Genomic DNA, 83,307 nt, shown 5'->3' with positions numbered 1-83,307 from the left:
CCTGTCCCCTTTGCGGTGGTTCAAAGGGGACAGGCACCTTTGCGGTGGTTTGGGCTGCGAATCTTAATACTGCCACATATGGTTGGCGGGGCCGGAGCCTTTGCCCATGTCAAAGCCGGCGGCCAGAGCGCCCGTTAGGTATGCCTTGCCGGCGTTGACAGCGTCGGCAAGATCCATGCCCTGAGCCAGCGCGCAGGCGATGGCGGACGAGAGCGTGCATCCGGTGCCGTGCGTGTTGTCGGTCTCGATGCGCTTGTGGCGGAACCACGTGGTGAGTGGATCTCCCAGATGGTTGCCCTCGTCATCGAGTGGCGCGGGTTCGGCCAGTACATCGTTGGCCTCGTTGACAAGATGCCCGCCCTTAACGAGGGATGCGCAACCAAAGCGGCGGGTGAGGAGCATGGCAGCATTTTGCTGCGTGCGCTCGGAGTCGACCTCGTAGTCGAGCAGGGCCATGGCCTCGGGAATATTGGGCGTGATAACCGTCGCTAGCGGGAACAGGCGGCGGGTGAGCGCCTCGGCGGCATCTTCGGCAATCAGCCGCGCGCCCGAGGTGGCGACCATGACGGGGTCGACGACCACGTTCGTTGCGTTCCAGGCGCTCAAGCGGTCGGCGATGACTTCGATAATCTCGACAGAAGAAACCATGCCGATCTTGACGGCGCTTGGGCGGATATCGTCAAAAACGGCGTCAATTTGCGCGGCTACGATATCTGGCGAGATATCCTGCACGGCGGTAACGCCCAGTGTGTTTTGCGCTGTGATGGCGGTGATGGCCGTCTCGGCATACAGGCGGTGCGCCGTGATGGTCTTGATGTCGGCCTGAATGCCGGCGCCACCGCTGGAATCGGATCCCGCGATGGACAGGACGGCAGGTACCTTACTACGATCCATGTTCGCTCCCTTGTTCGGTCGGAATCAAATGGGTCTTTAAGCCAGCATTATAAAGATGCCCGGGCCGACTCTATGCCGAACCCGGGCGGGCGATGCAATCTCTACGCAAATGTAAGTAAATGTTCACAAGTCAACAATTGACAGGCACCAGCTCGCCGCCAGAAGCGGCCGCGTCGACAGGGTTAGTCCTCCATGCCGAGGTCGATCGTGGTGCCCTCGAAGATCTTGTTGACGGTGCGGACGGCGCACATCTTGCCACACATGGTGCAAGTGCCCTCGGTGGCGGCGGGGGACTCCTCGTAGCGCTTCTTGCCCGTAACCGGGTCGAGCGCGCACTCCCACATGGCGTCCCAGTCGAGCTTGCGGCGTGCCTGGCCCATCTTGTCGTCCATGTCGCGGGTGTGCGGCACCTTCTTGGCGATGTCGGCGGCGTGTGCGGCAATCTTGGTGGCCATGAGGCCGTCGAGCACGTCCTGGGCGTTGGGCAGGCACAAGTGCTCGGCCGGCGTCACGTAGCACAGGAAGTCGGCGCCGGAGCTGGCGGAGATAGCGCCGCCGATGGCAGCGGTGATGTGGTCGTAGCCCACGCCGATATCGGTCACCAGCGGCCCGAGCACATAGAACGGGGCGTTGTGGCACAGGCGCTTCTGCAGTTTCATGTTGGCGGCGATCTCGTCGAGCGCCATGTGGCCCGGACCCTCGACCATAACCTGGACGCCGGCGGCCCATGCGCGCTTGCACAGCTTGCCCAGCTCGATCATCTCGGCGGTCTCGGTGGCGTCGTTGGAGTCGTAGAGGCAGCCCGGGCGACAGGAGTCGCCGAGCGAAATCGTCACGTCGTACTCGTGGCAAATCTCGAGCAGCTCGTCGTAGAACTCATAGAACGGGTTCTCGTTACCGGTGACCTCCATCCAGCCAAACAGCAGCGAGCCGCCGCGGCTCACGATGTTCATGAGGCGGCCGGTCTCCTTAAAGGTCTTAATGACCGACTTGTTGATGCCGCAGTGGATGGTCATAAAGTCCACGCCGTCTTCGGCGTGCGCGCGAACGACCTCGAGCAGGTCGTCCTTGGTGAGCTTGACCAGCGGCTTTTCCATGTAGCCGATGGCGTCGTACATGGGGACGGTACCTACCATGAGCGGCGTCTCGTCGATGAGCTGCTGGCGGAACCGGCGCGTCTTGCCCGAGTTGGAGAGGTCCATGATGGCGTCGGCGCCAAAGTCCTCGGCGATCTTGACCTTCTTCCATTCCTCGGCGGCATCGGCCTTGTCGCCCGAGATGCCCAGGTTGACGTTGACCTTGGTGGACAGGCCCTCGCCGACACCAAAGGCGCGCATGCCCTTTTTGATATGCACGATGTTGGCGGGAATGGCGATGCGGCCGTCGGCCACGCGCTCGCGGATGTACTCGGGGTCGAGATGCTCGCGCTCGGCGACCTCCTTCATCTGCGGTGTGATCTGCCCGGCGCGGGCGAAGTCGATTTGCGTGACGAGCTTGGGCTCGGTCTGTGTGCTCATTGGCACGGCTCCCTTCGTTGGCATTACCCATATCAGGTTTGCGGGTCAGGGCGGGCGCGCCCAATCTCAGCCTGCCGTCTTGTCCTGCAAGCCCCCCGTTTATGTAATGGGCTCAAGTATAGCTCGAATGGGTACGATTGGCCTAACGAGCGTGCCTGTGAGGAGGCGAACATGGAAGACAAGCATCTATATCGAGAGACGCAATGGGATGTATCGGCCGAGGAAAGCCGTGCGCACCATGGCCTTGTCGCGATCGGTTTTGCGGTGCTTGCCGTGCTGGTGATTGCCTTTTGTATCTGGACGTTTGGTGGTCGCGGCGGCGCTGCATGGGAGTTCGAGGCTGATGATAGCCTACCGATTATGACGGTGAGGAGTACTGGCGGTAATGCCAATACGCTCGCCGTTCCGGGCGATTATTGGTACCCGTGCGATGAGTTTGTGCAGTTGCAGCTGAGTGGTGGGTCTATTCCTGGTGAGGAAATCGAACGCGTGACGTATGATGCGACGTTCAAAACGTTGACGGTGAAGCTCAAAGATCAAGGGGATGTGCCCACGACGATGGATATCGCGCTGACGGAATGGCGCCTGGAGCCCCCGTCGGGTGTTGCGGTGTCCGAGGTCGAGCACGTCAAGATTGTCTATCAGGACGGTTCGACAAACGGGATTGCAAAGGCCGACGGTCTAGCAGAATAGGTGTCGAGCCTAGCAGCCAATTCATAAAAGTTGCGGTGGAATAGTTCCTGATTGTGCGAAAAAGGCTCAAATAGGAATTATTCCACCGCAAGTTATATAGAGAAGGCTGAGCGGGTCAGTGTTGGGTGCCGGCTCTAGAGCATCTGTTCGTTGATGAACATGAGGGTGCCTAGGTATGAGAGCTCGGGGACGTGGCGATAGCCGATGTTGAATGCGGTAAGTTCGCTTGCATCCTCGAGCTTGTTTTCTGCCATCCACCGCACCATGGAGCCGCGCGCCTTTCTGCTGGCGGTCGACCGTTGGATGGGCTTCCCGTTGCGGATACCCTCGCCAAAGAGGCACGTGACGGCTGTGGCGTCGCCCGCGAGGTGGGGCAGAACGGCTTTGGCATACTCTACGCTGGCGAGGTTGACGATCGTGGTGTTTGAACCTGCCGGGGCGATAGCCCGCGCGAGCTTATCGCTCCAAAATGCGTAGAGGTCTCGGGCACCGTCGACGACAAGCTTCGCGCCCATCTCCAGCCGATACGGTTCGACGGCATGAAAGGGACGAACGCACCCGTAGAGGCCGGAGAGGATCCACAGATGGTCTTGCAGCCATGCGAGCTGCGCGGAATCCATCACCTCGGGTGCCATGCTCTGGTATTGAATGCCGTGATAGGACATGGCGGCAGGGGAGAGGTGACGGGCGAGTGCGGGATTGTCGAGATCGCCGCTTTTCAGGATGGGCCCGAACTCATGCAGGGTGTTGAGGCAAGGTCCCAGCAGTTTGTCACTCACGTTCCACAGCGCCTGCAGGCCGCCGCTGCCTTCATTCCGCTCGATATCTAGCAGTGCGCGGTGGAGGCGAGCCGTCTCGCGCACAAAGGGTGGGATGCCCAGGACTTCAAAAGCATCTTGGGCCGCGCGCATCTGCTTGGCGGGCGAAATGATGACCTGCAGCATGGGCTCTCCTCTGCCAAAAAAGTTGCGGTGGAATACGGTCTGTTTTGGCTGTTTATGGGCCAGTTTAGTCCGTATTCCACCGCAAGTTATAAAGGGCTGGTTTGATGCGCCTTACGAGGGTTTGCTAGGCGCGCTCGAGGAAGGCTTTGTAGCCGCGGTAGGCCTCGTAGATATCGGCCTTGTTGGCGACCTCCCACAGGGCGTGCATGGACAGGACGGCAACGCCGGAGTCGATGACGTTCATGCCATACTTGGCCATGATGTAGGCAATGGTGCCGCCACCGCCCGCGTTGACGCGACCGAGCTCACAGGTCTGGAAGTCCACGCCGGCCTCGTCCATGATGTCGCGGACGAGGGCCACGTACTCGGCATCGGCGTCGTTGGAACCGCCCTTGCCGCGGCTGCCCGTGTACTTGTTAAAGCACAGGCCACGACCCATAAAGGCGGCGTTCTTCGTCTCGAACTTGCCGGCATAGCCCGGGTCGAAACCGGCGGACACGTCGGAGGAGAGCATGCGGCTGCGGGCGAGCGCGCGGCGCAGGGCCAGCGGGCTATCCTCGCCGGCGAGCGTCATGATCTCGGCGACGGTGTTCTCGAAGAAGCGGCTCGTCATGCCGGTGGCACCCACGGAGCCGATCTCCTCCTTGTCGACGATGAGCGTGATGCTCGTGCGCTCCACGTTGGCGACGTCGATTTGGGCAAGCATGGAGGGGTAGGCACAGACGCGGTCGTCATGGCCATAGCCCAGAATCATGGAGCGGTCGAGGCCCATGTCGCGGGCGGGGCCGGCGGGCACGACCTCGATCTCGGCGGAGAGGAAGTCCTCCTCCTCGACGTCGTACTGCTCCTTGAGGATGTCCAGGAACATCTGCTTGACGGGCTCCTTGGGAGCGTCCTTGTCGTCCTCGTCAAACTTGACGGGACGGCCGCCCACGATCACGTCGAGGATCTCGGCGTCGACGGCGTCCTTGGCAGGCTTGGACATCTGCTCGCTCGAGAGGTGGATCAGCAGGTCGGAGATGGTAAAGACCGGATCGTCTGCCTTGTCGCCGATGTTGATGTCGACGGTGGTGCCGTCCTTTTTGCAGATGACGCCCACGAGTGCGAGCGGGGAGGCCACCCAGTGGTAGCTCTTGACGCCGCCGTAGTAGTGCGTGTCGAGGTAGGCCATGTCGCCGGCCTCGAAGGCGGGATTCTGCTTAAGGTCCAGGCGCGGCGAGTCCACGTGAGCACCCAGGATGTTAAAGCCCTGCTCGAGCGGGGCGGTGCCCAGGTTGACGAGCATGAGGTCTTTGCCGTGATTGGCGGCGTACACCTTGTCGCCGGCCTTGAGCGTGCGGCCCTCGGCAATCACGGTCTCCAAGTCGACGTAGCCCGCCTCCTCGGCCATCTTGATGCCGGTCTTGACGCACAGGCGCTCGGTCTTATTCTCGCTCAAAAACTGCTTATAGCCGCGGCAAAGCTCCTCGAGTTCCTCGACTTGCTGTGGCGTGTACTTTTTCCATGCGCAGGGACGCTCCATGACGCAGGCTCCTTTCGGATCGATCGTGCTGGTTGATGTACCGTGAGCCATCGTATCACGCGCGGGCCCGCGGCGGCAGGGAAGCCTGATGTGCGGTGGTCGCGGGGCGGGGAGCGTGTAAACTGGTGTGAGCAAACCGTGCCCAGCCCAAAGCGAGGTATTCAATATGTCTGACAAGCGCCGCACCTTTGCCGTTATCGACGGCAACTCGCTCATGCACCGCGCCTTCCACGCCGTGCCGCCCACCATGAATGCGCCGGACGGCCGCCCCACCAACGCGATCTTCGGCTTTCTGAACATGTTTCTCAAGATGATCGATGCCTTTAACCCCGACGGTGTGGTCGTGGCGTTTGACAAGGGCAAACCGCGCGTGCGCATGGAGATGCTGCCGCAGTATAAGGCGCAACGCCCGCCCATGGACCCCGATCTGCATGCGCAGTTTCCGATGATCAAGGAGCTGCTCACCGCGCTCAACGTGCCGATTCTGCAGTCCGAGGGCTGGGAAGGCGACGATATCCTGGGAACCATGGCGCGCCTGGGCGAGCAGGCCGGCTGCGACATGCTACTGGTGACCGGCGACCGCGACATGTATCAACTCGTGACCGAGCACGTCAACGTGGTCTCGACCCGCAAGGGCCTGTCTGACGTGGCGATCATGACGCCCGAGAGCGTGGACGACCTGTATCACGGCATTACGCCGGCGCTCGTGCCCGATTTTTACGGTCTAAAGGGCGATACGTCCGACAACATCCCCGGTGTACCGGGCATCGGTCCCAAAAAGGCGAGTGCGCTCATTGCGAAGTACGGTAGCCTGGACGAAGTCATCGCGCATGCCGACGAGGTCAAGGGCAAGATGGGCGAGAACCTGCGCGCGCACATCGACGACGCGCTGCTGAGCCGCAAGGTCGCGACCATCCGCACCGATGCGCCCGTTGAGCTCGATTTTGAGGCGACGTCCTTCCCGGCGTATTCTGCCGATGAGGTTTCCGCTGCGCTGGGCACGCTTGGTATCACCGCCATGCAGAACCGTTTCTTGGCGCTGATCGGCGGCGAGGGCGGGGCTGCTGCTGTCTCCAGTATGTTTGAGATGCCTGCGATGGTTCGTGCAGCTGCCGGCGAAGCTGACGCGCTTGGTGCCGTTGCGGCTGAGGTCTCCCGCGCGATTGATGCCGACGAGTGGGTTGCCGCCGTGGTGGACGACGACAAGGAAGAGGGCGCGCTCTTTGGCCTGACGCGCACGCTGTGGTTGGCGACGTCCAAGGGCCTGTTTGCGCTCGAGGAGAGCGACGGCGGTGCGGCGGCTGAGGTTGAGGGCTTCAACTTCGTCCACGGCGTGATTGCCGGCGTGCTCGTGCGTCTCTTTATGGAGGGTCGCGTGGCGAGCCCGGATATGAAGGCGCTGTTGCACGAGCTTTCGCCCATCGATTCTTCTGAGCCCGAGCTTATGGACCCGCTGGCAGTCGATTCCACGCGCATCTTCGATACCGTGGTTGCCGCCTACCTGCTGGATTCCGACCGCTCCGAGTTCGATGAGGCGTATCTGGCCGATACCTATCTGCAGATGGCGCTGCCTGCGGCGCGCGGTGCAGAGGGTGCCGGCGAGGACGCCCCCGCGCCCGCCGCTCGCACGGCGGCCTTGACGCTGGCGCTGGTCGCACCGCTGCGCGACCGCATGGCCCGTGAGAATGCCTCCAACGTGTTCGATGGCATCGAGATGCCACTCGTGCCGGTGCTTGCCAAGATGGAGCGCGCGGGCATGCTCGTAGACCCCGACCGTCTGCATAGTCTGTCCGAGGGCCTGGCGACTCAGATTGCCGAGGTCGAGCGCAGCATTCGTGACCTGGCGGGTGACGAGACCTTTAATATTGGCAGTCCCATGCAGCTGTCGCATGTGCTCTTTGATGTGATGGGGCTTCCGACCAAGGGCCTCAAGAAGACTAAGCGCGGCTATTATTCGACCAACGCCAAGGTGCTGAGTGACCTTGCCCGCGACCACGAGATCGTGCGCCTGATTTTGGACTGGCGTGAGAAGTCCAAAATCAAGTCCACCTATCTGGACACGCTGGGCCCGCTACGCCGCGGTGACGGTCGTGTGCACACTACGTACAACCAGACCATCACAGCAACGGGGCGTCTGTCCTCGAGCGACCCGAACCTGCAGAACATCCCGACGCGCTCGGAGCTGGGTCGTACCGTCAAGACGGCGTTTTCGGCAGGCGAGGGAAGCGTCTTTTTGGCGGTGGACTACTCGCAGATCGAGCTGCGTCTGCTGGCGCATCTCTCGGGTGACGAGCACTTGGTGCGCGCCTTTAACGAGGGCGAGGACTTCCATGCCGAGACGGCGGCGCGCGTGTTTGGTGTGCCGGTGTCCGAGGTAACGCCCGACTTGCGCAGTCGCGCCAAGGCCGTGAACTTTGGCATCGTGTATGGCCAGCAGGCCTACGGCCTGTCGCAGTCGCTGCATATCTCGATGGCCGAGGCACGCGACATGATCGACCGCTACTACGAGGCCTACCCGGGCGTGCGTACGTTCCTCGACAACGTGGTGGCGCGCGCCAAGCAGATGGGCTACGCCGAGACCATGTACGGCCGCCGTCGTCATATTCCGGAGCTCAAGGCCAAAAACCCGCAACTCCGCGGCTTTGGCGAGCGCACGGCCATGAACCACCCCATGCAGGGAACCGCCGCCGACATCATCAAGATCGCGATGGCCCGCGTAAGCCGCCGCCTGGAAGAGGAAGGCTTTGCCGCCCACATGATCCTGCAAGTGCACGACGAACTGGACTTTGAGTGCCCCATCGACGAAGTCGAGCGCCTGACCGCCATGGTCCAAGACGTCATGGAACACGTCGTAGACCTACGCGTACCCCTCATCGCCGAAGCCAGCACCGGCATAACCTGGGCCGATGCCAAATAAAGAAGCACCAACAACCCCAAAGTAACCAAAACCAGAAGGACGCCCCTCATCAACAAGGAGCGTCCTTCGTTCAATAAAAATCAGCCAAAGTATCTAGGCGCCAAGACGCCATCCAGACGGCAAGCAAGTCACCGCAGGACCTGGCCGGGCGAGCGGGTAAGTTTTTCGTAGATTCCGCACGAGCCGGAAAGCACTTAATGTGCTTTCCGAGCGAGCCCAGGACCTGACCGAACGAAAAACTTACCCGCTCGCCCGGCCAGGTCCGACGAGCAACGTTAACGAGCCGCCAAGATGGCGTCGATGAGCGTCAGTACGCCCCCGTCGTTGTTGCTCGGAATGCGCCACTTGGCATGTGCGTTCATGTGCTCCTCGGCATTGTCCACGATAAAGCTGTGCCCGACGCGCTCCAGCATGGGGATATCGTTGTAGGTGTCGCCCACAGCGGCGGCGTCGGCGATATCGATGCCCAGGCGCTCGCAGAGATGCGCCACACCCGAACCCTTGTCGACGCCCAGGTTCATAAAGTCGATCCACTCGCGGCCAGCATTGGTGACGTAGAGTCGGTCCGAGAATGCCGGGCTGTAGTCCTCGCGAAACGCCGGCTCGGCGTCGTAGTCGGGGAAGAAGATCGAAATCTTGTTGGATTCGACGTCAAGGCCCTCAAAGGTATCGACGTAGTTGATCGTGTTGTAGTACACGCTGATTTCGTTGTGATACTGATGGTCACGGGCAAGCACATAGAACTCGTCGTAGCAGCACAGCACGGGGACGGCGCGCGAATCCTCCGAGGCGCGGCTCAAGACCCGCTGATACAGTTCAGCGTCGATATTGCTCTTATAGATATACTCTCCGCGATAGATCACGCACGCTCCGTTGTCGGGACAAAAGGCGAGGCGGTTCTTGACGCCCTCGAACATCTCCTCGAGCTTGGGGGCGGGACGTCCGCTGGCGGGGCAGAATACGATGTCGGCGTCGGCGAGCTTGTCCAGGCGCTCATCAAGACCCTGGGGCAGCACGCGCTCGTCGGTCAGCAGCGTCTTGTCCATGTCGACGGCGAGAATCTTAATGTTTCCGATATTGGCGTCCGATTCGTAAGTTTGCATAAAAGCGAGCCTTTCGTTTCGAGATTGTTTCAGACGTTATAACCATCAATTCGTAGTCGGGCGTATTTTCGCAGGAACGGAGCGTATTTGCACCACGCTTCACAAAGTAATGAAAAAACTTTTCAGAAATTTGAATTTGTCGCTTGTGCTGCGGGCACTTTAGCGTAATATAGCGACCATCGAAAACGGAGACGGAAAAACAACCGCTTACCGAGGAAAAGGTACCGTTTACGATATTAGAATTGCGCCCGGCGATAGGTGAAAGGAGAGGCAGATGCAGTTCGTAACGATCATCACCACTGCAGACAATGCCATCCGACGCCAGCGCGCAATTTCCCGACGACGATAACAATCGTCTCTGTCCGCATGGGGCGAATTGCCTCAACAGAGTCATTTTGAGGTCGTTGGGTTTTAGCACGACATTGCTGCATGTTTCTAGGGCATGTATGTGCTGATTTTTGCTATTTAACCTGATATTGCACGGTATATGACCTTGAAATGACTTGCAACTGACCGATGTTCTAACTAGCTACCAAGGGCGAAAGGAAACAGCCATGAGCAAGGAAAAAGTCGTTCTCGCATATTCCGGTGGTCTTGATACATCCGTATGTGTCAAGTGGCTCCAGGACGAGAAGAATCTCGATGTCGTTTGTGTCTGCGGCAACGTGGGCCAGGAAGAGACCGGACTGGATGCCAAGAAGCAGAAGGCGCTCGACCTGGGCGTTCTCGATTGCCAGGTGCTCGACCTGCGCGACGAGTTCTCCGATGAGTTCCTGACCAAAGCCATCGCCGCAAACTCCATGTACGAGAATAAGTATCCGCTGCTCTCCGCCCTGTCTCGCCCGCTGCTTGCCAAGAAGCTTGTCGAGGTCGCCCACGAGTTTGGCGCGACCTACGTCGCCCACGGCTGCACTGGCAAGGGTAACGATCAGGTCCGTTTTGAGGCCGCCGTCAAGGCCCTCGACCCCGAGCTCAAGGTTATCGCCCCGGTTCGCGAGTGGGACCTGAAGTGCCGTCCCGACGAGGTCGCCTATGCCCACGCCCACAACGTGCCGGTTCCCGAGGGTGCCAACGACAACCCCTACTCCATCGACGACAACCTGTGGGGTCGTGCCATTGAGTGCGGTCACCTGGAGGATCCCTGGAACGAGCCGCTCGACGACGCTTGGGTTATGACCAAGAACCCCGAGGACACGCCGGACACCCCGACCTACACCGAGGTTGAGTTTGAGGCCGGCAAGCCCGTCGCCGTAGACGGCAAGAAGATGAAGCTCTCCGAGATCGTCATCGCCCTCAACAAGATCTCCGGCGACAATGGCTTTGGTCGTCTCGATCTGGTCGAGGATCGCCTGGTGGGCCTTAAGAGCCGCGAGTGCTATGAGGTCCCCGGAGCCCTGACGCTCATCACCGCCCACAAGGCGCTCGAGGACATCTGCGTCGAGGGCGACCTGCTCAAGACCAAGATCAAGCTCGAGCAGGATTGGGCCACCGCCGTGTACAACGGCCAGTGGTACAGCCCGCTCAAAAACGCGCTCGATGCCTTTATGGCCGATACCCAGAAGTTCGTGACCGGCACTGTCCGTCTGAAGTTCTTTAAGGGCAACTGCCATGTCGTCGGCCGCAAGAGCCCCTTCAGCCTCTACGACTACGGTCTGGCTACCTACGACCGCGACACCACGTTTGACGAGAAGGCCAGCGCCGGCTTTATCGAGATCGATACGCTGTCGCTCAAGACGTGGGCAAAGGTCCAGGGCCCCAGCTCTGCTGCCGCCCAGGCCTAGCGCCTCCTTCCCTTGGTATCCGCGCGGCCCATCCGCGTGATACATAACGGGCGCACGGGGTCCCTACCTTTCGTTATGCTTGCTGACACTTCTTAACATCGGTGGCCCCTACGTTCCGCCCGCATATATGATGTCGCGTCTGCGGCTGAGTCCGAGCCCCGCCGGGGTTGTCCGGCGGGGCTCCTTCTATCAATTTGGCGGCTCTGCGCCTATATATATGAGGAGTATCCATTATGTTCAATGCTATTGCGCATGCTTTACTTGCCCTCGCGCCCGAGTTCGATGCTGCAAGGGTCGAGGACGTCCCTATGAGCCTGAAGGCCTGGATCGATGGTTCGCAGGGCAACATCCGGAGGGAGACGTTGGGCGCCAAGTGCATGGCGCGTCACTTCTTTGCAAATTAGCTACATGGCCCCGCGCACGGTGGGGAATATGCAAAACTAGCGGTTGAATAATTGCTTTAGCGACATGGCGCAATACTTTGGGCGCTTGTTTTGGTATTTGGAGAAAGGGGACGGTTCCATGGCTCTTTGGGGCGGTCGTTTTGAGGCGGGCGTGGCCGAGGTCACGCAGGAGTTTGGCGCGTCGCTGCCGGTCGACAAACATCTCTATAAGCAGGATATCGCCGGCTCTAAGGCGCATGCCAAGATGCTGGCGGCCCAGGGCATCATCAGTGCCGAGGACGAGCAGGCGATTGCCAAGGGCCTGACCGGAATCGAACAGGATATCGATGCCGGCAACTTCACCTTCGACATCAACGACGAAGACATTCATATGTCCATCGAGAGCGAGCTGACGCGTCGCATCGGCGAGGCCGGTAAGCGCTTGCATACCGGACGTTCGCGCAACGACCAGGTGGCGACCGACACACGCCTGGGCGTCAAGGCGCTGGCCAAGGAGCTCATGGAGGCCAATCTTGAGCTGCGCCATGTGCTGGTGGATGCGGCCAGGAAGTACGACAAGGTAATTCTGCCGGGCTACACGCACATGCAGCACGCTCAGCCCGTGCTGCTGTCGCATCATCTGCTGGCGTATTCCTGGATGTTCGCGCGCGACTTTACGCGCCTGAAGGCAGCCTTTGATGCCGCCGACAACTGCCCGCTGGGTGCTGCCGCGCTTGCCGGTACGAGCTATCCGCTCGACCGTCAGATGACGGCTGCCGAACTTGGCTTTGCGGGTGTGATTCCCAACTCGCTCGATGCGGTTTCCGACCGCGATTTCCTGCTCGATCTGCATTACGCCGGCTCCGTCATGGCCATGCATCTGTCGCGTCTTTCCGAGGAGATCGTGCTGTGGTCGAGCTCCGAATTTGGCTTTATCACGCTTTCCGACTCGTACTCCACCGGCTCGTCCATCATGCCGCAGAAGAAGAATCCCGACTTTGCCGAGCTTATCCGCGGCAAGAGCGGCCGTGTGTATGGCAACCTGGTGCAGCTGCTGGTAACCATGAAGGGCTTGCCGCTTGCTTATAACAAGGACTTGCAGGAGGACAAGGAGGGCGCGCTCGATACCGCCCATACGCTCATGCAGTGCCTGTCCGTTATGGCCGGAATGATTTCGACTTGGACCGTCAACGAGGATGCCATGGCGCGCGAGTGCGGCGTGGGGCACCTTGCCGCCACCGATGTTGCCGATTACCTGGCCAAGCGTGGCCTGCCGTTCCGCGAGGCACATGCCGTGGTGGGCCATCTGGTCCTGATGTGCGAGAAGCGCGGCTGCAATCTTGAGGACCTGCCGTTTGAGGTGTTCCAGGAGGCAAGCTCGCTCTTTGAGCGCGACATTACCGAGGCGCTCGACATCCCGTCGATTGTCGCCGCGCGCACGACCGAGGGCGGCACCGCCCCTGCCGCTGTTGCCGTGCAGCTTGATCGCGCCGAGGCACAGCTCGTGGCTGACGAGGGTGTGTTTGGGTCACTGACTAAGGTCGTCGAGATGGGCCACGGGGTAAAGTAGGGATTTGGCTGAAGCCGTTTTGGCCGTTTATTGATAAATCGTTTTCACTTTACGGGCGCCTGCTGATGTGGGCACCCGTATTTTGTTGCTATGGGGTAGGGGCTTGTCGAGAACTTCTGCAGGACCTTTGGGCAGGTTGTGAAGGGGTTACGTTCGCGGGCGGCAACCGACCGCCTGCTCTGTTCGATGCGGTTGATGGGCGGTCGGATGGTACTCTAATCGGGCTTCGAAACAGAAGTGACACATATGGAGCGCTTTAATAAATTGCAACGTTTTAATAAACAGCTTTTTGTTTAACTGCAGCTAAAACTCTGTTACGATGCAGTCCAGGCGGGTGCCGGAATGGGACTTGGGCACGCGCGAACCTACTTGAAAGGCTACTTTTATGGCTATCGAGAAGACCTTCATCATGATTAAGCCCGACGCCGTGCGCGACCGCAAGATCGGCGAGATCGTTGCTCGCATTGAGCGCAGCGGCCTTGTCATCGAGCGCATGGAGATGACCACGCTCGAGCGCGCTACCGTCGAGGAGCACTACGCCCATCTGGCCGACAAGCCCTTCTTTGGCGGTCTCTGCGACTTTATGACGAGCGGTCCGGTCGTCAAGATGGTCGTTTCCGGTCTCTCAGCTGTTGCTAAGATGCGCACCCTCATGGGCGCTACCAACCCGCTTGAGGCTGCTCCTGGTACCATCCGCGGCGACTTTGCCGTCGATGTCAACGCCAACGTGATCCACGGCTCCGACTGCCTGGAGAACGCCGAGATTGAGATCAAGCGCTTCTTTGGCTAAACCAGCTTTGACTCCTTAAAGCTGTTAGCGTGTGGCTTGGGCGCCGCGGAACTCCATCCGCGGCGCCTTTTATGCAGGGGCCCGCTCGGACATGTGTTCCGAGCGGGCCCCTGCTGTTAGCTTGTGGCACTGAATAGTTTAGGCTTCGTCGACAATCTTAAGGGCGCGCGTGTGATCGATCTCGTTGAGGAGGTTAACGCGACGCTCGTGACGACCACCCTCAAACTCGGCGTCGAGCCACTCGTCGACGATCATCTTGGCGAGCTCGGAGCCCACGACGCGGGCGCCAAAAGCGAGCACGTTGGTATTGTTGTGCATGCGGGAGAGCTTGGCGCTGAAGGGCTCGGAGCACACAACGGCGCGTACGCCCTCGACCTTGTTGGCAGCCAGACTAATCCCGACGCCGGTGCCACAGATGAGGATGCCCAGGTCGACGTCGCCGTTGGCAACGGCCTTACCCACCTTGTAGCCGGCGATGGGGTAGTCAAAGCTCTCGGAGGTGTCGGTGCCAAAGTTCACGACCTCGCAGCCGCGCTCCTTCAGGTGCTCGGAAATGATGTTCTTGAGCTCGACGGCGGCGTGGTCGTTACCGATACCGATCTTCATGGATGGTTCCTCTCTGGTCTGTGCGGCGCAAATGCTAAAGGTGTTTACCGCGTTCGACTGCATGATAGCGCGACTTTTGCGTAAACGCTCGAGCGTTTTTTGGTCAAACGCTTTAGCAGGCAACAAGACTGGCTTCTCGTGAATGAATGTCGTCAGTTAGCGCTTGAGCGCCGTCTGCCGGAACCATGGTTGCGGTTTTTGATGCATTGTTATCAAATAAAGGAGCTAACTTTTTTGAGAGCCCAGCCCGTTATGCAAGCAGGAGATACCTATGCCTACCGATTCCCTTCGTGATGCCGCGTTTTGCGATGTTTTGAACCGCGAGCTTGTCTGTGCACTCGGCTGCACCGAGCCCATTGCCGTTGCCTATGCAGCGGCGCTGGCGAGTCAGACGCTCGGTTGCGAACCCGATCATATGGACGTTGCCTGCTCGGGCAACATCATCAAGAACGTTAAGAGTGTGACCGTGCCCAACTCGGGCGGTATGCACGGTATTGAGGCCGCGGCCGTGCTGGGTGCCGTGGGCGGCGACGCCAAGAGCGCGCTCGAGGTGCTTGAGAGCGTTAACGATGAAGACCGTGCACGCGTGGCCGAGCTCCTCGCCGACGCCGGCTACTGCGATGTGTCGCTTGTCGAGGGTGTGCCCAACCTCTACATCAAGGTGACTGCGACGGCCGGGGGCCATACCGCGGTCGTCGAGATTACCGATCACCACACCAATGTCACGTGCCATACGCTCGACGGTATTCCGGTATGCGGCAAGTCAGCGGGGGAGTGTGCCGCCTGCGCCGAGCGCGTGGTGGCCGAGCGTGCGGCGGATAAGGCCGACACGCCCATGTCGATTGAGTCCATCATCGACTTTATTGAGGACGGCGACATTGAGGACGCCCGCGCTGCCGTTGAGCGTCAGATTGAGCTGAATGGCGCGATCAGTGCCGAGGGCCTTGCGCACGCTTGGGGCGCCGAGGTGGGCCGCACGCTGCTGGGTGCTCGTGCCGATGACGTCGCCTGCCGTGCCCGTGCCCGTGCGGCCGCCGGGTCCGACGCCCGCATGAACGGCTGCGCGCTGCCGGTCGCCATTGTGTGCGGCTCGGGCAATCAGGGCATTACCTGCGCATTGCCCGTCATGGAGTATGCCGAGTACCTGCGTTGCGACCACGAGCGCCTGGTGCGCGCCGTGATGCTGTCCGATCTTATCGCCGTGCATATCAAGAGCTATATTGGTGCGCTCTCGGCGTTTTGCGGTGCTATTTGCGCCGCGTGCGGCGCCGGCGCTGCGATTACCTGGCTGTGCGGTGGCACGCGCGAGCAGATTGGCGCGACGGTCTCGAATACGCTCGGTAACGTGGGCGGCATCGTGTGCGACGGCGCCAAGGCGAGCTGTGCCGCCAAGATCTCGGCTGCCGTCGATGCGGCGATTCTGGGCCATGATATGGCCATGCAGGGTCGCGGCTTCCGCGCCGGCGAGGGCCTGATCCAAGATACCGTTGAGCAGACAATCGCCAGCATGGGCTACGTGGGCCGTGTGGGTATGAAAGATACCGACGTCGAGATCCTCAACATCATGATCGGCAAAACCCAGGTTTGTTAGTTACGCGGTTTTACCAAACCGCGTAACCGGTCGACGCTGCAAACGCCCCTAAGCGGCAATCTACCTTTCAATCGTCGGGCATGGCCAGAAGGCCTATGCCCTCCTCTTTCAAGGCACATTGCTCGCTTAGGGGCGTTTTCGCTGGCTTATGCTCAACCTGCGGCGTTGTTTTGTTTGGAGCGAGTGAGGGGTTCTATGACAGTTCGTTGGCTATTTGGTGTTCGTAGAAGGCTTCGATTACGGCGTTGAAGTCGCGGGCGAAGTCTTCCATGGTTCCGCGCCAGGTGGCTCGGCTGGGCTTGCCCTGGCCCACAAAGGCGGTTTGGATGCCGCAATCGGGGGACGGGAAGTCGCGTTTGGGATCGTTGCCCACCATAAGGACCTCGTGTGGCTCGAGCCCCATCACCTGAAGCTGCTCTAGATAGTAGGTGGCATCAGGCTTGCAGCGGGTAGCGTTTCCCATGTGCGTGACGAGCTCAAAGGGGGCGTCAGCCAGGTCGCCCCAACCCATGCGGCATTCGATGGCCCCCTGGGGAAAGCTGGGGTTGGTAAAGAGCGCGTAGCGCAGCCCTGCGTCCTGTACGGCCTGGAGCGCGGCGTGTGCGCCCGGCATGGCGTGGGCGTTAATGATATCGTCGTTCTTGTACGGAAGAACTTCGCGCTCGTAGTAGGTAAACGCCTCGTAGATGAGGGGATCGGAGAGGCAGATCCCGCATCGGCGCTCGACCTCTTCTTGGTAAAACTCAAGATTGGTGCGGTTGTCCGTGCCGCTGCGGCGATTGGCGTTGAGGTCGACCAGGATGGTGCCGAGGCGTGCCATCGTGCCACCGCGGCTGCGGCGGCCGATATCCGCGAGCATCGAAGAGACATCCTTAAAATAGCGAAGGATGAACGCGTTGAGGTTGATGCTGAGAAGCGTCTCGTCCATATCGAAAACGACTGCTTTGAGCACGCGGGCACCTTTCTCGTAAATTTGATCTAGAGTCGTTGGCTCCGGATACTTTACCCCAAAGCCGAATGCCTGGCTGGTTATCGTCAAGTTGCGGAGACGTGTGTTCATAAGATTACGAAAAAGTCTCCACACGAGTAAAAAATCGCAGTTCACGCTTGAAATCGAACTCATTTCCCCGTAACCTATACGAACGTGATTGCATAAGCGTCACATTAGTATCTGTCGGCTCCCGAGTGTTCCTAAACGTTGTGTGCTTGTCGCACCCTTCTGTAGGTCCTAGCAATCGGGGCCCCGTAGTTCGAAAGGGGTCCACCTTTGAGTGAGATTCAGAACTCGTCCATTTTCTCTCTTGACGATGTCAATGAGGAGGAGATGAACAACCTCATCGACGGTACGATTACCGACTTTGATGAGGGCGATCTCGTTAACGGCACTGTCGTTAAGATCGAGCATGACGAGGTGCTCGTTGACATCGGATTCAAGTCCGAGGGCGTTATCCCGGTCCGCGAGCTGTCCATCCGCAAGGACGCTAACCCTGCAGACATCGTTGCACTCGGTGATCCCATCGAGGCTCTGGTTCTCCAGAAGGAGGACAAGGACGGTCGTCTGGTCCTGTCCAAGAAGCGTGCCGAGTACGAGCGTGCTTGGAACCGCATCGAGGAGAAGTTCAACTCCGGCGAGAACGTCGAGGGCGAGGTTATCGAGGTTGTCAAGGGCGGCCTGATCCTCGACATCGGCCTGCGTGGCTTCCTGCCCGCTTCCCTCGTCGACCTCCGTCGTGTCAAGGACCTCACCTCCTACATGGGCACCCGCATCGAGGCTCGCGTCATCGAGATGGATCGCAACCGCAACAACGTTGTCCTCTCCCGTCGCGTCGTGCTCGAGGAGTCCCGTAAGGCCGAGCGCTCCGAGATCCTGTCCAAGCTCAAGTCTGGCATGCGTCTCCAGGGCACCGTTTCCTCCATCGTCGACTTCGGCGCCTTCGTCGACCTCGGCGGTATCGACGGCCTCATCCACATCTCCGAGCTCTCCTGGAACCACGTCAACCATCCTTCCGAGGTTGTCAAGGTCGGCCAGGAGGTCGAGGTCGAGGTTCTCGACGTCGATCTCAACCGCGAGCGCATCTCCCTGGGTCTCAAGCAGACCACCGAGGATCCGTGGCGTGCACTGGTCAAGAAGTACCCCGTCGGCGCTATCGTCGAGGGCACTGTGACCAAGCTTGTCCCGTTCGGCGCTTTCGTCGACCTGGGCGAGGGCATCGAGGGCCTGGTTCACATCTCCGAGATGGCCAACAAGCACGTCGATCAGCCTTCTCAGGTCACCCACGTGGGCGACAAGGTTCAGGTCAAGGTCATGGAGATCGACCTCGACCGTCGTCGTATCTCCCTGTCCATGAAGTCCGCTGCTGAGACTCTGGGCGTCGAGATCGAGGTTACCCCGCTTCCTTCCGAGAAGAAGGACGAGGAGACCGACGCCGAGTAAATCGGTTTGACGATCACTTGTTTTAAGGGACCCGTCCGTAATGGACGGGTCCCTTTTTGCATTTGGTGCTGAGGCGCGCGATGCTGGCTTATAGGACAAAACGTGTGTCCACGTTGGGGGCATCGGCGCAGGTCGATGCCCCTTTTTCAGCCGTTTAAATTCCGTGCCCGCTTTTAACCGCTCGGACAGAATGTGTGTCCGGTTGCCTATCGTTCCCGCAGGTAGATAACCTTTTCCGGAACCGTTAAATACCCTTTCGGAAGAGGTGCCCATGAAGGCCGTTTATTGCCCCTACTGCGGCGGTCGGACCAAGCGCAACGGCAGGACCTCATCGGGGTCCCAGCGGTGGAGGTGCACGGCCTGCGGCGCGTCGACGACGGTGAGGTACGACGACGCGGCGGCAAGGCTGGACGAGTTCCTCGGGTGGCTCCTCTCCAAGGACTCCCAGGCGGCGATGCCGGGCGGCGGACGGTCCTTCAGGCGCAGGACGGCCGAGTTCTGGGAGGTCTGGCCCATGCCCGTCCCCGACGGCGAGCTGCACCGCGTGCTCTACGTCGACGGGATCTGGGTCGCGCGCGACCTCGTGGTGCTCATATGCTGCAGCGGCGAGAGGGTGGTCTCCTGGTACATGGCCAGGTCGGAGAACTCGAGGGCGTGGTCGGCCCTCATGGCGCCGATCCCGGCGCCCGAGGTGGTCGTCACCGACGGCGGGAGCGGATTCGCCAAGGCCGTGCGCGAGACCTGGCCGCGCACCAGGGTCCAGAGGTGCGCCTTCCACGCCTTCTCGCAGGTCAAGCGCTACACGACGACGCGGCCGAAGCTCCAGGCGGGGCGCGAGCTCTACCTCATCGCGCGCGACCTCATGGGCATCGAGACGCTGCACCAGGCCGAGCTCTGGGTCGAGCGCTACCTCGACTGGTGCGGGTTCTGGGCCGACTTCCTGGAGGACAGGACCGTGGTGGACGGCAGGAGGGTCTACACCCACGAGAGGCTGAGGCGGGCGCGCTCGTCGCTGTCGTCGCTGGTGTCGGCGGGGACGCTGTTCACCTACCTCGACCCCGCCCTGGCCAAGGCCGGCCCGCTGCCGTCGACCAACAACATGATCGAGGGAGGGGTGAACTCGCAGCTGAGGGCCGTCCTGCGCAACCACCGGGGGCTGACGTCGGTCAAGCGCGTGAAGGCGGTGTTCTGGTGGTGCCACGCGCACTCGGGGGACGCGAGGACGGCGCGCGAGAAGCTCGCCGCGATGCCGACCGACGCGGACATCGACTTCCTGTTCAGCGTCTACTCCGCCTCGCCGTCGCGCGAGGACGGAGGGCCGGAGTGGGGCGACAGGGCCGTGTGGGAGGACCTCCACCACAGGGGCCCGTACCCGTTCTGGCTGGATTAATGGATGGAAACGGGTGTTCTATCGGGACACACATTTTGTCCTATAAGCCGCGATGCTACCCGTGCGCAATGCTGCCCGGGTTGTCTGTTTGCTATTGGGTTGTCGGTGCGTGAAAAATGTCGACATCCCGCCTCGGGGAGGAGGCGGGAACGCACCGAGTAGACGGAGGGGTGCGGAGCGCGGTCGCGTCTCGACTGACGACGTTGCCCATCGACAACCCTATTGTACTGCATGGCGTGGTTCTTGGTTTATCGTGTCGAACGCTTGTGTTGTGCCATTGCCTGTGGTGACGGTGTGCTACACTCTTGCACTGCTGAGTGGGCCAGACGGTCGCGCGATGTGCTGTTTGCAGTACGCGTGAGGAAAGTCCGGGCTCCAGAGGGCGGGATGCCGGCTAACGGCCGGGCGGAGTGATCCGACGGAAAGCGCCGCAGAAAAGAAGACTCCCACCTGCGCCGCAAGGCGTAAAGGGAAAAGCTGAAACGGTGGTGTAAGAGACCACCAGCGTCGTGGCAACACGGCGGCTTGGCAAGCCCCATCCGGAGCAAGCGCGAATAGGAACGCTATGGGCCGGCCCGGTCCGCGTTCGGGTAGCGTGCGTGGAGCTGCACGGTAACGTGCAGACAAGATAAATGACCGTTCACGACAGAACCCGGCTTATAGGCCCGCTCAGCATTCTTGTCGACGCTGCGACGGCGTCAGCTGGCCGATTTGGCGCTCATTCGTCGGTCGCCGCCATAAGGCGTGCTCCCTCCTCTTTCGGGCCAAATCGACTCAGCTGACGCCGTCTCGCTGTTTTTGCCTGGTCATCGGCAGCCTCATTTCTGTTGCAATCTTGTCTTTCAAGGCACCTTGCTCGCGCTGATGGGTTCTCGCTTTCGTTGACGGAATCATCGGCGGTTCCGTTCTTGGCATCTCGCTGTCTTTGCCTGGTCATCGGCGTCGCCGTTCTATTTACCGGGGTTATCGGTACGGTCTTTGCCGTATTATTGAGGCTGTTTGTTGCTTTGCTTGTTGTTGAGGGGCTTTGTTGGACAGCTATTTTACTCTGCAATCGAATAATGAGGCTTCGGGCGAGTTTGTGGACCGCAAGAGCCGGTTTATTGCCCAGCTGGTCCATATTGAGTCCGAGGATGAGGCGAATGCCTTTATCGAGATGGTTCGCAAGCGTCATTACGACGCTCGACACAATGTTCCCGCGTGGATTTTGGTCGATGGGCGCGAGCGCCAGAGCGATGATGGTGAGCCGAGCCGCACGAGCGGCATGCCGACGCTCGAGGTGCTGCGCGGTGCGAGGCTCAAAAAAGTTTGCTGCGTGGTGACGCGCTATTTTGGTGGCACGCTGTTGGGGCCTGGTGGCTTGGTACGCGCCTATACCGCGGCGACGCAGGCGGCGGTGGCCGCGGCTCAGGAGGCAGGGCAGATCGTTGAGATGACAAGCGTCGTGCCTGTTGACGTGCATGTGGCCTATCCGCAGTACGAGCAGGTGCTTCGTTTGGCGCAGGATTCGGGTGCCAAGGTTTCGGATACCGATTACGCGGATGCCGTGACACTTCACCTGGTATTCAAAGCGGGGGAGCAGGAGCAATTTTGCGCCAAGATGCGCGAGCTTATGGCGGGGCGCGAAGAGATCGAGGTCGGCGCTCCCAAATTTGCCGAGTTCTAACGGCGACGGCCGGCGTTTTTTTGGATGGATCCCAAACGCGCCGGCCGTCGTTTTATGTTGCTGCCGTTTACTCGGCGAGCTGCTTTAGCACATCGCAGGCGATCTCGATGGCATCGTCGATGCAGCCGGGGCAGCTGCGGAGCGGACCCTTATCCGATCCGATGCCCTTGAGCGTGCCGCAGACGGTCGTCGTGTTCTTCTCGCCAAAACGCTTGGCGATTTCGCGCGACAGCTTGTAGGTCTGGCCCTTGGTCTTGGGGTTTTCCATGCCGTCGCTCATCACAAAGCCCATGATGGCCACGGCGCCCGAGATGGCGCCGCAGGTCTCGGTCATGCCACCCATGCCGGCGCCAAAGCCCTCGGTGAGGGTAAAGGCAGTCTGGGGGTCGAGCCCGACGGCAGGTGCGAGCGTGCAGGCAACGGCCTGGGCGCAGTTAAAGCCACGGGCGTGGTATTCGGCAGCTTGAGCCTGACAGGCGGTGATGTCGAGCTGGGCCGTATCGATTTGCTTCATCGTTGTCTCCTTGGTCACGGTTTACCCGCTTATGGTACCCGTGACGGTGCGTGTAATCATCGAGAGCTTCATGGATGCCTCATTTTTCTCTGTCGAGCAAATGCCCAAGGCTTGAGATAAATACCCCTGATCGATTTGTCCCATAACCTACCTTGGGGATGGGTTGAGAGGGCTGCGGGGTAGCGGTATCGTGAACCGAATAAATCAAAACCCAAGCAAGGGAGCTAGATATGAGCGAGCAGACCATCGGTACTACCTGTGTTCAGGGCGGCTACCGCCCGGGTGACGCGGAGCCGCGCCAGGTGCCTATCTACCAGTCCACCACGTGGAAGTATGATACGTCCGAGCATATGGGCAAGCTGTTTGACCTGGAGGAGTCCGGTTACTTCTACAGCCGCCTGCAGAACCCCACGTGCGATCTGGTTGCTGCCAAGATCTGCGAGATGGAGGGCGGCACCGCTGCGATGCTCACGAGCTCGGGCATGGCTGCGAACTTCCTCGCGATCTTTAACGTGGCCGGTGCCGGCGATCATGTGGTCGCGAGCTCTGCCATCTATGGCGGCACCTACAACCTGCTGGCTCACACTATGGGCCGCATGGGCCTGACCTGCACGTTCGTCGCACCCGACTGCACCGATGAGGAGCTGGAGGCCGCTTTCCAGCCCAACACCAAGCTCGTCTTTGGCGAGACCATCGCCAACCCCGCGCTTGCCGTGCTCGATATTGAGCGCTTTGCCAAGGCCGCGCACGACCACGGCGTGCCGCTGATGGTCGACAACACCTTCCCGACGCCCGTGATGTGCCGTCCCTTTGAGTGGGGCGCCGACATCGTTACGCACTCCACCACCAAGTACATGGATGGACATGCTGCCTACCTGGGCGGCGTGATCGTCGACCACGGCCAGTTTGACTGGATGGCCCATGCGGACAAGTTCCCGGGTCTCACCACGCCTGACGAGAGCTACCATGGCGTGACCTATGCCGAGAAGTTCGGTCGCGAGGGCGCCTTCATTACCAAGGCCACCGCGCAGCTCATGCGCGATCTTGGCCCCATGCAGAACCCGCAGGCGGCGTTCTTCTTGAACAGCTCGCTCGAGAGCCTGCATGTGCGCATGCCGCGTCATTGCGAGAACGGCCTGGCCGTTGCCAAGTTCCTGCAGAGCCATCCCAAGGTGCGCTTCGTGAGCTATCCGGGCCTGGAGGGCGACAAGTACTATGACCTCGCTCAGAAGTACATGCCAAACGGTACCTGCGGCGTTGTGAGCTTTGGCTTTAATGGTGGTCGCGCGGCGGCCGAGACCTTTATGAAGAGCCTCAAGCTCGCCCAGATCGCCACGCATGTGGCCGACGCCCGCACCTGCTGCCTGCATCCCGCTAACGCTACGCACCGCCAGATGAACGATGAGGAGCTCATCGCCTGCGGTATCTCCGCCGACATGGTGCGCCTGTCGTGCGGCCTCGAGGATACGGCCGATCTGATTGCCGACCTTGAGCAGGCGCTCGAGCAGTGCTAGGCTAGCGTTCGTGCGAGGCGCCGATGCTGGCAGAAAGCTTCGGCGACCTTTCGTTCCGATTCCGTAGGCGGGACCCCAATTGCGGCTGTTTGCATGCGATTGGGCCCCGTTTTTTTGCGTTGGGCCACTCGAAAGGATGGATATGGAGAAAACTGCAGAGCAGCTGCGCCGCGAGCACATTGCCCTAGAGGGCGACACCCATGGCAAGAACAAGTGGGCGATTCTGTTTACCGTGCTCATCATGACGTTTATGGTGTGTCTGGATTCGACCGTCGTGACCGTGGCGCTGCCCGTGATGCAAAAGGAGCTGGGCGTGGGCCTCGATCGCATTCAGCTGGTAAGCTCGGTGTATCTGCTTGCGACATGCGTGGCTATGTTGCCGTTTGGCCGTCTGGGCGACGTGCGCGGCAAGGTGAATGTGTTCCAGCTGGGCGTCATCGTCTTTTCGGTCGGTTCGCTGCTGTGCGGCCTTTCGTCCTCGCTCGAGGTTCTTATCCTGGCACGCATTGTTCAGGGTGTCGGTTGCGCGGCGGCCATGGCCAACAACATGGGTATCATCACCGAGTCGTTTCCGGCGCGCGAACGAGGCCGTGCCATGGGTATTCTCGCGACCTTCGTGGCCCTCGGCATGATGTGTGGCCCCGTGCTCGGTGGCATGCTGGTGGCAAGCTTTCCCTGGGAGAGCATCTTCCTCATCAACCTGCCCATTGGCGTCATCTCGTTTATCGTGGGGCTCTACACGTTGCCGCATGTTAAGCCGGAGGCCGGCGACCGTCCCATGTCCCTTGCCGAGGCCACTCGTCGCTGCTTTGCAAATTCGGCCTTTACCATCAACCTTGCCTGCATGCTCATCGTGTTCGTTGGTATTGGCGCATCCGAGTTTATCCTGCCGTTCTATTTTCAGGACGCCCACGGCTTTGGTTCCGACATTTCCGGATTGCTGTTTTTGGCGCTGCCGATGGTGAATGCCTTTATCGGCCCGCTTTCGGGTGCGGTTTCGGACCGTGTTGGCTGCGAGGGTCCCACGGCGGTCGGCCTGGGCGTGTACGTGTGCGGGCTCTTTGCGGTAAGTACGCTCGACGAGCACTCTTCCATCCCTGTGATTGTGTGCTGTGCCGCGTTTATGTCGTGCGGTACGTCGATTTTCCAGAGCCCCAACAACTCGCTGTATATGGGCTCGGCTCCGCGCGAAGCGCTCGGCTTTGCGGGCAGCCTGGGTAGTTTGGCACGCTACGCCGGCATGGCGCTCGGCATTACGGCGGCGTCGCATATCCTGTATGGGCAGATGAGCGTGGCAATGGGCGAGGCCGTGACCAGTTTTGTTACAGGTCGTCCGGACGTATTCCTATTCGGCTTTCGCTCGGTGTTCTACGTACTCATGGCTGTGGCCGCCGTGGGCTTTGCGCTTGCCATGGTGCGTTTGGTGAAGATGCGCGCCCGCCATTAGCATGTTGGGAGGCTGTCTGCCACGATTCGCGCCGTCCCAAAAAGACTGGTTTGTGGTGCGATGTGGCTTGTGGGGCGGGCGGGGGTCGGTCCGTGGTAGACTATCGAACAACGTTTATTAATCGCGCGGTATCGTTGCCGCGAGAAGGGGTTGCGCCATGCAGGAGCTTGAGGATCGTATTCGCCATGACGGCATCGTAAAGGCCGGTAACGTCCTTAAGGTTGATGCCTTCCTCAACCACCAATGCGACGTTGGGCTGTTCGACCACATGGGCGCCGAGTGGGCCCGACTGTTCGAGGGTGTCGAGATCAACAAGATCCTGACGATTGAGGCTTCGGGCATTGGCATGGCTTGCATCGCGGCTCAGCATTTTGGCGGCGTGCCGGTGGTCTTTGCCAAGAAGGCGCAGTCCATCAACCTCGACGGCGAGCAGTATGCCACGACCATCTACTCCTTTACCAAGCAGAAGGAGTACCCGGTCATTGTGGGTAAGCGCTTCCTGTCCGAGGGCGACAAGGTCCTGATTATCGACGACTTCCTGGCCAACGGCTGCGCGCTTGAGGGCCTTATTAAGATCTGCGAGGCTGCGGGCGCCGAAGTTGCCGGCATTGGCATCGCCGTTGAGAAGGGCTTCCAGGGCGGCGGCGATAAGCTCCGTAAGCGCGGCTTCCGCGTTGAGAGCCTGGCACGTATCGCCGATATGGACTGCGAGAACGGCGAGATCACCTTCGCCTAAGCGCGCAACACAAGCGATTGGTATGCGATGTGACAAAGGGACTGTCCCTTTGTCACATTTTTTGTATGAGGGGAGGTGTTGATATGGATGAGAATAAGATGGGATGGCGCGAGTATGCGCGCTATGCCGAGATGTCGGCCGAGGAGTTGGCGCGCGATTGCGAGGTGCAGGTGCTTCGCGCGACGGGTCCGGGCGGACAGGGCGTGAACACGACGGACTCGGCGGTACGCATGAAACATATCCCTTCGGGGATTGTCGTGATGGCGCGCGAGAGCCGCAGTCAGTTCCAAAACCGTAGCAGCTGCCTACGTAAGCTGCGCGCTGAGCTTGAGCGTCGCGGGCGTCCGCCGCGCCGCCGCGTCAAGACCAAAGTGCCACAGCGATCGCGCCAGCGCAGGCTCAACGACAAACACTTCAATGCGATTAAAAAGGCCAACCGTCGCAAGCTGGGCGGGGAGGAATGATCTTATCAATAAGTTGCGGTGAAATAGGGACTGTTTTGCGGCTTTAGCTACATAAACAGTCCCTATTTCACCGCAACTTAGGTGGGGCTAGCGGGTGGGGTGCCAGACGTGGAGGGCGCCGGCAAGGATGTCGACCTCGATGCGCGAGGCGACGATGGGCTCGCCGTCGGCCTGGATGGGATAGTTGGGCTCCTCAAAGGTGAGCTCGACATGGTGGCAGCGGCGCATGCGAACCGGCGGCAACTTGGTATGGTGGCCGTCCTTGGCCGAAAGAAACATAGGCAGGGCAACCGCGCGAGGGACGGGGCCGCAGGCGTAGCAGACGTCGAGTATGCCGTCGCAGGGGTCGGCATCGGGGCAGATGCGATAGCCCGAGCCATAGGTGGGTCCCAGCTGGATGGCCATGATAATCGCCCGCACGCGCTCGGCGGGTGCGCCATCAAAGCTGATGGTCATGGGGTAATTGCGATAGCGTAGGCCAAACTGCTCAAGTCCCGAAAGAGTGTAGAGCGGCGCGCCGGTGAGGCTCGTCTTTTTGCGTAGCTCGGTGGTGCCAAGGCCGATGGCGGCATCGATGCCGACCGAAAGCGTCTGGTCGTAGTACTCAACGGTAGCCTCGCCGCTGCCGCTTGTGGGGTTCCATAAGCGAATGCGCCCGATGTCCTGACGCTGCAGCTCGCAGGTGAGCAGCGCGCCAAAATCCTTACCGGAGAAATCGTCGATGCCGAGCGTTTGGGCAAAATCGTTGCCGGAGCCCACGGGTAGGATGGCAAGAGCGGGGCGGGTGTCCTCCTCTTGCGTCATAAGCCCGTTGACGACCTCGTGAATCACGCCGTCGCCGCCAAGGGCGATAACGGTGCGATAGCCCTGAGCCTGTGCGGCCAGCTCCTTGGCGTGTTCCATGCGCTCGGTCAGCACCAGGTCAAACTGGGATGCGCGCGCGGTCATATCCAAAAAGCGTTGCAGGCGCTCGGCAACTTCGCGCGCCGCACCCGACTGGGCGGCTGGGTTGGCGATGATGAGCGTGAGGCCAAAATCAGTTGCGTGCATGGGGCGACTCCCGGCGTATGACGTGACGGTGCGGTCGCGCTCAGGTCGAATTGCCCCCGATTGTGGCTGCACGTCGAATACTTACGTCTACTCTATCAGGTCGTTGTGGCGCTCGATAGCATCCGCTACCGTACCGCCCTCATCCACAATAAGCGAACGGCGCTTGGGCGAGATGATGCGCTGGGCGGGGTACACGCCGCGGTGTCCGGCGGTTAGGTAGCTGATAAAGGCCACGATGACAAAGAACCCGGCTGCCGTGCCGTGGAACAGGTCGATGGCCATCATACAGGTGGTGATAGGCACGTTAAGGCCGGCGCAGAACACGCCGAGCATGCCCAGCGCTGCTAGAAAGCTGGGATCGATTCCGACGAGGCAACCGATCCAGCCGCCGAGCGCCGCACCGATACCAAACAGGGGCGTGACCTCGCCGCCTTGGAAGCCGGCGCCCAGGGTGAGCGCTGTGACGACCAACTTGATGACTGCGTCCGCCAGGGTGGTGTTGCCGGCAAATCCGGCGCCGGAAAGCCACGTGGAAAGGCCGGCGTAGTCCCAGGCGTCGAGGAGGGCATAGGCGGCCAAAACCACGAGTGCACCTATGAGTGCGCGAATAAGATAATTGGTGATAAAGCGACCGTACAGGCTCTTGACGGTTCGAACTGACCAGGCAAAGAGGCGTGCCGTCAGACCGAAGATAATGGCGCTGATAACAACGATGACAACCGTCCGTGGTGTCATGTTGGGAACGCTGGCGATAACATTCGCCTCGTACTCGGTACCTAGGGCGAGTGATGTAAAGTAGCCGGTAAATGAGGCGACCAGGCAGTAGATGCCCGCCGTGTAGTCGATCTTGCCGATAAAGCACATCTCCATGCCAAAGAAAGCTCCGGCAAGGGGCGAGCCGAATACGGCGCCAAAGGCCGACGAGATGCCGGCGAGCATGAGGTCGTGGTGGTCATGCTTTTTGAGGTGGGCGAGGCTCGAGATGTTGCTGGCGATGGTGCCGCCAATCTGCACCGCGGCTCCCTCGCGACCGGCCGATCCGCCCGTTAGGTGCGTGAGCGTGGAGCAGACGAAGGTGAGGACGGCCATGCGCATATGGATGAGGCGTGTGCCCAGAGCGGAGTCGATGACCAGGTTGTTGCCACGCTTGGCGGCAAGACCGTGGTTTTTGTACACCCATGCGGTGGCAACGCCCACAACGGGAAGCAAGGCGTAGACCCACACATGGTGCTCGCGATAGTCGGTCGCGATATTCAGCGAGGCCAAAAACGCCCAAGCGGCAACGCCCATGGCGAGCGAGACGATGACGACGAGTACGAGCAACTTAGCGCTCGCAAGTAGGTTGCGGGCGTTGCGGCGCGTGTCGGCAGCCAAGAGATGCTCGGAGCGGGTAAGTTGATGCCTGCCTGCCGTGATGACGTCATTAAGGGAGAAAAAGCCGCCGTCGTCGAGCGGCTGGGAATGATCCTGCGCTTTGTTTGCGCTTTCGGGTTTGTCGTTATGAGCCATACGTTCCTCTTTTAGGTTGCAACGCAAGCATTATAAAACGCGGTAAACGCGACGAGCCGGTGGGTTGGTTTCCATTCTGTTTCGCGGCCTGCAACCGACAGGTGTATTTGCGGGTACAGGCCGAGTCGCGGTCGTGCGTTGGGGGATTATACTGAGACAAGCATAAAGAATTGGCGCCCCTGTTGTGCGCCGTGGCATTAAGAGGTGCATATGGCAGAGAAACTCATTCCACTGGAGGACGCACAGTCGATTGTCCTGTCGCACGTTGCTCCGACCGATCTCGTCGAGATTCCCGTGTGGCAGGCGGCTGGTTTTCCCTTGGCCGAGGACGCGGTGGCCGATATCGATATCTCGCCGTTTGCCAACAGCGCTATGGACGGATATGCCGTGCGCTCGGCGGACTTGGTGCAGACATCTGGCGAGGCGCCGGTGACGCTCGACGTTATCGGACACGAGGCCGCGGGCCATGTGTTTGAGGGCGCAATCGGTGCGGGCGAGGCGGTCCGCATCATGACAGGCGCGCCGGTGCCCGAGGGTGCCGATGCCGTGGTGAAGTACGAGATCGTCGATGTGCTCGACGGTGACGGCAACGAGGGCTCGCACGTTCGCTTTTCGGCGCCGGCCAAGGTAGGGGAGAACGTTCGCTCTGCTGCCGAGGAGACCCATGCCGGCGATGTTGTGATGCACGCCGGCGAGGTCGTGGCTCCGGCGGGCGCGGGTCTGCTGGCGAGCGCCGGATACGCGAGCGTGAAGGTGCACGCTGCCCCGCGTGTGGGCATCATCTCGCTGGGCACGGAACTGGTCGCACCGAGTAAGGTACCGGCGCGTGGTCAGATTCGCGATTCCAACTCCTCGGCGCTGATGGCCGAGGCACTCGATGCCGGCGCCGAGCCCGTGTTCTACGGCATCGCGCCCGATGATGAGCAAGCGATTGCCGAGCTGGTACATCGCGCCACGCGAGAGTGCGATTTTGTCATTACGAGCGGTGGCGCCTCGGCGGGCGATTACGACTATGTGACGGCGCTCGTCCGGCGCGAGGGCGAGGTGCTGTTTGACCGCATCTCGATGCGTCCGGGCAAGGCCATCACGTTTGGCTTGCTCGGGGGTAAGCCCTACCTGGGGCTTTCAGGCAATCCGGCCGCGGCGTATGTGGGCTTTGAGATGCTCGCCCGCCCGGCGATTCGCAAGATGCGCGGCTTTGCCGAGGGTACGCGTCCCGTGCAGCAGGCGACGCTCGCGCACGGCGTGAAAAAGCGACAGCATCGCCGCTTCTTCGATCGCGCCACGGTTTTGCGCGACCCCGAGACCGGTGAGTTGTTGGTGACCGAGGCTAAGACACAGAATTCGGCGCTGCTTGGAACTATGCAGCGTGCGAACTGCCTGTTGCGTATTGACGAAGGACCGTGCGAGCTCAAGGCGGGAGATGCCGTGGACGTTGTTCGCGTCGACCTGCCCGAGGGAACGGCGCTATAGGAGGAACGCTATGGAGTTGAAGATTTCGATCGTGACGTGCTCGGACACACGCGATCTTTTGCAGGATGAGGCCGGAGCTGCACTCGAGGAACTTATCGAGGCACAGGGCTGGACGGTCGCCTCGCATGTGGTCGTGCGCGACGACGTCAGCGAGATCGGTGATGCCATTGTGGAAGCTGCCGATGAGTGCCACGCCAATGTCGTGCTCACCTGCGGCGGCACGGGGCTTTCGATGCGAGATGTGACGCCCGAGGCGACGCGTGCCGTCTGCGACCGCGATGTGCCGGGTATTGCAGAGGCAATCCGCGCGTATTCGATGACCAAGACGCGCCGCGCCATGCTCTCGCGCGCTATTTGCATGCAACGAGGTCATACACTTGTCGTAAACTTTCCCGGTTCTACGAAGGCCGCCCGCGAAAGCTGGGAGGCCATAGCAGACCAGCTGGAGCATGCGGCTCAGATGACAGCTGGCGGCGGACATACCAACTAAGCGGTTTAACTGCGGCGGGGCGACCTGAACGGCTGCTCCGCCTTTGTTTTCCGCCGAAGCGACGCCGAGATGCACAGTAATTCGGAACTATATTCTCTGACGAGAATAATTTCTCACTATCATTATTCGCGCAGAAGTATAATCTGATTGCAGATTAAAGCCCGCGGTGGGGTACCCGGGCATAGCGTTCGAAAGGGTTGAACATGTTCGATATGGTTTCTCGCCGCGGATTCGTTTCGCTTTCTGCTGTCGCCGCTGCCGGCCTTGGTCTTGCCGGCTGTTCGGGCAGCAAGACGTCCGAGCCGGCCGGATCCGATGCCGGTTCTGCTAAGGCATCTTCCAAGAAAGCTGTCGAGCTGCAGGTCTTTGCCGCCAACTCGCTCGAGAAGGCCCTGCCCGAGGTTCAGGAGCTCTACACCGAGCAGACCGGCACCACCTTTGCCGACACGCAGTTTAAGGCGTCTGGCGACCTTGTCGAGCAGATGCGCGCCGGTGCCGCCGTCGACGTGCTCATCACGGCTTCTAAGGGCACCATGGACGACGCCGAGGCCGCCGAGCTCGTCGACGCCGACACGCGTGAGGACATGTTCGTCAACGACCTTGTGATCATTCGCGCCGAGGGCTCCGATACCAAGGTCGAGGCCATCGCCGGCGTCGCGAATCTGGACGGCAAGATCGCCATCGGCGACGCCAAGACCGTTCCCGCCGGAAAGTACGCCAACCAGGCTCTGGCCTCCGTGGGCCTCTACACCGGCACCGAGGGCGACGACGGTGAGTATGCTCCCGAGATTGCCGACAAGGTCGCACTGGCCGATAAAGTTGGTACCGCCGCCGCCTATGTGTCCACAGGCGACTGCGTGGCTGGATTTGTCTACAGCTCCGATATCTTCCGCTACGACGGCATCGAGGAGGCCTTCGTGTGTCCCGAGGACTCGCACAAGCCCATCGTGTATCCGGGCGCTGTCGCCGAGAGCTCCGAGCATGCCGACGAAGCCAAGGCGTTCATCGACTTCTGTCTGACCAACAAGAAGGCTCAGAAGATTTGGGCTAAGTACGGCTTTGAGCTTTCCGCGTAGTGCGGCCTGGCGCGATAATTCCATCGTTTTGTGTTTCACTCCGTCCTTGTATTCACTTGGAGCTTTTCGTGCTTAATAGATTCCGCATGCTTGTCGCCTGTGCTTTGACCTTCGCGCTTTGCTGGGTGCCGGGATTTGCGTTTGCTGGGGGCGCTGAGGATGGGGCCCAGGTTGCTGCGACCGCTCATGGGCTTTCCTACGGGATCGAGGGTTTTGAGCGGCTGGCCAAGGGGACCGCTCGTGCCATGGAGGGCCAGCCTGAGGGCTACAGGTTTCCCGTTGACGAGGACGTGGACCTTGTAGTGGCGCCTGCTGCCGATCGCGTTGTGGTGTGGATATCGCCCAAGGCGGTCGAGAAGTATGGATTGGATCTGCGGGACAACGAGTGCGTATCGGGTCTCAAGGCCCTCGTCTGCAAGCTCGACAGCGCAAACTGCATGGGAGGTGCGCAGCTGGGGGACGTGGATCTTCCTTGGTATGTCACGGCGGAAACAACGTTTGATGCTGGCGGGTATACCTATAGCTTTGACGAGCGCGGTGTGGATGGGGACCGCTATGTGGTGATTGCATCAGCCTCGGGTGATGCCAAGGGCGGCGCGCGTTGGCTTGATAGCGCTCAAATGGTAGAAGCATCGTCCGTCGTGTTGCGGGATGAGCAGGGGCCCTTGACCTCTTTGGCCTCCTTTTTGGGCGACATCGACTATCGCCCATTTTGGGTGTCCATTAAAACGAGCGGCCTTGCCCTGCTGATCTCCTTTGCGCTGGGCCTGTTTGCCGCGTGGAAGACTATGGGTACCTCGAGCCGCATCAAGGGCCTGCTCGACTCGGTCTTTACCATCCCTATGGTGCTGCCGCCCACGGTCTGCGGCTTTTTGTTGCTTATGCTGTTTGGTCGCTCGACCAGTGTTGGACAGTGGCTTATCGCGCACGGCGTCTCGATCGTCTTTACGTGGCCGGCGGCGGTGATCTCTGCCGTGGTGGTGTCGTTTCCCCTGGTCTACCGTACGGCGCTCGGTGCCTTCGAGAGTCTCGACACGCAGATGCTCGATGCGGCGCGCACGCTGGGCTGGTCCGAGCGTCGCATCTTTACCAAGCTCATGATGCCGCTCGGCTGGCCTTCGATTGCCGCCGGCACGGTGCTCGCCTTTGCCCGCGCGATGGGCGAGTTTGGCTGCACCCTGTTCTTTGCGGGCAACTACGCCGGTATTACGCAGACCATTCCCATCGCCATCTACTTTGAATGGATGGGCGGCAACACGTCGGTGGCCTTCTTTTGGGTCGCCGTCGTGATCGTGTTTAGCTTTCTGGTCATCCTGTTCATCAACATGTACACCGCGCATTCGCAAAAGTATCGCGAGCGGGGCCTTTCCCGTGCTGAGCGCAAACGGGCCAAAGATCTCGCTGGACAGGGCGATTCGCTCGACCCGGCGGGCGGCGATGCCTTGCGTATCGATCGCGAGGCGCTGGCCGAGCTCATGCGCGATGATACGGTGCCGCAGGGAGGTCGATAGGCCATGTCGCTCGTTCTGGATATCAAAAAGAAATACCCCGGGTTTATGCTCGACATGCAGCTTGGGGCCGGCGAGGAGCGTGTGGCGCTGCTCGGTGCCTCAGGTTGCGGCAAGAGCTGCACCTTGCGCTGCATTGCCGGTGTGGAGACGCCCGACGAGGGAAAGATTGTTGTCAACGGCGTGACCTTTTTTGACTCGGCGGCGGGCATCAACCTGTCGCCCCAGGAGCGAAAATGCGCCCTGCTGTTCCAAAACTATCAGTTGTTTCCCAACATGACGGTGGCCGATAACGTATGCGCCGGTGTAAAGGACGCGGGTGACGCCGCCGCGCGTAAAAAACTCGCCGAGCGTTATCTGAGCATTTTCGGTCTAGCCGATTTTGCCGACCGCTATCCCGCGCGACTCTCGGGCGGTCAGCAGCAACGTGTGGCGCTTGCACGCATGGTGGCGGCGAATCCGGGCATCTTTATGTTCGACGAGCCCATGAGCGCACTCGATTCCTATCTTAAGAGCGCCCTCGAGCAGAACATGCTCGACTTGTTCGATGTGTGCAACCGTACCGTACTCTACGTGAGCCACGACATCGACGAAGCGTGCCGCCTGTGCCAGCGCATCTGCGTGATGCACGACGGGCATGTTGAGGAGATTGGCTCCATCGAGGACGTGGTCCGCCGTCCGCAGACGCTGGCGGCACTGCGCCTGACGGGCTGCAAGAACACAAGCCGGGCGCGCAAGATCGGCGACGAAGAAGTTGAGGCCCTCGACTGGGGCATGACCTTTAACGTGGGCCATGAGGTTCCCGATAACGTGACGTACCTCGGTATTCGTGCGAGCTACTTCCATGTTGACAATCGCGCGGAGCGCGGTCGCAACAGCTACGATTTGCACGTGGCCCGTGTGAGCGATTCGCGCTTTGAGCGGCTGGTGCTGCTGGACGTGCCGCGTGCTGATGCGCCCACGCGTCTGCAGTGGAAGGTGAATAAGGTGAGTGTACCCGTGGAAGAGCTGCCGCAGGCGGGTGAGACTCTGCGCATGCATTTTGATGCAAGCAGGATTCATCTCGTTTGCCGATAATGCGGGGGCGATGCGGTCGAGGAGGTAGTCCTCGACCGCTTTGTTTTCACTTCGCCGTTCGCCGATTTCTACATGACTAAACCTTATCAGTCTGATAATTAATTATCAGACAGTGAGATGCTCACATCCCGACGCTGTCGTACGCATGTCGGCGGTGTTCGTCTGGACGACAACCGTTGATATAGTTACCTTCGACGAGAAAAGGAGGACGCGCTGATGCCGCAGAAGACAAATTCACGTCGCGTTGCGGCGCGCGCCCTGTATATGGCTCGGAGCCGCATATGAGCAGGTATGTTCACGGCTCCGGGAGAGACGACGCACAACTAAATAATCAGCTGCAAAGCAGGTTCCCCAAAATTCCGGGTTTAGGCACGGCTGGGTTTTCGCCGCCCACCGTGCAGCAATACCGTAGTTATCCGTATTTGGTTCGAGAGGGGAACCGTCATGGCTGAAGAATTCGATTTCCATCCGATGTGGGAGAGCCTCGGCATGAATCTTGCCGATCACGACATGCTGCTGGGCGCTGTGGGCCAGATGTACGGCGATATGTTCCTGACGCAGAACAATCGTCCCAAGTCCACGTCCTACCTGGATTTTGTCGCCACCAACATCCACAGCGGCCGTATTAAGGAGATGCTCGACAAGAAGGAGGCCGGCGAGGCCACCAAGATCGTCGGTTCGTTCTGTGTGTACGTGCCCGAGGAGATCGTGCTTGCCTGCGATGGCATCCCCGTTGGCCTGTGCTCGGGTGCCGACTGGGCGACCGACAAGGTCGAGGAGCATCTGCCGCGCAACACCTGCCCGCTCATCAAGAGCTTTGCCGGCTTTAAGCTGGGCGAGGTTTGCCCCTACATCGAGTCGAGCGACCTGGTGGTAGGCGAGAACACCTGCGATGGCAAGAAGAAAGCCTACGAGTTCTTTGCCACGCAAAAGAACATGTACGTCATGGATATTCCCAACGTACACGACGAGTCGACGCTCGTGACCTGGAAGGCCGAGGTCAAGAAGCTCGCCGCCAAGATCGAGGAAGAGTGTGGCGTCAAGATTACGCCCGAGCGTCTGAAGGCCGCCATCCACGCCGTCAATGAGAAGCGTCGCGCCCTGCAGCGCCTCGCTGCCACGCGCGCTGCCGACCCAGCGCCCATCAGCGGTCTCGATAGCCTGCTGACCGTGCAGGCCGCCTTTATGGATGACACGCCGCGTCTGACCGGAGCCATTAACGATATGGCGGCTGAGTGCGAGCAGCGTGTCGAGGCCGGCGAGGGCGTGGCGCCCAAGGGGACCAAGCGCATCCTGTACACCGGTACGCCCATGGCCGTGCCCAACTGGAAGCTGTTCAACCTCATCGAGAAGGCCGGCGGCGTTGTGGTAGGCGAGGAGTCCTGCACGGGCTCGCGCTACTACAAGGACCTGGTCGATGAGTCCGGTAAGACGGTCGACGAGATGCTCGACGCCATCGCCGAGCGCTACTTTAAGATCAACTGCGCCGTCTTTACGCCCAACGACCAGCGTATGAAGGACATTGTCCAGATGGCCAAGGACCTGCATGCCGACGGCATCGTCGACGTGGCCTTGCAGTTCTGCACGCTCTACGAGATGGAGTCGTTTGCCGTGGAGAAGGCCGCCGAAGAGGCCGGCATCCCGTTTATGCACATCACGACCGACTACGCCGGCGAGGATGCAGGCCAACTGCAAACCAGGATTGAGGCTTTCTTGGAAACCATTTAGGGCTATCCGGTCCAGCGGCTTCCCCAAGCACCCGATCTTGCCGTTCAAACCATCGCTTGCATACCAAAGTACGCGGCGCTCCTCTTTCACGGCAACCTCGGGCACCTGGGAAAGCCGTTTCCTTGGTTGGTTAAAAGGTTTGTTAAGGAGTTATATGTCGGAAAATATTGAGCAGCCGTTGCCGTCCACGTTTGAGGAGTTCAACGAGCAACGCAAGGCGGCGTTTATTCGCGTCAAGGATTATAAGCAGGCGGGTAATCGCCTGGTCGGTTTTCTGTGCAGCTACACGCCGCTCGAGATTATCGATGCCGCGGGGGCTGCGAGCGTGGCGCTGTGCGGCACGTCCGACGAGGTGATTCCCGAGGCCGAGAAGGTGCTGCCGGCAAACCTGTGCCCGCTCATCAAGTCTACGTATGGTTTTGCCTATTCGCAAAAGTGCCCGTTTACGTACTTTAGCGACATGATCATCGGCGAGACCACCTGCGACGGCAAGAAGAAGATGTACGAGCTACTCAACGAGCTCAAGCGCACGCACATTCTGCACCTGCCGCAGAGCCGCGATCGCGCCCACGAGCGCGAGGGCTGGTACGAGGAGTGCCGCCTGCTCAAGGAGGAGCTCGAGAACTTCTACGGCATCGCGATTACCGACGATGATCTGCGCGCTGCCGTCCGTCGTCGCAACCGCTTGCGTGCGGCCCAGCTCGAGATGTTTGCGCTGCAGGCCAACCAGCCGGCGGCCATGAGCGGCGTCGACCTGATGAGCACCATGTTTGCCGGTACGTTTAGCTTTGATATCGAGGCCTATACGCAGCAGCTGGAGCAAAAGGTTGTCAAGCTGCGCGAGGCCTACGACGCGAGCGAGCGCCCGGTTGCGGCGGATGCCAAGCGCATTCTGATCACCGGCTGCCCGGTGGGCGGCGTGATCAACAAGATCGGTCGCACCATCGAGTCCAACGGTGGTGTGGTCGTGTGCATGGACGACTGCTCGGGCGAGCGCACGGCGGCCATGATGATCGACCCGGAGGCTCCCGACATCTTGCGCGCCATCGCCGACCGCTACCTGGACATTAACTGCTCGGTCATGACGCCCAACGACGGTCGTCTGGAAAACACGCTGGCCATGTGCGAGAAGTACCATGTCGATGGCGTGGTAGAGAGCGTGCTGCAGGCCTGCCACACCTTTAACGTTGAGAGCGCACGCATGCAGGAGGCCGTCGAGGGTGCGGGTATTCCGTATATGAAGATCGAGACCGACTACAGCAACGGCGACATGGGCCAGATCGAGACCCGCATCGCCGCCTTTATCGAAACCCTGTAGGACAAATGCGGCAAAGGGATAGCTGCTTTGCCGCATAGAAGGAGGATGTCGTGGTTGGCATTGGTATCGACATAGGCTCGACGGCCGCGAAGGCTGCAGTGGTGGAGACGGACGGCGCCATTGCGTGGACCTGCGTCACGCCGACGGGGTATTCGTCGGTCGATGCGGCCGAGCGCTTGCGCGGCGAGCTCGCTTCAGCCGGCTATGACGTGGCGGCCGACGATGTGCGTGTGGTCGCGACCGGCTACGGTCGTGTTGCCGTGCCCTATGCGCACAAGGTCGTGACCGAGATCACCTGCCACGGCACCGGTGCCGTGCGTCTGTTTGGCGATCACGGTACCGTGATCGACGTGGGCGGACAGGACACCAAGGTGATCCAGCTCAAGGGCGGGCGCGTGGCCAAGTTTGCCATGAACGACAAGTGCGCCGCCGGCACGGGGCGCTTTTTGGAGATCATGGCCGACCGCCTAGGCATTTCCCAGCAGCAGATGGCCGACCTGGCGCGTTCCGGCGAGCCCACCAAGATCAGCAGCATGTGCACGGTGTTTGCCGAAAGTGAGGTTATCAGCCTGATCGGTCGCGGTGAGCCACGCGAGAACATTGCGCGTGGCGTGATCGAGAGCGTCGTGTCGCGTGTGGCGACCATGGCCGGGCAGGCCGCGGGCGCCCCGTACTATCTGACCGGCGGTCTGTGCGAGAACGCCTTCGTGGTGGAGCGGTTGGGCGAGCTACTGGGGTCGCCGGTGACCACCTCACCCCAGGCTCGCTTTGCCGGAGCGATCGGCGCGGCGATTCGCGCACAGGCGCTCAATTAATGCATCGGCCGTGAGCCTGCATTCATGCGTATACTGGGAGAAAATGATTGACCGATGAGAGGAGGTATCGATGGCTGACGATCAGATTAAGCTCACGTCTATGACTGCCGCGAGCGGTTGAGCCGCTAAGTTGGCTCCTGGAGCCCTCGCCCAGGTCCTGGGCGACTTGCCAAATGTGCCCAACGACAATCTGCTCGTGGGGTTCGATACCTCCGACGATGCGAGTGTCTTCCGTGTTGGCGATAACTTAGGCCTCGTTCAGTCCATCGACTTCTTCCCGCCGATGGTCGACGACCCGTATCTGTTTGGCCAGATCGCTGCGGCCAACTCGCTGTCGGACATCTACGCCATGGGCGGGCGGCCGAGCCATGCCATGAACCTGCTGTGCATTCCGAGCTGCCTGGGCGTTGAGGTCGCCGGCCAGATTCTGGCGGGTGGCGCCGACAAGTGCGTCGAGGCCGGTTGCTCTATCGCGGGCGGCCATACCATCAACGACGACGAGCCCAAATACGGTCTGTCCGTGAGCGGTTTTGTCGCGCTCGACCACATGCTCGCCAATAGCGGCGCACGCGTGGGCGATGTTCTGCTGCTGACCAAGGCGATCGGCTCGGGCATCATCACCACGGCCATTAAGGGCGAGCTCATCGAGCAGGACGAGGCCGCAGCCATGTTTGACTCGATGCGCACCCTCAACGAGGCTCCGATTCGTCTGGCCGAGGGACTTGAGCTTCACGGCTGCACCGACATCACGGGCTTTGGCCTGATCGGGCACGCGTGCGAGATGGCCGAGGGCTCGGGCGTGCAGATTGAGCTTGCGTCGGGGGCGGTGTCGCTCTTTGACCAGGTGCTCGACATGGCGCGTCTGGGCATTATCCCCGCTGGCTCCTACCGCAACCAGGACTTCTTTGGCCCGCGCGTGGCTGCCGACGAGGACCTTGAGCCGGGCATGCTCGACGCGCTGTACGATCCGCAGACGTCTGGTGGCCTGCTTATCGCGGCATCTGCTGCCGATGTGGATGAGCTTGCGCGTCGCCTGGATGCCGAGGGGCGCGTTGCCGCCACAATCGGCCGCGTGTGCGAGCCGGTGCCGGGCGGTCCTGCCGTTCGCGTTGTTCGCTAGCCCGCACGTTTATGTAACTGTTTACCGTTCTCTAGAACGGTTCTTTCGAAAGGACTTTGCTATGTCTACCAAAATTGAAGTCAATGCCATGGGCGATGCCTGCCCGCTGCCCGTCGTCAAGACGCTCAAAGCCCTGAAGCAGCTTGAAGGCGAGGGTGCCGTCGTGACCTCGGTCGACAACGAGACCGCCGTCAAGAACATCTCCAAGATGGCGCAGGAGAAGGGCTGTACGGCCTCGGTCGAGAAGGTTTCTGACGCCGAGTGGCACGTGACCGTGGCGGCCTCTGGCGCCGTTGCCGTGGCCGATCCCGAGCAGGACGGTGCCGCTTTCTGCGACGCCAGCGCCGGCAAGGGTAAACTCGTCATTTCCGTCTACACCGACTGCATGGGCCGCGGCGACGACGAGCTGGGCCACAAGCTCATGAAGGCGTTTATCTTCGCCGTGACGCAGCAGGAGGAGCTGCCCGCGACCATGCTGTTCTACAACGGCGGCGCCAAGCTCACTGTCGAGGGCTCACCGGTACTCGACGACTTGAAGGGTCTGGCCGAGCAGGGTGTCGAGATCCTTACCTGTGGTACCTGCCTCGACCACTATGGCATTAAAGACCAGCTTGCGGTGGGCGAGGTCACCAACATGTACGTAATTGTAGAGAAGATGGAGCAGGCCGTGCGCGTCGTGCGCCCGTAGCGTATTGGTTGGAGTTGCCATGAGGGAGAAGCGCCCGGCGCTTGTCATCACGTTTCCCACCACGGCGGCCGCCATGGGGTGCGAGACCCTATGCATCGAGCGCGGACTTCCCGGGCGCACGATTCCCGTGCCCGGGGAGGTCGCTGCCGGCTGCGGTCTGGCGTGGAAGGCGTTGCCTGCCGATGAGGAACTGCTGCGCAGCGAGCTTACCGCGGCGGGCGTTCCTACCGAGGGCTATACCGTGATTGATATGTGGGAGGTCGTGCGATGATCTATCTGGATAACGCGGCGACGACCATGCACAAGCCGCAGACGGTCATTGATGCCGTGACGCAGGCGATGTGCTCGCTCGGCAATGCCGGGCGCGGCGCCACGTCGGGTGCCCTCGATGCCGCTCGTACGATTCACGCTTGCCGTGCCAAGCTCGCGCGCCTTTTGGGTTGCCCGAGGGCGAACCATGTGTGCTTTACGCCCAACTCAACCGCGGCGCTCAACACCGTCATCAATGGCGTGGTTCGCCCCGGCGACCGTGTGGTCACAACAGTGCTCGAGCACAACTCCGTGCTGCGTCCGCTCAACCGCTTGGCGGTAGAGCGGGGTGTGACCGTTGAGCATGCGGGCTGCGACGCGAACGGCGCGCTCGACTACGACGAGCTCGAACGGCTGGTCACACCCGGTACGCGTGCCGTGGTGGTGACGCACGCCTCCAATGTGACCGGCAACGCGGTCGACATTGCACGCGTAGCCGCCATGGCCCATGCGGCCGGTGCACTCGTGATCGTCGATGCCTCGCAGTCTGCCGGCACGGCGCATATCGATATGCAAGCCATGGGGCTCGACGTCGTGTGCTTTACCGGCCACAAGGGGCTCATGGGACCCCAAGGCACCGGCGGTCTGGCCGTGGCAGAGGGCATTGACGTGTCTCCGTGGGCCATGGGCGGCACGGGCGTGCACAGCTTCGACCCACTGCAGCCGCTTGAGTGGCCTACGCGCCTGGAGGCGGGCACGCTCAACGGTCACGGCATCGCGGGCCTTTCTGCCGGCCTCGACTTTATCGAGGCCCAGGGTGGGGTCGAGGCGATTGCTGCCCACGAGCGTGCGCTCGCTGATCGCTTCCTTGCCGGGGTGCGCAAGATTCCGGGGATTAAGCTCTACGGTGCGTTTGACCAGCCGATGCGCTCGGCGATCGTCTCACTCAACGTGGGCGATATCGATTCGGCCGAGATCTCGGACGCGCTCATGCAAGGGTGGGGGATTGCCACGCGCCCCGGTGCCCATTGCGCTCCGCTCATGCACCGCGCGCTCGGGACCGAACGCCAGGGTGTCGTTCGCTTCTCGTTTGGGTATTTCAACACGGACGAGGAAGTCGACACCGCGATTGACGCTTTGCGCGATTTAGCCTGCTAGAGCGTATATACTTGCGGGACGGGTGTTTTTGCCCGTCCCGTTTTTGTTTCGACCCGAAAGGTGTGCCTATGGCCTCATCCGCCCCGCGCGGCCTGCGCTCCGACCATGTCGTTACCGTCGGCATTGCGCTGTTCTCGATGCTCTTTGGCGCCGGTAACCTCATCATTCCGCCGTTGCTGGCACTTCAGGCCGGTACCGCCACGCCACTTGCCATGATTGGCTTTTTGATTGCTGCCATCGGCCTGCCCGTCATGGGCTTTATCGCCGTAGCGCTCGCCGGAACGGCGCGTGAGCTTGCCGGCCGCGTGCACCCCAAGTTCGGTGAGTTCTTTGTCGCGGCGGTGTATCTGGCCATCGGCCCGTGCCTGGCTATTCCGCGCACGAGCTCCACGGCCTTCGAGATGCTGGTGCCGCTGCTGCCCGAGGGCGTCTCGCTCGGTACGGCTCGCCTGGTGTTTGCCGTTAGCTTCTTTGTCGTCGCGTTTGCGCTCACGCTGCGCCCGGGTGTCATCACACGCGTGCTCGGCCGCATTACGGGCCCCGCGCTCATTGCGCTCATTGTGCTGGTCGTGGGTGCTGCCGTGATTTCGCCGCTGGGACCGGCTGCCGCGCCTCAGGCTCCTTACGATGCAGGCGCCGCCGTGCAGGGCTTTCTGACTGGCTATCAGACCATGGACCTGCTCGCGTCGCTCGCCTTCGGCATCATCATCGCCGAGACCATCCACGAGTTGGGTGTTACCGATGACAATCGCGTGGCCTTTGAGATTTCGCGCTCCGGTGTGATCGCCGGCGCACTCATGGCCGTCATCTACTGCGGTCTGGCGCTTGCCGGCATGCAGCTCGGCACGGTTATGCCCGATGTCACCAACGGCGCCGCCATCCTCGCCCGTTCGGCCTCTATGCACTTTGGTCTTGTCGGCACGGTCGTGGTCTTTGCGATTTTCTTCCTCGCCTGCATGAACGTGTGCATCGGCCTCATCAGCTGCTGCTCGCACTACTTCTGCGAGACGTATGTGGTCGAAGGGGGAGCGGAGGCCTCCGAGGAGGCCATGCGCCGTCCCTTTGCGGTTCTCGCCTTTGTGTTCGCGGCGTTTTCGTGCGTGCTTTCCAACGTGGGCCTCGACGTGATCCTCATGTTCTCGGTGCCCATGCTCAACGCCTTGTATCCCGTTGCCATCGTGCTGGTACTGATGGGCCTGGTGCACGGCTTTTGCGACGCTCATCCGCAGGTATGGGTCTGGGTCGGCGGCGTTGTCGCGGTGCAGAGCGTGATCACCTCGGTTCGCGACGCGTTCTTTGCGGGCGCGTGGCTACCGTTTGATGCGCTGCCACTGGCAGATATCGGTGCCGCGTGGGCGCCGGTTGCCGTGGTTGCCTTTGTGATCGGTCTGCTCCATAGTCGTTTTGTCGCACATTCGAGGAGCTAGGGTTTCTGCGCTTGCACAGGCGGGGAGTCTCCCCTATAATTTCCTTCGCTTTGGGACACGCAAGGTTTAGACCTTAGCTGCTCAACACCTTCGGGACGTGGCGCAGTTTGGTAGCGCGCCTGCTTTGGGAGCAGGATGTCGCAGGTTCAAATCCTGTCGTCCCGACCATATCTTGCGGGCGTAGTTCAATGGTAGAACCCCAGCCTTCCAAGCTGATGACGCGGGTTCGATTCCCGTCGCCCGCTCCATAGGATAGATGAATGGCTCTGGTTCCTTTTGGGAATCAGAGCCATTTTCGTAAGTGTACGGGTGACGGGAATCGATGCCGCCCCACGCCCCACCTAAGTTGCGGTGAAATACGGACTGTTTTTCGGCTTTTATGGCCCATGTAGTCCGTATTTCACCGCAACTATTTGTAAGGTTGGATTTTGATGCCGTTGGGAGGGTCGTAGCGACCGTCTACCGAGCGTGGAAATATTTTTTGAAGCCTTGACCTGCGACGTCAAGCTTTTGGTCAGCTTTTGGCAAGGCCTGCGGACGGAAGCATGCGATAGCGTAATGGTATTCTCTCCGCCGTGATGGTTATGGGGGTTGGCCATGCTCGATAAAGGCAAACATTTTCCGCAGTCATATGCCAAGATGCTGTTTTCCACTCTCGGGATTCATCATGACGAGCAGCTATTGATAACGATTGATCCTTGGGATGAGCGGCGCGCGCGTGAGCTTATGCAAGAAGAACTTTTAATTCGACTCTATAACCATGTGTACGCCGATCCTGTTTATTGGAACCACCTTGACGTGGAAGCCCGCATTTTCCAGCTTGCATCTGCTATTGCGGCCGTCGAGCCGGATGCCATTTTCTGCGGTTCAACGGCGGCACTGCTGTACGGTATCGGCTCCGCTTACTCGCTGCTTAATGCCGTTCAGATGTTGTTGCCGAGATCTTCCAGGCGCGATACATATGAGTTCGTTGAGTATCGTCGATGGCGCCCGGGTGAGGTATGGCGGCTCGGCCCGTTTACGCTGACAGACCCCTATCGGACGGTGGTCGATATTGCCCGCACGAGTGCATTTCGGTATGCGCTTGGCTACGTCGATGGATTGGCTCGCGAGTATGATGTCGACCGCGAGGAGCTGCGTGCGTATGCGCAGACCAATTGCCGCGGTTTGCATGGCATCTCCCGTGCGTTTGGCGTGTTCGAGTATATGGACGGAAGGTCGGATAACGGGGGAGAGTCCGAGACGCGAGCGGCAATGATCCTTGCTGGCGTCGCTGCGCCTGAGCTTCAGGTTGAGATTGCTCGGCCAGGAAGCGCCGGCTATTATCTGGCAGATTATGGTTGGCAGATGCCAGATGGGTCATGGATGTTGGCAGAGCTTCATGGTTTGGGTAAGTTTGAGGACGAAACTCAAAAAGATTTGGAACATGCTGCGGCAAAAACCTATCGAGCCGCCTTATTGCGCGATGCGAACTTGCGCGCCATGGGTCATAACGTCATTCATTTCAAACTCTCGGACACATATGATGTCGAAGAGTTTGGCGCTATGATGCGCGGCTACGGTATCCCAACTACAAAGCCTTTTGCGGATTCCTGATAGCAGAGACTACCGACTCCGCCGCCCAACAATAAGTTGCGGTGAAATACGGACTGTTGAGGCCTTTAAAGGCATGAAACAGTCCGTATTTCACCGCAACTTAGGAGGGGATGGGGTTAGCTGCGGGGGCGGTGGCGGAGCTTGTCGATGGTGGAGTCGGTGCTTCGGCTGCGGGCTTCGGCGGCGCGGTCGCGAGCATCGGCGGCGGTTTGGCGCTTGCGACGGTAATCGATCATGCCTTGGATGATGGGCTTGCCAAAGCTCACGACATCATCGTTGTAGATGGCGGTTCGGGCTGCGAGGAGGCAGTCGGTAAAGTCCATATGGGTCTTGCCAAAGAGCTTGACGGCAAGGGCGACAACGGTGGGCTCGTCGACCATGACGTCATCGAGCAGCCTTTTCATGGCCGCAGCAATCTCAACGCGGGGAACCTTATAGACGTCGCGCAGCGTGACCACGACGCGCGTGATGATTTCGGGATAGACACGAGCGGTGCGCGTGGCGATGACCTTGGCGGCGCGCGGTGACAGGACCTCGTCGTCGAGCAGATAGCGAAGGATGACGGTCTCGTCGATGATGGTGCTACTCATGGATATCTACTTCCTCGGGACCCAAAATCGAATCGTCGCTATCTGTAGCGAGGTACTCAATCCAGGCATTGCGCTCCTCGGAGCGGCGATTGGGGTCACCGTATGCTTTGAGCGATCCATAGGCGGCGGTGCCGTCCTTTGAGCGCACGGCGACCGGCTGAAAGGGGAGCTTGCGCATCAAAATGCTCTGCGCGACAAATAGACGGACGGCCTCGGCGAGCGATGTGCCCATGGCGTCGTAGAGATGTTCGGCATGCTGCTTGTCTTCCTCGCGAATGCGCACCTGCAGGATGGCTCGTTTTTGAGTCGATGACATCACTGGCCCCCTTAATGAGCGTGCAATATAGTCGGTCAAATGCGGCATGTGCCGATACTTGAGCATCTTATAACGATTACTTTATTTCGCTCAAGTAAATAACCATTAACTTGAATACAAGCGTAGTACATCTAAAATGAGAGCGCGTAAAAATCTCTGAGGCGTACGCATGTAATACACTCACCTTTATAGCTTCTAGAGAATAATTCCAACCTGCCAAAACCCCTGCAATACACCCGTATTGCAGGGCCTATGCTCAAGTTTGCCCCCTGCAACTGCGTATATTTAACCTGTATATCGTTGGAGGAATTCTATCGAAGTGCCTGTTTCGCCGCATGCACTCGATACGCCGATGCCAGACCACGGGCGGCTTGGGGCAACGTCGACAGGGTCTCTCCGGCATGGGATTCAGGAGGGAGTGAACAACATGGGCAATAAACGAGTCGTGGCTGATTCTTCACGCTGCATTGGGTGCCAAACCTGTATGGCGGCGTGCATCGAGGCACACGATATTCCCGGCAACATCGCCGCACCTCGCTTGCGCGTAACGCGCACCTACGAGATTTCCGCGCCGGTGGCATGTCACCACTGCGAGGACGCTCCGTGCGCCAAGGCCTGCCCCACGGGCGCCTTGTTCTTTGATCCAAAGAACCATCGCATCGGCGTCAACGAGGACAACTGCATCGGCTGCAAGAGCTGCGTCATGGCATGCCCCTTTGGCGCCGTGAGCGTGGCGACCACGCAGGTCCCCGTCTTGATGGGCGACGTGCGCGTGGGTTCGCAGACTAAGAGCTTCGTGCTCAAGTGCGACCTGTGCGTGGACCGTCCCGGCGGTCCGGCGTGTGCCGAGGCGTGCCCGACCAAGGGCCTCACCCTGGTAGACGAGGAGCGCCTGGCAGAACTGACTGCCGAGCGTGCCCGCGCCACCATCGAAAACGAGGCGTAGACGGGCGGCCATACAAGCCCAACGATTGTCATATACGTACCGATTACTCGGTAGCAGAGAAAGGAAGGAGGGTGTCATGGAGAAGCATAAAGTGATCTGCCCGTACTGCGGCGCCGGTTGCCAGTTTAACCTCCTGGTCCAAAACGGCCAGGTCGTGGGTACCGAACCGCTCAACGGCATCACCAATCAGGGCGAGCTGTGCCTTAAGGGCATGAGCGGCTACGACTTCATCAACGACACCAAGATCTTGACTCCTCGCGTACTGCACCCGATGATCCGCCGCACTAAGGGCGCGGATCTTGAGCGCGTAAGCTGGGACGAGGCGCTGGATTTCACCGCATCTAAGATGCAGGCCATAATTGACGAATATGGTCCTAACGCTGTCATGACCACCGGCTCTTCGCGAGGCGGCGGCAATGAGGCGAACTACGTCATGCAGAAGTTTACGCGTGCGTGCATCGGCACCCACAGCGTAGACAACTGCGCCCGTACTTGACACGGCCCTACTGTCCTCGGTCTGATGGACACGGTTGGTTCAGGTTGCATGTCATGCTCCATCCCCGGTATGGAGGATGCGGGCTGCATTTTCCTCTTCGGCTATAACCCTGCCGATTCGCACCCCATCGTCGCAAGGCGTATCGTGCGAGCCAAAGAAAAGGGTTGCAAGATCATCGTCGCCGACCCGCGCCATATCGAAACCGCGCGTATCGCCGATCTCTACCTTCCGATCAAGAACGGTTGCAACGTCGCGTTCCTCAACGCCTTTGCCAACTGCTTGGTCAACGATGGCCTCTACGACAAGGAATTCGTCGCCGAGCACACGAACGGCTTTGACGAGTGGTGGGAGACCATCAAGAACTACACTCCCGAATCCGTACAGGACATCACGGGTGTCGAGCCCGCGTTGATCCACCAAGCTGCCGAGATGTACGCCACGGCGAAGCCCTCTGCCATCATTGGCTGGGGCATGGGCGTATGCCAGCAGAAGCAGAACCTGAAGACGGTGCACACCATCGCCTCCATCGCCTGCGTTGCCGGCCAGATCGGCAAACCCAATTCCGGCCTCGCGCCCGTGCGCGGTCAGAATAACGTCCAGGGCTCCTGCGATATGGGCATGCTGCCCAACCTGTACCCTGGCTATCAAAAGGTCACCGACCCGGCCGCGCGCGCCAAGTTCGCCAAGGCCTGGGGCGTGCCCGAGGAGAAGCTCCCGCTCGAGGAGGGCTACAAGCTCACCGATCTGGGCCACCTGGTCGACGAGGGCAAGGTGCACTGCTTCTACAACTACGGCGAGGACCCGGTGCAGACCGAGCCCGATTCGGCCGGTATGCGCAAGACGCTCTCCGAGCTGGATCTGTTCATTTGCCAGGACATCTTTATGACGCAGACGACCATGCTCGCCGACGTCATCCTGCCCGCTACCTCTTGGGGCGAGCACGAGGGTGTCTTTACCGCATCCGACCGTAGCTTCCAGCACTTTGACGCGGCCGTTCCGCCCAAGGGCGAGTGCCGTCACGACTGGGAGATCTTCGCGGACCTGTCTACGCGCATGGGCTATCCCATGCACTACGACAACACCGAGCAGATCTGGAACGAGTGCATTAGCCTGTGCCCCAACTTTGTGGGCGCGACCTACGAGAAGATGGCTCCCGAGGGCGGTTACGCCCAGTGGCCCGTCAAGAGCACCGATGTGAACGACCACGGTACGCCCGACATGTTCGCTGGTGGCAAGTTCACCACCAAGGACGGCCGCGCCAACCTGATGGCACACGACTGGGAGGCGCCCTCCGAGCTTCCCGACGATGAGTACCCGCTCATCCTGTGCACCGTCCGCGAGGTCGGCCACTACAGCTGCCGCTCGATGACCGGCAACTGCAAGACGCTGGCACTGCTTGCCGACGAGCCCGGCTTTGTCCGCATGAATCCCGCGGACGCCCAGGCACGCGGCATCAAGAATGGCGACATCGTCTCGATCCACAGCCGCCGCGGCCAGGTATACAGCCGCGCCGACGTGAGCGACCGCATCAACAAGGGCACGGTCTATATGACCTACCAGTGGTGGATCGGCAAGTGCAACGAGCTGACCATGCACAAGGTCGACCCGGTCTCGCATACGCCCGAGGACAAGTTCTCCGCCTGCCAGGTCGACGCCATTGCCGACCAGGTCTGGGCAGAGGGCGAGGTCGAACGTCAGTACACCGAGCTCAAGCAGGCTCTGGTGGACGCCGCCGCTCCCCAGGATGTTGAGCCCGGCGTCGCCAAGTTCGACGACGAGACGCACGTGAATCAAATCGTGTAGTCCCGTTCTCGTTGGCTTTTTGGGCCGGGCGTCCCGTACGTTCGGGAGCCCGGCCCGTTATTTTGAAAGGAAGTGGGGATGAACCGCTTCATCGACATCAACCCGGAGAGGTGCATCGGCTGCGGAACATGCCAGTCCGCCTGTGCCGACGCCCACCGGATGCAGGGTCTTCAGGATACGCCGCGCCTGGCGCTCGTGAAGACCGGCGGTATTTCGGCCGCCCTTGCCTGCCACCATTGCGAGGGTGCCCCCTGCGCCGAGGTTTGCCCGGTGAATGCCATCGAGCACGATGGCGACCGCATCCACGTCAAGGAGCAGGAGTGCATCGGGTGCAGGCTGTGCGCCATCGCGTGCCCCTTCGGAGCCATCCATCCCGATGGCACGTCTATCGCCGGTGTCGCAGGCATGTGCGACCCGACGCCTTCGTATCCTAAGTCCCTGAGCAGCCTGCTTACGTGGGCTCCCGGCCAGTACACCTGCGCCATCAAGTGCGACCTGTGCGCCTTCGATCCGGACGGCCCGCATTGTGTGGCGGCGTGCCCCACCAAGGCACTGACCGTCATGGGCGGCGCGGCCGATCGCGAGCTCGATGAGGCCAAGCGCCTGCGCTCGATCGAAAACGGTCCGGTCGTCGACGTTACCGCTGTGGCCCAGGGCCTGTCCGAGAAAGCAGAAGGGAGCGTAAACAATGGATAGCATGACGCTGTTTATCGCATCGCTTGCCGTCTCGTGCATCGGTGCGCTCGCCTCGGTTCTGCTGATCAAGGCCGATAACGCCGCCAAGACCGCCGGCTGCCTTATCGGCGCCGTCGCCGCGGTGCTTTCGTTCGTGGCCGGTATCCAGGCCGTGCTGGGCGATGTCACGTCGGTCGACACCATCGTGTTCTTCCCGTTTGCCCATTTCCAGCTGCTGCTCAATCAGCTGTCCGGCCTGTTCGTGGCGCTCATCTCGGTGCTCGCGTTTGCCGGTTCGATCTACGGTCTCAACTACTTTGATGAGTACCCGGGCAAAAAGGGCCGCGCCGGCTTCTTCTTTAACACCTTCGTGGCGTCCATGATGCTCGTCATCACCGCCGACAACGTGTTTTGGTTCCTGGTCGCCTTTGAGCTCATGTCGCTGACCTCGTACTTCCTGGTCGTGATCGAGGAGAACGAGAACTCCATCCATGGCGGTTGGCTCTACTTTGTGATCGCGCACGTGGGCTTTGTGCTCATCATGGCGAGCTTCCTCACCATGACCAACTTCGCCGGCGGCTCGTTTGCCTTTGCGGATTTCCGCGCCACGCAGTTTAGCCCCGTCGTCGCATCCGTGTGCTTCGTGCTCGCCTTCTTTGGCTTTGGCGCCAAGGCCGGTATCATCCCGCTGCACGGCTGGCTGCCCAAGGCGCATCCCGAGGCGCCGTCCAACGTGTCGGCCCTCATGTCCGGCGGCATGATCAAGATCGGTATCTTCGGTATCCTCAAGGTGGGTCTCGACCTGCTCTCCGCCTCGGGCGTTCAGGTCTGGTGGGGCCTTATGGTCATGGTCTTCGGTGCGATCTCGTCGGTCCTCGGCGTGGCCTTCGCCCTGCAGGAGCATGACATCAAGCGCCTGCTGGCCTATCACTCCGTCGAGAACATCGGCATCATTCTGCTAGGCGTCGGCGCCTCCATGGCTGCCATGGCGCTCAACTCTGTCGGCATCGCCGTCCTGGCTCTGATGGCCGCCCTCTACCACACGTTTAACCACGCGATGTTTAAGGGCGAGCTGTTCTTGGGCGCCGGTGCGCTGCTGTACTCCACGGGTACGCGCAATATGGAGAAGATGGGCGGCCTGTTCCGTCGTATGCCGGCAACGGCCATCTGCTTCCTCGTTGGCGCGCTTGCCATCTCGGCCATCCCGCCCTTCAACGGCTTTGTGTCTGAGTGGTTTACCTACCAGTCGCTGTTTAATGCCGCCATGCAGGGTGACAAGGCCGTCATGATCGTGGCCGTGTTCGCTGCCGTCGCGCTTGCCATTACCGGCGCGCTGGCTGTCACGTGCTTCGTCAAGGCCTATGGCGTCTCCTTTGCCTCCGCGCCCCGCTCCGAGGCCGCGGCCAATGCCAAGGAGGTTCCCGCCCCTATGGTGTTTGCGCAGGGCCTGCTCGCGGCCATCTGCGTCGTGCTGGGCATTGGCGCTCCCGTGATCGCGCCCATGTTGGTCGATGTCGCCGCGTCCGTGCTGCATCCGTACGGTGGCGTGTTTGCCGCCGAGGGCATGGAGCTCATGAACCAATACTCCGGCGCTGCCACCTCCACGCCTGCGATCGCCATTGCGCTCGTGGTGCTTGTCGGCCTTGCCTGCGGTTATCGCAAGCTCAAGACCGTCGGCAAGGTGCAGAAGTCCCAGCCGTGGGCATGCGGCTATGCTCCCAACGAGCATATGCCCGTCGTGGCCACGACCTTTGCCTCCGAGGTGTCCTGGTTTATGCAGCCGCTCTACACGCTGCGCGACCGCTGCACGGCCGTCTGCTGGTCCATCGCGCACTTCTTCCAGAAGCTCATCGGTGTGGCTGAGGCTGTGGAGCCCGTACCCGACAAGGTTCTCGTCGATGCCCCGCATAAGGGTGTCGAGAAGCTCGCCGACCTCGCGACTAAGCTCGAGGGCGGCAACTACAGCATCTATATCTGCTACATCGTCGCGGCACTCGTGGTGTTCCTCATGCTCGCCGTGCAAATGGGTTAAGGAGGGGAGAGCATGAACAACATCGTACTTGCCGTTCTGCAGGGCGTGGTCGTCATGGCCGTTGCGCCGTTCTTCTCCGGTCTCGGCCGCGTGATCCGCGCCAAGATGCACAACCGTCGCGGCCCCAGCATCATGCAGGACTACCGCGACCTGACCAAGCTCTTTGCGCGCCCCGAGTCCCAGAGCGAGGACGCGAGCTTTGCGCTGCGCATTATGCCGCCGCTGTTCTTCGCCGTCGCCTTTATGCTCGCGATGGGCCTGCCGCTCTTTACGGCACAAAGCCCCATCCCGGTCTTTGGTGACGCCATCACCATCATGTACAGCCTGGCGCTCGCCCGCTTCTTCTTCGCCCTCTGCGGTGTGGATTCGTCCAACGCCTATGCCGGTATCGGCGGTGTCCGCGAGCTGCTCATGAGCGTGCTCATCGAGCCGTCCATGCTGCTGGCGCTGTTTGCCGCCGCCCTGGTGTGCGGTTCCACCGACATCGCCACCATGGGTCAGCACATCATGACGGGCGCCATCGACGCGCCGGTCGCCGTGATCCTCGCTGGCATCGCCTTTGCGATCGCCTGCTACATGGAACTCGGCAAGCTGCCGTTTGATCAGGCCGAGGCCGAGCAAGAGCTTCAGGAAGGTCCGCTCGCCGAGCTTTCCGGCCCGTCGCTTGCGATGGCAAAGCTCGCCATGTCCATGAAGCAGGTCCTGGTCGTCGCCTGGTTCTGCGCGATCTTCGTCCCCTGGGGCGAGCCCGCGACCGTGGGCGCCGCCGCCGTTCTGGGTGCGGTCATCTTCCTGGTGAAGTGCCTGATCGACTTTGTCGTGTGCGGCGTGATCGAGAACTCCTGCTCGCGTTCGCGTTTTAAGGTGCTCGGTAATCAGACCTGGGCCGTCGTGGGCATCGCCGTTCTGGCGTTTGTCTTCGTGGTCGTCGGCGTGTAGGAGAAGGGAGAAACAATGTCATTTGCAGTCAGTCTGTCCCTTCTCGGCTTGGTCGCTATCGCGGCCCCGATGGTGGCCTCGGTGCTCGTCGCCCTGTTCCCCCGTCCGTACGCCAAGTGGTTCAGCGTTTTGGGTGCCGCCGTCTCGACGGTCTGCACCATCGCCCTCGCCGCGAATTTCGCTGGCGCCGGCATGCCCGACACGCAGGTCCCCCTGATCTCGTTTGGGCAGACCCTCGTTATGGGATTCACCTTCGATCGCATGAGCACGCTGCTCGCGCCCGCCTTTGTGGGTATCGGCCTGCTTGTCGTGATCTATTCGATTCCCTATATGAGCGAGAATAACCGTGAGCATCCCGACGCGCCGCGTCGTCGCTTCTACGCGTACCTCGCGACCTTCATCGGCGCCATGGCCGGCCTCGTGTACAGCTCGACCCTTTTGGGCCAGCTCGTGTTCTTTGAGATCACGGGTGCGTGCTCTTGGGGCCTCATTAGCTACTACATGTCGCCTACGGCCAAGAAGGCCGGCATGAAGGCCCTGATCATTACGCATATCGGTGCGCTCGGCCTGTATCTGGGCGCCGCCATTGTGTTTGCCCACACCGGCACCTTCGCCATTACCGCGATTGCCGGCCTCGACGCCAAGCTCAAGGCCATCGTCCTTTTGCTCGTGCTGTTTGCGGCCTGGGCCAAGTCCGCACAGGTTCCCATGTACATGTGGCTGCCTTCGGCCATGGAGGCGCCGACGCCTGTTTCGGCCTACCTGCATGGTGCCTCGATGGTCAAAGTCGGCGTGTGCGTGTTCGCGCGTGCACTCGTCTCTGCCGGCGAGATTCCTGAGATCGTGGGCTGGGTTGCCATTATCGACGCCATGGTCACCATGCTCTTTGGTTTCCTGATGTACCTGCCGCAAAAGGACATGAAGCGTCTGCTGGCCTTCTCCACGATTGCCCAGCTCTCCTATGTGTTCTTTGGTCTGGGCCTTTCGGTCTTTGGCAGCCAGCTGGCCTTTGACGGCGCCGTGTGCCACATCTTTAACCACGCTTTCGCCAAGACGCTGTTCTTCCTGATCGCCGGTTCGTTCTCCTTTACGCTCGGCACGCGTATGCTGCCCAAGCTTCGCGGCATCGTAAAGAAGTACCCGATCTCGGGCGTGGGCTTTGGTGTCGCGGCGCTCGCCATTGCCGGCGTGCCGCCCATGAACACGTTCTTCTCGAAGTTCCAGATCATCGCCGGCGGCTTTTCTGTGGGTGCCGGCAACGTCGCGATCCTGGTGCTCGCGTGCATTATGGTCGCCGAGACCGTCGCCACCTTTGCATGGTTCCTTAAGTGGATGGGCTATTGCCTGCCCGGCGAGCCGAGCGAAGAGGTCGCTGCGGGTGCCCCGCTTCCCCGCGCGATGGCGTTCGTGTTCATCGTGCTCATCATCATGGTCATCGTCAGCGGCCCGCTTTCGGCCAGCTGGATCGGTTAGGAGGTAGAACGACATGGGTTATTCGATCGTCAACATCCTTGGCGGCCTTCTGATCGTCACGTCCACCATGGTGGTCGTCTCCAAGAACATCAAACATGCCATCAACTGGTATGCGGTGCAGTCGCTGGTGCTCGTGGGGCTGCTCGCTACGCTCGGTGCCACTACCGGTGCGCAGGAGCTGCTTATGTGGGCCGGATCTGCCTTTATCACCAAGGTCGTCCTGGTCCCTTATATCCTCAACCGTGCGTACAAGAAGATGGGTGAGCCGAGCGACGCATCGCTCAAGGCTGGCCTTAAGCCCGCGTGGGCCATCTGCATCATCGCCGTCGAGGTCGCGATTTGCTTTGCCGTCGTGACGCAGATCAGCCTGCCCACGGCCGAGGTCGCAACGCCTGCGCTCGCTATTAGCTTCGCTCACTTCTTTGTGGGCCTCACCTGCATCATCTCGCAGCGCAACATCATGAAGCAGATCTTTGGATACTGCCTTATGGAAAACGGCAGCCATGTGACGCTTGCGCTTTTGGCCCCCACCGCTCCCGAGATCATCGAGATCGGTATCGCCACCGACGCCATCTTTGCCGTCATCATCATGTCCATCGTCGTGCGTCGCATTTGGGACGACTCCCACTCGCTCGATGCGCGCGACCTGTCCGAGCTGAGGGGGTAGTCCATGGAAACGTTGATTCTCGCCCTGCTCGCGACTCCTTTGGTGTTCTCGCTCGTCATGGCGTTTTTGCCCAAGAACACGTCCTATAACGTGTTTGCCGGTCTCAACCTGGTCTCCGTCGCAGCCGTCCTGGTGCTGTCGATTATGACGGCCGGTGACGTCCTTATGAGCGGCGACACCGCGAGCGCTTTTGGCCTGTGGTTCCACCTCGATTCGCTGGGCGCCATCTTTGTGCTGCTCATCGGCTTTATCGGTTTTCTTACGGGGCTGTTCTCGCTGCCCTATGTAAAGGCCGATATCGAGGAGGGCTCCATGCCCGCCGAGCGCGCCAAGCAGTATTTTGCGCTGTTTAGCCTGTTTGTGTTCACCATGCTGCTCGCGTGCCTGTCCAACAACATGATTCTCACGTGGGCCGCCGTGGAGGCAACCACGCTTTCCACCGTGTTCCTCGTGGGTATCTACAAGAACAAGACGGCCCTCGAGGCTTCTTGGAAGTATGCGATGGTCTGCACCGCCGGCGTGGCCTTTGGCCTGTTCGGTACGCTGCTGATCTACGCCAACGCCGCCGACGTGATTCCCAACGCCCACGAGGCCGCATTCCTGTCGTGCGTGCTGCCGTATGCCGACCAGTTCGACCCGACGCTCATGCGCCTCGCCTTTGCGTTTATCGTGATCGGCTTTGGCACCAAGGCCGGCCTGTTCCCCATGCACACTTGGCTGCCCGATGCCCACTCCCAGGCCCCGAGCCCTGTCTCGGCCCTGCTTTCGGGCGTGCTGCTTAAGTGCGCCATGCTTGTGATCATGCGCTTCTACGGCTTTACCATCCAGGCCGTGGGCGCCGAGTATCCGCAACTTTTGCTGTTGATCGTCGGCACGCTGTCCATTTTGGTGGCGGCACTTTCGATGTTTCGCCAGGACGACCTCAAGCGCCGCTTTGCGTACTCGTCTGTGGAGAACGTGGGCGTTATCGCCCTGTGCCTGGGTATCGGTGGCCCGCTGGGTATCGCCGCGGCCCTGCTGCACTGCGTGTTCCACGGCTTTACCAAGACGCTTGCTTTCTGCGTGTCCGGCAACATCCAGCACGCTTTTGGCACGCGTAGCCTGGCTAAGATCCAGGGTGTCGTCGAGGTTGCTCCCGCAACCGCCGCGCTCGCCGTCCTGGCGCTGCTCGGCCTTGGTGCCTTCCCGCCCTTTGGCATGTTTATCTCCGAGTTCCTGACCTTTGTCGCCGGTGTTACCGCCGGTCCCATGTGGCTGGTCGTCGTGGTTGCCCTCGGTCTTACCGTGGCCATCTCCGCGCTCACCCGCATCGCACTCAAGTCGGTATTCGGCCATGCGCCCCAGGGCATGGATAAGCATGAGGCCCCGGCGCTCATGCTTATCCCCGAAATCATCCTGGCTGTCATGATCTTGTGGTTTGGCATCGCCACCCCGTTGCCTCTCGTGCACGGTGTGGAGACCGCGACCGGCATCGTGCTCGAGCAAAGCACTGAGGAACTTCACGCGACGCCGATGTACCGCGCTGTGTTCGGTACCGAGACCGCTCAGAGCGAGGTGGAGTAACGAATGATTGAAACTGAGAACAAGGTGTATGCCCGTCGCTGCGAGAGCCATGTCGAGGCCCTGCGCCGCGCCGTTCCGGGCTGCATCGAGAAGGTCGAGTGGCAGTGCGAGGACCAGCTGACGATTACCGTCAAGCAGGACAAGCTGCCCGAGGCCGTCCACTACCTGTATTACGAGCGCTACGGCTGGATTCCCGTGATCGTCGGCAACGACGAGCGCAGTCTGTGCGGTCGCTACGCCGTGTACTACGTCATCTCCATGGAGGGGGAGGACCCCGGCTGGGTGACCGTGCGCACCGAGGTCGATCCCGCCAAGATGACGTTCCCGTCCGTGACGCCGTTCGTCCCCGCCTGCGTGTGGGGCGAGCGCGAGCTGCGCGATATGTTCGGCCTGATCCCCGAGGGTCTGCCCGATCGTCGTCGCCTGGTGCTGCCCGACGATTGGCCCAGCGGCCTGTACCCGCTGCGCAAGGACTCCATGGACTACCGCTTCCGTCCCGCTCCCGCGAGCGACATGGAAAACTACGAGTTCTTGGCCGATACCAAGGGCAAGGAGACGACGCTCGTTCCCATGGGCCCGTTGCACATTACCTCCGACGAGCCTGGCCACTTCCGCCTGTTCGTTGAGGGCGAGACGATCGTCGACGCCGACTACCGTCTGTTCTACGTGCACCGCGGCATGGAGAAGGTTGCCGAGACGCGCCTGAACTATGACGCCGTGACGTTCCTCGCCGACCGCATCTGCGGCATCTGCGGCTGCGCCCACTCGGTGGCCTACGCCGAGGCCGTCGAGCGCGCTCAGGGCATCCATGTCCCGCCGCGCGCCCAGTACATCCGCGCCATCATGCTCGAGGTTGAGCGCCTGCACTCGCATCTGCTCAACATTGGCCTGGCGTCGCACTACACGGGCTTCGACTCCGGCTTCCAGCAGTTCTTCCGCGTCCGCGAGAAGTCCATGGACCTGGCCGAGAAGCTCTCCGGTCACCGCAAGACCTACGGCCTCAACGTGATTGGCGGCGTGCGTCGCGACATTTTGGCTGAGCAGAAGCTCTCCACGCTCACGACCATCCACCAGCTGCGCTCCGAGGTTCAGGAGCTCGTCGACGTGCTGCTCTCCACGCCCAACTTTATTGAGCGTACGAGCGGTATCGGCATCTTGGACCGCAAGATTGCACGCGACTTCTCGCCGGTCGGCCCGCTCATGCGTGGCTCGGGCTATGCCCGCGACGTGCGCTTTGACCATCCCTTCGACGGCTACGCCGATCCGGACATCCAAAAGATGCACGCCGCCACGGCCGACACCTGCGACGCCTTCGGCCGTACCGCCGTCCGCATCCAGGAGGTCTACGATTCGATCGACATGATCGAGACCATGCTCGAGAACTGCCCGTCGGGCCCCATCCTCACCACGGATTGGGAGTACACCCCGCACAAGTACGCCATCGGCGCCACCGAGGCGCCGCGCGGCGAGGACGTGCACTGGGCCATGCTCGGCAATAACCAGAAGTGCTACCGCTGGCGCGCCAAGGCCGCCACGTACAGCAACTGGCCGGTCCTGCGCTACATGTTCCGCGGCAACACCGTGGGCGACGCGGCGCTGATCGTCGGCTCGCTCGACCCGTGCTACTCCTGCACCGATCGCGTGACGGTGACCGATGTCGCCGCCAAGCGCGACCACGTGCTCGACAAGGAGCAGTTCGAGAACGTCTGGCGCGACAAGTCGCCGCTTGCGGGCGAGGGCACCATGGCCGCTCCGCTCGATGAGGAGGCGCTCTAATATGCTGAAGCTTTGGAAGGTTAACGCCAAGGCCGGCGACGCGACGGTCAAGTACCCGTTTGCGCCGTTCCCCACCAACAAGGACATGCGCGGCAAGCCCGAGCACAATGCCGAGCTCTGCATCGCCTGCGGTGCCTGCGGCGTGGCGTGCCCGGCCGATGCCATTCGCATGGATACCGACCTTGCGGCCGATACCATCACCTGGTCGATCGACTACGGTCGCTGCATCTTCTGCGGCCGCTGCGAGGAAGCCTGCCCCATGGAGGCCATCAAGCTCACCGAGGAGTTTGAGCTGGCCGTCATGAGCAAGGACGACCTCACCAGCAAGAGCGTCTACACGCTCGAGCACTGTTCGCGCTGCGGCAAGCCGTTTGCCCCGCACAAGGAGATCGACTACGCCAAGCGCCTGCTGCAAAAGGCCGGCGGCATGGAGGCCGAGCAGGCTGCCCGTACCGTCGGTATGTGCCAGGAGTGCAAGCGCGAGCTCGACGCCCTGCGCGCCGCCTCGGCCGTAAAGACCGGCAACGCTGCCGGCATGGCTGCCAACGAGACGCTTGCGTCCGGTGAGCCCCAGGGCCCCGGCATGGAGTATCTGGGCGGCCACGGCGTGAACCCGGAGTATATCGACCGCGAGCTCAACCCCGATGCGCCCGAGATCCCCGCCGGTCCTGCACCGGTCGAGGGCATCATCATGGATTTTGATACGAAGGAGGAGTAACCATGGCCGAACCCACGCTTTTGCCCGAGCGGCTTCAGTACCGCCCGACCAAGATCGAGCTCGACGAGAGCATCGAGAAGGCCAAGGCGACCCTTCTTAAGAAGATCAAGCGCTCGGTGTACGTCTACCGTGTTGACTGCGGTGGCTGCAACGGCTGCGAGATCGAGATCTTCGGTTCCATCACGCCCGTCTTCGACGTCGAGCGCTTTGGCATCAAGGTCGTGCCCTCGCCCCGTCACGCCGACGTGCTGCTGTACACCGGTGCCGTGACGCGTGCCATGCGCATGCCGGCCCTGCGCGCCTTTGAGGCCGCACCCGATCCCAAGATCGTGGTGTCCTATGGCGCGTGCGGCTGCACCGGCGGCATCTTCTACGACAACTACTGCGTCTGGGGCGGCACGGATAAGATTCTGCCGGTCGATGTCTACATCCCCGGCTGCCCGCCCAGCCCCGCGCAGACCGTCTACGGCTTTGCCATGGCGCTCGGTCTGCTGGACCAAAAGCTCCATGCCGAGACCACGGTGGAGGCCGCCGGCGAGCAGGCCGATATCCTGCACCCCGGCGTGCCGTACAAGCTGCGCGTTGCCATCGAGCGCGAGGCTCGCGCCATGAGCGGCTACCGTTACGGCCGCGACCTGGCCAACGAGTTTATGGATACGCTCGAGGGCGCGCCCAAGGGCGATATCCGCGGTGCCATGGCGCTGCTCATCGACAAGCAGGACGATCCACGCCGCGTTGAGGTCTACTCGGCGCTGCAGGATCTTGTGCTGGCCGGAGGTCGCTAGATGGAGCTCACGGACCGCTCTGGTTACTTTGCGGGCCCCGGTATGCTCGGCGGCTCCTTTGGCGATGCCTCGCGCGCAAGCGACGAGGCTGCCGAGGGCGTCGCCGACCCCTGCCTGGACCATGCGCCCGACCAGGTGGTCTTTTACGAGCTCACGCGTAAGTTTGTGGAGACCGAGGAAGACGTTCCCCAGGAGGCCTGCGACGTGCTGTACTACACGCTCGCCGTGGGCCACCATACCGGCGTGCTCGACTGCTTTGAGCCGCGCCTGTCGGTGCCGGTGAACGTGTTCTATACGCTTATCGACGCGCTGCCGGAGGGGGAGGCCAAGACCAAGTTCGAGGCCATCCGCTCCTTTGGCGAGTGCCAGCTCGACAAGGCGGCGGTGCCGTCGCTGCTCGAGGCCTGCGATACGCTGCTCGACGAGCGCGGTTTTCGCGGCTCGGCCAAGGCCGGCATCTCGGTGTTCGATAACGACTTTGGCCTGCATGCCCAGCAGGTCGCGTTCTTAATGAAGTTTCGCGATCTGGTCGAGCGCGTGCGCGATGTGTCGGGCGTGTATCTGACGGGGAGGTTGCAGTAATGGGTCGCGTTGTGGATGGTTGTGTGAACGGCGCCCCGTTTGCGGGTATCGTGCTCACGGCGGGAAGCGTGCTGCGTGCCGACGATGCCGCCGGCCCCGTGCTCTCCAAAAAGATGGAGGACGCGCCCATCGCCGGTTGGTATACCATCGACGGCGGGCAAACGCCCGAGGATGACATCATCGAGGTCAAGCGCGAGCGTCCGCCGCGTCTGGTCTTGGTCGATGCCGCCGACATGGCGCTGCCCGTCGGGTCCATCCGCTTGCTCGACAAGCGCGATGTGGCCCGCAAGTCGATGTTCACCACGCATTCGCTCCCTTTGTCGATTCTGATCGAACAGATTGAGCAATCGTGCGAAGATATCGTCTTCATAGGGATTCAGCCGGGCGACACGGAGTTCTACAACCCCATGTCCCCGGAGGTCTTTGAGGCCGTCGACGCCGTGTACGACGCCGTGGCCGCCAACGACTTTTCCCACTTTGTCCGCTTGGGGCAGGAGCTATAGCAGCGCTTGTCCCTGCTGATTAGGAAAGAAGTGATTGACATGGCAGATTCCAAGGCAGAATATCCCGCTCCCGATTGCCTGGCGCCCGCCGCGATTGAGGCCAAGACCGAGGCCGCCGGCGTGACCAAGGCCAACCTGCCGGTCGCAAAGGCCTTTCTGTTGGCAATGTTCGCCGGTGCGTTCATTGCCTTCGGCGGCCTGTTCTTTACCGTGTTCTTGAGCGATAGCACGCTGGGCTGGGGCGCCCAGCGCGTCGTGGGCGGCCTGTGCTTTTGCCTGGGCCTGGTGCTCGTGCTGGTGTGCGGCGCCGAGCTGTTTACCGGCAATTCTCTTATGGTCTGCGCGCTCAAGAGTAAAAAGATCACCTTGGCTCAGATGCTCAAGGCTTGGGTCGTCGTATGGGTCGGTAACTTTGCCGGTGCCCTGTTCATCGTCTTTTTGGTGTACATGGCCGGCATTTACAAGCTCAACGGCGAGGCGGTCGCCAATTCCATGGTGAGCGTCGCCGCCGGCAAGGTGACGATCGACTGGGTGACGATCTTCTTCCGCGGCATCCTGTGCAACATCTTTGTGTGCCTGGCTGTTTGGATCGGTACCGCCGGCAAGACCGTGGTCGATAAGGTCGTGGGCATTCTTCTGCCCATCGCCGCCTTTGTGGCCTGCGGTTTTGAGCACTGCGTCGCCAACATGTACTTTTTGCCCATGGGTGCCGTGATGCACGCGTGCGGCTATGGTGCCAAGGTCGCCGGCGCCGATGCGCTCAACGCCGCGGGCATTGCGTTTAACCTGTCCGCCGCCACGCTGGGCAACATCGTGGGCGGTGCGGTTCTGATCGCGCTCGGCTACTGGTTTATCTACGCCAAGAAGTCCGAGGCGTAAGGTATCGTCTGTTTGACGTTGGGCCTCCCGCGGGGCGTTGCCGTGCGGGAGGCTTTTTGGGTCTGGGACTCGTTGCCGGGCTTTTGGCCTGTTGTGTTTGGCTGATGAAAGGGGTAATCGAGATGGCATCTGCTGTGAAGCGTGACGGTCGCGCCGTGGTGACCACATGCGGGGGATGCTATGCCGATTGCGCCTTTGCGGCACGCGTTGAGGACGGTCGCGTGGTGGCTGAGTTGCCGGTGCCGGGGCATCCGTGCGCGGCGCGCGCCCTGTGCGCCCGCGGACGGCATCGCCTGGCAATGCCGTTTGACGAGCTCGACCGCATCGTGCACCCCATGCGACGCCGCCGGGATGGCTCGGGGTTTGATGCGATTACCTGGGACGAGGCGTTTGCTCAGATTGCCGAGCGTCTTTTGGGGATTGTTGACGAGTGCGGGCCTCGTGCGCTGGGCATGACGCTCGGCGTTCCCTCGTTCGACCGCTACTGGGCCTATCGCCTTATGCATGCGCTGGGTTCGCCCAACGTGTACGGTGCCGATGGCGCCTGCGAGGTAAGCCGTCTCACCGGTTGGGAGCACAGCCTGGGCTACAGCCCCGCCTCCGACCTGGCGCGTACCGATTGCATCATGTACCTGGGGCGTTCCATCGTCGATTCGTCGACGATGGGGACCGTTGATGCGCTCAACGATGCCCGTCGCCGTGGGGCGAAGATTATCGTGGTCGACCCGCGGCGCAGTGGCTCTGCGGCGCTTGCCGACCGCTGGTTGCGCGTGCGCCCGGGCTGCGACTTGGCGCTGCTGTTGGGTATTGCCCATGTCTTGATTGCCGAGGATCTGTATGACCACGAGTTCGTGACCCGCTATACCACGGGTTTTGACGAGCTGGCGCAGGCGGCCGCTGTTTGGTCGCCTGAGTGGGCCGAGTCGATGTGCGACGTGCCGGCCGCAGAGATTATCGCGACGGCGCGCGATCTGGCTGCCGCCGCGCCTGCCGCTGTGGTGGATGCGGGCTTTCATGGCGGCATCGGTATCGCGTATGCCAATAGCACCCAGACCGCGCGCGCGATTTGTATGATCGATGTGCTGCTGGGCTGCATCGGACACGCGGGCGGTGCCCTCAACCCGCCCACGCCGCTTGCGTTGGGCGATTTGGACCCTGCGCGTTTTGCGACGCCGTCGATGCCACGTGAGCCCAAGTTGGGGTCCGAGCGCTATCCACTGGTCGATCCGGTGCGCGGACTGTGCACGACCATCGGTCAGTCGATTCTTGCCGGCGATTTGCGTGGGCTCATCGTCTATGCCAGTAACCCCGGTGCGGGCTATGGCAATGCGCAGGCTTGGTTGGGTATTTTGCAACAGCTCGACTTGCTCGTGACCGTTGATATTCGCTGGTCCGAGACAGCGCGCGCTTCTGACTTCGTGCTGCCCGACGTGACGTATCTGGAGGCCGACCGTGGCGTGGGAACGGTGATAGGCACCAACGATGCGCGCGTGTTCTACCGCAACGCCGTGCTGCCTGTGCAGCATGACGACACACGTCCCGGTCGGGAGATTTTTGCCGGTCTGGCGCAGGCGTGTGGCGTGGGCGAGTATTTCCAGTTTACGTCTGACGATCTGGCGGCTGCCCAGGTGGCGCCTTTTGGGATCGATCTGGACGAGCTCAAGGAGCGCGGCTGGGCCGATACGGGCGTGGCGCTGCCGTCGCGCACGGGTGAGCCGGTGATTCCGCTTGCCGGCGGCAAAATTGCGCTGGCAAGCGACGTATGGGAACGAGTCGGCATGGGTCGTGTGCCCAACTGGATTGCGCCCATGGTGGAGCCCGGCCCGGGGATGTTTCGCCTCATTAGTGGCAACCGTCCCTTTGAGTCGCACACCTCGCGCAGGCTTGCGGCTCAAGGTGCCGCCGAGGCTGGATCGGACCTGGATGCCGTGCAGATGAATGCCGATGCTGCTGCGCACATGGGCATCGCCGACGGCGAGATCGTCAAGCTCGTGAGCGATATGGGCCGCGACCGCGTGCGCGTGGAGACGACGCCGTATCTGCATCCGGCGTGCATCTTCACCTCGGCCGCCCCCGGTGGGCGTTCGTTTGGCGCCGATGCCGGCGGCGCTCAAGCCTTGGGCGTCGGCCCGCTCGACCATACACCGTTGCGTTGGGACCCGTTGACGGGCGCCGCGCTCACTCAGGAAAACGCCGTTCGCGTGGAAAAGATCGCGGCGCGCGAGGATAATAGCGATTGATTGACTCAGCCGATCGAATTGGTTGATAGTTTGACGTTCGAACGATTGATTCACCTTTGGTTTTGAAAGGCCGCACATGAGCGATAGCCAGAACATGTCCGATGAGGTACGCGCCCGCCTTCGCGCTATTCCTTCCGTCAACGAGCTGCTTGCCGAGTGGCCGGTGGTGAAGGCGGCGGGGGAGACCTGCGACGCGGTGGTCCATGCTGCCGTGACGGCCGAGCTCGACGAGGAGCGCGCCGCCATTCGCGCCGGTGCCGCCCCGCGCTCTAAGCGCGACCTGGCCTCGGCCATCGAGTGGCGTGCGCATCGCTCTGCGCTGCCGAGCCTGCGTCCCGCCGTCAACGCCACGGGTGTGGTTATCCATACCAACTTGGGTCGCGCCCCGCTCGCGGAATCAGCTGCCAAAGCCGTGGCCGAGGTCGCGCGCGGGTATAGCACACTCGAGTACAGTGTCGACACCTGTTCGCGCGGGTCGCGCAAGGAGCACGCCGCGCAGCTGATCCGCTCGCTCACCGGTGCCGAGGACGCGCTCGTGGTCAACAACAATGCCGCCGCGGTGCTGCTGGTGCTTGCCACCCATGCCGCGGGTAAAGAGGTTATCGTCAGCCGCGGCGAGCTTGTCGAGATTGGCGGCAGCTTCCGCATCCCCGATGTCATGGCGGCTTCGGGCGCCAAACTCGTCGAGGTCGGCGCCACCAACCGCACGCATTTGGGCGACTACGAGCGCGCCATCACGCCCGATACGGCGATGATCCTTAAGGTCCATCCTTCCAACTATCGCATCGAGGGTTTTCACGAGGAGGTGGGCTCTCGGGAGCTTGCCGCCCTGGCCCACAAGCATGGCCTGCTGTTCTACGAGGACCAGGGCTCGGGCGCGCTGTTGCCCGACGACATCTTGGTGCGCGGCGGCGAAGAAACCACGCCGGCTTCGGTTTCGGCAGGGCTCGATCTGGTGTCGTGCTCGGGTGATAAGCTGCTGGGTGCCGCGCAGGCGGGCATTATCATGGGCCGTCGCGATCTGGTCCAGGCCTGCGGGTCGCATCCGCTTATGCGTGCCCTGCGCCCGGGCAAACTGGCTCTGTCGGCGCTCGAGGCCACGCTGCGTATCTACATGGACGGCGCCGATGTTGCCCATCGCGAGGTGCCGGTGCTCAGCATGCTTACGCTTCCGCAGGCCCATTTGGAGCGACGTGCCCGCAAGCTGCGCGATCGTATGGTCGCCGGGCTCGACAAGGCCGGTTACCCGTGCGCCGTTCAGGTGGAGATCGTCGAGGAATCGTCAACCCCCGGCGGTGGCTCGCTTCCTACCGTCGAGCTACCCACGATGTGCGTTGCCGTGCGTCTTGTTGACGCGCACCTGACGGTCGATGCGCTCAAGCGCTCGCTTGTCCAGGACTTCGACACGCCGGTTGTCACGCGAACCTCGCACGATCGCATTTTGTTTGACGTGCGCACGCTCGTGGGTGACCGCGATATCGAGACGGCGGCATCGACGCTCGTAGCGTGCGTTAAGAAGGCGATTGCTCGATGAGTGAGGTTCAAGCGCTGGTGGAGTGTCCCGTTATCGTTGGCACAGCGGGCCACGTCGACCACGGTAAGTCGGCACTGATCGAGGCGCTGACTGGCAAGAATCCCGATCGTCTGGAGGTTGAGCGCCGTCGCGGTATGACCGTGGAGCTGGGCTTTGGCGAGCTGGCGCTGCCGAGTGGCAAGATCGTTGGCCTGGTCGACGTGCCGGGCCACGCGCATTACTTGCGCGCCATGGTGCAGGGCGCCACGGGCATCGACGTGGCCGTGCTGGTGGTTTCGGCCGTCGAGGGCGTGATGCCGCAGACCCGCGAGCACGTGCACGTGCTGGAGCTGCTGGGTGTCACGCATATGGTGGTGGCGCTGACGATGTGTGACCTGGCCGATGCCGAGATGACCGATCTTGCCGAGCTCGATGTCGATGACTTTTTGTCAGGTACCGTGTTTGCAGGCGCGCCGATCGTGCCCGTGTCGTCCAAGACCGGCGAGGGGATCGATGGCCTGCTGGCTACGCTCGACGAGCAGGTTGCCGCTTGCTGGGATGCCTGCCGTGCCCGTGCCGAGCTCACCGATGCCGCGCCGCGTCTGCCGATTGACCGCTGCTTTACGATCAAGGGCGTCGGTACTGTCGTGACGGGAACGTTGCACGATGCGCCGGTTGCGGTGGGCGACGATCTCGTCGCCCTGCCGTCGCGTACGGTCTGTCGTGTGCGCGGGATTCAGGTGCATGGCGATACGCCGCGAGCACTGCCCGGACAGCGCGTGGCGCTCAACCTGGTTGGTGACGGTGTCGCGGCGCTTGACCGTGGCGAGATGCTGGGCGTGGCGGACCGCTTTGGTCAGTCGTTGCGCTTTATGATGACGTTCACCTACCTGGGCCGCGAGGGCGCCAAGCCGCGCGTGCTCGAGTCGGGCGCGCGCGTGCATGTGATGGCCGGCACGGCCGAAGTCGTGGGTCGCATCATGCTTTTGGAGGGCGAGGCCCCCATGGCGGTGGGCGAGATCCGTACCGTGCAGGTGCGCTTGGAGGAGCCGCTGCCGCTGCGAGCCGGAGACCATGCCGTGGTGCTGTCGTATTCGCCCGTTATGCTCATCGGAGGCGGGCGCGTGCTGCTTTCGCGCTGCCGTCGCTCGCGTGAGCTTTCGGCGGGGGAGCGCACACTGCTTGCGGCACTTGAGGCCGGCGATGCCGTCGCTGGTGTTGAGGCGTGGTTGGCGCTGCAGACGTTGCCGGTCGTGGTCGCCGACGTTGCCGCGGCGCTAGATCTTGTTTCCGGTGGGGCCGATGCCGCGCTGAACGAGTTGGTGGCGCGAGGTGCTGTGTGCGAGCTTGCCGGCTCGGGCGGTGCGCTGTATGTGAATGCCGCCGTGCTCGACGCCGCGATGGATGCCCTGGCGGCGACCCTGTCAGCCATGCATGCGGCGTCTCCCAAGGAGACGGGCTTTACGCCTGGCGCCGTTGCCCATGCTGCGTGGCCTGCCGCTGACGATACGGTTGCCGCAGCCCTGATTTCCGAGGGCTGCGCGCGTGGCGTATGCGCTGCCGAGGGGGCCGAGGTGTTCGACCCGCGCTCGGCCGCCGCGGCGGCACGCGTGGTGCGCGAGGCCTGCGAACGTATCGTTGCCTTGCTGGATGAAGCCGGCCTCGATGCGCCGACGCTGCCTGAGGTTGGCGAGCAGTTGCAGCTCGATCGCGACACCATGACGCGTGCCCTGCGCGAGCTTTCGCTCAACCGTTCCATCGTGAAGGTCGAGCGTGACGCTGCCTTGTCCGCCACCGTGGAGTCGCATGCGCGCGAGCTTGTCGCTGCCGCTATCGAGGCAGCCGGCGGCGCTGCCACCACGAGCGTGCTGCGCGAGGCCCTGGGTGTGTCGCGCAAACGTGCCATCAGCATCTTGGAGCACCTGGATGCCGTGCGCTTTACGGTGCTCGACAAGGACGCCGGCGGCCTGAGGTCCCTGCGCTAAGCCGGTCACTCGCTCCCGCCTCCTCAGTTGCGGTGAAATAGTTCCTATTTGGAGGCTTTGACAGCAAATACAGGAACTATTCCACCGCAACTTCTTGTTCGTCTTTTTGGGATGGAGCCGTTTCGGTTTGGTAAAATACCGCCGCACTTGGGAACGGATGGGCTCCGGTGGGCTCCGCGGTCCTCAAAACCGTTGCGAGGCGTGCAAAACGTCTTGGATGTGTTCGATTCACATACGTTCCCGCCACACGCTACCAGCGCTTTTGTGCTCGCGGTTTTGCTGCGTGCCGCAAAGGCGCTGTTTTGTTTCTGCACGGGCTTGCCGTGTCGTCTGCCTTGTCGCCTACGGTAATTAGTCCCGTGCGTTGGGCTTTGAACGTGCCGATGGGGGTGTTTTGCCGTATGACTACCGTAAGACGGGCCGATCTTTCTTGCGTCGTCCAGGCGGGCGGGCTGTCGTCGCGCATGGGTTGCGACAAGGCGCGGATGTTGTTTTGCGGCGAGCCGCTCATCGAGCGCGTGCTGGGTCGGTTGGCGCCAGTTGCCGGCGAGTTGGTCGTGACGACTTCGCGTCCCAGCGAGCTTGCCTACCTTGAGGAGCGCGCGTTTGGCGGTCTGGTGCCGCGTGTGGTGGCGGACCTTGAGGGGTCGGCGGGCGCCATGCGCGGCATCGCGAGCTCGTTGGCCGCGGCCCGATTGCCGCTCGTGGCGATCGTCGCCTGCGATATGCCGTTTGTCTCGCCGGAACTCATCGGCGCGCTTGCCGATCGTGCTGAGGTCGAGGCGCTCGACGTGTGCGTGCCGCGCGAGGAGCGGGGGATTGAGCCGCTTTGCGCCGTCTGGCGCCGTGACGCTTGTGCGCCGGTTGCCCAAGAGCTGCTTGCCTGCGACCGCCAGCGCATTCGCTGCCTGATCAATCGCGTTCAGGCTGGCTATATGGATGAGCCGCAGATCGTTAAGGCCGCGGGCTCGACGCTCTGCTTCGAGAACGTCAATACGCCCGAGGAGTTTGCGGCGGCCGAGTTACTCGCCTAGACGATTGGAGTTGCCATGTCTCATGATATTTGCCCCGACACGGGAGAGCCTTGCACTTGCGATGGTTCCGAGCCCTGTACCTGCGGCTGCGGTGGCTGTGGACATACCGCGGAAGAGGAAGCGGCCGCCGCGGCGTATCGTGAGGCACACCGCGAAGGCCCGTCCGGCGATGCCCTCGACCACGAGCGCAAGATCATCGTGTCGTTCGACAGCACTTTCGATGTGATGGAAAGCGAGCAGCTGTGCCTTGCCGCCGGCGTGCCCGGGCGCATCATGCCGCTGCCCGGCTCCATTACCGCCGGCTGCGGGCTGTGCTGGGCCATGCCGTTCTCCGGCGATGCCCTCGCCGCCTTCCGTGCCGCCACCGAAGGCCGCATAACCCCTGCCGACTACCATCAGCTCGTCCTCTAACCACCAACACCACCACAAAGGTGCCTGTCCCCAATGTGGTGGTTTGGAACACGTGGACGAAACAGGTTTGAAACACGGGTTTTGCATGTCAGGCACTCAAAAACGCTTCTACCTGCATCGTAATCAAAACGAAACATCTGCTCGTCGGCTTATGCGAAACTTTGCTGCAACAGTGCGATATTATCCATACTCGATAAAGTTCGCGGCGCATAGGGTGCCGCGACCGACATTTTTCGTTTCCCATCATTGGAGGAAGCATGAGCTATACGCAGAAAGTTCTCGAAGAGCTCAAGGCCCGCTATCCCGAGCAGCCTGAGTTCATCCAGGCCGCGACCGAGATCCTCGGCACGATCCAGCCGGCGCTCGACGCCCACCCCGAGTACGAGGAGGCCGCCCTGCTGGAGCGCCTCGTCGAGCCCGAGCGCATCGTCATGTTCCGTGTTCCCTGGATCGACGACCAGGGCAAGGTTCAGGTCAACCGCGGTTATCGCGTCGAGTTCAACTCTGCCATTGGACCCTACAAGGGCGGTCTGCGCTTTAACCCGACGGTCACCTTGGGTATGCTCAAGTTCCTGGGTCTGGAGCAGATTCTCAAGAACAGCCTGACCACCCTTCCCATGGGCGGCGGCAAGGGCGGCTCCGACTTTGACCCCAAGGGCAAGTCCAACAACGAGATCATGCACTTCTGCCAGTCCTTCATGACCGAGCTCTATCGCCACATTGGCCCCAACACCGACGTTCCCGCCGGCGACCTGGGCGTTGGCGGCCGCGAGGTTGCCTACATGTTCGGTCAGTACAAGCGCCTGACCAACGAGTGGACCGGCGTCCTCACCGGCAAGGGCCTCTCCTTTGGCGGCTCGCTCGCCCGTACCGAGGCCACCGGTTACGGTCTGGTCTACTTTGTGGACGAGTACCTCAAGAGCCGCGGCGACTCCTTCGAGGGCAAGAACGTCGTCGTTCACGGCTCCGGTAACGTCGCCATCTACGCGGTCCAGAAGGTCGCCCAGCTCGGCGGCAAGGTGCTGGCCTGTTCCGATACCCACGGCTGGGTCGAGGATCCCGACGGCATCGACTACACCGTGCTCGAGCACGTCTACAACAAGAAGCGCTCCGGCCACGACAAGGGCGTCACGCTCGCTATGTACGTTGACGAGAAGCCCAACGCCGTGTGGCACGAGGGCGACGGCCGCGGCGTGTGGCAGCTGCCCTGCGACATCGCGCTGCCCTGCGCTCGCGAGAACACGCTGCTGCTCGAGGACGCCCAGGCGCTCGTCGCCAACGGCTGCAAGGTGGTCGGCGAGGGCGCGAACATGCCCACGACCATCGAGGCCACGACCTACTTCCAGGAGAACGGCGTCGCCTTTATGCCCGGCAAGGCTGCCAACGCCGGCGGCGTGCTCGTGTCTGGCCTGGAGATGAGCCAGAATGCCGAGCACCTGTCCTGGACCTTCGAGGAGGTCGACGGCAAGCTCGAGCAGCTCATGCGTGGCATGTTCCACAACGTGGACGACACCGCCAAGGAGTACGGCGAGGAGGGCAATTTCGTCATGGGCGCAAACATCGCCGGCTTCCTGAAGGTCGCCGATGCCATGCTCGCCCAGGGCGTCTGCTAAATCTTGCCTGACATAGCATGTGATGAGGCTCCCAGCTATCTGGTTGGGAGCCTTTTTCTATCCCGGAGGATTCCTCATAACTTGCGGTGATATTCGGACTGTTTAGCGTCCCAGAACGGCTAATCAGTCCGTATATCACCGCAAGTTATGTATGGGTGGGTGGATTTTGTCCTAAAACGGTGTGCGGCCCCTCGTTTGGTACACTTAAACGTACTGGACAAGTGAAGAGATGGGGGAGAACGTGCTCAAGTTCGGTACCTACGTCCGTGTTGGAAACGCGGCCGAAGCCTATGAGCTCTTACAGAAGAACCGCAACAACAAGATTGTGGGCGGCGGCATCTGGATGCGCCTGGGTTCGCGTCGCGTGGCGACGGCGATTGACCTTTCGGCCTGCGGACTCGATCAGATCGAGGAGACCGAGACCGAGTTTCGCATCGGCGCCATGTGCACCCTACGCCAGCTCGAGCGTCATGTCGGGCTCAACGCGCTTGTCAACAACGTCTTTGAGTTCGCCGTCCACGATATCGTGGGCGTGCAGCTGCGCAATACCGCCACGGTGGGCGGCAGCATCTACGGCCGCTTTGGCTTCTCGGACGTTCTCTCCGCCTTCCTCGCGCTCGATTCCTATGTTGAGCTGACGGGCGCCGGCCGCGTGCCGCTCGCGGAGTTCGTTGACATGGGCTACGTGCGCGACGTTATTGAGCATGTCGTGGTCGTTAAGCACGATTACCGCGCAAGCTATGAGGCCGTGCGCAAGGCCGCGACCGACTTCCCCTCCTTAAACGTCACCGCCGCCTGGTGGAACAACAGCTGGCATGTCACTGTGGGTGCCCGCCCGCTGCGTGCGACCCTGCTGCAGGGCGAGGCATGCGGCCTTACTGCCGAGCAGCCTTCCGAGGACGAGCTTCGCGCCCTGGCCGCGTCTGTGCGCGCGCTGAGCTACGGCACCAACCTGTGGGGCTCGGCCGACTACCGCCGCCGCATCTCGGCCCCGCTTGCCGTCCAGGCCGTGCGCCGCGCCGTCGGCATCGAGCTTTCGGCCGCGCTTGCGCACGAGATCGAGGGCGTGCAGATTCCTAAGTTTGCCACGGACGAGTATTCCTGCCGCCGCGTGCCCGGCGTCGATTCTAGCGAGGTGCGCTAATGGCTGCCAAACCCATCGATCTTTCCTTTACGCTCAACGGCCGTAAGGTCAAGGTTCAGATTGCCCCCGATACCATGCTCTTTGCGCTGTTGCGCGAGCAGGGCTGCGCGTCGGTGCGCTGCGCCTGCGAGACCGCCAACTGCGGCCTGTGCACGGTGTGGCTCGACGGCGACCCGGTGCTGAGCTGCTCGGTTCCCGCCGCTCGCGTCGAGGGCCACACCATCACCACGCTCGAGGGACTCAAGGTCGAGTCCGAGGCGCTCGCCCGTGCGATGGCTGCCGAAGGCGCCGAGCAGTGCGGTTTTTGCGCCCCCGGCCTTATCATGAACGTACTGGCGCTTGCCCGCGCCGCCAAGGAGGACCCGAGCCTCGTTGCCACGCGCGAGGAGCTCTCGCGCCAGCTCGCCGGCAATCTCTGCCGCTGCAGCGGCTACGAGAGCCAGCTGCGCGCTATCGTGCGCTTCCTCAACGAGTCCGGCGTGCAGGTTGGCTTTGAGATGCCCGAGCTGCCGGTCAACGACACCAGCTGTGACGGTGTCTCCTACAAGCAGATCACCCACAAGCAGCCCAAGAAGGATTCGAAGGCCTTGCTCGAGGGCCGTCCTGTCTACACGGGCGACATGGTGCCCGCCGGCGCGCTCATCGTTAAGCTCAAGCGCAGCCCGTATGCCCGCGCCAAGATCCGCTCCATCGATACGTCGCGCGCCCTGAAGGTGCCCGGCGTCGTGGGCGTCTACACCTATGAGGACGTGCCCAAGCGCCGCTTTACCATCGCCGGCCAGAGCTATCCGCAGCCGAGTCCCTACGACCGCCTGATTCTCGAGAACCTCGTGCGCTATCAAAACGAGGAGGTGGCGATCGTCGCCGCCGAGACCGAGGAGGCCGCCGACAAGGCACTCAAGCTCATTAAGGTCGACTACGATGTGCTCGAGCCGCTGCTCGACTTTACCAAGGCACTCGATAACGACATCGTGGTTCACCCCGAGGGCGACGTGACCTTTATGTTCCCGCAGGGCGGCGACGTTCCGCGCAACCTGGTGTGCAGCGGCACGAGCGACTTTGGCGACCTTGACGAGGCCTTCGCCCAGAGCGACATCGTCTTTGAGCGCACCTACACCAGCCAGGCCACGCAGACCGCACCCATGGAAACCTTCCGCGCCTTCGCGACGACCGACGCGTTCGGGCGTATCTCGGTGACCACCTCTACGCAGGTGCCCTTCCACGTGCGCCGCATGGTCGCGCAGTCGCTCGATATCCCGCAGTCGCAGGTGCAGGTCATTAAGCCGCGCATCGGTGGCGGCTTTGGCTCTAAGCAGACGGGCTGCTGCGAAATCTTCGTTGCGTTCGTCACCCAGCAGACCGGCCGTCCGAGCTACTGCTGCTATACCCGCGAGGAGACCATCACCGCGGGCAACTCGCGCCATCAGATGCAGATGACTGTTAAGCTGGGCGCCATGAACGACGGCACCATCACGGCCATCGACCTGCATACGCTGTCCAACGCTGGTGCGTATGGCGAGCATGCCACCACGACGATCGGCCTTTCGGGCCACAAGAGCCTGCCCATCTACAACCACGTGAAGGCGAGCCGCTTTAGCTGGGACGCCGTCTACACCAATACCAACCGCGGCGGTGCGTATCGCGGCTACGGTGCCACCCAGGGCCAGTTTGCCGTGGAGAGTGCCGTCAACGAGCTCGCCGACATGCTGCACATGGATCCCGCCGACCTGCGTCTTAAGAACATGGTTCACGAGGGCGAGATTATGCCGCAGTACTACAACGAGAAGCTCAACGCCTGCGCGCTCGACCGCTGCCTGCTGCGCGCGATGGACATGATCGACTGGCGCGACAAGCCGCTGGCCGTGGACCTGGGCGACCGCGTGCGTGCTCTGGGCTGTGCGCTCACCATGCAGGGCTCGGGCATCTCCAACGTGGACATCGCCGGCATCGACATGCGCCTGGAAGAGGACGGCTTCATTACCATCGGCACCGGCGCCACCGATAACGGCATGGGTGTCGACACGATCCTGGCGCAGATTGCCGCCGAGGAGCTGGGCGTGGAGAGCTCGCTGATCGTGGTGCGCGGCGTGGACACCGACGTGTCGCCGTTCGACGCCGGCTCGTACGCGAGCTCGGGCACGTATGTGACGGGCCTTGCCGCCAAGAACGCCGCGACTGAGCTGCGCGAGAAGATCTGCGCCAAGGCCGCCCGGATGTGGGACGTTGACGCCGTCGATGTGGTCTTTGATGGCCAGTACGTGCGCCTGTCCGACGAGCGTGCCGCGCGCGAGCAGAACCGTTACCTCACGCTGCGCGACTTTGCCAACCTGTGTGTCAAGAACATCGCCGGCGGCGACGCGCTGACCTCGCACGCCTCTGCCTGCCTGCCCGTTTCGCCTCCGCCGTTTATGGCCGGTATTGCCGAGGTCGAGGTCGACAAGGCCACCGGCAAGGTGACTGTGGTGGACTACGCGGCGGCCGTCGACTGCGGCACTGTGATCAACGAGGCGCTCGCGCGCGTCCAGGCCGAGGGCGGCATTGCCCAGGGCATCGGTCACGCGCTCTACGAGATTGTCGAGCACGACGACCGCGGCCGCCTGCGCACCGGCAACTTTATGAGCTACAAGCTGCCCACGCGCCTGGATATCGGCAGCATCCGCGTGGCCTTTGAGCCGAGCTACGAGCCGACGGGCCCGTTTGGCGCCAAGTCGATCGGCGAGGTCGTCATCAACACGCCGCTCGCCGCCGTTGCCTCGGCCGTGGCGCACGCCACCGGCCATCAGGTTCGCTCGCTTCCGATCACGCCCGAGAAGGCCCTGCTGGGGGAGTAGACGAGGCGCCGCCGCCCTTTGGCAAGCCCGGGGAAACCGCATCCCGCTTTTCGTCCGAATTGCGGGATGCGGTTTCCGTTTGAGGCCCCTGGCGGAAAGTGCATCCCGGAATAGGGGCTCAAAACGGGTTGCAGTTTACGGTTGATGGCTATAGCGGAAGCCGCATCCCATTCCGAGGCCCCAAGCCGGGACGCGCTTTCCGGCGCATGGCCAGCACCGCCTGACTGCCGAGTCCCACCGAAGTTGCGGTGGAATAGGGACTGTTTTGGAGGACTGGAGCCCCAAACAGTCCCTATTCCACCGCAACTTCGATGGGGCGGCGGGGGATTCGATGCGTACTCGTGGTGAGGTCGTGAGCCTGTAAAAGGTGTGCGTGCGCTTGCCGTTCGTATCTGCTATCATTCCTAGTCTGTGCGCTCATGCGGGCGTGGCGGAATTGGTAGACGCGCCAGATTTAGGTTCTGGTGGGATTCCCGTGAAGGTTCGAGTCCTTTCGCCCGCACCATCGCACCTGCGTCGGCCTTGGCCGTCGCGACACTTTGTTGCATAAAGGTACCAGCACCTCAGATAAGCTGGGCAGTATGAGGAGGAACGTGTTGAACATCACCGCTTCTGACGTCAAGGACGCCAAGCTCACCGCTACGGTCACCATCCCGGCCGCCGACGTCGACGCCGCGATCAAGAAGGCCTACAAGGACACCGCCAAGAAGTACCGCTTCCCGGGCTTCCGTGCCGGTAAGGCTCCCCGTCCGGTCATCGACTCCGCACTTGGCGCCGAGGCTACCCTCGCTCAGGCCACCAACGACCTGATCGCCGCCAACGAGCCCGCCGTCCTCAACGAGCTGGACATCGTCCCCACCAAGAACGGTGACTACAAGGAGCTCGACCTCGCCAAGGATCACGAGGACTACACCTACACCGTCGAGTTCTCCCTGCGTCCCGCTGCCGAGCTCTCCTCCTTCGACGCTGTCGAGATCGAGATGCCCCCTGCGGAGGTCACCGAGTCCGAGATCAACAACCAGGTTGAGATGCTCCTCAACTACCGTGCCACCTTCGAGGACGTCGAGGGTCGTGCCGTCGAGGCTGACGACTATGTGACCGTCGACCTCAAGGCCGTCGAGAACGCCGACAACTTTGCCGCCGAGGGCCGCATGCTCATCGCCGGTAGCGACAGCAACCCCAAGGAGTTCAACGAGGCCCTGATCGGTGCCAACGTTGAAGACGTCAAGACCGTCACCTGGACCGACGAGGTCGAGGAGGGCGAGGAGGCCGAGACCCACACCGTCGAGGTCACCGTCAAGGGTATCAAGGTCCGCAACACCCCCGAGCTCACCGACGAGCTCGTCAAGTCCGACTTTGGCTTTGACAGCATCGACGCTATGCGCGACGCCATCAAGATCGAGATCGAGCAGGACAAGGCTTCCCGCCTGCCGGCCGAGAAGGAGAACCGTTGCGTCTCCGCTCTCGCCGAGCGTCTGCAGCTCGACGAGATGGACGCCGACTACGAGCAGTCCGTCTTTGAGGAGCTCGGCCAGAACTTCCTGTCCAACCTCGCTGCTCGTGGCATGACGCTGGACACCTGGCTGCCCGCTTCCGGTCTGACCATGGAGCAGTTCATCGGCGACCTGCACAAGCAGGCCAACGACGTTGCCCGTGAGTCCCTGGCTCTGGACGCCCTCGCCCGCGAGCTCAAGATCGAGGTCACCGAGGATGACATCAACGCCGAGTTCGAGAAGGCCGGCGTCAAGGACGTCGAGGCTTCCAAGGCCGAGTTCATCGCCGATGGCCGCATGCCTGCCGTCCGCGAGTCCATCCGTCGCTCCAAGGCCGTCGACCACCTGGTCGAGAACGCCAAGGTGACCGAGGTCGACGAGACCGCCAAGGACGCCGAGTAATTCTCGCCACCTTGCCCGCGAGCGCATGCGTGCGCCCGTGATGGGGTAAAGTTATACACCGGTTATCCGGTTGCTTCGTACGGTGCCAGCCAATGCATAGCATGCGGGCACCGTACGTTTATCTAGAACCAATTTGGTCCGCAAGAGAGAAATGGAGATGCGTATGATCGCCAAGTTCGATTCCGCCCTCGTGCCATACGTTATCGAGCAGACGCCGCGCGGCGAGCGCAGCTACGATATCTATTCGCGCCTGCTCAACGACCGCATCATCTTTTTGGGCGAGGAGATCAACTCCGTCAGCGCCAACCTGGTCGTTGCCCAGCTGCTGCATCTTGAGAGCCAGGATGCCGAGAAGGATATCTCGCTCTACATCAATTCGCCCGGCGGCGAGGTCTACTCCGGCCTGGCAATTCTTGACACTATGAACTTTATCAAGCCGCAGGTCTCGACCATTTGCGTCGGCATGGCCGCGTCTATGGCCGCCGTGCTGCTTTCGGCCGGCGCCAAGGGCAAGCGCTTCTGCCTGCCGCATTCCAAGGTCATGATTCACCAGCCCAGCGGCGGTGCGCAGGGCCAGCAGACCGAGATTGAGATCGTGGCCGAGGAGATCAAGAAGACCCGTCGCGAGCTCAACCAGATCCTGTCCGACGCCTCTGGCCAGCCCATCGAAAAGGTCCAGGCCGATACCGAGCGCGACAACTACCTGACCGCTGCCGAGGCCCTCGACTACGGCCTGATCGATCGTATCGTCACCTCGCGCGACCTCGCCGCGAAGGACGCCTAGGATGGCAGGTAACATGCAGGACAACTTTGACGAGAACGGCAACCCCATCCGCTGCTCCTTCTGCGGAAAAGAGCAGGGCCAGGTTCGTCGCCTCGTAAAGGGCCCGACCAACATCTTTATCTGTGACGAGTGCGTCGCCGCATGTTCCGAGATCTTGGAGGAGTCGCTGGCTTCGGACTTTATGGACGCTGCCCGCAACGGCAAGCTGCCGGGCTTCCTCAACGACCACGGCCAGGCTGCCGGCCAGCCTGCTGTAGATCCCGAGGCCGAGGGTTTTGAGCTGGAGGACGACGCTCGCCAGGTCATTACGCACGTGCCGACGCCGCACGAGATCTATGACGAGCTTTCGGCTTATGTTATGGGCCAGGAGGACGCCAAGCGCGCTATGTCGGTTGCCGTGTACAATCACTATCGCCGCGTGATCGAGGGCGGCGCCGCGGTGTCCGCTTTTGATGCTGGCATGGGCTCGCAGTTCGATGACGATATGGACGAGGTAGAGCTCGCCAAGTCCAACATCCTGCTGCTCGGTCCCACCGGTACCGGCAAGACCCTGCTGGCCCAGACGCTCGCGCGCATCCTCGAGGTGCCGTTTGCCATTGCCGACGCCACCGCGCTCACCGAGGCCGGCTATGTGGGCGAGGACGTGGAGAACATCCTGCTCAAGCTCATCAATGCTGCCGATGGTGACATTGAGCGCGCTCAGGTGGGCATTATCTACGTGGACGAGATTGATAAGATCGCCCGTAAGGCCGAGAACCTCTCCATTACCCGCGATGTCTCGGGCGAGGGAGTTCAGCAGGCGCTGCTTAAGATCCTTGAGGGCACGGTGGCAAGCGTTCCGCCCACCGGCGGCCGTAAGCATCCCCAGCAGGAGCTGCTGCAGATCGACACGACCAACATCCTGTTCATCTGCGGCGGTGCCTTTGTGGGCCTGGATAAGATCATCGCCGATCGCGTGGGCAACAAGGGCGTGGGCTTTAACTCCGAGATTGCCGGCCCCACCTCGGTCGATGAGAACGACCTGCTGCGCCAGGTGCTCCCACAGGACCTCAACGCCTTTGGCATGATCCCCGAGTTTGTGGGACGTACGCCCGTCGTCACCCAGACGCAGGCGCTCGACGAGGATGACCTGGTGTCGATTCTGACCGAGCCCAAGAACGCCGTGGTGCGCCAGTATCGTAAGATGTTCCAGCTCGAGGACGTTGAGCTTGAGTTTGAGGATGCCGCCCTGCACGAGATCGCCCGCATGGCGCTTGCCCGCAAGACCGGCGCCCGCGGCCTGCGTTCCATCTGCGAGGACGTGCTGCAGCAGACGATGTTCGACCTCCCCAGCGAGGAGGGCGTTTCCAAGGTCATCGTGACCGAAGCCTCCGTAAAGGGCGAAGAACAGCCCCAACGCATCTACGGGTAAATAGTTTGAATCCAGGCCCCGCGGCAACCACCGCGGGGCCTGCCATTTAGGGACAGGTTTATTTTGGTCGGTTTTATATGGGCAAATGTCGTTTCCCCTGATAAAACCTACCAAAATAAACCTGTCCCTTTTCGGCAGGTATGCCTGTGCTATTCTGTGAGACTGTCAAGTTAGTACCTTCAGACTGAAGTAATCGATACCTAAGGCGTGTCCGCCTGCTTGGTTTTCGTAGATTCCGCACGAGCCGAAGAGCACTTAATGTGCTCTTCGTGCGAGCCAGGACCTGACCGAGCGAAAACCAAGCAGGCGGACACGCCGGCGGGACAGGGAGAGATATATGGAAGAGATGCCCAAGAACTACGATCCGTCGACCAACGAGCCGGCGATCCTACAGAAGTGGCTCGACGGCGGCTACTATAAGCGCCGCGAGGGCGTGGGCGACTGCACCGTCACCATTCCGCCTCCCAACGTGACCGGCAAGCTCCACATGGGTCACGCCACCGACGACTCCATCCAGGACGCCATCATTCGTATGGCCCGCATGCGCGGCAAGTCCACGCGCTGGGTGCTCGGCACCGATCACGCCGGTATCGCCACGCAGACCAAGGTCGACAAGAAGCTCAAGAGTGAGGGCATCAGCCGCCTGGAGATCGGCCGCGACAAGTTTGTCGACGCTTGCTGGGATTGGACCCACGAGTACGGCGGCATCATCGTCGAGCAGATCAAGCGTATGGGCTGCTCCGTCGACTTTGATAACGAGCGCTTTACCATGGACGAGGACTACGCGCAGGCCGTGCGCAAGGTCTTCTGCGACTGGTACCACGACGGCCTGATCTACCGTGGCAAGCGTATCGTTAACTGGTGCCCCAACTGCACCACCGCTATCTCGGACGACGAGGCCGAATATAAGGACGAGAAGGGCCACCTGTGGCACCTGCGCTACCCGCTGACCGAGCCGGTCAACGGCCAGGACTACATCGTCGTCGCTACCACGCGCCCCGAGACCATGCTCGGCGACACGGGCGTCGCCGTCTCCCCGAAGGATCCCGAGAAGGCCGCCTTTGTGGGTAAGACCGTCAAGCTTCCCATCGTTGACCGCGAGATCCCCATCTTTGAGGATTGGCACGTCGATGCCAACTTTGGTTCCGGCTTCGTTAAGGTCACCCCGGCCCACGACCCCAACGACTACGCCATGGGCCAGGCCCACGACCTGCCGCAGATCAACATCTTCGACGAGCACGCGGTGGTCGTCGAGGGCTACGGCGAGTTCACCGGCATGAATCGCGACGAGTGCCGCGAGGCCGTCATCAAGTGGTTCGAGGAGCACGACCTGCTCGATCATGTCGAGGAACTCGATCACTCCGTCATGCACTGCTACCGTTGCGACGCCGCGCTTGAGCCGTGGCTGTCCGAGCAGTGGTTCGTGGCCGTCGACAAGCTCAAGGGGCCGGCGCTCGACGCCGTCAACTCCGGCAAGGTCACTTTCCACCCTGCGCGCTGGACGCAGACCTACACCACCTGGATGGAGAACCTTAAGGACTGGTGCATCAGCCGCCAGCTGTGGTGGGGCCACCGCATCCCCGTGTTCTACTGCGAGGACTGCGGCTGGGAGGACGCCCTTACCGAGGACACCGACGTGTGCCCTAAGTGCGGCGGCCATCACGTGCTTCAGGACGAGAACGTGCTGGACACCTGGTTCAGCTCGCAGCTGTGGACCTTCGCCACGCAGGGCTGGCCGCAAAAGCCGGAGCTGCTCGAGGGTCATCACCCCACGACGGCGCTCGTCACCGCGCGCGACATCATCGCGCTGTGGGTCGCCCGCATGGTCATGAGCTCGCTGTACTTCCTGGACGAGGTGCCGTTTAAGGACGTCGTCATCTACCCGACAATCCTGGCCAAGGACGGCAGCCGCATGTCCAAGTCCAAGGGCAACGGCGTTGACCCCATGGATCTCATTGGTATGTATGGCGCCGACGCCATGCGTTACAACCTGCTGACTCTGTGCACCAACAACCAGGACGTCAAGTTCGATGCGAACATCGACAAGAAGACCAAGAAGCTTATCGACAGTCCGCGTACCGAGCAGGCCAAGTCGTTTGTGACCAAGATCTGGAACGCCAGCCGCTTCCTGCTCATGAACATGGAGGGCTACACGCCCGGTGAGCCCGTCGTGGAGACGCCGGCCGACGCCTGGATGTTCAGCCGCCTGGCAAAGGCCGTGAAGATGGTCACCGAGGGCATCGAGAACTACACCTTTGGCGACATGGCCCGCGGCGTGCAGCAGTTCTTCTGGAACGAGGTCTGCGACTGGTACGTCGAGGTCACCAAGGCCCGTCTGAAGGGCGAGGGCCGTCTGCAGGCTCAGCGCAACCTGATCTTTGTGCTCGACACCTCTATTCGCCTGATGCACCCGCTCATGCCGTTCGTCACCGAGGAGATCTGGGACAACATGCCGGCGAGCGTGCTCGATCTGGACGCCGAGGGCAACGTGAACCGCGCCGAGGCACTCATGATCGCCAAGTGGCCGGAGCCCGCCGACTACGCCAAGTACGTCGACGAGGACGCCGAGCGCGCGTTTGAGCTGTGCCGTGCCGTGGTATCTGCCGCCCGCGCCACGCGTTCGCGTTATCGCTTGAGCCCCAAGGCCGAACTCGACGTGGTCGTGCGCGCCGGTGCCGAGGATATCGCGAAGCTCGAGAGCCTGCGCTCGACCATCGAGCCGCTGGCGAACACCGCCTCGCTGGTTATGGGCACCGACGTTGAGAAGCCTGCCGCGAGCATCGCCGTGGTCGACAGCGGCGTCGAGGCCTTTGTGGTGCTCGAGGGCAAGGTTGATCTTTCGGCCGAGAAGGCGCGCCTGGAGAAGGAGATCGCCACGGCCCAGAAGGAGCTCGCCGGCTGCGAGAAGACGCTTGCCAACGAGGGCTTTGTGGCCAAGGCCGCGCCCGCGGTGGTCCAGAAGAAGAGGGACCGTGCAGCTGAGCTCAAAGAGATCCTGGCGGCGCTGACTGCTCAGGTTGCTGACTTCTCGTAGGCGGTACTGGGGGACGCGGTTTGGGGCTTTGCTCGCTACTGCGGACAGTCCTGCGCAAGACGGACAGCACATTAAGTGCTGTCCTTTGCGTGCGGAACTTGCGGCGAGCAAAGCGTCGGGCCGCTCCTAGTTCGCTTACGTGGTTGTTTGCAACTGGTAGGTTGGGGCCACTTGGTTGTGGCCTTGAGGTCGCTGCAAAGCGGTGTTTAGCTGAGATTTTGAATGGGAGGGGCTCGTTGTTTATTACGGGCCTCTTTTTATGTTGAGGGGACTTTGGGTTATGGCTAAGCGTTCTGGGTCGTATGTCGTTCCTTTCTCGTTTGAGTTGCTTTCGTTTGATGAGGCTGTGGGACTTGCTGCTGATACGGGGCGGATTTCTGGGGATGCTGGTCCTTTGCTCGAGACGGTTGTCGATATGCTCGATGAGCTTGGTCGTCCGGATGAGTATTTCGATTGCATTCAGGTTGCCGGTACCAATGGCAAGACTTCGACTACGCGTTTTTCGGCTGCCATTCTTCGTGGTGAGGGGCTCAAGACCGCGCTGTATACGTCGCCGCAGCTGGTGCGCTATCCCGAGCGCATGGAGGTCGATGGGTGCGTTGTGAGCGACGAGGCCTTTGCCCGTGGCGTTTCGGCAGCTGTCGAGGCGGGGCATCGTGTGAATGCTCGTCGTGTGGCAGCGGGGGAGCGCGCCTATTCCATAACGCCGTTTGATCTGCTTACGGCTGCTGCACTTGTAATGTTTGCCGAGGCTGCGGTGGACGTTGCCGTGCTCGAGGTTGGCATGGGCGGGCGTTGGGACGCCACAAGCGCGACCGATCCTGTCACCGTGGCCATTACGGGCATTGGGCTCGATCACACACGTATTTTAGGCGACACGCTCGAGGCCATTGCGGGGGAGAAGGCTGCGGTCATCAAGCCCGGACGCTTGGTTGTGCTGGGCGAAGGCACGCATGAGCCGAGCGTTCAGCGCGTGATGGATGCCCGTTGTCGCGAGTGCGGCGTCGTGCCGCTCGTGGTGAGTCATGCCACGACTAAGGTGCCGGCGCATGTGGGCGACACGGTTGAGTTTAGCTGCACCACGCCGCGTGCAATCTATACGTCGAGCATGGTCAAGCCGGCCTATCAGCCGCAGAATGCCGCGTGCGCGATTATGCTTTGCGAGGGGTATTTGGGTCGCGAACTCGATCATGACAAGCTCGATGCGTCGCTTATGGGCTGCCCCACGCCGGGCCGCTTTGATGTACTGGGGACCGATCCACTCAAGCTGATCGACGCCTGCCATAACCCTCAGAGCTGCGAGAACTTTGTGAGCGCGCTGGACGAGATCGATCCGTGCGTGGAGAATCGCCCCACGCTGCTATGTGCCGCGCTGGCCGATAAGGACGTGGCGGGTATCGTTGACGTTTTGGTTCCGGCGTTCCCCCGCGTAGTCGTGACCCAGACCGATTCCGACCGCGCCCTGCCGGCAGAGGAGCTCGCTGCCCTGGTGGACGCCGAAAAACTCTCGGGCGTGTACATGAGCGTGTCCGAGGCTCTCGCCGCCTTCGATGCCGCGGGCGAGTCCTTCGTAGCAGCCGGCACCATCACCCTAGCCGGCGAAGTAGCCGGTCTGCTGCGCTAACCCATCCCCTCATCAGTTGCGGTGAAATGGGGACTGTTTTATGGGCTAGAAGCCTTAAACAGTCCGTATATCACCGCAACTCAAAAGCAATCAATTTGGGACAGGGCTTTTTTGGCTGCCCTGTGCCCCGAGTCGACTCGCTTGCCATGAAATTGGCCTGTCTACTACGTTTGACCGGTTACCCTCGACCACACGGAACATTGCGAAATTAAAACCGACGCTCCTATAAGTTGTCAAGAGGCAGTTTGCGGGAGCGCTCTCTCCAATTCGCACAGGAGCTCGTAATA

General features: G+C 61.5%; 67 protein-coding genes, 4 tRNA genes and 1 other RNA gene. 60 read left to right on the top strand and 12 right to left on the bottom strand.

All coding sequences use genetic code 11. The features are described from left to right. Nucleotides 1–63 precede the first annotated feature (63 nt). Complete coding sequence (gene thiD, locus PMX60_RS07775; protein ID WP_271747459.1) at nucleotides 64–894, bottom strand: bifunctional hydroxymethylpyrimidine kinase/phosphomethylpyrimidine kinase; 831 nt, start codon at nucleotides 892–894, stop codon at nucleotides 64–66. Between the two features lie 182 nt (nucleotides 895–1,076). Continuing rightward, on the bottom strand, nucleotides 1,077–2,411 hold the full coding sequence (gene thiC / locus PMX60_RS07770) for a phosphomethylpyrimidine synthase ThiC (RefSeq protein ID WP_271747457.1): 1,335 nt from the start codon (nucleotides 2,409–2,411) through the stop codon (nucleotides 1,077–1,079). A gap of 171 nt (nucleotides 2,412–2,582) precedes the next feature. On the opposite strand from thiC, the gene PMX60_RS07765 reads away from it, so the two are divergent. After that, nucleotides 2,583–3,104: a hypothetical protein gene (locus tag PMX60_RS07765; protein ID WP_006234163.1), complete on the top strand. Its 522-nt coding sequence runs from the start codon at nucleotides 2,583–2,585 to the stop codon at nucleotides 3,102–3,104. 134 nt (nucleotides 3,105–3,238) lie between these two features. Here the strand turns inward: PMX60_RS07765 and PMX60_RS07760 are convergent, their stop codons facing one another. Together PMX60_RS07760 and PMX60_RS07755 are read right to left on the bottom strand one after the other, a co-directional pair. Then, nucleotides 3,239–4,048, bottom strand: a complete 810-nt coding sequence (locus PMX60_RS07760; protein WP_271747456.1) for a YaaA family protein — start codon at nucleotides 4,046–4,048, stop codon at nucleotides 3,239–3,241. 124 nt (nucleotides 4,049–4,172) lie between these two features. Next, nucleotides 4,173–5,570: an aminopeptidase gene (locus tag PMX60_RS07755; protein ID WP_271747455.1), complete on the bottom strand. Its 1,398-nt coding sequence runs from the start codon at nucleotides 5,568–5,570 to the stop codon at nucleotides 4,173–4,175. A 166-nt stretch (nucleotides 5,571–5,736) separates the two neighbouring features. Here PMX60_RS07755 and polA point away from each other — a divergent pair, with 166 nt between their 5' ends. Next, complete coding sequence (polA, locus tag PMX60_RS07750; RefSeq protein ID WP_271747454.1) at nucleotides 5,737–8,487, top strand: DNA polymerase I; 2,751 nt, start codon at nucleotides 5,737–5,739, stop codon at nucleotides 8,485–8,487. A 275-nt stretch (nucleotides 8,488–8,762) separates the two neighbouring features. Here polA and PMX60_RS07745 read toward each other — a convergent pair whose 3' ends face one another. Next, nucleotides 8,763–9,590 carry a Cof-type HAD-IIB family hydrolase gene (locus PMX60_RS07745; RefSeq protein ID WP_271747453.1) on the bottom strand — a complete coding sequence of 276 codons (828 nt, stop codon included), beginning with the start codon at nucleotides 9,588–9,590 and terminating at the stop codon, nucleotides 8,763–8,765. 554 nt (nucleotides 9,591–10,144) lie between these two features. Here PMX60_RS07745 and PMX60_RS07740 point away from each other — a divergent pair. The 4 genes from PMX60_RS07740 to ndk all read left to right on the top strand — a co-directional run bounded on the left by PMX60_RS07740 (nucleotide 10,145) and on the right by ndk (nucleotide 14,114). Then, complete coding sequence (locus PMX60_RS07740; protein WP_271747452.1) at nucleotides 10,145–11,371, top strand: argininosuccinate synthase; 1,227 nt, start codon at nucleotides 10,145–10,147, stop codon at nucleotides 11,369–11,371. A 233-nt stretch (nucleotides 11,372–11,604) separates the two neighbouring features. Beyond that, a complete protein-coding gene (locus PMX60_RS07735; protein ID WP_158550218.1) occupies nucleotides 11,605–11,775 on the top strand; it encodes a hypothetical protein in 171 nt (56 codons plus the stop codon). Nucleotides 11,776–11,893: 118 nt separating this feature from the next. Continuing rightward, on the top strand, nucleotides 11,894–13,324 hold the full coding sequence (gene argH, locus PMX60_RS07730) for an argininosuccinate lyase (protein WP_271747451.1): 1,431 nt from the start codon (nucleotides 11,894–11,896) through the stop codon (nucleotides 13,322–13,324). Between the two features lie 385 nt (nucleotides 13,325–13,709). Next, nucleotides 13,710–14,114, top strand: coding sequence for a nucleoside-diphosphate kinase (gene ndk, locus PMX60_RS07725; protein ID WP_035138006.1), 405 nt, complete (start codon nucleotides 13,710–13,712; stop codon nucleotides 14,112–14,114). A 138-nt stretch (nucleotides 14,115–14,252) separates the two neighbouring features. Here the strand turns inward: ndk and rpiB are convergent, their stop codons facing one another. Further along, complete coding sequence (rpiB, locus tag PMX60_RS07720; protein ID WP_117762860.1) at nucleotides 14,253–14,720, bottom strand: ribose 5-phosphate isomerase B; 468 nt, start codon at nucleotides 14,718–14,720, stop codon at nucleotides 14,253–14,255. 271 nt (nucleotides 14,721–14,991) lie between these two features. Between rpiB and PMX60_RS07715 the strand changes: the two genes are divergently transcribed. Further along, nucleotides 14,992–16,311, top strand: coding sequence for an L-cysteine desulfidase family protein (locus tag PMX60_RS07715; RefSeq protein WP_271747450.1), 1,320 nt, complete (start codon nucleotides 14,992–14,994; stop codon nucleotides 16,309–16,311). A gap of 193 nt (nucleotides 16,312–16,504) precedes the next feature. Here the strand turns inward: PMX60_RS07715 and PMX60_RS07710 are convergent, their stop codons facing one another. After that, nucleotides 16,505–17,263 carry an HAD family hydrolase gene (locus PMX60_RS07710; protein WP_035138010.1) on the bottom strand — a complete coding sequence of 253 codons (759 nt, stop codon included), beginning with the start codon at nucleotides 17,261–17,263 and terminating at the stop codon, nucleotides 16,505–16,507. A gap of 315 nt (nucleotides 17,264–17,578) precedes the next feature. Between PMX60_RS07710 and rpsA the strand changes: the two genes are divergently transcribed. The 4 genes from rpsA (at nucleotide 17,579) to PMX60_RS07690 (ending at nucleotide 21,801) form a co-directional block, all read left to right on the top strand. Then, nucleotides 17,579–18,745: a 30S ribosomal protein S1 gene (rpsA, locus tag PMX60_RS07705; RefSeq protein WP_022095232.1), complete on the top strand. Its 1,167-nt coding sequence runs from the start codon at nucleotides 17,579–17,581 to the stop codon at nucleotides 18,743–18,745. A gap of 271 nt (nucleotides 18,746–19,016) precedes the next feature. Next, nucleotides 19,017–20,135 carry an IS1249 family transposase gene (locus PMX60_RS07700; protein WP_271747449.1) on the top strand — a complete coding sequence of 373 codons (1,119 nt, stop codon included), beginning with the start codon at nucleotides 19,017–19,019 and terminating at the stop codon, nucleotides 20,133–20,135. Nucleotides 20,136–20,449: 314 nt separating this feature from the next. Then, nucleotides 20,450–20,811: RNase P RNA component class A (gene rnpB / locus PMX60_RS07695), an RNA gene on the top strand. Nucleotides 20,812–21,162: 351 nt separating this feature from the next. After that, nucleotides 21,163–21,801 carry a YigZ family protein gene (locus tag PMX60_RS07690; RefSeq protein WP_271747448.1) on the top strand — a complete coding sequence of 213 codons (639 nt, stop codon included), beginning with the start codon at nucleotides 21,163–21,165 and terminating at the stop codon, nucleotides 21,799–21,801. A gap of 67 nt (nucleotides 21,802–21,868) precedes the next feature. On the opposite strand, the gene PMX60_RS07685 is transcribed toward PMX60_RS07690, so the two are convergent. Then, complete coding sequence (locus tag PMX60_RS07685) at nucleotides 21,869–22,315, bottom strand: C-GCAxxG-C-C family protein (protein WP_229066760.1); 447 nt, start codon at nucleotides 22,313–22,315, stop codon at nucleotides 21,869–21,871. A gap of 230 nt (nucleotides 22,316–22,545) precedes the next feature. Between PMX60_RS07685 and PMX60_RS07680 the strand changes: the two genes are divergently transcribed. From PMX60_RS07680 to PMX60_RS07665, 4 genes are all read left to right on the top strand, one after another. Then, on the top strand, nucleotides 22,546–23,829 hold the full coding sequence (locus PMX60_RS07680) for an O-acetylhomoserine aminocarboxypropyltransferase/cysteine synthase family protein (protein WP_117746415.1): 1,284 nt from the start codon (nucleotides 22,546–22,548) through the stop codon (nucleotides 23,827–23,829). A 142-nt stretch (nucleotides 23,830–23,971) separates the two neighbouring features. After that, on the top strand, nucleotides 23,972–25,276 hold the full coding sequence (locus tag PMX60_RS07675) for an MFS transporter (RefSeq protein ID WP_271747444.1): 1,305 nt from the start codon (nucleotides 23,972–23,974) through the stop codon (nucleotides 25,274–25,276). A gap of 157 nt (nucleotides 25,277–25,433) precedes the next feature. Further along, nucleotides 25,434–26,012 carry a xanthine phosphoribosyltransferase gene (locus PMX60_RS07670; RefSeq protein WP_271747443.1) on the top strand — a complete coding sequence of 193 codons (579 nt, stop codon included), beginning with the start codon at nucleotides 25,434–25,436 and terminating at the stop codon, nucleotides 26,010–26,012. 83 nt (nucleotides 26,013–26,095) lie between these two features. Beyond that, on the top strand, nucleotides 26,096–26,476 hold the full coding sequence (locus PMX60_RS07665) for a peptide chain release factor family protein (protein ID WP_416377923.1): 381 nt from the start codon (nucleotides 26,096–26,098) through the stop codon (nucleotides 26,474–26,476). An 87-nt stretch (nucleotides 26,477–26,563) separates the two neighbouring features. Here PMX60_RS07665 and PMX60_RS07660 read toward each other — a convergent pair whose 3' ends face one another. Both PMX60_RS07660 and PMX60_RS07655 read right to left on the bottom strand, forming a co-directional pair. Next, complete coding sequence (locus PMX60_RS07660; protein WP_271747442.1) at nucleotides 26,564–27,526, bottom strand: diacylglycerol/lipid kinase family protein; 963 nt, start codon at nucleotides 27,524–27,526, stop codon at nucleotides 26,564–26,566. Nucleotides 27,527–27,613: 87 nt separating this feature from the next. Continuing rightward, nucleotides 27,614–29,035, bottom strand: a complete 1,422-nt coding sequence (locus tag PMX60_RS07655; protein ID WP_271747441.1) for a chloride channel protein — start codon at nucleotides 29,033–29,035, stop codon at nucleotides 27,614–27,616. A 210-nt stretch (nucleotides 29,036–29,245) separates the two neighbouring features. Between PMX60_RS07655 and PMX60_RS07650 the strand changes: the two genes are divergently transcribed. From PMX60_RS07650 to PMX60_RS07575, 16 genes are all read left to right on the top strand, one after another. After that, nucleotides 29,246–30,508 carry a molybdopterin molybdotransferase MoeA gene (locus tag PMX60_RS07650; RefSeq protein ID WP_271747440.1) on the top strand — a complete coding sequence of 421 codons (1,263 nt, stop codon included), beginning with the start codon at nucleotides 29,246–29,248 and terminating at the stop codon, nucleotides 30,506–30,508. A 10-nt stretch (nucleotides 30,509–30,518) separates the two neighbouring features. After that, nucleotides 30,519–30,998, top strand: coding sequence for a MogA/MoaB family molybdenum cofactor biosynthesis protein (locus PMX60_RS07645; protein ID WP_225093453.1), 480 nt, complete (start codon nucleotides 30,519–30,521; stop codon nucleotides 30,996–30,998). Between the two features lie 203 nt (nucleotides 30,999–31,201). Continuing rightward, complete coding sequence (gene modA, locus PMX60_RS07640; protein WP_225093454.1) at nucleotides 31,202–32,074, top strand: molybdate ABC transporter substrate-binding protein; 873 nt, start codon at nucleotides 31,202–31,204, stop codon at nucleotides 32,072–32,074. 68 nt (nucleotides 32,075–32,142) lie between these two features. Further along, nucleotides 32,143–33,585 carry a molybdate ABC transporter permease subunit gene (gene modB, locus PMX60_RS07635; RefSeq protein WP_271747439.1) on the top strand — a complete coding sequence of 481 codons (1,443 nt, stop codon included), beginning with the start codon at nucleotides 32,143–32,145 and terminating at the stop codon, nucleotides 33,583–33,585. A gap of 3 nt (nucleotides 33,586–33,588) precedes the next feature. Further along, on the top strand, nucleotides 33,589–34,659 hold the full coding sequence (locus tag PMX60_RS07630) for a sulfate/molybdate ABC transporter ATP-binding protein (RefSeq protein WP_271747438.1): 1,071 nt from the start codon (nucleotides 33,589–33,591) through the stop codon (nucleotides 34,657–34,659). A gap of 444 nt (nucleotides 34,660–35,103) precedes the next feature. Continuing rightward, entirely contained in the window at nucleotides 35,104–36,387 is a 1,284-nt protein-coding gene (locus PMX60_RS07625; RefSeq protein WP_271747437.1) for a double-cubane-cluster-containing anaerobic reductase, read from the top strand. A gap of 154 nt (nucleotides 36,388–36,541) precedes the next feature. Then, the gene (locus PMX60_RS07620) at nucleotides 36,542–37,705 is read left to right on the top strand and encodes a double-cubane-cluster-containing anaerobic reductase (protein ID WP_271747436.1); all 1,164 of its coding nucleotides are present in this window, start codon (nucleotides 36,542–36,544) and stop codon (nucleotides 37,703–37,705) included. A gap of 50 nt (nucleotides 37,706–37,755) precedes the next feature. Then, nucleotides 37,756–38,520, top strand: a complete 765-nt coding sequence (locus tag PMX60_RS07615) for an acyl-CoA dehydratase activase (RefSeq protein ID WP_271747435.1) — start codon at nucleotides 37,756–37,758, stop codon at nucleotides 38,518–38,520. Nucleotides 38,521–38,590: 70 nt separating this feature from the next. Then, entirely contained in the window at nucleotides 38,591–39,640 is a 1,050-nt protein-coding gene (gene selD / locus PMX60_RS07610; RefSeq protein WP_271747434.1) for a selenide, water dikinase SelD, read from the top strand. A 61-nt stretch (nucleotides 39,641–39,701) separates the two neighbouring features. Next, a complete protein-coding gene (gene yedF / locus PMX60_RS07605; protein ID WP_195361350.1) occupies nucleotides 39,702–40,328 on the top strand; it encodes a sulfurtransferase-like selenium metabolism protein YedF in 627 nt (208 codons plus the stop codon). A gap of 19 nt (nucleotides 40,329–40,347) precedes the next feature. After that, on the top strand, nucleotides 40,348–40,599 hold the full coding sequence (locus PMX60_RS07600; RefSeq protein ID WP_117746402.1) for a putative Se/S carrier protein: 252 nt from the start codon (nucleotides 40,348–40,350) through the stop codon (nucleotides 40,597–40,599). Then, a complete protein-coding gene (locus PMX60_RS07595) occupies nucleotides 40,596–41,735 on the top strand; it encodes an aminotransferase class V-fold PLP-dependent enzyme (RefSeq protein WP_271747433.1) in 1,140 nt (379 codons plus the stop codon). Before PMX60_RS07600 ends, PMX60_RS07595 begins: the two co-directional genes overlap by 4 nt. Nucleotides 41,736–41,803: 68 nt before the next feature. Then, nucleotides 41,804–43,162, top strand: a complete 1,359-nt coding sequence (brnQ, locus tag PMX60_RS07590) for a branched-chain amino acid transport system II carrier protein (RefSeq protein ID WP_271747432.1) — start codon at nucleotides 41,804–41,806, stop codon at nucleotides 43,160–43,162. Between the two features lie 91 nt (nucleotides 43,163–43,253). Continuing rightward, nucleotides 43,254–43,330: transfer RNA gene (locus PMX60_RS07585), tRNA-Pro, on the top strand. 6 nt (nucleotides 43,331–43,336) lie between these two features. Then, a tRNA-Gly gene (locus PMX60_RS07580) sits at nucleotides 43,337–43,410 on the top strand. 349 nt (nucleotides 43,411–43,759) lie between these two features. Then, nucleotides 43,760–44,758 (top strand): hypothetical protein, encoded by a 999-nt coding sequence (locus PMX60_RS07575; RefSeq protein WP_271747431.1) that lies wholly within the window; start codon nucleotides 43,760–43,762, stop codon nucleotides 44,756–44,758. Nucleotides 44,759–44,874: 116 nt separating this feature from the next. On the opposite strand, the gene PMX60_RS07570 is transcribed toward PMX60_RS07575, so the two are convergent. After that, nucleotides 44,875–45,348 (bottom strand): PIN domain-containing protein, encoded by a 474-nt coding sequence (locus tag PMX60_RS07570; protein WP_195239650.1) that lies wholly within the window; start codon nucleotides 45,346–45,348, stop codon nucleotides 44,875–44,877. Further along, nucleotides 45,341–45,664: a type II toxin-antitoxin system RelB/DinJ family antitoxin gene (locus tag PMX60_RS07565; RefSeq protein ID WP_271747430.1), complete on the bottom strand. Its 324-nt coding sequence runs from the start codon at nucleotides 45,662–45,664 to the stop codon at nucleotides 45,341–45,343. The genes PMX60_RS07570 and PMX60_RS07565 overlap by 8 nt, the downstream gene beginning before the upstream one ends. A 427-nt stretch (nucleotides 45,665–46,091) precedes the next feature. Here PMX60_RS07565 and PMX60_RS07560 point away from each other — a divergent pair, with 427 nt between their 5' ends. The 29 genes from PMX60_RS07560 (at nucleotide 46,092) to PMX60_RS07420 (ending at nucleotide 83,020) form a co-directional block, all read left to right on the top strand. After that, nucleotides 46,092–46,610, top strand: a complete 519-nt coding sequence (locus PMX60_RS07560) for a 4Fe-4S dicluster domain-containing protein (RefSeq protein ID WP_022095206.1) — start codon at nucleotides 46,092–46,094, stop codon at nucleotides 46,608–46,610. Nucleotides 46,611–46,686: 76 nt separating this feature from the next. Continuing rightward, a complete protein-coding gene (gene fdhF / locus PMX60_RS07555; RefSeq protein ID WP_271747429.1) occupies nucleotides 46,687–48,909 on the top strand; it encodes a formate dehydrogenase subunit alpha in 2,223 nt (740 codons plus the stop codon). A 78-nt stretch (nucleotides 48,910–48,987) separates the two neighbouring features. Further along, complete coding sequence (locus PMX60_RS07550; RefSeq protein ID WP_271747428.1) at nucleotides 48,988–49,605, top strand: 4Fe-4S dicluster domain-containing protein; 618 nt, start codon at nucleotides 48,988–48,990, stop codon at nucleotides 49,603–49,605. Next, on the top strand, nucleotides 49,598–51,616 hold the full coding sequence (gene hyfB, locus PMX60_RS07545; RefSeq protein WP_271747427.1) for a hydrogenase 4 subunit B: 2,019 nt from the start codon (nucleotides 49,598–49,600) through the stop codon (nucleotides 51,614–51,616). Before PMX60_RS07550 ends, hyfB begins: the two co-directional genes overlap by 8 nt. A gap of 12 nt (nucleotides 51,617–51,628) precedes the next feature. Next, on the top strand, nucleotides 51,629–52,555 hold the full coding sequence (locus PMX60_RS07540) for a respiratory chain complex I subunit 1 family protein (RefSeq protein WP_271747426.1): 927 nt from the start codon (nucleotides 51,629–51,631) through the stop codon (nucleotides 52,553–52,555). 15 nt (nucleotides 52,556–52,570) lie between these two features. Then, nucleotides 52,571–54,028, top strand: a complete 1,458-nt coding sequence (locus PMX60_RS07535; RefSeq protein WP_271747425.1) for a hydrogenase 4 subunit D — start codon at nucleotides 52,571–52,573, stop codon at nucleotides 54,026–54,028. A gap of 13 nt (nucleotides 54,029–54,041) precedes the next feature. Further along, nucleotides 54,042–54,695: a hydrogenase 4 membrane subunit gene (hyfE, locus tag PMX60_RS07530; protein ID WP_022095199.1), complete on the top strand. Its 654-nt coding sequence runs from the start codon at nucleotides 54,042–54,044 to the stop codon at nucleotides 54,693–54,695. A 3-nt stretch (nucleotides 54,696–54,698) separates the two neighbouring features. Beyond that, the gene (locus tag PMX60_RS07525) at nucleotides 54,699–56,258 is read left to right on the top strand and encodes a hydrogenase 4 subunit F (RefSeq protein WP_271747424.1); all 1,560 of its coding nucleotides are present in this window, start codon (nucleotides 54,699–54,701) and stop codon (nucleotides 56,256–56,258) included. A 3-nt stretch (nucleotides 56,259–56,261) separates the two neighbouring features. Then, nucleotides 56,262–58,034, top strand: a complete 1,773-nt coding sequence (locus PMX60_RS07520) for a hydrogenase large subunit (protein ID WP_271747422.1) — start codon at nucleotides 56,262–56,264, stop codon at nucleotides 58,032–58,034. Nucleotide 58,035: 1 nt separating this feature from the next. Next, nucleotides 58,036–58,752 (top strand): formate hydrogenlyase complex iron-sulfur subunit, encoded by a 717-nt coding sequence (locus tag PMX60_RS07515; RefSeq protein ID WP_124786290.1) that lies wholly within the window; start codon nucleotides 58,036–58,038, stop codon nucleotides 58,750–58,752. A 2-nt stretch (nucleotides 58,753–58,754) separates the two neighbouring features. After that, the gene (locus tag PMX60_RS07510; RefSeq protein ID WP_006234107.1) at nucleotides 58,755–59,537 is read left to right on the top strand and encodes an NADH-quinone oxidoreductase subunit B family protein; all 783 of its coding nucleotides are present in this window, start codon (nucleotides 58,755–58,757) and stop codon (nucleotides 59,535–59,537) included. Continuing rightward, the gene (locus PMX60_RS07505; protein ID WP_271747419.1) at nucleotides 59,538–60,119 is read left to right on the top strand and encodes a formate hydrogenlyase maturation HycH family protein; all 582 of its coding nucleotides are present in this window, start codon (nucleotides 59,538–59,540) and stop codon (nucleotides 60,117–60,119) included. It begins immediately after the preceding gene. Next, nucleotides 60,119–60,622, top strand: coding sequence for a hydrogenase maturation peptidase HycI (gene hycI, locus PMX60_RS07500; RefSeq protein WP_271747418.1), 504 nt, complete (start codon nucleotides 60,119–60,121; stop codon nucleotides 60,620–60,622). Before PMX60_RS07505 ends, hycI begins: the two co-directional genes overlap by 1 nt. Nucleotides 60,623–60,661: 39 nt before the next feature. Beyond that, nucleotides 60,662–61,501 (top strand): formate/nitrite transporter family protein, encoded by an 840-nt coding sequence (locus tag PMX60_RS07495; protein ID WP_271747417.1) that lies wholly within the window; start codon nucleotides 60,662–60,664, stop codon nucleotides 61,499–61,501. Nucleotides 61,502–61,623: 122 nt separating this feature from the next. Continuing rightward, entirely contained in the window at nucleotides 61,624–63,741 is a 2,118-nt protein-coding gene (locus PMX60_RS07490; protein WP_271747416.1) for a molybdopterin-containing oxidoreductase family protein, read from the top strand. A gap of 76 nt (nucleotides 63,742–63,817) precedes the next feature. After that, the gene (gene selA / locus PMX60_RS07485) at nucleotides 63,818–65,275 is read left to right on the top strand and encodes an L-seryl-tRNA(Sec) selenium transferase (protein WP_271747415.1); all 1,458 of its coding nucleotides are present in this window, start codon (nucleotides 63,818–63,820) and stop codon (nucleotides 65,273–65,275) included. Then, nucleotides 65,272–67,239, top strand: coding sequence for a selenocysteine-specific translation elongation factor (selB, locus tag PMX60_RS07480; RefSeq protein ID WP_271747414.1), 1,968 nt, complete (start codon nucleotides 65,272–65,274; stop codon nucleotides 67,237–67,239). Before selA ends, selB begins: the two co-directional genes overlap by 4 nt. 149 nt (nucleotides 67,240–67,388) lie before the next feature. Further along, nucleotides 67,389–67,485 (top strand) — tRNA-Sec (locus PMX60_RS07475). Nucleotides 67,486–67,640: 155 nt separating this feature from the next. Continuing rightward, on the top strand, nucleotides 67,641–68,273 hold the full coding sequence (gene mobA, locus PMX60_RS07470; protein WP_271747413.1) for a molybdenum cofactor guanylyltransferase: 633 nt from the start codon (nucleotides 67,641–67,643) through the stop codon (nucleotides 68,271–68,273). Between the two features lie 15 nt (nucleotides 68,274–68,288). Then, nucleotides 68,289–68,684, top strand: a complete 396-nt coding sequence (locus PMX60_RS07465; protein WP_271747412.1) for a putative Se/S carrier protein — start codon at nucleotides 68,289–68,291, stop codon at nucleotides 68,682–68,684. A 257-nt stretch (nucleotides 68,685–68,941) separates the two neighbouring features. Further along, a complete protein-coding gene (gdhA, locus tag PMX60_RS07460) occupies nucleotides 68,942–70,297 on the top strand; it encodes an NADP-specific glutamate dehydrogenase (RefSeq protein ID WP_271747411.1) in 1,356 nt (451 codons plus the stop codon). A gap of 241 nt (nucleotides 70,298–70,538) precedes the next feature. After that, complete coding sequence (locus tag PMX60_RS07455; protein WP_271747410.1) at nucleotides 70,539–71,441, top strand: FAD binding domain-containing protein; 903 nt, start codon at nucleotides 70,539–70,541, stop codon at nucleotides 71,439–71,441. Further along, complete coding sequence (locus PMX60_RS07450; protein WP_271747409.1) at nucleotides 71,441–74,272, top strand: molybdopterin-dependent oxidoreductase; 2,832 nt, start codon at nucleotides 71,441–71,443, stop codon at nucleotides 74,270–74,272. Before PMX60_RS07455 ends, PMX60_RS07450 begins: the two co-directional genes overlap by 1 nt. Before the next feature lie 421 nt (nucleotides 74,273–74,693). After that, a tRNA-Leu gene (locus tag PMX60_RS07445) sits at nucleotides 74,694–74,777 on the top strand. Between the two features lie 88 nt (nucleotides 74,778–74,865). Beyond that, nucleotides 74,866–76,167: a trigger factor gene (tig, locus tag PMX60_RS07440; RefSeq protein ID WP_271747408.1), complete on the top strand. Its 1,302-nt coding sequence runs from the start codon at nucleotides 74,866–74,868 to the stop codon at nucleotides 76,165–76,167. Nucleotides 76,168–76,330: 163 nt separating this feature from the next. Further along, on the top strand, nucleotides 76,331–76,951 hold the full coding sequence (locus PMX60_RS07435; protein ID WP_022095182.1) for an ATP-dependent Clp protease proteolytic subunit: 621 nt from the start codon (nucleotides 76,331–76,333) through the stop codon (nucleotides 76,949–76,951). 1 nt (nucleotide 76,952) lies between these two features. Further along, complete coding sequence (gene clpX / locus PMX60_RS07430) at nucleotides 76,953–78,362, top strand: ATP-dependent Clp protease ATP-binding subunit ClpX (RefSeq protein ID WP_271747407.1); 1,410 nt, start codon at nucleotides 76,953–76,955, stop codon at nucleotides 78,360–78,362. A gap of 337 nt (nucleotides 78,363–78,699) precedes the next feature. Then, on the top strand, nucleotides 78,700–81,396 hold the full coding sequence (locus tag PMX60_RS07425; RefSeq protein WP_271747406.1) for a valine--tRNA ligase: 2,697 nt from the start codon (nucleotides 78,700–78,702) through the stop codon (nucleotides 81,394–81,396). Nucleotides 81,397–81,676: 280 nt separating this feature from the next. Then, nucleotides 81,677–83,020, top strand: a complete 1,344-nt coding sequence (locus PMX60_RS07420) for a bifunctional folylpolyglutamate synthase/dihydrofolate synthase (protein ID WP_271747404.1) — start codon at nucleotides 81,677–81,679, stop codon at nucleotides 83,018–83,020. The last annotated feature ends 287 nt before the right edge of the window (nucleotides 83,021–83,307 follow it).

Origin of the sequence: Collinsella aerofaciens (assembly GCF_028206995.1) — a bacterium.
GTDB lineage: Bacteria > Actinomycetota > Coriobacteriia > Coriobacteriales > Coriobacteriaceae > Collinsella > Collinsella aerofaciens_AQ.
Note: the sequence above shows the minus strand (reverse complement) of the source record. Positions and strands in the feature narration are given on the sequence as shown.

Bases quoted from the DNA above. Each gene is read 5' to 3' on its own strand.
- ndk (WP_035138006.1), top strand. From the start codon at position 13,710: ATGGCTATCGAGAAGACCTTCATCATGATTAAGCCCGACGCCGTGCGC.
- PMX60_RS07540 (WP_271747426.1), top strand. From the start codon at position 51,629: ATGAACAACATCGTACTTGCCGTTCTGCAGGGCGTGGTCGTCATGGCC.
- PMX60_RS07560 (WP_022095206.1), top strand. From the start codon at position 46,092: ATGGGCAATAAACGAGTCGTGGCTGATTCTTCACGCTGCATTGGGTGC.
- hyfE (WP_022095199.1), top strand. From the start codon at position 54,042: ATGGGTTATTCGATCGTCAACATCCTTGGCGGCCTTCTGATCGTCACG.
- PMX60_RS07450 (WP_271747409.1), top strand. From the start codon at position 71,441: ATGGCTGCCAAACCCATCGATCTTTCCTTTACGCTCAACGGCCGTAAG.
- PMX60_RS07520 (WP_271747422.1), top strand. From the start codon at position 56,262: ATGATTGAAACTGAGAACAAGGTGTATGCCCGTCGCTGCGAGAGCCAT.
- PMX60_RS07550 (WP_271747428.1), top strand. From the start codon at position 48,988: ATGAACCGCTTCATCGACATCAACCCGGAGAGGTGCATCGGCTGCGGA.
- PMX60_RS07650 (WP_271747440.1), top strand. From the start codon at position 29,246: ATGGCAGAGAAACTCATTCCACTGGAGGACGCACAGTCGATTGTCCTG.
- selA (WP_271747415.1), top strand. From the start codon at position 63,818: ATGAGCGATAGCCAGAACATGTCCGATGAGGTACGCGCCCGCCTTCGC.
- polA (WP_271747454.1), top strand. From the start codon at position 5,737: ATGTCTGACAAGCGCCGCACCTTTGCCGTTATCGACGGCAACTCGCTC.
- PMX60_RS07465 (WP_271747412.1), top strand. From the start codon at position 68,289: ATGTCTCATGATATTTGCCCCGACACGGGAGAGCCTTGCACTTGCGAT.
- PMX60_RS07570 (WP_195239650.1), bottom strand. From the start codon at position 45,348: ATGAGTAGCACCATCATCGACGAGACCGTCATCCTTCGCTATCTGCTC.
- PMX60_RS07645 (WP_225093453.1), top strand. From the start codon at position 30,519: ATGGAGTTGAAGATTTCGATCGTGACGTGCTCGGACACACGCGATCTT.
- PMX60_RS07535 (WP_271747425.1), top strand. From the start codon at position 52,571: ATGTCATTTGCAGTCAGTCTGTCCCTTCTCGGCTTGGTCGCTATCGCG.
- brnQ (WP_271747432.1), top strand. From the start codon at position 41,804: ATGGCCTCATCCGCCCCGCGCGGCCTGCGCTCCGACCATGTCGTTACC.
- PMX60_RS07675 (WP_271747444.1), top strand. From the start codon at position 23,972: ATGGAGAAAACTGCAGAGCAGCTGCGCCGCGAGCACATTGCCCTAGAG.
- PMX60_RS07495 (WP_271747417.1), top strand. From the start codon at position 60,662: ATGGCAGATTCCAAGGCAGAATATCCCGCTCCCGATTGCCTGGCGCCC.
- PMX60_RS07505 (WP_271747419.1), top strand. From the start codon at position 59,538: ATGGAGCTCACGGACCGCTCTGGTTACTTTGCGGGCCCCGGTATGCTC.
- PMX60_RS07420 (WP_271747404.1), top strand. From the start codon at position 81,677: ATGGCTAAGCGTTCTGGGTCGTATGTCGTTCCTTTCTCGTTTGAGTTG.
- PMX60_RS07575 (WP_271747431.1), top strand. From the start codon at position 43,760: ATGCTCGATAAAGGCAAACATTTTCCGCAGTCATATGCCAAGATGCTG.
- modA (WP_225093454.1), top strand. From the start codon at position 31,202: ATGTTCGATATGGTTTCTCGCCGCGGATTCGTTTCGCTTTCTGCTGTC.
- hycI (WP_271747418.1), top strand. From the start codon at position 60,119: ATGGGTCGCGTTGTGGATGGTTGTGTGAACGGCGCCCCGTTTGCGGGT.
- gdhA (WP_271747411.1), top strand. From the start codon at position 68,942: ATGAGCTATACGCAGAAAGTTCTCGAAGAGCTCAAGGCCCGCTATCCC.
- PMX60_RS07670 (WP_271747443.1), top strand. From the start codon at position 25,434: ATGCAGGAGCTTGAGGATCGTATTCGCCATGACGGCATCGTAAAGGCC.
- mobA (WP_271747413.1), top strand. From the start codon at position 67,641: ATGACTACCGTAAGACGGGCCGATCTTTCTTGCGTCGTCCAGGCGGGC.
- selB (WP_271747414.1), top strand. From the start codon at position 65,272: ATGAGTGAGGTTCAAGCGCTGGTGGAGTGTCCCGTTATCGTTGGCACA.
- PMX60_RS07765 (WP_006234163.1), top strand. From the start codon at position 2,583: ATGGAAGACAAGCATCTATATCGAGAGACGCAATGGGATGTATCGGCC.
- PMX60_RS07745 (WP_271747453.1), bottom strand. From the start codon at position 9,590: ATGCAAACTTACGAATCGGACGCCAATATCGGAAACATTAAGATTCTC.
- PMX60_RS07525 (WP_271747424.1), top strand. From the start codon at position 54,699: ATGGAAACGTTGATTCTCGCCCTGCTCGCGACTCCTTTGGTGTTCTCG.
- yedF (WP_195361350.1), top strand. From the start codon at position 39,702: ATGTCTACCAAAATTGAAGTCAATGCCATGGGCGATGCCTGCCCGCTG.
- PMX60_RS07510 (WP_006234107.1), top strand. From the start codon at position 58,755: ATGGCCGAACCCACGCTTTTGCCCGAGCGGCTTCAGTACCGCCCGACC.
- PMX60_RS07595 (WP_271747433.1), top strand. From the start codon at position 40,596: ATGATCTATCTGGATAACGCGGCGACGACCATGCACAAGCCGCAGACG.
- PMX60_RS07685 (WP_229066760.1), bottom strand. From the start codon at position 22,315: ATGAAGCAAATCGATACGGCCCAGCTCGACATCACCGCCTGTCAGGCT.
- PMX60_RS07425 (WP_271747406.1), top strand. From the start codon at position 78,700: ATGGAAGAGATGCCCAAGAACTACGATCCGTCGACCAACGAGCCGGCG.
- PMX60_RS07435 (WP_022095182.1), top strand. From the start codon at position 76,331: ATGATCGCCAAGTTCGATTCCGCCCTCGTGCCATACGTTATCGAGCAG.
- PMX60_RS07620 (WP_271747436.1), top strand. From the start codon at position 36,542: ATGTCGGAAAATATTGAGCAGCCGTTGCCGTCCACGTTTGAGGAGTTC.
- clpX (WP_271747407.1), top strand. From the start codon at position 76,953: ATGGCAGGTAACATGCAGGACAACTTTGACGAGAACGGCAACCCCATC.
- thiC (WP_271747457.1), bottom strand. From the start codon at position 2,411: ATGAGCACACAGACCGAGCCCAAGCTCGTCACGCAAATCGACTTCGCC.
- PMX60_RS07600 (WP_117746402.1), top strand. From the start codon at position 40,348: ATGAGGGAGAAGCGCCCGGCGCTTGTCATCACGTTTCCCACCACGGCG.
- PMX60_RS07700 (WP_271747449.1), top strand. From the start codon at position 19,017: ATGAAGGCCGTTTATTGCCCCTACTGCGGCGGTCGGACCAAGCGCAAC.
- PMX60_RS07630 (WP_271747438.1), top strand. From the start codon at position 33,589: ATGTCGCTCGTTCTGGATATCAAAAAGAAATACCCCGGGTTTATGCTC.
- PMX60_RS07715 (WP_271747450.1), top strand. From the start codon at position 14,992: ATGCCTACCGATTCCCTTCGTGATGCCGCGTTTTGCGATGTTTTGAAC.
- PMX60_RS07515 (WP_124786290.1), top strand. From the start codon at position 58,036: ATGCTGAAGCTTTGGAAGGTTAACGCCAAGGCCGGCGACGCGACGGTC.
- PMX60_RS07625 (WP_271747437.1), top strand. From the start codon at position 35,104: ATGGCTGAAGAATTCGATTTCCATCCGATGTGGGAGAGCCTCGGCATG.
- PMX60_RS07755 (WP_271747455.1), bottom strand. From the start codon at position 5,570: ATGGAGCGTCCCTGCGCATGGAAAAAGTACACGCCACAGCAAGTCGAG.
- PMX60_RS07660 (WP_271747442.1), bottom strand. From the start codon at position 27,526: ATGCACGCAACTGATTTTGGCCTCACGCTCATCATCGCCAACCCAGCC.
- PMX60_RS07760 (WP_271747456.1), bottom strand. From the start codon at position 4,048: ATGCTGCAGGTCATCATTTCGCCCGCCAAGCAGATGCGCGCGGCCCAA.
- PMX60_RS07490 (WP_271747416.1), top strand. From the start codon at position 61,624: ATGGCATCTGCTGTGAAGCGTGACGGTCGCGCCGTGGTGACCACATGC.
- argH (WP_271747451.1), top strand. From the start codon at position 11,894: ATGGCTCTTTGGGGCGGTCGTTTTGAGGCGGGCGTGGCCGAGGTCACG.
- thiD (WP_271747459.1), bottom strand. From the start codon at position 894: ATGGATCGTAGTAAGGTACCTGCCGTCCTGTCCATCGCGGGATCCGAT.
- PMX60_RS07665 (WP_416377923.1), top strand. From the start codon at position 26,096: ATGGATGAGAATAAGATGGGATGGCGCGAGTATGCGCGCTATGCCGAG.
- PMX60_RS07735 (WP_158550218.1), top strand. From the start codon at position 11,605: ATGTTCAATGCTATTGCGCATGCTTTACTTGCCCTCGCGCCCGAGTTC.
- PMX60_RS07680 (WP_117746415.1), top strand. From the start codon at position 22,546: ATGAGCGAGCAGACCATCGGTACTACCTGTGTTCAGGGCGGCTACCGC.
- hyfB (WP_271747427.1), top strand. From the start codon at position 49,598: ATGGATAGCATGACGCTGTTTATCGCATCGCTTGCCGTCTCGTGCATC.
- PMX60_RS07740 (WP_271747452.1), top strand. From the start codon at position 10,145: ATGAGCAAGGAAAAAGTCGTTCTCGCATATTCCGGTGGTCTTGATACA.
- PMX60_RS07655 (WP_271747441.1), bottom strand. From the start codon at position 29,035: ATGGCTCATAACGACAAACCCGAAAGCGCAAACAAAGCGCAGGATCAT.
- rpiB (WP_117762860.1), bottom strand. From the start codon at position 14,720: ATGAAGATCGGTATCGGTAACGACCACGCCGCCGTCGAGCTCAAGAAC.
- PMX60_RS07565 (WP_271747430.1), bottom strand. From the start codon at position 45,664: ATGTCATCGACTCAAAAACGAGCCATCCTGCAGGTGCGCATTCGCGAG.